Below are 115,343 nucleotides of genomic sequence, written 5' to 3' on the forward strand. Positions count from 1 at the left end.
GTTTGCCCGGCCCCGGTGGTGCCTCCCAGGTCTACGGCTACGTCCGCTGCGGCGGTCAGGTCTGCCGCTGGCGTGTTGGTTTCGTTGGTGACGGTGTTGCCGAGTCCGAGGTCAATGACTGCTGCGGCGGCGAGGTCGGGGCTGGTGGTTTGCCCGGCCCCGGTGGTGCCTCCCAGGTCTACGGCTACGTCCGCTGCGGCGGCCAGCTCTGCCGCTGGCGTGTTGGTTCCGTTGGTGACGGTGTTGCCGAGTCCGACGTCCACGACGGCTGCCGCGGCGAGGTCGGGGCTGGTGGTACTTCCGCCGGTCCCTGTGCCGTTGCCCAGGTTGACTGCGGCATCCACTTCGGCGACGACGGCCGTTGATTCGGACGGCGTTGGACCACCCAGCAGGCCCAACGACGTCGAGTCAGCGGACGCCGCCGCCGAGATGAGGGCGGATGCGGATAGATCCGATCCGCTGGTAGTGTCCGCGGCGTTCGCCGCGGTGCAGCCGAAGGCTAAAAGCCCGCCGGCAAAGAGGGTGCCAAGCATCCCCCTGCGAAGGTTGGAACTCATGATGATGTCTCCTGAGAAAGTTGAGTAAGGGTGCTTTCAGCAACCCGATTGGTCACGTTTCTGCCGCAAATGGGCAGGCGTGCCTCAACTAGTCAGGAGAAGAACCGGGGTCGAAGGACACCGGTGCAGGGGCATGCTCAGGGGTCTCACCGACGCAAATGGCACCGGGAAGGGAAAAATCAAAGGTTAAGGGGTTCAGGAATGCAGACGAACCGGGGGAACCGCCTGATGCCGATCCGCTTCCTGTGCCGGAGGAGCCAGGCGCCGAAGGAGCCTGGGGCGAAGGATCGACGGTTCCGGGCAGGTCATGGCTGGAGTCGGATGCGCCGATCATTGCCCGAAGGGGCGCCGAAGCTTCTGCCAGGGATACGGCACCATCAGGGTTCGCGGCGGTATCCGGAGCAGCAACAACGGAGGATTCCGCAGGTGCCGCCGTCTCCGCCGTCGACTGTTCTGGGGTGGACGCTTCCGTAAGGACCATGGCGGCAGTCGCTCGAACTTCCTCCTCAACCGCGGCGACAGGCAGTTCGGGAAGCTCAACTGGCAGCGGCGCCGTGCCGGCCACCAGATCGGAGACCGGCTCCAGGACCGGTTCGAGAACGGGAAGAGTGCTAGCCACTGGTGGAACAACAGCCTCCACGACTGCTGCCGTTACTCCGTCCGCAACCTGAGCGATTGGAGCAGCGACAGACGTGACGGCGGCGGCGGGAACCACTTGGTTTACCACCGGGACTGCCGAAACGATATTGTCCGCGAGGCCCGAAACCTGGCCGACCACCGGCTGCAGCAGGCCTACAGGGGGCGCAGCCGCAGGAGATGGGGCAGGAACAGTGTGGGCAGGAGCTTTTGGTGCGGGGCCAGCCAGCTTGTCCGTAACCGAAGACACCGAGCTTGTGACGCCGCCAAGCAACGACGATGTGTCCGAGAGTGTATCGGCGGAAGCTGCCGAGGATGAAAAAGTTAACCAGGTAAGGGTCGCAGCCCCCGCGAGAAGTACAGGCCGAAGGGCACGCCATGGAGAAACAGCGTTAGCCATGCGTACCACCCCCAGTACCCGGTGCATTCGACGATGCCTACAGCCTAAGACTGGATGTTGCGGGAAGTCTAGGGTCTTCTAAAACAATTCGACAAAAGTGGAAACTTTTGTATCAGGCCAATGACAATACGGCTTGTGTCCGTCATTGCTATGACGGATTGCGGAAGCTCCTAATGGCTGTCATTCGGGTAGCTGACCCCCAGTTGGGCCCGCACCCCGTCGAAAAGCCGCATCGTGTTCAAAGAGTCATCCAGCGGCATCACTGGGCTTTCCGTTAGGCCCTGCTGGATGCACCGTGTCACTTCACGCAGCTCATAGGTGTATCCGCGGCCCACGACCTCAAAGGATTCGATGCGGCGTTCTTCCCATCCGGATCCGACAACGAGTTCACGTGGATTATTAATTGACCCGATGCTTTGCAGGAAGCCTTTGCTTCCGGCGACGCTGGCCGTGCGTGGACCATGGGCGAGCAAGGAGGAGGTCAGCTGCGCCTGCGCGCCGTGGTTGTATCCGAGTGTCATGGCGTTCTGGGCGTCGACGCCATCGTCATTGAGAAATCCCGTAGCGCTGACCGTTTGCGGAAACCCAAGGGTACCTAGTGCCCACAGCAACGGATAGACGGAAAGGTCCAACAGCGCGCCGCCGCCGTCCTGCCTGGCCCATAGCCTTGCCGTGGGTGAATAAGGAGCCGGGAAACCGAGATCGGCTGTTACCCAGTGGATGTCACCCAGTTCTCCGGAAGCGGCGATCTCGAAAGCCCTCTGCATACTGGGCAGGAAACGGCTCCAGACTGCCTCCATCAGGAAGAGCTTGCGGCTCCTGGCGGCTTCGATCAGTTCGGCCGCTTCCCGGGCGTTGATGGTGAAGGCCTTCTCGCAGAGAACGTGCTTGCCCGCATTGAGTGCGGCCAGGACGATCTCGTAATGCTGTGCGTGGGGCGTCGCAACGTAGACAACGTCCACCGCTTCATCGGCAAGCAGCCGCTGGTAGCCGGCGACACCGCCGTCGTCCCCATAGGCCTTCGTGAAGTCATAGGCCACGGCGAAGGCATCTGCTGTGTCTTGACCGCGGGAGCTGACGGCATAGAGCTCAGCGTCATTCAGCAAGGCCAGGTCTTGCGATACCGAACGAGCTATCCCTCCGGTCGCAATGATTCCCCAGCGCAGGGAAGCTCCCGTTGCGGAGCGGGGGTCCTGGTCGGGTTGGCTGGACAGCCACGGTGTGGCAATGGGCGCGCTCATGGAGCAATCCTGTCACAGGGCCGCTGGAGTAAAGGCCGATGAGCCGCCGCCATTGAGCTCGGGTTGGTGCATGGGCGGCCACAAGTGAGCGGGCGTGTGTGGGGGGAAGGGGGAGGGCCGACGCTCCCGGCCCTCCCCGTACCTGCCGGGTCCTGCGTCTTGGCCCCAACGGTAAGCAGGCACGGAAAAGCCCGGTCCCCCGATGGGGACCGGGCTTTCCGGGGACTGCTTACTTGGTGATCGGGCCGAGTACCGGATCGTCCACGTATGCCGTCTTCACGTTGGCAGAAGTAACGATGACGGGCTCCAGCAGATAGGCCGGAACGGTCTTGACGCCGTTTTTGTAGGAGTCCTTGTCGTTGACTTCAGGCGTCTTGCCGGCCTGGAGGTCTTTCACCATGGTGATGGCGTGCTCAACGAGCTTGCGGGTGTCCTTGTTGATGGTGGAGTACTGCTCGCCAGCCAAAATCGACTTGACAGACTCTTTCTCGGAGTCCTGACCCGTGATCACCGGGATCGGCTTGCCGGCGGCCTTGACGGACGTCAGGATTGCGCGGGCCAGGAGGTCATTGGGTGACAGGACACCGTCCAGGTTTGCGCTGGTGTAGCTGCCACTGATCAGCGTGTCAGCGCGGCGCTGGGCATTTTCGCCCTTCCAGGCCTGGGTTACGGCCTGCTCGAAGCTGGTCTGGCCGGACAGGACCTTGAGGGTGCCGTCGTCGATCTTCGGCTTCAGGACGCTCATGGCACCGTCGAAGAAGACCTTTGCGTTGGCATCGTCAGGCGAACCTGCGAACAGTTCGATGTTGTAGGGGCCGGATGGCTTCTTGGCCTTCATGCCTTCCAGCAGCGCCTGGCCCTGGAGCACGCCCACCTTGAAGTTGTCGTAGGCCACGTAGTAGTCCACGTTCTCGGTGTTCAGCAGCAGGCGGTCGTAGGCGATGATCGTGGCGCCGGCATCCTTGGCCTGCTTCAGCTGGGTGCCGAGCTGGGTGCCGTCGACAGCGCCCACGATGAGGACCTTGGGGTTCTTGGTGATCATGGCGCTGATCTGGTTCTGCTGCTCGGAAACACCGGCATTGGCAAACTGGACATCAGCCTTGAATCCGGCATCTTTGAGGCCGTCATTAAACAGCTTTTCGGCGAGGACCCAGTTCTCACTGGTCTTCTGGGGAAGTGCGACGGCGATGTCGGCGCCCTGTTCGAATCCTCCTGCGCCTTCTGTTCCGCCGCCCGAAGGAGCCTCCTGGCGGCCGCAGCCTGTCAGTGCCAGTGCTGCGATGGCAGCGACTGCTGCTGCCTTCCCTGCTTTACCAATCATTCGCATTGTTGGTTCTCTTTCTCTGTAGTGGTGTAACGCTATTCAGGCTGCACAACTCAGGCTTCCCTGGCGATGGCTTCCTTGGTGGAGGTTGTCTCATCGGGCTGGAGCGGGTTGCTGGGGCCGCCGGCGGCACGGCCGCCGCCGCCGACGTTCCTCATCAGCAGGCCGATGATCGACTTCTTGCCCTGGCTCTTGTTGTAGACGTCGAAGGCGACGGCGATCAGGAGCACCAGGCCCTTGATGATCTGGGTGAGGTCTGCGCCGATGCCCAGGAGTTGCAGGCCGTTGTTCAGGACTGCCATGACCAGGCCACCGATGATGGACCCGACCACGGTGCCCACGCCGCCGGTGACTGCGGCGCCGCCGATGAAGACGGCGGCGATGGCGTCAAGTTCCCAGCCCACGCCGTCGAAGGGGCCTGATGCGGTGGAGCGGCCGACGAAGATCATGCCGGCCAGGCCGGCGAGGATGGACATGTTCATCATGACCAGGAAGTTGACCTTTTTGGACTGGACGCCGGAGAGTTCGGCGGCGTGGCGGTTGCCACCGACGGCGTAGACGTGGCGGCCCAAGATGGTGCGGGAGGCGATGAAGCCGTAGACCAGCACCATGACGGCGAGGATCAGGCCGGGGATGGGGAAAGAGGTTCCGGGACGGCCGGTGGCGAACAGATAGGTGGCGTAGAGGATGGCACCGCAGATCAGGACCAGTTTCAGGGCGGTGACCCACATTTCGGGTACTTCGGCGCCGAGGGCCTTGGCGCGGGCGCGGGAGCGGAGCTCGCCCCACACCACGAACGCGGCGGCGGCGATGCCCAGCAGCAGGGTGAGGTTGTTGAATCCGGTGTTGGGGCCGACTTCGGGGAGGTAGCCGGATCCGAGGTACTGGAAGTCGGAGGGGACCGGGATGGTGTTGGACTTGCCCACGAACTGGTTGAAGCCGCGGAACAGGAGCATGCCGGCCAGGGTAACGATGAAGGCAGGGATGCCCACGTAGGCTGTCCACCAGCCTTGCCAGGCGCCGATCACCGCGCCGAGGACCAGGCCCAGGAGTACGCCGGCGTACCAGGGGATGCCCCAGTCGCGGATGGCCAGTGCCACGGTGACACCGACGAACGCGGCCACGGAACCGACGGAGAGGTCGATGTGGCCGGCGATGATCACCAGGACCATGCCGATGGCCAGGATCAGGATGTAGGAGTTGCCGTTAAAGAGGTTGATGACGTTGCCGGGGGTGAGGGTCCGGCCGTTGGTGGTGATCTGGAAGAAGATGATCAGTGCGACCAGGGCGAAGATCATGCCGAATTGGCGGGTGTTGCCGCCAAACAGCTTTTTGAGGGCGTTCATGGTGTCAGTCCTTGTGTCCGGAAGGTTCTGGGGAGCCAGAGGGTCAGGCGGCTTCGGCTTTGCGGGCGGAGGTCATCAGTTTCATCAGGCTTTCCTGGCTGGCCTCTTCTTTGGTCAGGACACCGGTGATGGCGCCTTCGAAGATCGTGTAGATACGGTCGGACAGGCCCAGGAGTTCGGGGAGCTCCGAGGAAATGACGATCACTCCCTTGCCTTGGTTGGCCAGCTGCTGGATGATGCCGTAGATCTCGTACTTGGCACCAACGTCAATGCCGCGGGTGGGTTCATCCAGGATCAGCAGGTCGGGGTCGGTGAACATCCACTTCGACAGGACCACCTTTTGCTGGTTCCCGCCCGAAAGTTTGGCGACGCCTTCCTCAACGGACGGGGTCTTGGTGCGCAGCGACTTGCGGTACTGCTCCGCCACCGTGAACTCCTGGTTCGGATCCACGACGTAGTTGCGGCTGATCTTCCGCAGGTTGGCTGCCACGGTGGTGGTTTTGATGTCGTCCAGCAGGTTCAGGCCCAGCGACTTGCGGTCCTCGGTGACGTAGCCCAACCCGGCATCGATGGCATGGCGGACGTTCTTAAGGACCACTTCCTTGCCGTCCTTATAGATATGCCCGTCGATGAAACGGCCATAGGACCGGCCGAACACGGACCGGGCCAGCTCGGTGCGTCCGGCGCCCATTAGCCCTGCGAAGCCCACGATCTCTCCGCGGCGGACAAAGAAGCTGGAGTTCTTGCAGACCAGCCGGTCCTGGACCTGCGGATGGCCCACAGTCCAGTTCTTGACCTCGAAGAAGATCTCGCCGATTTTCGGTGTGTGGTCCGGGAACCGGGATTCCAGCGTCCGGCCCACCATGCCCTTGATGATGCGGTCCTCGTCCACGCCGTCGGCTTTGACGTCCAGGGTCTCAATGGACTTGCCGTCTCGGATGATGGTGATGGAGTCGGCGATCTGCTCGATCTCGTTGAGCTTGTGGGAAATGATGATGCACGTGATGCCCTTGGCCTTCAGGCCGAGCATCAGGTCCAGCAGGTGCTGGGAATCGGATTCGTTCAGGGCGGCCGTGGGTTCATCGAGGATGAGGATCTTCACGGATTTGTTCAGTGCTTTGGCGATTTCCACCAGCTGCTGCTTGCCCACGCCGATTTCCTTGATAGGCGTGTCCGGATCGTCCCGCAGGCCCACGCGGGCCAGCAAGTCCAGGGAACGAAGCCGGGCTTCGGCCCAGTCAATGACCCCGCGCTTGGTGGGCTCGTTGCCCAGGAAGATGTTCTCCATGATGGAGAGCTCCGGGATCAGCGCCAGTTCCTGGTGGATGATCACAATGCCGGCGTGTTCGCTGGCCCGGATATCCCTGAATTGCTGGATCTGCCCCTGGTAGACGATGTCGCCGTCGTAACTGCCGTAGGGGTACACACCCGAGAGAACCTTCATCAGGGTGGACTTGCCGGCGCCGTTCTCGCCGCAGATGGCGTGGATCTCGCCGGCCTTGACGCGCAGGCTTACATTATCCAACGCTTTAACGCCGGGGAATTCCTTGGTGATGGACCGCATCTCCAGGATGATCGGGTCCTTCTGCGTGGTCTGGGACGTCATATTGCCCTAACCCTCCAATGCAATGACTTCTTTGTCCGGCCGGCAAAGCGCAGGGCCGTCTGATGAAAAAGTAAACTGGATCACGCCCGTTGTCGTCAAGTCTTTAACGCATATCGCGGGTAACGAAACGGTCTAGGTTCTACGGATTCCGGCGTGCTGGAACACCAAAGCGGCCGCACCCAATGCCTCGGCCCGGTCGCCGAGAGATGACATGGTGATGGTGGTGGTCTCGCCGATAACGGGGACGGCGTGCCGCACCAGCCCCCTCTTGATGGGATCCAGGAGAAGGTGGCCGAGGCCCGCCAGCGGCCCGCCAACCACGATCACCTCCGGGTTGATCAGGTTCGCGACATTGCCCAGCGCACGGCCGACGGCAAGGCCCGCATCGTCCAGCACCCGGAGCGTCGCGGAGTCACGTGCCAAGGCCTTCCGGACGATGTCGGCAGGCGTCAATGGCCGGTCTTCGCCGCGGCTCAAGAGTTCGATCATGGTTGTGGTTGATGCGATTGTTTCAAGGCAGCCGCGGTTTCCGCAGCGGCACACCAGGCCCTGCTCGTGGATGGTGGCATGGCCAATTTCGCCAGTGATTCCCACATTGCCGTAGTAGGGTGCGCCGTTGAGGATGAGGCCGGCTCCGATGCCGGATCCGATCTTCAAAAACAGCAGGTTGCTGACTCCGGTATGCTGGCCCCAGGTCACCTCTGACCAGGCGCCAAGATTGGCGTCGTTGTCAATAAACACGGGGATTTTGAGCCTGTCCTCCAGGTGCTGGAGGATGTTGATTCCCACCCACTCGGGCAGGATGGCCCCTTGCGCCACGGTACCGGTGCGCCGGTCTATGGGGCCGGGGATTCCGACGCCGGCACCCACCACCGCAGAGCGTGCAATGCCGCTGTCACGCAGCAGTTTCTCGAGCAGGACCTCTGCCGCCTGGATGCCTTCCTCGGCCTGATGTCCGAGCGGCAGGGCGACGGATTCCTCCGCGATGACGTGATAGCTCAGCGAAGCCAGGACCACCCGCAGGTGCCTGCGGCCGAAGTCGATTCCCACGGCCACGGCACCGTTGCTGTTGAGCCGGACATTGAGCGCCCGGCGGCCCGAACTGGTGATGGGTTCGGTAGATGCCAAGCCGGAATCGAGCATGATTTTGACGATGTTGGAGACCGTTGCGGTGGATAGGCCGGTCTGCCGGGCCAGTTCTGCCTGCGTGGAAGGGCCCGCCATCAGCGTCTCGATGATGCGTTGCTGGTTCAGTTGCCTCAGGGCCGACTGGGAGCCGGGGTTTTTTGGCTTGCTCCTCGTTGAGCGCGTAGTTGCGGGCATGCTTAGAAGATTGCCCCATTCAGCCCGTTGTAGTCAAGAAGTTAACGCAATGAAGCGCTTGCCCCACAGCTTGCGTGCCGGGATGATCTGTCCGGGAAAAGGGGCCAAGCGGTGCAAATGGCCCCAGGAAGAGCTCCCAGGCACTGGTTAGTCTGGTGTCAGGCCTTCAACGGATAGGCTGCTCCAACGAGGGAAGGTGGCTGCGGTGTTGCTGGCACTCCTGCAGGCAAGGGCTGATGTGATGGATGCGGAAGCCAACTGTGCCGCCATCGATGCGGCCGCGGAAGCGGCTGCCGCTGCAGGAGCAGAAATCCTGTTGACGCCCGAACTCTTTCCCACAGGTTATGCTCCCCGCCGCGTGCGGGCAGAAGTGGACCCGGCCGGACTGCCGGAGCTTCACTCGAAGCTTGCCGGCATCGCCCGGCGTCACAGGATTGGCCTGGTGTACAGCCTTCCCCGGGTTACCGGGCAGGGGGAGTGGCACATCAGTGCAACCCTCCTTGATTCCGAGGGCACCAACCTGCTCACTTATGACAAGGTCCACCTCTTCGGCCCCGAGGAACGGGCTGCTTTCGGTCCCGCCGCCCAGCCTCCCGCCGTCGTCAGTCTTAATGGCATCCCCACCTCCATGGTGATCTGCTACGACGTCGAATTCCCGGAGTCGGTCCGGGCCGCTGCAGTGGCGGGTGCCGAACTGCTCCTGGTTCCCACTGCGCTGGCCCACGGGTACGACGACGTCCCGCAGGTGCTGCTGCGTGCCCGGGCGCTGGAAAGCCAACTGACCATTGCCTACGCCAACCATTCCGGCGTGGAAGAGGGATGCAGATTCCTGGGTGGCAGTGTCATCGCCGGCCCCGACGGCTCATTGCTGGCAGCAGCGGGGGAAGAACCTCAGCTCATTTACGCAAAGGTGGACAAAGACGCTGCTGCCCGGGCCCGGAGTGACGTGCCCTACCTCGCCGAACGCCGGCCGGACCTCTACCGGTCCTGGGATTCATGAGCGTTCCCGGCCAGCAGGACCTCGTCGTACTGCAGGGCAATCCACAGCTCCGCACGGGACTGGGCCAGGCCTAAGTCCAGATCCAGCAGTTCGGCAATGGCGTTGACCTGGCGGCGGACGCTGTTGCGGTGCAAACCCAGCTCCTTAGCCGTGGCGTCCCAGCTTCCGTTCGCAGCCAACCAGCATTTCAGGACACGGAGCTGTCCGTCGCGGCGTTCCGGCTCCAACTCCAGCACCGGCGCCAGGAGCCTAGCCGCCAGCATGGTGCCGGCTTCCCGGCCGAGCAGCCCTGTGACGGACCAGGTCACCTCCTCGACGCGGGCGCTTTTGCCCGTCGCCGCCACCCGGGGCCGCAATGAGGAGGTGCGGCGGTAGGCCGCCGGCAGGCCGGACAGCTCCACTGGCTCACCCACCACCAGGCGCCATCCAAGCTGTTCCACCTCCGCAACCAGCTGGTCATCCACCTTCAGCCGCGTCACGGCCGCGAAGCCGTAGTCGGTCAGTTCCACCATCTTGCTGTCGAACAGCCGCCGCCACTGCAGCAGCTCCCGGACCGGCCCGTCGTCGGCTGCGGGGGCGTCCGCTGTCCGCATTCCCTGCACCACCCGCACCTGGCCGGAGCGCGTTCCCGCCACGCTTTGCGCCAACAGATCCTTTAGCCCGTTCAGCTGCCGCGTGTTGCCCCCGGCAAGTGTCTCCGGGTGCAGCAGCAGTGCGGTGGCGAGCTGGCTCGGGGCCAGTGACCCGCTGGTGCGCTGGCGGACCAGTAGTTCCAGGAGCCCGACGACGGACGAAACCACGCTGTTCTGGGCCGGGGTCAGCGGCTTATCGGCGCCGAGGACGAGGCTGCCCAGGGTCGCGTCCTTGTTGCTCCTGAGGGGATGGCCGAACACCAGCGCCGAGCCGGGGGCGTCAAACGCTTCTGTTTCCACCCGGGGTCCGCTTCCGGTCATCAGCTTCTTGAGAAGGGGCTGAAGTTGGGAAGGTTCGACGGCGGCACCCGCCCGGGCACGTGCCCGGCCGTCCGCGCCAAACAAGACTGCCCACACGGGCACGCGCTGGGTCAGTGCCGCCAGCAGTTCATGCTCGGGCCGGGCAGAGAGGACGGCCCGCATCAGGTGCCGGTTGGTCTCCGCGAGCTGCCGGAAAACCCGCGCGTTTCCCGACTCCAGCAGTTTCGAGAACTCCAGTCCCAGGGCGGCGAACGGGACGCTGGCCGGGACCTCCACCAGGGTGAGTCCGTGCTGCCGGCAAGCGGCCAGCACGTGGTCCGGAACGCCGTCGTAATACGGCTGCAGGCCGAAGCCCAGCGCGGCCACCCCGGCGTCAACGAGCCGGTGGACATACTCCTGCGCCCGTGACGTGGCGTTGCGGAGGTCCCTGCCTCCGCCGCCTTCCCCGTTCCCCTCACCGCGGAACGGCAGGCCCGCGGTGAGGACAAATTCACCGTCGAGCAGGTACGGGGTGGGGTCTTCCAACTCGCTCGGCTCCACCCAGCGCAGGGGAACATGGCGGTTGCCGGCATCGTGGACCACCACCACTTCCGGTGGAAGCGCATCGAGGAACTGGCCCAGCGTGACAGCGTCCAGCTGATCCGGACTGCCGTCCATGGCTGGTGCATTACGTCTCATGGATGATCACTATAGGGCACTTTGCACCGCCTGAGATGCGGCTCACAGCCCTACTGTGAATGAGGGGAAACCAGTTCAGCAGCCAACGAAAAAGAACGGACGTCAACGATGACTGTGCCTACACTCTCCGGCCGGCCCCCGGCCGGGCCGGCCGCCCGTCCCGCTCTGGGCGCCCAGCTCCTGCGCCGCAAACCTATCGGGCAGATGGTCAGCGAGGCGGAAAGCGCCGGTGGCGGCCCCCGCCTGGTCCGCAGCTTCGGGGTCCTCCAACTCACCATGATCTCCGTGGGCGCCACCCTGGGCACGGGCATCCTGGTGATCCTGGGCGAATCCGTCCCCCTGGCCGGACCGGCCATCTGGATCTCCTTCGCGATCGCCGGCCTGGCCGCCCTCCTGTCCGCCGTGTCCTACGCCGAGATGGCTGGGCTGGTGCCCGTTGCCGGTTCCAGCTACTCCTACACGTACGCCACCATGGGCGAAGGAATGGCCTGGATCTGCGGCTGGTGCCTGGTGCTCGAGTATGCGGTGTCCGTCGCCGCAGTCGCCGTGGGGGCGGGGCAGTATGTCAACGAGGCCCTTGCAGTGTTCGGTGCCGTGCTTCCCGACGCCGTGTCCCAGCCGCCCGGCGACGGCGGGCTGGTCAACATCCCAGCCATGGTCATCGTGGTGCTCGCCACCATCCTCCTGGTCCGGGGCGCCAAAGAAAGCGCCTGGATCAACACCTCGATCGTGGTGGTGAAGGTGGGCATCCTGCTGTTCTTCTGCGCCGTGGCCTTTACCGCTTTCAACGCCGGCAACTTCGAACCGCTGCTGCCTATGGGTGCCGCCGGTGTCTCGGCCGCCGCGTCCAGGGTGTTCTTCTCCTACATCGGCTTCGACGCAGCCTCCACGGCAGGTGAAGAAGCCCGCAACCCGAAGCGTGACCTGCCCCGGGCCATCATGCTGTCCATGATCATCGTCACCACCATTTATGTCCTGGTTGCCGTCGCCGCCATCGGGGCCCGGCCCTGGAGCTGGTTCGACGGGACAGAGGCGGCACTCGTGAAGATCCTCGAAGAGATCACTGGCCAGCCGTGGATCGCCCTGGTCTTCGCGGTGGGAGCCGTGCTGGCCATCGCCAGCATCGTCCTCACGGTCCTCTACGGGCAGACCCGCATCCTGCTCTCCATGGCCCGCGACGGACTCATTCCCCAGGTCTTTGGCCGCGTCTCCCGCCGCGCCGGCACCCCCGTGGCCGGCACGCTCCTGGTGGGAACCGCCGTCGCACTCACCGCCGGGCTGGTCCCGCTGGGCGCCCTCGCGGATGCCACCAGCATCGGCACGCTCTTTGCCTTCGCCCTGGTGAACCTTGCCGTGATCTACCTCCGCCGCACCCGGCCCGAACTGGAGCGCACCTTCCGCGTGCCGTTCTTCCCGCTGACACCCATCCTGGGCGCCGCAATGTGCGCCTACCTGATGGCCAACCTCGGCGCTGACACCTGGGTGGTCTTCGCCCTCTGGATGCTGGTGGGTGTTGCAGCGTACTTTGGCTACGGGCGCCGCAACTCCAAGGTGGCGGCACTGAGCAACGAAGAATACCGCGAGCTGTCCAGACCGAACCTTTCAACCCAGCAAAACCCTGAACCGACGAAGGCAGAACTTCCATGACCATCGCCACCGAACTGCCGGCCTCCGACCCGTCCAGCACCTCAGCCGCCCCGGCCGCGGCTGCAGCTGCCGGGGGAACCGCCGCGGGTCCCATCACCATGCTGAATCCGGACTTCCCGTTCAGCTATGACCACTACCTCGCGCACCCGGATGGTTTGGGGTCCGTCCCGCCCGAACTGCTGGGCACTGAGGTGGCCGTCATCGGAGCAGGACTTTCGGGGCTGGTCACTGCGTATGAGCTGATGAAGCTGGGGCTGCGGCCGGTGGTGTATGAAGCCGACCGCATCGGCGGGCGCCTGCGCACTGCCTCGTTCCCGGCTGCGCCCGGCGTGGTGGCAGACCTTGGTGGCATGCGCTTCCCGGAATCAGGCAAGGCGTTCTACCACTACGTGGACCTGCTCGGCCTGGAAACCGAGGAGTTTCCGAATCCGCTGTCCACGGCAACCTCCAGCACGGTGATCGAGCTGGCGGGCCAGAAACACTATGCGGAAAAACCCAGCGACCTGCCGCCGTTCTTCCGCGAAGTGGCCGATGCCTGGAAGGCGGCGGTCAATGACGGAGCGAAGTTCGCCGAGATGCAGCAGGCCATCCGGGCCAGGGATACGGGCCGGATCAAAGAACTGTGGAACGAACTGCTGCCGCTGATGGACGAGCAGACCTTTTACGGCTTCATCGCCGCCAGTGACTCTTTCAAGAAGGCAGGGTTCGCACACCGGGAGGCCTTTGGCCAGGTGGGCTTCGGCACCGGCGGCTGGGACACCGATTTCCCCAACTCCATCCTGGAAATCCTGCGCGTGGTGTACACGGACGCCGATGACCAGCACCGGCTCATCAGCGGGGGAGCACAACGCCTGCCCGAGGCACTCTGGCAGCACGCGCCGTCGGGCATGGCGCACTGGCCGGAAGGAACCTCCCTGTCCTCACTGCACTCCGGCTCGCCCCGCGGTGCTGTGGGCAGGATCAGCCGCGACCCGGACGGAAACCTGCGGATCCGCGAACGCTGGGGCCGTGAGGCCAGCTACCCGGCGGTGGTGACCACCTGCCAGTCCTGGCTCCTGTCCACCCGGATCCACACGGAGGAAGCCCTTTTCCCGGCTGAGCTCTGGACCGCTATCGAGCGCTCGCACTACATGCAGTCCTCCAAAACGTTTGTGATGGTGGACCGGCCGTTCTGGAAGGACATCGACCCGGACACCGGCAACGAGGTCCTGTCGATGACCCTTACGGACCGCCTCAACCGGGCCACGTACCTGCTGGACAACGGTCCGGACCAGCCCGCCGTCATCCTGCTCTCGTACACCTGGAACGACGACGCGTTGAAGTGGCTGGCGCTTGATGCCGACGAGCGCGTTGAACTCATGCTGCACTCACTCGAGCAGATCTACCCCGGCGTGGACATCGCCGGCCACATCGTGGGCCAGCCCATCACCGTCTCCTGGGAAGCCGACCCCAACTTCATGGGCGCCTTCAAGGCCAACCTCCCCGGCCACTACCGGTACCAGCAGCGGCTGTTCACGCACTTCAAGCAGGACAAGCTGCCCGAATCACAGCGCGGCATCTTCCTGGCCGGGGACGACGTTTCGTTCACGGCCGGCTGGGCGGAAGGCGCCGTCACCACGGGCCTGAACGCCGTGTGGGGAGTCCTGAACCACCTCGGCGGCGCCTCGGCTCCTTCCAACCCCGGACCCGGCGAACTGCTGGACGAGATCGGGCCAATCAGCCTCGATTAGAGGTGCATCTGCCGGTGCGCTGCGGCCAGCTCGACGTAGCGCGCCGCGTTGGCCCGGACGCCGTCGTACTCCTCATCGGTGAGTTCGCGGCGCACTTTGCCTGGGACCCCAGCCACGAGCGAGCGGGGCGGGACCACCGTGCCTTCGAGCACTACGGCGCCGGCCGCCACAAGCGAGCCGGCGCCGATCACCGCGCCGTTAAGTACTGTCGCGCCCATGCCGATCAGGCAGTCGTCCTCCACAGTGCAGCCGTGCACGACGGCGGCGTGCCCCACGCTGACGCGCTTGCCCACGGTGCAGGGAAAGCCGGGGTCCGCGTGCAGCACCACGTTGTCCTGCAGGTTGCTGCCGGCGCCTACGGAGATGGCGGCAGTATCGGCCCGGACCGAGACGCCGTAGAACGCGCTGGCGTCTGCGGCGAGGGTGGCGTTGCCAATGATCGATGCCGTGGGGGCAACAAAAGCGGAGTCGTGGACGGCCGGGGTGTTGCCGGCGAAAGGGTAAAGAGGAGCCATGGCCCAAGCCTAGGACATCCCTACTTGGGGCCAGGGGTGCGCAGGATCAAGAACTGGTAATGCTGGTTCCAGAGTCCCGCGCCGGGCCCGGACTCGGCGCCGCTTCCCTCCGGCCACGTCACAAACTCCTCGACGGTGCCATGGCGGCCAAAGACCTCGCGGACCGTGGCATCGCTGCGCCTGCTGAAGAAGCGGGGTTCGACGTCGTCCTCGGGGTTCAGGACCTCTTCATCGTCCCCGGACCAGAGCCCGACGGCGATCGGCGCGCCGGGAGCGGCCACGCGGGCCAGCTCCGCCAGCACCGCATCGATATCCCGGGCCGGAACGTGCAGCAGCGTGCTCATCGACCACATTGCCGGGAACGAGCTGTCCGGGAAGGGCAGCCGGCGCGCACTGGCCACAGAGACGTCGAGCCCTCGGCTACGCGCCCACCGGACCTGGCCTTCGGCGATGTCCACGCCCGTGTAATGGATCCCGGCCTGCACAAATTGCAGCCCGTCCTGGCCGGTTCCCGTCCCTACCTCCAGGATCGCGTGGCGCCCCTCGTGCTTCAGCAGGGCAACGAAACGTTCGCGCTGTTCCACCCGCTGGTGCGACGGCGGGTGGTCGGCCCCGGACGCGGCGCGGCCGTTGTAGAAGTCGGCAAGTCGCCGCTCGCCGTGGTCCGCTTCCGCTTCCATTGCGTCTCCGGGGGAGGGTGGCTGCACCTAATTAAAGACGACTGTCCGGTTGCCGTCGAGCAGCACCCGGTGCTCCGCGTGCCACTGCACCGCCTGGACCAGCGTGCGGCCTTCCACGTCCCTGCCCATCTGGACAAACTGCTCCGGCGTGCGGGCATGGTCAACGCGGATGACTTCCTGCTCGATGATGGGGCCCTCGTCCAACGCCGCCGTCACGTAGTGGGCAGTGGCGCCGATCAGCTTCACGCCGCGCGCGTGGGCCTGGTGGTACGGCTTGGCGCCCTTGAAGGACGGCAGGAACGAGTGGTGGATGTTGATGGCCTTGCCGGTGAGATCGGTGCAGAGCTCGTCGGAGAGGATCTGCATGTACCGGGCCAGGACCGTCAGTTCGATATCGTGCTCGGCGATGAGGGCGCGGAGCTTGTCCTCGGCCTGGACCTTGGTCTCCCGGGTGACCGGGATGTGGTGGAACGGGATGCCGTAGAACTCAGCCAGCCCGGCAAGGTCCTGGTGGTTGGACACAATGGCGGGGATCTCAATGGGGAGGGTGCCGGAGCGCTGCTGGAACAGCAGGTCGTTGAGGCAGTGTGCGGACGTGCTGGCCATCACCAGGGTGCGGACCTTCTGGCCCACAGCGTTGAGGCTCCACTGCATACCGAAGGCGCCGGCCACGGGCTCCAGGGCGGCCCGAAGCTCTGGGGCGGGGGCCGGCGTCGTTACTTCCACGCGCATAAAGAAGTTGCCCGTGGCGGGACTGCCGTACTGCTGCGAATCCGTAATATTGCACCCCGCCACCAGCAGGGCGCCGGCCACCGCATGGACGATTCCCGGGCGGTCCGGGCAGGACAGGGTTACTACGTACGCTTGGTTCAGCTGCTCTTCACTCACGCGTACAAGCCTACCCGCGCAGGACGGGCCGGATTTGGTACGCTGGGGAGGTCGCAACTGGCGTTGGGTGGCTAACCACCAGGGAGCGGCAATCACGAAGACCACGGATCGTACGCCTGGGCCGAGGGTCATGTCTTGCCGGAATTGGGGCTGCACCTGCGTCAGTACTGCAGCGCCATACCGGCGCTTTCACGCCTGTCACAAGGCAGTGTGCAAGCGCGCCAGCCGGTAGCCTGACCTAAGCAGTGCCCGTATCCCTAGCCAGGAGTTTTTCGTGACTACTACAGCCACTTCAACCACCGCCGTCAGCAATCAGCCGCTGGCTGAGCTCGACCCCGAAATCGCAGCAGTCCTGGACCAGGAGCTCGGCCGCCAGCGCGGCACCCTGGAAATGATTGCTTCCGAAAACTTCGCCCCCCGCGCCGTGATGGAGGCCCAGGGCTCAGTCCTCACCAACAAGTACGCTGAGGGTTACCCGGGCCGCCGCTACTACGGCGGCTGCGAATACGTTGACGTTGCCGAGCAGCTGGCCATCGACAGGGTCAAGGCACTCTTCGGCGCCGAGTACGCCAACGTCCAGCCGCACTCCGGCGCCCAGGCCAACGCCGCTGCACTGTCCGCCATGATTACCCCGGGCGACAAGATCCTGGGCCTGTCCCTGGCCCACGGCGGCCACCTGACGCACGGCATGAAGCTGAACTTCTCCGGCAAGCTCTACAACGTGGCTGCCTACCAGGTGGAGGAAGACAACTTCCGCATCGACATGGACAAGCTCCGCGAGCAGGCCATCGCCGAAAAGCCGCAGGTCATTATCGCCGGCTGGTCCGCCTACCCGCGCCACCTGGACTTCGCCGCCTTCCGCTCTATCGCCGATGAGGTGGGCGCACTGCTCTGGACCGACATGGCACACTTCGCCGGCCTGGTGGCAGCCGGCCTGCACCCGAGCCCGGTGCCGCACTCCGACGTCGTCACCTCCACCGTGCACAAGACCCTCGCGGGCCCGCGCTCCGGTGTGATCCTGGCCAAGCAGGAGTGGGCCAAGAAGCTGAACTCCAACGTCTTCCCCGGCCAGCAGGGCGGCCCGCTCATGCACGTCATCGCCGCCAAGGCAGTGGCCTTCAAGATCGCCGGCACCGAGGAATTCAAGGAGCGCCAGGAGCGCGTCCTGGAAGGCGCCAAGATCATCGCCGACCGCCTCAACCAGGCCGACGTCGCCGAAGCCGGCGTCTCCGTCCTGACCGGCGGCACCGATGTGCACCTGGTCCTTGTTGACCTGCGCAACTCGCAGCTGGACGGGCAGCAGGCGGAAGACCTCCTGCACTCCGTGGGCATCACCGTCAACCGCAACGCCGTGCCGTTCGACCCCCGCCCGCCGATGGTCACCTCCGGCCTGCGCATCGGCACCCCGGCCCTGGCCACCCGCGGTTTCGGTGCCGCCGAGTTCACCGAGGTGGCCGAGATCATCGCCACCGCGTTGAAGGCCGGCACCGGCGCCGACGTGGAGGCCCTGCAGGCCCGCGTGGACAAGCTCGCCGCCGACTTCCCGCTGTACCCGACGCACGAGCAGTGGTGATCCATGACTGACACCAAAACTGCCCGGATCCTCGACGGCAGGGCAGCAGCCGCCGCCATCAAGTCCGAGCTCAGCGAACGCGTCGCAGCCCTCAAGGCCCGAGGCGTCACCCCCGGCATCGCCACGGTGCTGGTGGGCGCGGATCCGGCCTCCCAGCTGTATGTGTCCATGAAGCACAAGCAGTCGGTGGAGATCGGGATGAATTCCATCCAGCGCGAGCTTCCCGGCGATGCCACCCAGGAGCAGGTTGAGGCCCTCATTGACGAACTCAATGCGGACCCCACCTGCCACGGGTACATCGTGCAGCTGCCGCTCCCCAAGCACCTGGACACCGACGCCATCCTTGAACGGATCGACCCCGACAAGGACGCCGACGGCCTGCACCCCACCAACCTCGGCCGGCTGGTGCTGAACGTCAACGGCAAGATCACCTCGCCGCTGCCATGCACACCCCGCGGTGTCATCGAGTTGCTCCTGCGCAACGACTACGACCTCAAGGGCAAGCACGTGGTGGTGGTGGGCCGCGGCGTGACCATCGGCCGGTCCATCGGGCTGCTGCTGACCCGGCGCGAAATCAACGCCACGGTGACGCTGACCCACACCGGCACCACCAACATGTCCGAGCTGCTGCGCCAGGCGGACGTGATCGTGGGCGCGGCCGGTGCCAAGCACATCGTCAAGGCCTCAGACGTGAAGCCCGGTGCTGCCGTGCTGGACGTTGGTGTCACCCGGGAGACCGACCCCGAGACGGGCAAGAGCAAGGTCCACGGCGACATCGATCCTGCTGCCGCCGAGGTAGCCGGCTGGATCTCGCCGAACCCTGGCGGCGTCGGTCCGATGACCGTGGCGCTGCTGATGACCAATGTGGTTGAAGCCGCGGAGCGCAAGGCGGGCATCGCCTAGAAGCGGCTAACAGGAAAGTACGACGGCGGCAGGCGCCTTCCCCAGCGGAGGAGCCTGCCGCCGTCGAGACTTAACACGCTTGTGTTAAAGCAGAGCACTACCGTTTAGCAGAGGGCTGAACTAGTCTGCGGAGAGTGCACAACGAAGCCATCCTGCCCTCCACAGCCCGGGCGGGCGGCCGGAAGGCGCCCCGCACGGTCATCACCGCCGAAAACCTCACCAAAAAGTATGGCGACGTGGCCGCCGTGGACGGCATCTCCTTCAGCGTCCCGGCGGGCGAGTCCTTCGGCCTGCTCGGACCCAATGGAGCCGGCAAGTCCACCACCATGAAAATGATCGGCGGCGTCACCGCCCGCACCTCCGGCAGCCTTGAGATCATGGGCCTTGACCCGGACGTGCACGGGCCGGAAGTCCGCGCACACCTGGGTGTGGTGCCGCAGCAGGACAACCTGGACGAGGAACTGCGGGTCCGTGACAACCTCCTGGTCTACGGACGGTATTTCGGCCTGCCCATGAGCTACCTGAAACCGAAGGCCGATGAACTGCTCGAGTTCGCGCAGCTGACCGACAAAGCCAAGTCCAAGGTGGATGCCCTGTCCGGCGGCATGAAGCGGCGGCTGACAATCGCCCGCTCGCTGATCAACGAGCCGCAGATCCTGCTGCTGGACGAACCCACCACCGGCCTGGATCCGCAGGCCCGGCACATTCTCTGGGACCGGCTGTTCCGGCTCAAGGAGCAAGGCGTCACGCTGATCCTCACCACCCACTACATGGATGAGGCGGAGCAGCTCTGCGACCGGCTGATCGTGGTGGATAAGGGCCGCATCATGGCCGAGGGGTCGCCGGCGCAGCTCATCCGCGGCCACTCCACCCGTGAGGTGGTGGAGCTGCGTTTCGGCTCCGAACGGAACACCACCATCGCCGCCGAGCTGGACGGCATCGGGGATCGGCTTGAGGTGCTGCCGGACCGGGTGCTCATTTACGCGCACGACGGCGAGTCCGCCCTTGAGCAGGTAGCGTCCCGCGGCCTGAGGCCGCTGACATCGCTGGTCCGCAGGTCCTCGCTGGAGGACGTCTTCCTGCGGCTGACGGGCAGGAGCCTCGTTGACTGACGAGACGTTGACGGGCGCTGCCCACCATACCCTTCCATCGGCGCACAGCCCTGGAGTGGCCGCGGCGAAGGCGCGCCGCTGGGGTGCCTTCTACTACATGGAGCATGTGCTCCGGGTGATGAAGGGCTACAGCTGGTCCCTGCTGATGTACAGCGTGGGCCACCCCGTGGCTTACCTGTTCGCGATGGGCGTTGGCCTGGCCACCCTCGTGGACGCGCAGGGTGCCGGAGCTTTCGGGGGAGTGGGCTATGTAACGTTTGTGGCGCCCGCCCTGCTGGTCTCCGCGGCCGTGATGACGGCAGCCAACGAATTCACGTTCCCGGTGATGGGCGGCTTCAAGTGGCGGCGGACCTACTACGGCCCGCATGCCTCGCCACTGACGCCACAACAGATCGCGGCTGGCCACATCATGGCGGTCACCCTGCGGTTCCTGTTGCAGTCTGCCATCTATTTCGCTGCGGTTGCCCTGTTCGGCGCGGCACCGGGCGGATGGGGATGGGTGGCCATCCTGGTAGCCACGCTGGCCGCGCTCTCCTTTGGTTTGCCGCTGATGGCCTATTCGGCGTCGATAACCGAGGACAAGGGCCAGTTCGCCCTGGTGATGCGCTTCATTGTGATGCCGCTCTTCCTGTTCTCCGGGACCTTCTTTCCGCTGGACACCCTGCCCCTGGCGGTGCGGTGGATCGGGTGGATCTCACCGATCTGGCACGGGACCGAGCTGGGACGCGTCTTTACGTACGGCTACCAGGAACCGCCGCTGCTGACCATCCTTCACGTCCTGGTGCTGGTGGGCCTTGCGGTGGCGGGATGGTTCCTGACGAGGCGGCAGTTCGCGTTGAGGATGGGGCGATGAGCGCCGGAGCGTCCGTCAAGGGCGCCGCGGAGGCGGCCCGCAACAGGACGTTCGGGCCGTTGTACTCGCGCAACGCCAAAGCCGTGATTTCGCGCGGGCTCCTGGCCACCAGGAGCACCAACTGGCTGGTGATGCTCTCCGGTTTCTTCGAGCCGGTCCTGTTTCTGGTCTCCATGGGAGTGGGGCTCGGCGCGATCGTGGGATCGGTGCAGGGGCCGGGCGGCGGGGAGATCAGGTATGCCGCGTACATTGCCCCGGCCCTGCTTGCTGTCTCGGCCATGAACGGCGCGGTCTACGACTCCACCTGGAATGTGTTCTTCAAGATGAACTTCGCCAAGCTCTACCAGGGGATGCTGTACACGTCGCTGGGACCGCTGGATGTTGCGCTGGGCGAGATCTTGCTGGCCCTGCTGCGCGGACTGCTCTATGCCCTGGGCTTCACGGCGGTGATGGGCGTGATGGGCCTGATCACCACGCCGTTGGCCCTGCTGATGATTCCGGCCTCGGTGTTGATCGCGTTCGGGTTTGCCGGCATCGGAATGGGGATCACGGGTTTCCTGAAGACCTTCCAGCAGATGGACTGGATCAACTTCATCATGCTGCCCATGTTCCTGTTCAGTGCCACTTTCTACCCGTTGAGTGTCTACCCGCAGGCGATCCAGTGGCTCATCCAGGCGATGCCGCTGTGGCACGGGGTGGAGCTGCTGCGGCAGATCAGTGTGGGCACCTTCACGGCGGCCACGCCCATCCATATCAGCTACTACCTGGTGATGACCGCCGCCGGGATGCTGCTCACCACCGTGCGCCTGCGGCACCTCTTCCTCAAGTAGCCCGTTCGCCCGGGGTGGAAGGCGGCGGGAGCATGCCCGGGCGTTTGAGAGAATGGGTGCATGCAATCTTTGGGCAGCTCCAGGTCATCCTCCAAACCCGCCAGGGGCGGATTCTCCATGTTCCGCATCAGCGGGCCGGGACTGATGGTCCTCGTCACCGCGTTCGTAGTGGCAGTGATCTTCGCAGCCAACCAGAACGACGTCGTGGGCTGGGTGGTTGCCGTCATCGCCTTCTTCTGGCTGGCCCTTGCCTCCTTCGTGGTCTTCAGCATCCAGAAGGCCGCCAAAAAAGCCGGCGCGAAGCTGACCGAAGCCCAAAATGCCTTCACGACGGCGGCAGGTCGCGGCCCCTATGCCGGCGCGGACCAGGGCGGTACCCGGGTTGTTGCCGAGCGCAGCCAGGCGGACGAGGTCCGCGACCTCAAGCTGGACCACTCCTTCAAGATCGTCCAGGTGCAGATCCGTGTAGTGGAGGAGGAGCGTGCCAAGGGCGCTGCCGCCAACCAGGACACCATCAACCGGGCCCTGGAAACCATCGAGATCACCGCCACGAACGCCCGGGACATGATCAAGTCCTCCGGCAGCGGGGAGCCGGTCACCGGAACCATCATCGACTAGAGTGGAGCGGGTGAGCTCGGCATTGAAGAAGGACCACCTTCGCATCGCATCCGTCAACGTCAACGGCCTTCGGGCTGCCTACAAGAACGGTATGGCGGCGTGGCTGGAGCCGCGCGAAGTGGACATCCTCTGCCTTCAGGAAGTCCGGGCGCCTGACGCCATCGTCGGCCAGCTGCTGGGCGAAGGCTGGCACATCCTGCACGCCGAGGCAGAAGCCAAAGGCCGGGCCGGCGTCGCCATCGCCTCACGCGAGGAGCCGCTGGAAACCCGCAACGGCATCGGCGACGACTACTTTGCGACGGCGGGCCGCTGGGTGGAGGCGGACTTCCGCTTCGCCAATGCAGCCGGACGCCCTGTCCAGCTCACGGTGGCCAGCGCCTACGTCCACTCGGGCGAGGTGGGGACCCCCAAACAGGACGACAAATTCCGGTTCCTGGACGCGATGAGCACCCGCCTCCCGGAGCTCACCAAGCACAGCGACCATGCCCTCGTGGTAGGGGACCTCAACGTGGCCCACACGCCCAGGGACATCCGGAACTCGAAGTCCAACGTGAAAAAAGCGGGCCACCTGCCGGAAGAACGGGCGTACTTTGACCGCTTCTTCGGGGAGGACATCGGCTGGCAGGACGTCCACCGCAACCTTGCCGGGGACGTCGACGGGCCCTACACCTGGTGGTCCCAGCGCGGGAAAGCATTCGATAACGACACCGGCTGGCGCATCGACTACCACCTGGCCACACCGGAACTGGCGGCCGGTGCCATCTCCGCCGTTGTTGACCGGGCCGCCTCGTGGGACACCCGCTTCTCCGACCATGCCCCGCTCGTAGTGGACTACCAGCTCTAAGCCCGAAGGTTTCCTCCCCATGACCAGCCAGACTTCCCCTGCCATCAAGAAGCGCATCCTCTCCGGAGCCAAGCCCACCGCGGACTCCCTGCACCTGGGCAACTACATCGGCGCCGTCCGCAACTGGGTGGACATGCAGGCCGAGTATGATGCCGTGTTCTTTATTCCGGACCTGCACGCCATCACTGTGGACTTCGATCCCGCAGAACTGGCCAAGCGGACTCGGATCGTGGCCGCCCAATACATCGCGGCCGGCATCGACCCGGACAAAAGCATCTTCTTCGTCCAGTCCCATGTGCCCGAACATGCGCAGCTGGCCTGGGCTTTGAACTGCATCACCGGCTTTGGCGAAGCGTCCCGGATGACGCAGTTCAAGGACAAGACCCAGAAGTCCGGCGCTGACGCCGCCACCCTGGGCCTGTTTGCCTACCCCACCCTGATGGCCGCGGACATCCTGCTCTACCAGACCGACCTCGTGCCGGTGGGCGAGGACCAGCGCCAGCACCTGGAGCTGACCCGGAACCTGGCGCAGCGGTTCAACACGAAATTCGGGGCAACGTTCACGGTGCCGGAAGCCACCATCGTGAAGGAACGCGCCAAGATCTACGATCTCCAGAACCCCAGCGCCAAGATGTCCAAAACAGGGGAGTCGCCCAACGGGGCCATCCAGCTGCTTGAGGACCCCAAGGTCGCGGCCAAGCGCATCAAGTCCGCCGTGACGGATGCCGGTACTGATATCCGGTTCGACCAGGAGGAAAAGCCGGGGATCTCGAACCTGCTGACCATTTACTCCTCCCTTACCGGCAAGTCCGTCGCCGAGCTCGAAGCGGAGTACCAGGGGAAGATGTACGGCCATCTGAAGGTTGACCTGGCCGAGGTGGTGGTGGAATTCATCACGCCGCTGCGGGACCGGACCAACGAGCTGATGGCGGATCCTGCGGAACTGGACCGGTTGCTGGCCCACGGCGCCGAGCGCGCCCGTGAAATTGCGTCGGTTACCCTGGGCCAGGTCTATGAACGTATGGGCTTCCTGCCGTCCTTCTCCCTCGCAGGAGTCCGCTAGCGCCATGCCGTCCAGCAAAGTCACCGCAAGGGAAGGCTCCCGCTCCATCCGGGCAGAGGGCAGGCGAGGCAACCCCCAAGGCGACCCGGCGGAGGACACCGGCGCCGCCGGCCACGCGCCGTCCCGGACGGAAGATATCAGCGTAGGAGTCATCCTGGGCTTCCCGCCGGAGGTGGCTGAGGAACTGCAGCGCTGGCGGGCTTCCTTCGGGGATCCCCTCGCCGGAGTGGTCCCGGCCCACATCACGCTGGTGACCACCACGCCTACCCGGGACTGGGAGGCTACCCGGGAGCACGTGCGGGACGTGGCCCGCCGCCAAAGCCCCTTTATGGTCACCATCGCCGGCACAGGAACGTTCCGTCCGGTTTCGCCGGTGGTGTTCATCAACGTGGAGGAAGGTTTCGAGGCCTGCGTGGACCTGCACGAGAAGCTCCAGCAGGGCCCCCTCCAGCGGGATCTACCCTTCGCCTACCACCCGCACGTCACCATCGCCCACGATGTTGCCCCGGAAAGCCTCGATGAGGCCGAAACGGTACTGAAGAACTACAGAGCCACCTTCCCCGTGGTTAGCATGGGACTCTACGAGCACGATGCGGACGGCATCTGGCAGCTACGGGAAGAGCTGGACTTTGGGACCGAAACTGACAACGACGCCGGCACCCGATTCACGGACGCCGCCCCGGACACAGCACCCGAAGCAGGCTGAACAACAGCCCCTCCCCACTGAACAGGCCCGGCTGAAGCTTGCCGTCATCCAGAAACGGATGGACCTGGGGAAGGCACGACGCGCCGGCGGAAGCTTCTTCGCCACCCTGATGGCGACGTTCCAATGGTTACTGGCACGGCTCAACGCCTTCCGCCCGATGCGTGCCTTCCGGCACTACACGCTCCAGCATGGTCCGCTGATGAGCGCAGGCATCGGCTTCAACATGTTTTTCTCCATCACCGGCCTGTTGACCACGGGCTTCTCGATCGCCGGTTTGGTGCTGCGGGGGCAGCCGGCGCTGCTCGACACCATCGTCGCCAGCGTGGCCCAAAGCGCCCCTGGACTCTTGAAGGTCGACGGCGGCGAAGGACTCGTGGACCCTCAGGAACTGCTCAACCCTGACGGCCTTGGCTGGACAGCCCTCGTTGGAGCGGTCGTCACGGTCATCACATCGCTTGGCTGGATTGCCGGCCTGCGCGACGGGTTGCGAGCAGTGATGGAGCTGCCTCCGCTCGTGGTCAATCCAGTTCTGCTGAAGCTGCGCGACGCCGGCACCCTCCTGCTCCTGGGCATCGCCCTGGTCATCAGCGCTGGAGCTTCCCTGGTTTTTGGCACGGCGGCCGGCTGGGTTGCGGACTTCCTGCGGCTCGATGAGGCCGTGGCGGCTCCGCTGACCACCTCCATCAAGATCGCGGTCCCGCTGGTGCTGAGCTGGGTTACCGCACTCGTGATGTTCCGGCTGGCGGCCGGCCTCAAGTTGTCCCGCCGCGCACTGCTGGAAGGCACCATCCTGGCAGCATTCGGCACCACTATCCTGCAGGTCTTCAGTACCGAACTGTTGGCCGGCGCCGGCCGTAATCCCCTCCTGGCACCGTTTGCGATCATCATCGGCCTGCTGATCTGGTTCAACCTGGTCAGCCAGGTCTACCTTGTCTCTGCCGGCTGGGCCGCAGTTCGCGAGGCCGACCTCAAAGGACAATCCAGCGGGCACGACAAGGGCACCTGGGGCGCCCGGCAGGTCCAGCCCGGGAAGGTGCCCGTCCACGCTGACCATGGCTCCGCGGGCACGTCCCGGCGCCGAGGTACTGGCACGGCAAAACAGCGCTGATCCCGGCAGGACTATGGTGCGACCACCAGGCCTTCCCACGCCACAGTCCAGCCGGGCGGGAACCCAGGGGCATGGCGGTCCGGTCCGTTATCCCACCCGGCGGCCATCAGTGCAGCGGCGGCGAGGAGCCCGCCGTTGCCCGGCAAGTACAGGGGCAGCGAATCGGTCTGGCGGTTGTGTCCGTTGGGGAGCACTGTGTTCTTGCCTGCGTCCATCAGGAGGGCATTCACTGCAGCCTCCGGATCCCCGAGGCGGGCCGCTGTCATGGCCATGACGGGGTAGTCCCAGCCCCAGGTGCTGCCCCAGTCCCAGTCAGCAAGCACGTCCGCCAGTGTTGCCCGCATAATGTCCTTGTCGATGAGGTCAGTCTCGGGCAGTACACCGAGTGCGCAAAGCATCGAAGGATGATCGGTCCGGATGGTGAACGGCTCCACGTCAATGGCAGCGTAGACGCCATCGATCACCCGCGGCTGCACCATCCCGTCGGCCACCTCCCGCCAGGCAGGGATGGGCTCGAGCCCCAGCCGTTCCCGCCAGGCAGCGGCGATCCGAAGAGCCCACTGCCAATACGCGAGCTCAAAGGTGGGGTTGGTGACTGAGCCTCGGATGCTGCCGTAGCTCTCCTGCGCAGGGATCAACGGGGGCCCCAGTTCAAATCCGCGCGCGGTGGGATGGGCGAAGCTGGCCATAAACGCGGCGGTTTCGAACACGATCTCCGCGAACTCCTCCAGCACCACAGGGCTGGGGCTTGCCCGGTACAGCAGTTCGGCCAGGTGGATGGGGTGCGGCTGCTGCCAGATGAGGAACGTCCCGATGGGGCTGGGGCTTTCCCTGCCATCGGGGCCAACCTGCTTGGGCCAGCGGACGCCGTCGAAGCCCTGGGCCCTGGCCGTCGCGCGCGAAGGTTCCAGCACGGTGGAGTACCACCGCAAGGAGGGCAGGAGGAGTTCGGGACGGTTCCAGTGGGCAAAGTGGGCAGCGTGCCACCAGTGCATTTCGAGGTGGAAGCGGCCCCGCCAGGAGTTGCAGACCAACCCTGTATCCTGCGGCGGCAACGAGCCCGAGCAGTTAATGGCGGTCAAGTACTGCGAGAGGACAATCCGGCGCTCCAGCTCCTTCGCCCGGGGATCGTCCGTCGCCTCCAGCTCGATGGCACCGCCGGAGGACCAGAACCGGGGCCAGTAGGCTGCCGAGGCGTCGGCAATGGCGCTGCCGGGGGACAGGCCGCTGCCTGGTGAAAGGCCGACGGCGGTTCCGGCCCCTGCGTCCTTGCCCGGCTTTGCCGCCACCCGGGACAGCCCGGTGTCACCCCGCTGGATGCAGTCGCCGGTTCCGGCTGGGATAAAGGCAATGGCAAGGTCCATGACATCGGCCTGGTCCTGGCTCTGGGCGGCGCTGCCGGGAGCTATTCGAAGGCGGTGCTGCCCGGTCTGTTCCACCGTAAGGTCGTCACCCGTGACCACCACCTCGTAGCGGACGGCGTCCAACGTGCGCGCAACGGTCCAGCTGCTGGAGCCGGCGTGCAGTCCGGACGGCGTCGGTTCCCCCAGCGTGGTGGTGTGGGCATTCGGGCTGTCCCAGTCCGCCGCATCGTGCCAGGCCTCGGAACCGTACGGGAAATCCATGCCCACCACGAGGCCATGCCTGAGCGCGGGCGACACCACGCGCAGTCCGATTTCGTCGCGGTCCGGATGGCAGGCGGTGGTGACGGTGACCGGGTGGCCTGCCAGGGTAAAGCTGCTGCTCACCACGCCGGTCCAGAGATCAAGCGTCTGCTCGGCGTCGCCCACATCGTCCCGTGTGATTGCCCGTTCTGTTCCGTCCTCCACCAGCCGGAAGCCGATCCGGCCCAGATCCAGGCGGTGGGGATTCGCCCTGAGCCACGTTTCCGCCCGGGAGGTATCCGTTTCCCGGTCATTGACGATGTTTCCCACCATGTCCACGTAGGGAACCGGTCCTCGAGGGGAGTCGTAGAGGACGGTGGAACCGGCGAGCCCGTACGGCTGCTCCGGGGGTGTCGAGTGCCAGCCCCACTGGGCCTGCGTGCCTAGCAGGGTTCCGGCCGGCAGCTCGTCCCGTGCACCCACCGGGTAGGCGCCCGGGAGTGACTGGAGTCCGGTGAGGTCCACGGTGAAAGCGAATTCGCCGTTGCCTACGGAGACCGGGCTTCGGGGATCCAAGGTCCGCTGGCACACGTTGTGGCGCCGGACGAGTGCTTGCCTGTCGATGGCGGCGCTGGTTGCGGAACCGGCCGACGACATTCCTGGCAGGGTGGTGGTGCTTTGGCTGTGCACGCTGCACGCCCTTCCGGTGCTGGTGCTGGGCGGGGAGTGGAAACGCGTTTCGTCTAGAAACCGGTTTCCGGACGGTTCCAATCCTTGTTCGCTGCGCCGGATACTGTCAACCCCTGGGGCCGCCGAAAGCTTGCGAGCTACCCCTTGACCCTCGGCCGCCGTCCTTGATACGTTTCACGAAACCGCTTTCTGACCCGGAAGAAGCTTGCCCAATGACGAGTAAAGTTTTAGGAAGAATCCGTAAATCGGTCGCCATGCTCACTGCACTGGGCCTTCTGGGCGTCACTGCAGGATGCTCCAGCGCCCCATCCAACCAGCCTGAGGACGGCCCTGTTGAAATCCGTTTCTCCTGGTGGGGCAACGCAGGGCGGGCAGAGCTGACCAACAAAGCCATCGCCGAATTCGAGGCCGCCAACCCCAACATCAAGGTCAAGCCCGAATACGGGGACATCGGCGGGTACTTTGACAAACTGGCAACGCAGGTAGCGGCCAATGATGCCCCCGACGTGATCACCATGGGCGGGGCTTATCCGGCCGAATACGCCAACCGGGGGGCTCTCCTGGATCTCAGCAAGGTCAGTGGTTCCCTGGACCTGTCAAAGATGGACCAGGGCGCGCTGGAGAACGGCCAGGTCCAAGGGAAGCAGTACGGCGTATCCACCGGCGCCAATGCCTTGTCAATCGTCGCCAACCCTGCGGTCTTCCAGGCCGCTGGTGTTGCCATTCCGGATGACAGCACATGGAGTTGGGACGATTTCGCGAAGGTCGCCTCGGACGTAACCGCCAAGAGCCCCAAAGGCACGTACGGAACGGCAACGGTCCTCACCCACGATTCGCTGGACGCCTTCGCCCGGCAGCACGGCCAGTCGCTGTACACCCAGGACGGCCGGCTCGGACTGGACAAGGACACGGTCCGGGACTATTTCGATTACAGCTTGAAGCTGAGCGAGTCCGGCGCTGCCCCCAGTGCATCAGAGACAGTGGAGAAGCTCAACGTGAGTACAGAGCAGACCCTGATGGGCATGGGCAAAGCAGCCATGATGCTCACCTGGAGCAACTCGCTGTCCGCGCTCAGCAAGGCATCGGGTGCGGATTTGAAGCTGCTCAAGCTTCCCGGCGAAAACCCCACCCCGGGGATCTGGCTGCAGTCCTCACAGTTCTATACCATCTCCGCCCGGAGCAAGCATACGGACGCTGCCGCGAAACTGGTCAGCTTCCTGGTGAACAACGAGTCAGCCGCCAAAATCATCCAGAGCGACCGCGGGGTCCCCAGTAACCCGGAAATGCGCAGCGCCATCAAGGACCTGCTGACGCCGCAGGGCAAGGTGGAGGCGGACTACATAGATGCGATCGGGAAGATGGACTTCGCCCCCACCTTCATCGGACCCACGGGATCCACTGCGGTCTCCGAGATCACGGCCCGCATCAACACGGAAGTCCTGTTCAAGCGGCTGACGCCTGAAAAGGCGGCGGAACAATGGCTCAGCGAAAGTAAGGCCGCCATCGGCAAATAACCGCGTACGCGGCCCGTTGCCCTGTCCCCGCGGGCAGGCTACTGGGCCGCATCGAGGTATTGATCGGCCCAGGCAGCGATGATTCGTGCCGCCCGTGCCGCCTGGCCCTTCCCGGTGAGGAGGTGGTCACTGCCTTCCAGCGAGACAAAGTTCCGCGGATGCCGGGCGGTCTGAAAGATGGTGCTGGCGTTTTCGATCCCCACGGTGTTGTCCGTGGGGGAGTGCAGAACCATCAGCGGCTTGTGCAGCTGCTTGATGCAGTCCGTCAGGTCCGCGTTTTCCAGGTCCTCCACAAAATGCTTGCGGATCTCCACCCGCTTCCCGCCGAGGTCCACCTCGGCGCTGCCTTCGCTGAGGATCTTGTCCAGCGCGGCGTCGAACACGTGGGCCACGTGCTTGGGTGAGAACGGCGCGCCAACGGTAGCGACGGCGTCGAGCTCGGGAATCTCCCGCGCCGCAGCGAGCACTGCTGCGCCGCCGAAGGAATGGCCCACTAGCAGGGAAATCTCTTTCCCCTCGCTGCGCATGAACTCGGCTGCCTTGACGGTGTCCGCCACCTTGTGGCTGAAGGAGCCTGCTGACCACTCGCCGGCGGATCCGCCCAGGCCCAGGTTGTCGAACCGCAGCATACCCACGCCGCTGTCCGCCAGCGCCTTGCACATCCTCGACGCGGACGGCGCATCCTTGCCCAGCGTGAACCCGTGGGAGAAGACCCCCCAGCCCTTGACCGGGCCCTCCGGAATATCAATGATGCCGGAGAGCATTTCGCCGGTGGAACCGGCAAACGAGACTTTTTCGGAGCGGGACATGGCGAGCCCTTTCAATTAAAGCAACGCGGGGTCACTTCCGGCCCAATTCCGGGGGAGGATTGGGCGCGGAGTGACCCCGCGTTGCTCACGCTTGGCAGAAACTAGATCTTGCGGGAGAGGATGGCCTGCTTGACCTCTTGGATGGCCTGGGTGACCTGGATGCCGCGGGGGCATGCTTCGGAGCAGTTGAAGGTGGTGCGGCAGCGCCACACGCCTTCCTTGTCGTTGAGGATCTCCAGGCGCATGTCGCCGGCATCATCACGGGAGTCAAAGATGAAGCGGTGCGCGTTGACGATCGCCGCCGGCCCGAAGTACTGGCCGTCGGTCCAGAACACGGGGCAGGAGGACGTGCAGGCAGCGCACAGGATGCACTTGGTGGTGTCATCGAAGCGCTCACGGTCCTCGGCGGACTGCAGGCGTTCCCGGGTGGGCTCGTGGCCCTTGTTGATGAGGAACGGCATCACTTCGCGGTAGGACTGGAAGAACGGTTCCATGTCCACGATGAGGTCCTTCTCCACCGGCAGGCCCTTGATGGGTTCCACCGTGATGGGCTTGGACGTGTCCAGGTCCTTCAGGAGCGTCTTGCAGGCGAGGCGGTTGCGGCCGTTGATGCGCATGGCATCGGAACCACAGACACCGTGGGCGCAGGAGCGGCGGAAGGAGAGGCTGCCGTCGATTTCCCATTTGACCTTGTGCAGGGCATCCAGGACGCGGTCCGTGCCGTACATGGTCAGGTTGTAGTCATCCCAGGTGGCCTCGCCGGAAACCTCCGGGTTGTACCGGCGCACGCGCAGGTGCACATCGAACGTGGGGATTTCGCCGCCACCGCCGACGCCGGCAGGCAGTTCAATCTTTGAGGCTGGCTCAGCGATTTCAGCGGTCATCTTAGTACTTCCTCACCATCGGCTCGTAGCGGGTAAAGACAACCGGCTTGGTGGCCAGGCGGATGCCGGCAATTGATTCTGCCGATCCGTCTGCCGGGGCGTGGTCATCCTTGTACGCCATGGAGTGCTTCATGAATTTCTCGTCGTCGCGTTCCGGGAAGTCCTCGCGGAAGTGTCCGCCGCGGGATTCCTCACGGTGCAGGGCCGCCACGGTCATCACCTTGGCCAGCTCCAGCAGGAAGCCGAGTTCAACGGCCTCGAGCAGGTCAAGGTTGAAGCGCTTCCCCTTGTCCTGGACGTTGATGCGCTTGTACCGCTCCTCGAAGGAGGCGATGTCGCGCAGGACCTGGTTCAGGGTGTCCGCGGTGCGGAACACCTGCATGTTGGCGTCCATGGTGTCCTGCAGTTCCTTGCGGATCTGGGCCACCTTTTCGTCGCCGGTGCCGTTGCGGGCGATGTCCAGCAGCTCGGTGGTGTACGCCAGCGGGTTCTCCGGCAGTTCCACGTAGTCGGCCGTCTTGGCGTACTCGGCGGCGGCAATGCCCGCACGCTTACCGAAGACGTTGATGTCCAGCAGCGAGTTGGTGCCCAGGCGGTTGGAACCGTGGACGGACACGCAGGCAACCTCGCCGGCCGCGTAGAGGCCAGGGACCACGGTGTCGTTGTCCTGCAGGACCTCGGTGGTGATGTTGGTGGGGATGCCGCCCATGGCGTAGTGCGCGGTGGGGAACACGGGAACGGGTTCCGTGTACGGCTCCACGCCCAGGTAGGTGCGGGCGAACTCGGTGATGTCCGGGAGCTTGGCATCGATGTGGGCCGGCTCAAGGTGCGTGAGGTCCAGGAGGACGTAGTCCTTGTTCGGGCCGCAGCCGCGGCCTTCACGGACCTCGTTCGCCATGGAACGGGCCACGATGTCGCGCGGGGCCAGGTCCTTGATGGTGGGCGCGTAGCGCTCCATGAAGCGCTCACCTTCCGAGTTGCGGAGGATGGCGCCTTCGCCGCGGGCGGCTTCGGAGAGGAGGATGCCCAGGCCGGCGAGGCCGGTCGGGTGGAACTGGAAGAACTCCATGTCCTCCAGCGGGATACCGCGGCGGAAGGCGATGCCCATGCCGTCACCGGTGAGGGTGTGGGCGTTGGAGGTGGTCTTGAAGACCTTGCCGGCACCGCCGGAGGCGAACACCACGGACTTGGCCTGGAAGACGTGCAGTTCGCCCGAGGCGAGGTCGTAGGAGACCACACCGGCAACGCGCTTCTGCTTGTACGGTGTGCCGTCTTCGCGCACTGCGTCCTCTTCGACCGTCAGCAGGTCCAGGACGTAGTACTCGTTGTAGAACTCAACGTTGTGCTTGACGCAGTTTTGGTACAGCGTCTGCAGGATCATGTGGCCGGTGCGGTCTGCGGCGTAGCAGGCGCGGCGGACGGGGGCCTTGCCGTGGTCGCGGGTGTGGCCGCCGAACCGGCGCTGGTCAATCCGTCCTTCGGGCGTGCGGTTGAACGGCAGGCCCATCTTTTCCAGGTCGAGCACGGCGTCGATGGCTTCCTTGGCCATGACCTCCGCGGCATCCTGGTCCACCAGGTAGTCACCGCCCTTGACGGTGTCGAACGTGTGCCACTCCCAGTTGTCTTCCTCGACATTGGCCAGGGCTGCACACATGCCACCCTGCGCCGCACCCGTGTGCGAGCGGGTGGGGTAGAGCTTGGTCAGTACTGCTGTGCGGGCGCGTTGACCGGATTCGATCGCGGCGCGCATGCCAGCGCCACCGGCACCGACGATGACGACGTCGTACTTATGGACCTGCATACCAGACGCTCTTTCTCTCAAAATTCGCAATAAAACAACGGGCGGGCGTTGCCTGCTCCGCAAAACAAGGCCCGCGGTTTATACCCGCGGGCCCGGGAGGTTGCCGGTGCTAGGCAGGGCAGAAGCCGCCGGGCAGGGGCACGCCGTCGACGACGGGGCAAGGGTTGAAGGTGAAGATCACCAGGGTGCCCAGGACGATGATGACGACGGTGGCTGAGTAGAGGACCGTCTTCAGCCAGCGGCGGCTTGAGTCCTTCTCGGCATAGTCATTGATGATGGTGCGCACGCCGTTGGTGCCGTGCAGCATGGCCAGCCACAGCATGGCGAGGTCCCAGAACTGCCAGAACGGGTCCGCCCACTTACCGGCCACAAAACCGAAGTCGATGGCGTGGATGCCCTCGCCCACCATGAGGTTCACGAACAGGTGGCCGAAGATCAGGACCACAAGAACCACGCCGGAGAGCCGCATGAACAGCCAGGCGATCATTTCGAAGTTGCCGCGGCTTCCGCCGGTGCGGCGGTACTGGGGCGCGATCCGCCCGCTGCGCGGGCTCTCAATCGTTGCTGACATGGCTAGTGACCTCCGAGCGCGAGGGACAGGTGGCGGATGGAGAAGGCGACCATGGTGACCACCCAGAGTCCGAGCACTGCCCAGAGCATCTGGCGCTGGTACTTGGCACCCTTCTTCCAGAAGTCCACCGCAATGATGCGCAGGCCGTTAAAGGCGTGGAAGACGATGGCCGCAACAAGGCCGGTCTCGCCCAGGGCCATGAGGGGGTTCTTGTAGGCACCGATCACCGCGGTGTAGGCCTCGGGAGACACGCGCACCAAGGAGGTGTCCAACACGTGGACCAACAAGAAGAAAAAGATCACTACACCGGTAATACGGTGTCCTACCCAGGACCACATGCCTTCACGGCCGCGGTACAAGGTGCCAGCTGGTTTTGTCGGCACTGATAAACCTCCCTGCAACACAGCGGCGCTGGCATGAGATCCACGCGGGGGGAACGCCTGCTGCGAGAGCACTCGTAGCTCAGGCCTAAATCTAGGCTTCGCTCACAGCTTATTCAATTTAGGAACTCCTTGGTGCCCAGCAACGGCAAGGATTTTCAGGATTAATGAGACAAACACCACAATCGCTCGTCCGGATGAAGTCCGGGCGCCTGCCGACAGGACCCATAAGGGGCCCGGTGCGCGGTCGGCTAAAGTAGGCCTTGATGAGTACAGACAAAGTGACAAGCCCGGTATCACCCCTTGACCGCTTCATTGCGGTGATCCCGGCCGGCGGCGTGGGGACCCGCCTCTGGCCCCTGTCGCGAGCCGCAGCTCCCAAGTTCCTTCACGATCTCACCGGCTCGGGCAGTACATTGCTGCGCGCCACCTATGACCGGCTGCACCCGCTGGCCGGAACCCGGGTGCTGGTGGTCACCGGCAAGGCCCATCGTGACGCCGTGTGCCGCCAGCTTCCGGAAGTCCAGGACGGCGACCTGGTCCTCGAGTCCGAACCCAAGGATTCCGGTGCCGCCATTGGGCTTGCCGCCGCCATCCTGCACGAACGGGATCCGGACACCATCATGGGTTCCTTCGCCGCTGACCAGGTGATCAGCCCGGACGACCTCTTCCAGCAGGCAGTCCGTGAGGCCATCCACACTGCCGCCGCCGGCAAGATCGTCACCATCGGCATCAAGCCCACCCACCCCTCAACAGGGTTCGGGTACATCCGTTCCGGCCAGGACCTGCACATTGACGGCGCGCCCAGTGCCCAGGACGTGGTGGAGTTCGTCGAAAAGCCGAACGAGGAAGTAGCCCAGCAGTACGTGGACAGCGGCAACTACGTGTGGAACGCCGGCATGTTCGTAGCCCCCGTTGCCCTCCTGCTCAAGCACCTTGAGGCCAACCAGCCCGAGCTGTTCCAGGGCCTGCAGGAGATTGCCCGCGCCTGGGACACTCCTGCCCGTGACGAGGTCACTGCCCGCATCTGGCCCACCCTGCCGAAGATCGCGATCGACTATGCAGTTGCCGAGCCTGCCGCCGAAGCCGGGGACGTCGCCGTCGTGCCCGGGTCCTTCCGCTGGGACGACGTCGGCGACTTCGCCTCCGTGGGCCGCCTCAACAGTGCCAAGGAAGTGGACGACGTTACCGTCCTCGGTGAGGGCGCCCGCGTGTTCACCGAGAACTCCAGCGGTGTGGTGGTGACCGACACCAAGCGCGTCATCGCCCTGATCGGAATCCAGGATGTTGTCATCGTGGATACCCCGGATGCCCTGCTGGTGACCACCATGGCCAACTCGCAGCGGGTCAAGGCCGCCGTCGACGCCCTGAAAGCCAGCGGCGACACCGACGTTCTCTAGGCAGTGGCGGTCCCTGCGATGTAACGCGGGGACCGCGATGGCCCGTAATCCGGCGACCCTCGCTAGAGTGAAGCAGTGCGCAATTACACTACGGAAGCCGAGCCCACCGCGCTGGTGGCACCCTGGCTTGAGCCGCTCCTGCCGGAACTGATCGATTTCCGCCGGGACCTGCATGCGCACCCGGAACTGTCTTTCAAGGAATTCCGGACCACGGACAAGCTGGCCGAACGGCTCGAAGCCGCAGGCCTCACCCCCCGCCGACTGGAGGGCACTGGACTTACCGTGGATGTGGGCGAGGGGCCGATCGCCACTGCCCTGCGCGGAGACATCGATGCGCTGCCCATCATCGAGGAGACAGGCCTGCCCTTCGCCTCGAAAAACCATGGCGTAACGCACGCCTGCGGCCACGACGTCCACACCACCACCATGCTGGGCATCGCCCTGGTGCTGCACCGCATGCACCAGGACGAACCGCTCGGCGCCACCGTCCGCATCATCTTCCAGCCCGCCGAGGAAACCATGCCCGGCGGCGCGCACGCGTGCATCGAGCAGGGCGTGCTGGACGGGGTTCCCCGCATCCTGGCCCTGCACTGCGATCCGCGCATCGACGTAGGTAAGATCGGTACGCGCATCGGCGCCATCACCTCCGCCTCGGACACCATCCGGATCGAGCTCTCCGGCCGCGGCGGCCACACCTCGCGCCCGCACCTGACCGAGGACCTCGTGTTCGCCCTGGCGCAGATCGCCGTCAATGTGCCGGCAGTCCTGTCCCGCCGGGTGGATGTCCGCAGCGGGGTTTCAGTGGTGTGGGGCCAGATCTCGGCCGGCTCCGCTCCGAACGCCATCCCCGGCACCGGCTACATGGCCGGAACCATGCGCTGCCTGGACCGCGAGGCATGGCACGCCGCCGGTGAACTGCTGGACGAAGTGGTGCATCAGGTGGCCGCCCCGTACGGCGTGGACGTGCGGCTGGAGCACACCAGGGGAGTGCCGCCTGTGGTGAACTCTGAGCATGAAACAGCCATCATCGAGGCATCCGCCCGGGCCGAAATCGGTGAAAGCGCCGTGGTGCTGACTCCGCAGTCCATGGGCGGGGAGGACTTCGCCTGGTTCCTCGCGGAGCTTCCGGGCGCCATGATGCGGCTCGGCACCAAAACTCCCGGCGGCGAGGAGTACGATCTCCACCGAGGCGACTACATCCTGGACGAGCGCGCCCTGGGGCTTGGCATCCGGGTGCTCACCGCTGCGGCGCTGCGTACCATCCGGGACCTTTAGCAGCGGCGGCGCGGGCCGCCGTCGCACTTTCCAAAAACCATGCCTCCCCGGCGCGGGTGCGCTAAGTTGTGCACAATCTAGTTGCGCGCTATGGTTGTGGAATGACTGATGCTCCACGACTGGACCGCCAGGTGTGCTTTGCGCTTTACTCCGCATCCCGTGCAGCCACCGCCGTCTACCGGCCTGTCCTTGAGGAGCTGGGCCTGACGTATCCGCAATACCTGGTGATGCTGGTGCTGTGGGAGAGCGAGCCGCGCGGCGTGAAGGAACTGGGCGAAGAGCTCGGACTGGACTCGGGCACCCTGTCACCGCTGCTGAAGCGCCTGGAGACCCTGGGGCTGGTGGAACGCCGCCGGTCCGGAGAAGACGAGCGGCGTGTGGCCATCCACTTGACCCCGGCCGGGCGGGAGCTGAGCGGGAACGCCGGCGCCATTCCGCAGCGGCTCGCGGACGCCGCGGGGCTCTCAGCCAAAGAACTGGACCAGCTGCGCGACACCTTGGGCCGGCTGACCGCCGCCCTGCACAACGCGCTCTGACACTGAAGATTTCAACCCATAACAGGACGGAAACACCGTGAAACCCCTTTACACTGCAGAGGCGCTTGCCTCCGGCGAAGGCCGCGACGGCAACGCACGTACCAACGACGGAAAGCTGGACGTCTCCCTCGCCAGCCCGGTAGAGCTCGGCGGATCCGGGCAGGGCACCAACCCGGAACAGCTTTTTGCTGCCGGCTATGCCGCCTGCTTCCACTCAGCATTGCGGCTGGTGGGCCGCAAGGAACGTGCCGACCTGACGGATTCCGCAGTGGCTGCCAAGGTCCACCTTGGCCAGCTGGAGACCGCGGGTTTCGGGCTTGCGGCGGAACTCGAGATCGCCCTTCCGGCGCTCGACCTGGCCACAGCTGAGGCGTTGGTAGCCAAGGCCCACGAGATCTGCCCCTACTCCAATGCCACCCGCGGAAACATCACAGTGGACATCAAGATCCTGGAGTATGCCGCATGAGCCAGCCTCTTCCTGTCGCCACGCGCGAGATCCAGCTGGCCTCCCGCCCGTCGGGCCGTCCGGTTCCGGAGAACTTCCGGCTTGCCGAGTCTCCGCTGCCGGAACTCGAGGACGGCCAGGTCCTGGTCCGCAACCTCTTTATGTCCGTGGATCCGTACATGCGCGGGCGCATGAACGACGTCAAGTCCTACTCCGCGCCGTTCACGCTGGACAAAGCGCTCGACGGCGGCGCCGTGGGTGAGGTGATCGCGTCCCGTTCAGAACGCCACCAGGAAGGTGATGTGCTGGTGCATGCCCTGGGCTGGCGGGAGTATGCAGTGGTGGATGCTGCCGCAGCCACGCCCGCACGCACGGACCTCGCACCAGCCTCCGCTTTCCTCGGTGCACTGGGCATGACGGGATTGACGGCATACGCTGGCCTGCTCAAAGTCGCAGAGTTCAAAGCCGGGGACGCCGTCTTCGTCTCGGGCGCTGCCGGCGCCGTGGGATCACTGGTGGGCCAGATCGCCAAGGCCATGGGTGCCTCCCGGGTGATTGGTTCCGCGGGCACGCCCGCGAAGGTGGCCCGGCTGCTTGAACTCGGCTTTGACGCCGCATTCGACTACCACGACGGACCCGTGCTGGATCAGCTGGGGAAGGCCGCCGGCCCCGGCGGCATCGACGTCTACTTCGACAATGTGGGTGGCGAGCACCTGGAAGCAGCACTGGCCACGCTCAACGTCGGCGGACGGGTGGCGATGTGCGGCGCCATTGCGCAGTACAACTCCACCGAACCCACTCCGGCACCCCACAACCTGATGCTCGCCATCGGCAAGCAGCTCACACTCAGGGGCTTCCTGGTGGGCGCCCAGCGGCAGCACGCCGCGGAATTCGCCGAAAAGATGGCGGGCTGGCTCGCAGACGGCACTGTCCGCTACGACGAGACCATCGTGGACGGGCTCGAGAATGCCCCGCAGGCGTTTATGGACCTGCTCGACGGCGCCAACACCGGCAAGATGCTGGTCCGCCTCTGACGGCTGTCCGGCAGCTGAACAACAGTAGGGGGCCGCACCCAAGTGCGGCCCCCTACTGATTGGTAACAACTTGTAAACAATCTCCGGAATGGGGTCCTGGTGTGCTACGGAGACGTGGCGCAGGCCACTAAAGTAGGTGCCATCAGTGCGCTCCGGCGCAGTGCTGCGGGCTGTCAGTGAAAACAGAATTTCAGTGCAGAAACGGACACTCATTGAATTCGAGCCGTAGCGCCACTCTCTTCATCCTGGAGGAAAATTGAAGACATCACTGCGTGCACAATTCAAGCGCGGTTCCATGGCAGGCCTGGCTACCGTCAGCGCCTCTGCCCTTCTGTTGACCGCCTGCGGCGCAGCCCCTGAAGCCGGAAGCACCTCATCCGCCGGGGCCAGCGACTACACCGGCTGCATCGTCTCCGACTCCGGTGGATTCGACGACCAGTCCTTCAACCAGTCCTCCTATGAGGGCCTGAAAAAGTCCGAGAAGGACCTGGGGATCAAGGTCAACCAGGTGGAGTCCAAGACCAACAACGACTTCGAGCCCAACCTCCGCGCCATGGTCACGGCAGGATGCGACCTGACCGTCACCGTCGGCTTCCTGCTGGGTGACGCCACCAAGAAACAGGCCACTGACAACCCGGACAGCCACTTCGCCATTATCGACTTCGGCTACGCGACCCCCATCAGCAACGTCAAGCCGATCATCTACGACACCGCCCAGGCAGCGTTCCTGGCCGGCTACCTGGCAGCCGGCACCACCAAGACCGGCACGGTGGCCACTTTCGGCGGCATCAAGATCCCCACCGTCACCATCTTTATGGACGGCTATGCCGACGGCGTGAAGTACTACAACCAGCAAAAGGGCAAGGACGTCAAGCTCCTTGGCTGGAACAAAGAAGCCCAGGACGGCAGCTTCACCGGCGACTTCGAGAAGCAGGACGTTGGCAAGCAGCTCACCCAGAACTTCCTGGACCAGGGCGCCGATATCGTGATGCCGGTGGCCGGCCCGGTGGGCAAGGGAGCCGGTGCGGCGTTGAAGGAAGCCAAGGCAGCGGGCAAGGACGTCAAGCTGATCTGGGTTGACTCCGACGGCTACCTCACCGCACCGGACTACAAGGACATCATGCTGTCCTCGGTGATGAAGCAGATGGGCGAGGCCGTGGAAACCGTGGTCAAGGAGGACAAAGACGGCAAATTCAGCAACACCCCGTACGTTGGCACGCTCGCCAACGACGGCGTGCAGCTGGCCCCGTTCCACGACCTCGAGTCCCAGGTCCCGGCGGACCTGAAGTCCGAACTGGACCAGATCAAGAAGGACATCGTGGACGGCAAGCTGAAGGTCGAGTCGGCAGCCAGCCCCAAAGCCTGACCCTGCATGTAGCGCCGCCGCCCGGCTGGTCGATGACCGGCCGGGCGGCGGTGCTTTTTGCTGCTGCCTGCCGCATTTGGGCTACCGCCCGCTCATCCCAGGACTGCAACCACTAGGCTGGTGCTGCAGCCACATATCCCGTCCGGTCGATCACTGGACGCTTCGAGATTGGTCAGAGTTTTGAAACTTGAACTCAGAGGAATCACCAAACGCTTTGGGACCCTGCTCGCCAACGATCACATCGACGTGGTGGTTGAACCCGGCCAGATCCACTGCCTGCTGGGCGAGAACGGGGCCGGAAAATCAACCCTGATGAATGTCCTGTACGGCCTGTATGAGCCGTCCGAAGGTGAAATCCTCATCGATGGTAAAGCCGTTTCCTTCCGTGGCCCGGGCGATGCCATGGCGGCCGGGATCGGCATGGTGCACCAGCACTTCATGCTGGTCCCCGTTTTTACGGTCGCCGAGAATGTGGCCCTCGGCGCCGAACCCACCAAGGCCGCCGGCTTCCTGAACCTGGATGAGACCCGGCGCCGGATCAAGGAAATCTCGGACCAGTATGGCTTCGACGTTGATCCTGACGCCCTGGTGGAGGACCTGCCCGTGGGCGTCCAGCAGCGTGTTGAAATCATTAAGGCGCTGGTGCGCAACGCCAAGGTCCTGATCCTCGATGAACCCACCGCTGTGCTGACGCCGCAGGAAACGGACGAACTCCTGGACATCATGCGCCAGCTCAAGTCCGGCGGCACGTCCATCGTCTTCATCTCGCACAAGCTGCGGGAAGTGAAGGAAGTCTCGGACACCATCACGGTGATCCGGCGCGGAAAGGTGGTGGGGGAAGCCAGTCCCACCGCACCCACCGCAGAGCTTGCCTCCATGATGGTGGGGCGCGCCGTCAGCCTGAACCTGGACAAGGCACCGGCCCAGCCGAAAGAAAAGACCTTCGAGGTCCGGGACCTCACCGTCATCGCACCCAGTGGCCACCACGTGGTGGACGGCCTCAGCTTCGATATTGCCCGCGGCGAAATCGTGGCAGTGGCCGGGGTGCAGGGCAACGGCCAGACCGAACTCACCGAAGCCATCCTCGGCCTCCAGGACCGTGTATCGGGTTCCATCAAACTGGACGGCAAGGAGTTGCTGGGCCGGTCGGTCAAGGAAGTCCTGAACGCAGGCGTCGGCTTCGTTCCGGAGGACCGCAAGGTGGACGGACTGGTGGGCACGTTCTCTGTAGCGGAGAACCTGGTCCTGGACCTCTACGACAAGCCCCCGTTCGCGAAGGGCATCAGCATGAGCCCGGCGAAGATCCTGGAAAACGCCAAGGCGCGCATTGGCGAGTTTGACGTGCGGACGCCCTCCGCCGTCGCCGCCGCCGGCACACTCTCCGGCGGCAACCAGCAGAAAGTGGTGATGGCGCGCGAGCTTTCCCGGCCCCTGCGCCTCTTCATCGCCTCACAGCCCACCCGTGGCGTGGATGTGGGTTCCATCGAGTTCCTGCACCGCCGGATCGTGGCCGAGCGGGATCAGGGCACACCGGTGATGATCATTTCCACTGAGCTGGACGAGGTCATGGAACTGGCGGACCGGATCGCCGTGATTTACAAAGGCAAACTCGTGGGCATCGTTCCGGCCGGCACCGGCCGCGACGTCCTGGGCCTCATGATGGCGGGAATCCCGCCGGAGGAACATACGCCTGTGCCGCAACCAGGGCCGGCATCCACCGCTGCTGCCACGTCCTCCACGTCTGACGCCGAAGGAGGCGACCATGTCTGACAAGCATCCCCCCAAGCACGCGGCCGGTGAACCCGGCCCAAGGGCAGAGGAGGCCACGCCCGCGGAAGACTCGACGGCCGCCGTCGTCTCCGTTGACACGGCCGGCGGTGCCATGGGTCCCTCCGCCGTCCCGGCCACCGCCCAGAGCGGTCAACTGCCGGGCGGCCCGGACACCGTACTGCGCAGGATCTTCACCGGCAGCGGCATGGTTTCGGTCCTCGCCGTACTGCTGGCGCTCATCATCGGCGGACTCCTGATCGCCAGCACCGACAAGCAGGTGGCCACCACCTCCACGTACTTCTTCGCCCGTCCCACCGACTTCCTGGCGGCCGTCTGGAACGCCGCCACCCGCTCCTACATAGCACTGTTCCAAGGCTCGGTCTTCAATCCGCGGGGCAACAGCGTTGCCGCCCAGTTCGCGCCCTTCATGGAGACCCTCACCATCGCCACGCCGCTCATCACGGCCGGCCTCGGCGTCGCACTGGCCTTCCGCGCGGGCCTGTTCAACATCGGCGCCCAGGGCCAGATCATCGTGGCCGGCATCCTGGCAGCCTGGGTGGGCTTCGCGCTCCACCTTCCCGTGGGCCTGCACCTGCTGCTGGTCCTGGTGGCGGGCATCATCGGCGGCGCCTTCTGGGGCGGACTCGTAGGTGTCCTCAAGGCACGGACCGGCGCCCACGAGGTCATCCTGACCATCATGTTCAACTACATCGCTCTGTACTTCCTGCGGTACTTGCTGAACACGCCGGCCTTCCAGCGTCCGGGGGAGACCAACCCCATCTCGCCCATCCTGGACCCCAGCGCCGTGTACCCGCAGATTTTTGGCACGCAGTACCGCCTGCACCTCGGGTTCGTCCTGGCCATCGCGGCCACAGTCCTGGTGTGGTGGCTGCTGAACCGCTCCACCGTTGGCTTCGAATTCCGGGCCGTGGGCGCCAACCCCAAGGCGGCCCAGACCGCTGGCATCAACGTCTCCCGGTCCACCATCCTGGTGATGGCCATCGCCGGCGGGCTTGCCGGTATGTCCGGCGTGGCCCAGGTGGCGGGCACTGAGAAAGTCCTGACCGACGGCGTGGCCGCCACGTACGGGTTCGACGCCATCACCGTTGCCCTCCTGGGACGTTCGACGCCGTGGGGCACCTTCGCCGCGGGCCTCCTGTTCGGCGCCTTCCGCGCCGGAGCCGTCCAGATGCAGATCCAGACCGGAACCCCCATCGACATCGTCCTGGTGGTCCAGTCCCTGATCGTGCTCTTCATCGCGGCGCCGCCGCTGGTGCGGGCCGTCTTCGGCCTGAATCCGCGGCGGAAGAAGCAGGCCCGCACTGCCAAGTCCCGCAAGGCAGCAACCACCGGAGGTGCAGCATGAGCACAACAGTTTCCTCACCCCGGCCTGGAAAGCCCCAGCCGGACAGCACAGCATCAGATACCGGCCCAGCCGCCATCTCCACCAAACCAGTGACCTGGCGGACCCCGGTCCTGCTTACCTCCTTCGGGTTGATTGCCCTGGTCTTCTTCGGCCTGCTGGCACCCAACCAGACCGCCAGCTTCGGGATCTCCACCGGCGAGGACTTTTTCCAGCTGCCGGCACTGCAGGTCAACGCCTTTGCCGGCGGGATCGTCCTCTCAGTCCTCCTGCTGGGACTCGCCGGCTACGCCGTCTACCTCAAGACCAAGGGCAGGCCCGCTCCGGGCTGGCTGACGGTGACGTTTATCGTCCTGTTCGTGGCCGCGTTCCTCATCTGGGTGGTGGGTGGCGCCCGGACCCCGAACATTTCCCTCGCCGGCCTTATTGCCGGGTCTGTCACCCTGGCGGTCCCGCTGGTGTTCGGCTCGCTGTCCGGCGTCCTGTGTGAGCGCGTGGGCGTGGTGAACATCGCCATCGAGGGCCAACTCCTGGGCGGCGCCTTCACCGCCGCCATCGTGGCCAGCATGACGCAGAACCCGTTTATCGGGCTGGCGGCCGCCGCCGTTGCCGGAGCCGTGGTGTCCATGGTGCTGGCATTGTTCAGTATCAAATACCTCGTCAACCAGATCATCGTGGGCGTGGTGCTCAACGTCCTGGTCTCCGGCGTCACGGGATTCCTCTTCAGCACCGTGATGCAGGCCAACAAGGCCCAGTTCAATTCACCTCCCGGGCTGGACATCATCGAGATTCCCGTCCTGTCCAGCATTCCGATCGTCGGTCCTATCCTGTTCCGCCAGTCCCTGGTGGGATACCTGATGTACATCGCGGTCCTGGTGGTCTGGGTAGGCCTGTTCAAAACCCGCTGGGGCCTGCGGGTCCGGGCCGTGGGCGAGCACCCGCAGGCTGCCGACACCCTGGGCATCAACGTCAACGCCACCCGGTTCTGGAACGTCACGCTGGGCGGGGCGGTGGCCGGCATCGGCGGGTCATTCTTCACCTTGGTGGCGATCGACAGCTTCACCAAGGAAATCTCCGGCGGGCGCGGCTTTATCGCGTTGGCCGCCCTGATCTTCGGCCGGTGGAACCCGATCGGAGCCTTCTTCGCCGCGCTGCTCTTCGGTTTCGCGGACAACCTGCAGAGCATCGTGACCATCATTGGAACCCCGGTACCCAGCCAGTTCATGGCGATGCTGCCCTACCTGGTGACAGTCCTCGCCGTGGCCGGGCTGGTGGGCAGGTCCCGGGGCCCGGCGGCCAGCGGCATTCCCTATGTCAAGGGTTGACGCCGTGGCCGGAGCGACGGAACTGGACTGGTCCGCCCTGGAGGCTGCCGCCGTCGAGGCCATGCAGAAGGCCTACGTGCCCTATTCGAAGTTCCCGGTGGGGGCGGCGGCGTTGACCGAGGACGGCCGGATTGTCAGCGGCTGCAACGTTGAAAATGCCAGTTACGGGCTGACCCTCTGCGCTGAATGCGCACTGGTGGGCAACCTGCACATGACCGGGGGCGGACTGCTCCGTGCCTTCTACTGCGTGGACGGCAACGGCAAGGTCCTGATGCCCTGTGGCCGCTGCCGCCAGCTGCTGTACGAATTCCGTGCGCCCGGTATGGAACTCATGACCACCCAAGGCATCAAGACCATGGACCAGGTGCTGCCCGACGCCTTCGGTCCCGAACACCTGGAGGAAACCCGGTGACAGACCCCCGCGCACAGAACAACAACACCGCCGAAGCGTTCGACGCCGTAGACATCATCCGAGTCAAGCGGGACAAAGGCACGCTCAGCCCCGAACAGATCGACTGGACCATCGACGCCTACACCAGGGGCGTCATCGCCGACGAGCAGATGGCCGCCCTGAACATGGCCATCTTGCTCAACGGCATGAACCACAGCGAGATAGCCCGGTGGACGGCCGCAATGATCGCCTCCGGTGAGCGGATGGACTTCTCCAGCCTGCGGCGGCCCGACGGCGGCCTGAAATACACCTCGGACAAGCACTCCACCGGCGGGGTGGGGGACAAGATCACCCTGCCCCTGGCGCCGCTCGTGGCCGTCTTCGGTGTTGCCGTTCCGCAGCTCTCCGGCCGTGGACTGGGGCACACCGGCGGCACCCTGGACAAGCTGGAGGCCATCCCCGGGTGGCGTGCCAGCCTCAGCAATGAGGAAATGCTGGCACAGCTGCAGGACGTGGGCGCGGTCATCTGCGCCGCCGGGGCCGGGCTGGCTCCCGCGGACAAAAAGCTCTACGCGCTCCGCGACGTCACCGGCACCGTAGAGGCGATTCCGCTCATCGCATCCTCCATCATGAGCAAAAAGATCGCCGAGGGGACAGGCTCGCTGGTCCTGGACGTCAAGGTGGGCAGCGGCGCTTTTATGAAGGATGAGGCAAAGGCCCGCGAACTCGCCGAGACCATGGTGGCCCTGGGCAAGGACGCCGGGGTCAACACCGTGGCCCTCCTGACCAACATGAATACGCCGCTTGGACTCACCGCCGGCAACGCCATTGAGGTGGAGGAGTCCGTGGAGGTTCTGGCCGGCGGTGGTCCTGACGATGTGGTGGAGTTGACCGTCCGGCTCGCGGAGGAAATGCTCGCCGCGGCAGGAGTGCACGACGCCGATCCCGCCGCTGCGCTGAAGGACGGCCGCGCCATGGATGTCTGGAACCGAATGATCGAGGCCCAGGGCGGCGATCCGCGGGCCAAGCTGCCGGCGGCCCGGGAATCGGAGGTGATTTACGCCCCGGCGGATGGCGTGCTGGTGGAGCTGGACGCCTTGGCCGTCGGGGTGGCCGCGTGGCGGCTCGGCGCCGGACGGGCGCGCAAGGAGGACGTAGTCCAGGCGGGTGCAGGGGTGCGCATGCATGCTAAGCCCGGCGCCGTGGTCCGGGCCGGCGAGCCACTGATGACCCTGCTGACCGACACCCCGGAACGCTTCGCCCGGGCCAAGGAAGCACTGGAGCAGGCTGTGGTCATAGCGCCGGAAGGCTCACGGCCGGCGCAGCGCCTGATTATCGACCGCATAGCATAGGGTCCCATGCAGGCCATCAATGACTTCATCCTCGCGGCAGCCGGTCAGCCCTGGGTGCTGTTCCTGGTTCTGGCCTGTTGCATCATTGACGGCTTCTTTCCCCCCATTCCCAGCGAATCCGTGGTGGTGGGCCTTTCGGCCGTAGCGGCCACGGCGGATGTTCCCAACCCGTGGCTCCTGATGCTGGTGGCCGCGTTCGGGGCTTTCTCCGGCGACAACATCGCGTACCTGATCGGGCGGAGGGTGGGCACGAGCCGCTGGGCGTGGATGCGGGGCCCCCGGATGCAGAGCGCATTCCGGTGGGCGGGCAGGGAACTGCGCAAGCGCCCGGCCTCGCTCATCCTCGTGGCACGGTTTGTTCCGATCGGCCGGGTGGCCGTCAACCTCACGGCCGGCGTCACGCACTACCCGCACCTGCGCTTCGTGGGCCTGACCGTTCTTTCGGCGTCCCTCTGGGCAGGCTATTCAGTGGGGATCGGCCTGTTTTTCGGCCAGTGGTTCGAGGACAACCACCTGCTGGGCGCGGCCATCGCCATCGTGTGCGCGGTGGCTCTTGGGGTGGTAGTGGACCTCGTGATCAACCGGGTGCGGCGCCGGGCGCCGATGATGGAGCGGATGAAGGAACCAGAAGCGTAGTTGAAGCGTTGTTCGGGCAGGCAGGGGCGTAGCGAACAGCGCCTTGGCCGTGGGACACTTAGGAACGATTTCCGCTTTGGCTGCGTCACTTCCGGCTGCGCCAGGTTGCATAGGAGCAAGACTGCGTGGAGTTTATTAATGAGGCCGTGCTCCATGCAGCGGGCCAGTGGTGGATTTACCCGGTCCTGTTGGTGTTTTTCTTTGTGGACGGCTTCGCCATGGTGGTCCCCAGCGAGACCCTTATCGTGGCCCTTGCGGCGTTCTCGCGGCACAGCGGCGAACCCAACCTGTGGATCCTCGGTTTCACCGCCCTGGTGGGCGCCATCGCGGGCGACAACATGGCCTTTATGCTTGGACGCCGGATTGGCCTGAACCGGTGGAAGTGGATGCGCCGGCCCAAGGTCCAGAAGGCTTTCGGCTGGGCGCGCTACGAGCTGGACAAGCGCGGCGCCGTGCTGATTTTCACTGCCCGTTACATTCCCTGGGGCCGGGTGGCGGTCAATTACGTCGCCGGAAGCACAGGCTTCTCCCACCGCCGCTTCTTCCTGCTGGACGCCTTCGCCTGCATCACCTGGGTGGGGTACTCCATCGGCATCGGCGTGCTGGCCAGTTCCTTCCCGTGGCTGCACAACAACCCCTTGCTCAGTGCCGGCATCGCCGTGGTGTTCGCCATCGTGCTTGGTGTCCTCCTCGACCACCTGCTCAGGTTGTGGCATAAGCACCTCGCCCGCAACGACGCCGAAGAAGTGGACGAGTGGCTCGACGGCGGCCGCTCGGGTGCCACGAAGCCGAATCCGGGGACCGCGGAGTTGCTTGCTCCAGCGGCCGGGGACGGCGAGCATGCGGCCACGGAGCGGCTGGCATAGAAGCCCTGCCCACCCTAAGGTGGGAACGTGACTGAGCCTATTGTTGACGCTGCCCCTGCCATCGATTTTGACCTGAAGAGCCTGCCCAAGGTGTCCCTTCACGACCACCTGGACGGAGGACTCCGTCCGGCAACCATCATCGAACTGGCCGAGGCCGTTGGGCACACCCTTCCATCCACCGATCCCGTGGCGCTGGGCCAGTGGTTCCGTGAGTCCGCTGACTCCGGCTCCCTGGTCCGTTACCTTGAAACTTTTGACCACACCGTTGCTGTGATGCAGACCGCCGAAGGCCTGTTCCGGGTTGCCAAGGAATTCGTCGAGGACCTCGCTGATGACGGTGTGGTGTACGGCGAAGTGCGGTGGGCTCCGGAGCAGCACCTGCAGAAGGGCCTCAGCCTCGATGAAGCAGTGGAGGCCGTGCAGGATGGCCTGGAGGCCGGCGTGGAGGCAGTGGGGGAGACCGGACGCGAAATCCAGGTGGGCCAGCTCATCACCGCAATGCGCCACGCCGACCGAGGCCAGGAGATTGCCGAACTGGCGGTCCGCCACCGGAACAAGGGCGCGGTGGGTTTTGACATCGCCGGCGCCGAAGACGGCTTCCTGCCTTCCCGCTTTCGGGACGCGTTCACCTACCTGGCCCAGCACAACTTCCCGGCCACCGTTCACGCGGGCGAGGCAGCCGGCCTGGACAGCATCCAGTCCGCCCTCGTGGACGGCCGGGCGCTGCGCCTGGGCCACGGCGTCCGCATCGCCGAGGACATCATGGTGGAGTTCGACGACGACGAGGACACCGAGGACACCATCGGCCTGGTGACCCTGGGCGACCTCTCCAGCTGGGTCCGGGACCGCGGCATCGCCCTGGAAATCTGCCCGTCCTCGAACCTCCAGACCGGCGCTATTTCCGGGTTCGGCGAGGGCATCGAAAGCCACCCGCTGGACATGCTCTACCAGCTGGGCTTCAACGTCACCATCAACACCGATAACCGGCTGATGAGCGGCGTGACGCTGACCGACGAGTTCGAACTGCTGGTGGAAACTTTCGACTACGACCTCGATGACCTCCTGGAACTGACGCTGAACGCCGCCGAGGCATCCTTCCTGCCGCTGGAGGAGAAGGAAGCGCTGGTGGAGTACATCAACGACGCTTACGCAAACCTTGGCTAACGAGCAGGCGGCGGGCAGCTCCCCGATGGGGGAGCTGCGAGGTGGGCCCACAGCAGCAGGGGGACCCGAGCGAGCTTGCGAGCTCGGGGAGCTGTTGGGGAGGATCGCCGCCCTGCGTGAGCACTGCCCCTGGATGGGCGCCCTGACACATGGGTCCCTCGTGGAGTATCTCCTCGAGGAGGCCTTCGAGGTGGCTGAGACCATCGAGGCAGGAACTTCAGGCGGAACCGCGTGGGAGCAGCACTTCGACGCCGAACTGCTCGGTGAGCTGGGCGACGTCCTGCTTCAGGTGGTCCTCCATGCCCGCCTCGCCGAGGAACGCGGCGCCTTTAAGTTCGACGACGTGGCCCGCGGCCTGAGTGCCAAAATGGTCCGGCGCAACCCTCACGTGTTCCGCCCGGACGGGTCCCTGCAGGACAGCTTCCCCGCGACGGTCGATGAGATCGTGCAGAAATGGGATGCCGTGAAACGGGCAGAGCGGCCGCAGCGCACGGATCCGTTCGCAGGGATCCCGGTGGCCCTGCCGGCACTGGCGCGGGCGCAGAAGTCCATCGACCGCGCTGCAAGGGCCGGCGTCGACCTGCCTGCCGGGGCTCCCATTCCGGAAACGGAAGAAGAACTAGGCGGGCTGCTGCTCGCCGTCGTCCGTTCCGCCCATGCCAGCGGATTCGACGCCGAACGCGCCCTGCGCCGGGCCGTACGGAACTACCAGCAGCAGCACCAACAGAGTTAACCGCATCATCATGACGTCCGGGGGCTGGATAGGTTTCCGTAACCCGGACCACTCTCGACTACGCTGGTCCCTGACGAGTACGTCGAGTTTTCAGCTGTATTTCCCCCGTTAATCGCCCATAAGGAGCAAATTCATGGCGCTTATCGATGCCATCCACGCCCGCGAGATCCTCGATTCCCGCGGCAACCCGACTGTAGAAGTTGAAGTCCTGCTTACCGACGGCCAGATCGGCCGCGCGGCAGTTCCCTCCGGTGCTTCCACCGGCGAACACGAGGCCGTTGAGCTGCGTGACGGCGACAAGGGCCGCTACCTTGGCAAGGGCGTCCAGAAGGCCGTTGACGCCATCATCGACCAGATCGCCCCGGCACTGACCGGCTTCGACGCCACGGACCAGCGCAGCATCGACCAGGCCATGCTGGACCTGGACGGCACCCCGAACAAGGGCAAGCTGGGCGCCAACGCCATCCTGGGCGTCTCCCTGGCCGTGGCCAACGCCGCCGCAGCTTCCGCCGACCTGCCCCTCTACAAGTACCTGGGCGGACCCAACGCCCACGTCCTGCCGGTCCCGCTGATGAACATCCTCAACGGTGGCTCGCACGCCGACTCCGACGTCGACATCCAGGAATTCATGGTTGTCCCGCTGGGTGCCGAGACCTTCTCCGAGGGCCTGCGCTGGGGCGTTGAGGTTTACCACGCCCTCAAGTCCGTCCTGAAGGAAAAGGGCCTCGCCACCGGCCTGGGCGACGAAGGCGGCTTCGCACCCAACCTGCCGTCCAACCGTGCAGCACTGGACCTGATCCAGGAAGCCATCAAGAACGCCGGCTACACCCCGGGCAAGGACATCGCCCTGGCGCTGGACGTTGCCTCCTCCGAGTTCTTCACCGACGGTGCCTACCAGTTCGAGGGCAAGTCGCTGACCTCTGCCGAGATGAGCGCCTACTACGCCGAACTCGTCGCCGACTACCCGCTGGTCTCCATCGAGGACCCGCTGGACGAGAACGACTGGGACGGCTGGAAGACCCTCACCGACTCCATTGGTGACAAAGTCCAGCTGGTGGGTGACGACCTGTTCGTCACCAACCCCTCCATCCTGCAGCGCGGCATCGACACCAAGACCGCCAACTCCATGCTGGTCAAGGTCAACCAGATCGGCTCCCTCACGGAGACGCTCGACGCCGTCAGCCTGGCCCAGCGCGCCGGCTACACCACCATCACCTCGCACCGCTCCGGCGAAACCGAGGACACCACCATCGCCGATATCTCGGTGGCCACCAACGCCGGCCAGATCAAGACCGGCGCCCCGGCCCGCTCCGAGCGCGTTGCCAAGTACAACCAGCTGCTGCGCATCGAAGAGGAACTCGACGACGCCGCACGCTACGCAGGCCGCAGCGCATTCCCGCGTTTCAAGGGCTAGTAGCCGCGTAAACCAATCAACGGTGGCTATGGTTGAAAGACCATAGCCACCGTTGTTGTTTCGGCATTGTTCCAGCCCAAAAAAGTGGCGGCCCCAGGCAGGCTGCGCGTTTCAGGAGTGTCATGGCTACCCGCCGTCCCAAAGTTCCCAAGGTTGCCACAGCCCGCCAGGGCACCACACAGGCGGACCACGAAACCGCCGACATCATCCGCGCTGATTTTGGTTCGGCCAAGGGAAAACCGGGCACGGCTGCGGCCGGCCACGAAGTATCGGGAAACGCGCAGGCCAGCCACCGTACAGCGGGAGCGGACAACTCATCGCGGCCCCCTTCGGCAAGGGGGTCTGCAAAAACGTCCGACGGCGGCGGGAAGGGTACCGGCGCCCATGGCGCCTCCCGGAGGGCCGGCACAGACCTGGCGGAGGAGCAGCAGCCCGTACCGGCCAAGGCGTTCTCCGGACGGATGCTCGCGCTGGCTGTAGTCATGATTGCCATCACCATCATGCTGGCGCCCACGGTGAAGATCTTCTTCGACAAGAGGGCCGAAATAGCAGCCCTGAACGCCGATATCGCTGCCCGTGAGGCCGAAGGCAACAGCCTGCGGCAGCAGGTCTCCCGCTGGCAGGACCCCAACTACGTGAAACAGCAGGCCCGCGACCGCATTAACATGGTTATGCCGGGTGAAACCGGCTACTGGGTCTTCGGCAGCGATCTGCCGGCCGGAGAAACCGGTAGCCAGACCGGTGCAGCAGCACAAGACCCCGCCGATCTGCCGTGGGTGGATTCCCTGTGGGAGTCCATCACGCGCGCGGCCACAGACTGAACAGCAACAGGAAGGACGGCCAGCGACAGTGGAACCCTACACGGCAGCCGCCCGGGACGAATCCCGCCAACCATCACCGCAGGACCTGGAAGTACTGAGCCGCCAACTGGGACGGCCGGTCCGTGACGTAGTGGAAATTCCTGCACGGTGCGTCTGCGGCAACCCGCTGGTGGCGGCCACCGCTCCGCGGCTGGGCAACGGGACACCCTTCCCCACCACCTTTTACCTCACCCACCCCGTCATCACCTCCGCCGTCTCCAGGCTCGAAGCGGCAGGAGTGATGAATGAGATGAATGACCAGCTTGCCGGCGATGAGGAACTGGCCGCTGCCTACCGCGGCGCCCATGAGGCCTACCTGGCCGCCCGGGCTGCCATTGGCGAGCGATCTGGCATCGGTGCAGTTCCTGAAATCGACGGTATTTCCGCCGGCGGTATGCCCACCCGCGTCAAATGCCTCCACGTCCTGGTGGGCCACTCGCTGGCCGCCGGTCCCGGTGTCAACCCCCTCGGCGACCAGGCCATCACCGCCATCAGCGAGTGGTGGACTGCAGACAAGTGCTACTGCGCCGGGGCATGGGACACCTCCGGGGAGGCGCCCTCCAGGGACCTGAGCCGCCACGGCCCGCAGGGGCTGCCTGATATCGTGGGCCGGCCCGCACCCGTCCGCAAGGCCTCTGGCACCACAGCCGGCACTGCAGGGGCGGACCAGTGACGCGGGTCGCCGCCATCGACTGTGGCACCAACTCCATCCGCCTCCTGATCGCGGACATCGGGCGCAGCAACGGCACCGCCACCCTCACCGACGTTGTGCGCGAAATGCGTGTGGTCCGGCTGGGCCAGGGCGTGGACGCCACCGGTGAACTGGCCCCCGAAGCCCTGGAACGCACCTTCGCAGCCACCGCCGATTACGCCCGGCTCATCAAGGAGCACGAAGCGGTCAAAGTACGCTTCGTTGCCACCTCGGCAAGCCGCGACGCCCGGAACCGGGACGTTTTCGTTGACGGCATCCGTACCCTGCTCGGCGTGGAACCCGAGGTCATCACGGGAGATGAGGAAGCCGCCCTGTCCTTTGCCGGCGCCAGCAGCGTCCTGCCTATCCTGGACGGCCAGGAAGTGCTGGTGGTGGACCTCGGCGGCGGAAGCACCGAGTTCGTCCTCGGCACCGCGGCCGGGGTCACGGCCGCCAAATCGGTGGACATCGGATGCGTCCGCCTCACCGAACGCCACCTGCGCCAGGATCCGCCCACGCCGGAACAGATCGCGGCTGCCCAGGCCGATGTGGACAACGCCATTGCCCGCGCGGGCCAGGACGTTCCGCTGGAACGCGCCACCGCCGTCGTCGGCGTTGCCGGCTCCATCACCACCATTACCGCGCACGCCATGCGGCTGCCCGAATATTCGCCGGACGCGATCCACGGCACCGAGCTGCCCCTGGATACTGTCCGCGCCGCCGCCAACGACCTCCTGGCCATGGACCGCGCAGACCGCGCCGCCCTGCCCTACATGCACCCGGGCCGCGTGGACGTCATCGGCGCAGGTGGACTGGTGTGGGGCCGGATCCTCGAACGGCTGCACGAACTGACCGGAGGCCGTATCACCACCGCCACGGCGAGCGAACACGACATCCTCGACGGCATCGCCCTGAGCATCGGCTGACCGCCCATGCAGAAACATGGAACCGGGATGACGTCACCGCTCGGGCGGGCCGGCGCGGCCCTGCTCGTACTGCTCCTGGCCGCCTGCTGCCTCGGAACAGGGCTCTTCACCGCACCCGATGCCCGGGCGGACGAGTGGCGCGACAAGCAGTACTGGCTCGCTGAATCCGGAATCACCAAGGCCTGGGAAGTCTCCAAGGGCGCCGGCGTCAAGGTGGCCGTGATCGACAGCGGCGTGGACGCCAAGCACCCTGACCTCAAGGGCGCCGTGGTGGGCGGCTACGACGCTTCGGGCTCAGGGCAACCCGACGGCCAAAAGGTGGTGGGCTCCAAGACCGAACACGGCACCCTGGTGGCCACCATGCTTGCAGGACGCGGACACCAGCCTGCCGATGCCACAGCCAGTCCATCACCGGCACCATCAGGACTTCCGCCGGACGGAATCGTGGGCGTGGCTCCGGAAGCCCAGATCCTTTCGGTCTCCACCTGGCTGGGCTCAACGAACCCCTCCGGCAAGAGTGACCAGGACCAGATCCCCGAAGCAGTCCGGTGGGCCGTGGACAACGGCGCCAAAGTCATCAACATCTCCCTTGGCAGTACCACTCCGCAGTGGCCGCAGAGCTGGGACGCCGCCTTCCTCTATGCTGAGCAAAAAGACGTGGTGATCGTTGCCGCCGCCGGCAACCGGGTGGGCGGCAATATCCAGGTGGGCGCACCTGCCACTATTCCGGGAGTCCTTACCGTGGCCGGACTGGACCGCAAGGGAACCGCGTCTGTTGACGCATCCTCGCAGGGCATCAGCATCGGCGTTGCGGCTCCGGCCGAAAACCTGCTGGGCGGTGTTCCCGGCGGCAGCTATGCGGAATGGGCCGGAACGTCAGGCTCCACGCCCATAGTTGCCGGGGTAGCTGCGCTGATCCGGTCCAAGTGGCCGGACATGAGCGCCAAGCAGGTCATCAACAGGATTGTTGCCACGGCCAAGGACTCGGGCGCCCCCGGCAAGGACCCCCTTTACGGTTTCGGGGTGCTGAATGCGGAGGCAGCCCTCAAGGACGACGTTCCTGAGGTGTCGGCCAACCCGCTGGGTTCCATCGCCGAATGGATCAGGGTCCACCGCCGCGGAAACCTTGCCACACCCACTCCCGTGCCCACCGCTGAGGTCCCCAGCGCAGTACCCACGCTGCCGGAGGCCACCGTGCCCGCAGTGAAGGCCCCCTCCCAGCGGGACAGTGCCCTGGGCGCCGCCGTCGTGATCGGTTTTGGCCTGCTGTTTGTGGCCATTATTGCGGCAGCGGTCATCCAGCTGAGGCGGGCCGCCAGGAACCCGGGTGAACTGCGGGAGGAGCCCGATACCGGGGTGGTGGACAGGGTGGATTCCCGCCGGCCAACCTAGGGTCCGGAGCCTTCCCGGCAGTTAGTGAAGATTTTCACAAACTGCTGTATCCTTGGAGCTATGGCAACCACCCCAGAGCTCCAGGACCGTCCCCGGGTACTCGTCGTCGGCGGCGGGTACGTCGGCCTGTACGTAGCACTCAAACTGCAGAAGAAGATCGCGAATGCCGGTGGCATCGTCACCCTCGTGGATCCACTGCCCTACATGACCTACCAGCCGTTCCTGCCCGAGGTGGCCGGCGGCAACATCGAGGCCCGCCATGCCGTGGTCTCCCACCGCAAGCACCTCCAGCGGACCGAACTGATCCAGGGCCGCGTCACCTCGATCGACCACGAAAACCGCACCGCGGTAGTGGCTCCCGCCGATGGCGGCGCACCTTTCGAGGTTCCCTATTTCGACGTCGTCCTGGCCGCCGGCGCCATCACCCGCACCTTCCCCATCAAGGGCCTCGCGGACAAGGGCATTGGCCTGAAGACCATCGAGGAAGCCGTTGCCCTGCGCAACAAGCTCCTGGAGCGCATCGAACTCGCCTCCACCATGACCGACCCCGCTGCCCGCGCCAAGGCCCTCACCTTCGTAGTGGTGGGCGGCGGTTTCGCCGGCATCGAGTGCATCACCGAGATGGAGGACCTGGCCCGCGCCGCGGTCCGCAACAACCCGCGCATCAAGCAGGAGGAAGTCCGCTTCGTCCTGGTCGAAGCCATGGGCCGGATCATGCCGGAAGTTACTGCCAAGCAGGCCGAATGGGTTGTGGAGCACCTCCGCAGCCGCGGCATCGAGGTGCTGCTGAACACCTCGCTGGACAGCGCCGAAGGCACCCTCAAGCTCATCAACCTGCCGGACAAGTCCCCGGCCCAGGAATTCGAAGCGGACACCCTGGTGTGGACCGCAGGCGTGCAGGCCAACCCCATGGTCCGCTCCACCGACTTCCCGCTGGAGCCCCGCGGCCGCGTGCGTGTCCTTCCGGACCTGCGCATCGCCGGTGACGAAGGCATCATCGACAACGCCTGGGCCGCCGGCGACATCGCCGCCGTTCCGGACCTCACCGGCAAGGGCCTCCCGGACGGCACCTGCGTCCCCAACGCCCAGCACGCACTCCGCCAGGCCAAGCGCCTCGCCAAGAACCTGTGGGCCTCCCGCTGGGACAAGCCGCTCAAGGACTACAAGCACAAGAACCTGGGCGCCGTTGCCGGCTTCGGCGAGTGGAAGGGTGTTGCCAACATCAACCTCGTGGGCAGCATTGGCCTCAAGGGCGGGCTCGCCTGGCTGGCACACCGTGGCTACCACGGCCTGGCCATGCCCACGTTCGAGCGCAAGTTCCGTGTGATCTTCAACTGGATCCTCGCCTTCTTCGCCGGCCGCGACACCACGCAGCTGCTGGACCTGGACAACCCCCGCGGCGCCTTCGTGGCAGCAGCCACCCCGGCTCCCAAGCCCGCGGCCGCACCTGCTGTCGACGCCGCACCGCCGGCAGGCGCTGCAGGATCAGCGGAAAAGACCAAGGTTGATCCCAAGGAAGCCGTTACGGCCAACGCCAAGTAACACCGGTTCTGCCCGGGGCACGGGTTTGAACACCCTGCCTTAACGCACGACGGCGGCTGTCCCCTGTTGGGGGACGGCCGCCGTTTGCGTCGGCGCAACTTTTCCCCTTCTAGACTGGCAGCATGACTGGCGAGAAGAACCTGCAGGCCCTGCTCGCGGGGATGCACCCGGTACAGCGCAGCGGCGAGTATGTCTACGTCCTGTGGCCGCATGGCCGGCCCCTGGCGCCCGGCATCGAGGCGGCGGTCCGCGAAGCCGAAGGCCTGACGGTGGTGCTTCCCCGGACCGCAGCGGACAGGGAAGGGCTGTCCTACGACTTTGTGGCGGCCTGGATCACCCTGGAAATCCATTCCGCGCTGGAAGCCGTGGGACTGACCGCCGCAGTCAGCAAAGCCCTCACGGAGGCCCGGATCAGCTGCAACGTCCTGGCAGGCTTCCATCACGACCACCTCCTGGTGCCGGTGGCTGACGCACCACGGGCTCTTGAGGTCCTTGCTGGACTTTCCGCCCGGAGCAGGCAGAGCCCCGCCGGGTTGCTGGAGCCCGTCCAGCTGGCGGGCAACGCGCACGGGCTGGATGAGGTACGGCCTCCCATCCCCGGACTGCAGCTGCGCGACGAAGCTCCGGCCGACAGGGATGCGATCCTCGCGCTGACAGCCGAAGCATTCGCCATCTCCCCGGCTACCGGCCTTCCCGCTGACGGGGAACCGGTGGAAGTCAATGTGCTCCGGGAACTGTTTGACTCCCGGGAATACCTGCCCGGCTTCAGTGTGGTGGCGGAGCTGGACGGCGAAGTGGTGGGCCATGTCATCAGCACGCGCGGATGGGTGGGCAGCCAGGAACTCCTCGGACTCGGCCCGATCAGTGTTACACCGCGGCTCCAGAGACAGGGAATAGGCTCCGCCCTGATGAAGGAGACCATCGCCCGGGCCAACGCGGCGGGGGAGAACGGCATCGCCCTCCTGGGCAGCACAGGGTACTACCCGCGGTTTGGCTTCGTTCCTGCTGCCTCGCTGGGCGTCCTGCCGCCTGAGGAAGTGTGGGGCGACAATTTCCAGCTCCTGCCGCTCGCGCTCTGGCCCGGCGGCATCCACGGCGTCTTCCGGTACGCCGAACCATTCACCCGTCTCTGACGGGATACCATGGATCCGTTGCCCCAGTAGCCCAATTGGCAGAGGCAGCGGACTTAAAATCCGCGTGTTGTGGGTTCGAGTCCCACCTGGGGTACCAACGCGCCGCCCGCCTTCGAGGGCGGTGATCAATGGAAGCCGCCCGCCTCGCGGGCGGCTTCCTGCGTTTAATTCCACATATGCAACGACTGTTATGTAGATGTGACCTCAGTCACTTATGTTCGCCTGGGATATGCATTAGCTTGAAGCTAAATCAGGAACACCTGATTTTTCGTGTCAAAGGCCGTTCGCACCTTTAGATCGAGGAGCTCGTAAATGACTTTATTCCCCCATGCGGGAACCCGCGCCGCCAAGCTGACAGTGCTTGGCATCGGCGTTGCCTTTATGGCGACAGCCTGCGGCGGTTCGTCCACACCCACGGCGTCCGAGTCCACCACCGCCGCTGCGGCAGGAATTGCATGCCCGGCTCCAGGCTCCACGGGCGGAAGCTCCGCGCCCGCCACCGGTGGAGGCGGAGGTGGAGCGGTTCCACCGTCCAAGGGTTCAACCGCAACCCCGCTCAAGCTTGGTTCGCTGCTGCCCACCACCGGTTCACTGGCTTACCTTGGTCCGCCCGAAATTGCAGGCGTGAACCTCGGCGTCAAGGAAGTCAATGACGCCGGCGGCGTCCTGGGCAAGCCCATTGAGGTTGTCCATCGGGATTCCGGTGACACCAAGACGGACATCGCCACCCAGTCCACCAACGCCCTGCTCGGCCAGGGCGTCAACGCGATCATCGGCGCGGCATCCTCGGGTGTTTCCAAGACGGTTATCAACCAAATCACCGGTGCCGGTGTCCTTCAATTCTCGCCGGCGAACACCTCGCCCGATTTCACCACCTGGGATGACAAAGGCCTCTACTGGCGCACGGCACCCTCGGACGTACTGCAGGGCAAGGTCCTGGGCAACTACATGGCAACGTGTGGCGCACAGACAGTGGGCATGATCGTCCTGAACGATGCCTACGGTACGGGCCTTGCAAAGAACATCAAGGCCGCCTTCGAAGGGGCCGGCGGCAAGGTGGTTGCCGAGGAACTCTTCAATGAGGGCGACAGTCAGTTCAGCAGCCAGGTGGACAAAGTCCTTGCTGCTAAGCCTGACGCCATCGCCCTGATCACCTTTGACCAGGCCAAGAGCATCGTCCCGCTGATTTCCGGCAAGGGCGCCAAGCCCAGCCAGATGTTCCTGGTGGACGGCAACACTTCCGACTACAGCAAGGACTTCCAGGCCGGGACCATGCTGGGCGCGCACGGAACGTTCCCCGGAACGTTCGCTAACGAAGCGTTCACGAAGAAGCTCCTCCAAATTGATCCGGCCCTGAAGGACTTCACCTACGGCGGCGAGTCCTTTGACGCCGTGAACCTGATCGCGTTGGCTTCCGAAGCCGCCGGCAGCACCAGTGGTCCGGAGATCGCCAAGCAGCTCAAGGGAGTCTCGGAGTCGGGCGAGAAGTGCAGCAACTTCTCCTCCTGCGTCACCCTGCTGCGCGAGGGCAAGGACATCGACTATGACGGCCAGTCAGGTCCGGTGACCTTCTCCGATGCCGGTGACCCCACCGAGGCCTACATCGGCATCTACGAGTACACCAACGACAACAAGCTCAAGCCCCTCCAGTCTGAGTTTGGCAAGCTCTAGCAGCAGTTCCTGACACAGAAAGGGAGCCTCCGTCCAACTGGACGGAGGCTCCCTTTCTGTTACCGGCGTTTAGCCCTCTTCGACAGTGTCGGCCAGGGTGCCGAGGTAGAGCTGGATGACCTTAGGGTCCTTCATCAGCTCACGGCCGGTGCCGGTGTAGGCATCCCTGCCCTGGTCCAGGACGTAGCCACGGTCGCAGATCTGCAGGCACCGGCGGGCGTTCTGTTCCACCATGATCACGGACACGCCTGCCCGGTTGATCTCATGGACCCGGAGGAATGTCTCGTCCTGCTTGACGGGGGAGAGCCCCGCGGAGGGCTCGTCCAGCAGCAGCACTGCCGGGTCCATCATCAGGGCCCGCCCCATGGCCACCATCTGCCGCTCACCGCCGGACAACGAGCCTGCCCGTTGTGCGCGGCGCTTGCCGAGCTCGGGGAACAGGCTGGTGACGAAATCGAAGCGCTCGGCGAAGTCCTTGGGCCGCTGGAACATGCCCATCTGGAGGTTTTCCTCGATGGTCAAAGCAGCAAAAACATTGTTCGTCTGCGGAACAAATCCCACGCCGCGGCTCACCAGCTTGTTGGCCTTCAGCCCGGTAATGTCCTGGCCGCGGACCACCACGGTGCCCGAATGGACCTTGACCAGCCCGAACATGGCCTTGAGGAGCGTCGACTTGCCGGCACCGTTGGGGCCGATGATGCCGATGAGTTCGCCTTTGCGGGCCTCAATACTGCAGCCGTTGAGGATGTTGACACCCGGCAGGTAGCCTGCCACCAGGTTGGTGACCTTCACCACCGAGTCGCTGTCGCTGACCGGCTGGGCGGCGGGCGCCGCGCTTGTACTGCTGCTCATTGGCTGTCCTTCTCTGTGCGGTCCCTGCCACTGACATCCGTGCTGCTGTGGCGGCCGGTGGCCCCGTCCCCGGCAGGCCGTTCCGCCTGCCGGGATGTTCCGGTTTCTTCGGCCACCACATCAAGTGAGATGATGCCCGCATTTTCGGTTCCCACAATCGACTCTTCATCGCTCACCAGCTCAGCTGCGAGTTCCTTGATGCCCTCCGAGTCGCCCAGGTCCACATCGTGGTGGGCGCCGAGATAGGCATCAATGACGGCGGGGTTTTTCATGACCTCGGTCGGCGGGCCCTCAGCCACCACCTTGCCCTCGGCCATCACCACCACCCAGTCGGCTATGTGGCGGACCATGTGCATGTCGTGTTCGACGAACAGCACGGTCATGCCTTCTGCCTTGAGGTTCTTAATGTGGTCCAGCAAAGACTGCGTCAACGCCGGGTTCACGCCAGCCATGGGCTCATCCAGCATCACCAGCTTGGGCCGCACCATCAGGGAGCGGGCCATTTCAAGGAGCTTGCGCTGACCGCCGGAAAGGGATGCCGCGTAGTCGTCCTTTTTGGTATCCAGCTTGAACTTCTCGAGGAGGACGTCCGCCTCGGCGGTGATTTGTTTCTCCCGGCCGCCCCAGATGCCCTTGAACAAAGCCTTGGCCAGGCTTTCCCCGGGCTGGTTTGCCGCGCCGAGCCGCATGTTCTCCATAACGGTCAGTTTGCCCATGACCTTGGTGAGCTGGAAGGTGCGTACCATTCCCATCCGCGCCACCTTGTACGGCGAAACTCCGGCAATGCTCTTGCCCTCAAACTGCCATTTGCCGGTATTGGGAGTATCAAAGCCCGTGAGGAGGTTGAACAGGGTGGTCTTGCCCGCTCCGTTGGGACCAATGAGGGCTGTGATCTTATGGCGGGGAATTTCGAGGTATTCGACGTCCACCGCGTTGATGCCGCCGAAGCTTCGGGTGACGTTCTCCGCCACCACGATGGGATCGCGCTTCTTGCAGCCGGGTCCGATGTCGCCGGCCGCGATGGGCCGGGCATCGGTCATGTAGTCCGGCTCCGCGGAGCCGGGATTGGTTGGTTCCGTGCCGTGCATGCTCATGCGAACGCCAGCTCCTTCTTGTTTCCAAAGACGCCCTGGGGCCTGAAGATCATCAGCAGCATCAGGGCGACGCCCACCAGGATGTAGCGCAGCTGCCCGGCCTGGACCGTGTTGAGCCACGTGACGGCCCCCGATTCGATCAGGCCGTACAGGATGCCCTGGGTCAGGGAGAGGACAACCCAGAAGATCATGGCGCCGATCACCGGACCGAGCACAGTGCCCAGGCCGCCGAGCAGGAGGCAAGTGTAGAGGAAGAACGTCAGCTCTGTTCCGTAGTTTGCCGGCTGGACCGCTCCGCGGGGGAGGGTGAACACCATGCCGGCCAGCGCGCCGAGGACGCCGCCGATGATGAGGGCCTGCATCTTGTAGGCGTAGACGTTCTTGCCCAGGGACCGGACGGCGTTCTCGTCTTCACGGATGCCCTTGAGGACGCGTCCCCAGGGGCTCCGCATCAGCAGCCACACGAGCGTGCAGCAGACGGCCACCAGGGCCCACCCCACCAGCCGGATAAAGAAGTCGCGGTTGTTCATGCCGAAGTAGGAACCTTCGGGGAACGGGTTCATTGAGTAGAACCCGCCCTCGAACGCGGCGAGGCCGTTGGCTGAGCCGGTCACCGAGGTGAGCTGGTTGGTGGTCACGATGTACCGGACGATTTCCGCGGCCGCGATGGTGACGATGGCCAGGTAGTCGGCTCGAAGCCGCAGCGTGGGAATACCCAGCAGGAGGGCAAAAATCGAGGAGGCAATGACGGCGATCAGCAGCCCGACGAAAAACGGGACACCGAAGGTGAGGGTGGAGATGGCGAAGCCGTAGGCTCCCACCGCCATAAAACCCGCCTGCCCGAAGTTCAGCAGCCCGGAGTACCCGAAGTGCACGGCGAGGCCGAGTGCGGCCAAGGCATAGGCCGCCGTCGTCGGGCTGAAAATTTCGCCGGCAGCGCTGGCAAGTATGAATCCAAAGTCCATGGCTGTCTCCTAACCCACGCGCTCGCGCCGGCCCAGGATGCCCTGGGGCCGGAACAGAAGGACAACGATCATGATGAACAGGGCGCCCACGTATTTGAGGTCGGCGGCGAGGCCGAACACGGTGGTGAGTTCCACGAAGATGCCGACGATGATCGACCCGATCAGGGCGCCGAACACGGTTCCCAGGCCGCCCAGGGTGACGCCGGCGAAGATGAGCAGGAGGATGGCCGAGCCCATATCGAAGGTGACGCCGGGGCGGTAGTAGGCCCAGAGGATGCCGCCGAGGGATGCCAGCATGCCGCCGGTGATCCAGACGAGGCGGATCACTCCGTCAACGTCGATCCCGGATGCCGCGGCGAGGGCTGGGTTGTCTGCCACTGCGCGGGTGGCCTTGCCCAGCCTGGTCTTGAGGAGCACCACGCCGATCAGGGCAATAACCACCGCGCTGATGCCCAGGGACCAGAGGTTGTTCGGTGAGATCGAAACCGGTCCGAGCTGGATTTCGGGGCTCTGTGCGAACGGCAGCTGCTGGGTGGCGCCGCCGAAGTAGAACTGGATCACGTAGCGCACCGCCAGGGCGAGGCCGATGCTGACGATCATCATGGGGACCAGCCCGGTGCCGCGGCGCCGCAGTGGCCGCCACAGCCCCCGGTCCTGCGCATAGCCGAACAGGCCGCCGCCCAGCAGGGACAGGAGGATCGCCAGCCAGAACGGAAGGCCGATGGCGTTGAACGCGAAGACCAGCACCGCACCAAGGGTCACCATCTCACCGTGTGCGAAGTTGGTCAGGCCGGTGGTGCCGAAAATCAGTGACAGGCCCACCGAGGCCAGGGCCAGCAGGAGGCCAAAACTGAGCCCGGCCACGAGGCGGTTGAGCAGGTTCTGCCCGAAGTTCTGCTGTTCCACCACAATGCCTTTGCCGAAGGCGAAGATCACCGACAGGTTGGAGGTTTGGCTGAAAGTCACCTGGCGCGGGTTCTCCTGGCCTTCAGCCAGGGTGATGCCCTTCGGCAGGGTGGATTCGTCCAGCTCCACCGTGTACGTACCTTGCTGCGGCACGCCGATGTTCCAGGCCCCGTTTGCAGTGGACTTCGTGGTTCCGGTGAAGTCGCCGCTCTTGGCGGTGATGGTCACACCGGCCAGCGGCGCGCGGGTGTCGTCCCGGAGGAATCCGCTGATGTTGTTCTGGAAGGTCTGGTTCGACGGGGATGGTGTCGGTGCGGGGGAAGCGGCCTGGGATGCCGGTGCGGCAACGAGGAGGATCGCCAGGATGGAAGCACTGATGGCTCCCAGCAGTCCCAGCAATCGGCCGCGTCTTCCGGCCGGCTGGCCTTGGGGTGTACTTCTCAAATTGAAAACCTCCACTTGGGGGCGGTCTCGGCTGCGCCTCTGCAGCCGCTGCGAACGGTCGCAGGACGGGGATGGCACCCACTGGCCCGGCACCCATCACAACTGTGAGTTCCGTCACCCTGCTTGGCTTATGCTACAGCGCAAAAGAAGGGTCAAATGCTGTGGTTCCGGCCTTATATGTAGCGATCGGATAACAACTGGCGCCGCCCGGCTTCAGGAGAAAGGCGGAGACGCCGGGAAAACCTTTGTTGAATAAAGGTGCTTCCCTGGAAGGCTCCCGCCTAAAGGTTCCGGGGAGTCCGGCCGCTGGACGTCACGGTTGGGTTTCACCCTTGCTATTGCGGGAACTTTTAGCGGTGCCGCCACGTGGGAATTGGTAGCGTGAACCATAAGGAACACAAAACACCATCACATGGAGGAATCCCGCAATGGCACTTGGCGGCAACCCGATCTTCAACGGAAAGAGCTTCCGTGGAGCCACCCAGGCACCGCCTGTCCCGCCGGCTCCTTACGGCCAGGCTCCTTACGGCCAGCAGTATGGCCAGCCCTTCGGCCAGCAGGGCTACGGCCAGCAGCCGTATGGCCAGGCTCCCTACGGCCAGCAGGGCTACGGCCAGCAGCCCATGACCGACGAGCAGCTGCGGCAGATGTACAACCAGCCTGCAGCCGGCCCGGCCGACACCGGCCGGATGACGTTCGACGACGTCATCGTCAAGACGGCAGCCTGCCTTGGCGTTGTGGTGGCCGGCGCTGCCGTCACCATGTTCGTCAGCATGGGCCTAGCGTCGCTGCTGATGATTGTTGGCGCCCTGGGCGGTTTCGTGCTGGCTCTGGTCAACACCTTCAAGAAGCAGCCTTCACCGGCCCTCATCCTCGCGTATGCCGGGCTGGAAGGCCTGTTCCTTGGCGGCCTGACCCGTATCCTGGACGCACAGTTCCCCGGGGTCGGCCTGCAGGCTGTGATCGGTACGCTGTCCGTGTTCGCCGTCACGCTGGTGCTGTTCAAGAGCGGCAAGGTCCGGGCAACGCCCAAGGCCATGCGCTTCTTTATGATCGCCCTCATCGGCTACGCGGTGTTTGCCCTGATCAACATGGTCATGATGATGACGGGACTGACGCAGGAGCCGTTCGGCCTGCGCACCCAGGTTGAAATCTTCGGCATCCCGCTGGGCGTGTTCATCGGCCTGCTGGCCATCGGCCTGGCCGCTTTCTCCCTGATCATGGACTTCACCAGCATCGAGGCCGGTGTCCGCAGCGGCGCCCCCCAGCGCTTCTCCTGGACTGCCGCCTTCGGCCTTACCGTCACCCTCGTATGGCTGTACGTGGAAATCATCCGCCTGCTGGCCATCCTCCGCGGGGACGACTAACCGCACAGCGGGAGGCCGCCGTCGTACTTTTGAAGCAGGCCAATAACGGCTGAGGGCCCCACCACCAGGTGGGGCCCTCAGCCGTTGGACGCCGAACTCAGGCAATGCGCATGGCGCCGGCGGCCGGCGTCACAGTGAAGATGTCCGGTGCCGTGAAACCGGCGCCTGCAAACGCCTTGACGACGGCGTCCCGCACCTTGTGCTCGGAGCTGACCGGGGTAAGGGCGATGGCCGCACCGCCGAAACCGCCGCCGGTCATGCGGGCGCCGATGGCGCCATTGGCGCGGGAGGCCTCCACTGCCAGGTCCAGTTCCGGGCAGGAGATTTCGAAATCGTCGCGCATGGATACATGGCTGGCATCCAGCAGGGCGCCGATTGCTGCCGGACCCTGGGCCGCCAAAAGCTCCACGGTCTGAAGGACGCGGTCGTTCTCCGTGACCACGTGCCGTACGCGGCGGAACGTCACTTCATCCAGGAGTCCGGAGGCCTCTTCCAGGTCGCCCACCTGGACGTCCCGCAGGGCCTTGACTCCGAGGACCTCCGCGCCCAGCTCACAGGAGGCGCGCCGGGAGGCATAACCGCCGTCGGCATGGGAGTGCGACACCTTGGTGTCGATCACCAGCATCACCAGGTCCGCCGGTTCCGTTTCGAAGGGAACCAGGTTGACGTCCTGGTTCCGGCAGTCCAGGAACACGGCGTGTCCTTTTGACCCGCGCAACGATGCTGACTGGTCCATAATCCCGGTGGGCGCCCCCACAAAGTCGTTCTCGGCCTGCTGCGTGGCCAGGACCATCTCCTCTGCCTTCAGGCCCGCGCCGGTCAGGTCGTTCAATGCCGAGATGACCGCACACTCAATGGCATGGGAGGAGGAGAGTCCTGCGCCGAGCGGAACATTGGAGTCAAGCAGCAGGTCAATGCCGGGAACGTCGATGCCCCGCTGGCGCAGCGCCCACATCACTCCCAAGGGATACTTGGTCCAGCCCTTGGCCGAACCGGGGCGCAGGAAATCCAGGGACATACTCACAATTCCCTGGTCCCCGTAGGTGGACAGCAGCCGCACTGTGGAATCGGCCCGCACCCCTACGGCCACCCGGGCAGTCCGGTCAATGGCGAAGGGCAGCACAAATCCCTCGTTGTAGTCGGTGTGCTCGCCAATCAGGTTCACCCGTCCCGGCGCCTGCCAGACGCCGGCGGGAACGCTGCCTAATTCACGGGTGAAGCGCGCCGTAAGATCTCCGTTGCCTGCCGGTCCGGAGGTGGTCAAAGAATCACGAATGGCGCTCACGCAGTTGCTCCTTCAGGCAAGGCTGCCTGAAGGGCAGCGGGGGATGGGGTGGATGCCGGAACGGTGACGTTGCGCAGCCGCTCCGCCACACTTTCCGGAGTGGTGTCGTTGATGAACGCGCCCATGGCGGCCTCCGATCCGGCGAGGAACTTGAGCTTGTCCGCAGCACGGCGGGGCGAGGTCAACTGGAGGTGGAGGTAGCTTGCGGGGCGCAGCAGGTCGTCAATTGGCGCTTGGTGCCATGCTGAGATGTACGGCGTGGGGGTGGGGTAGATGGCATCCAGGCGTTTGAGCAGGTCAAGGTAGACGTGCGCCAGTTCATCCTTCTCCTCCCCGCTCAGCGCCGCCAGGTCGGGAACCTGGCGGTGTGGAACCAGGTGGATCTCCAGGGGCCAGCGGGCAGCGAACGGGACATAGGCGCTGAAGTTCTCACCCTCCATGACCATTCGGCTTCCGTCCTCGCGCTCGGAGCGCAGCAGCGAGCCAGTGAGCGTCTCCCGGCCCTGGGCCGCATCGTAGAATTTGCGGGCCGCCGCACCCAGGACGCCTGCCCGCGGGGTCACATACGGGTAGGCGTAGATCTGCCCATGCGGGTGGTGCAGGGTCACGCCGATGTCCGCGCCGCGGTTTTCAAACGGAAACACCTGCTTGATTCCCGGAAGCGCGCTCAGGGCTTCTGTCCGCTGTGCCCATGCCTCGATGACGGTGCGGGAACGGGCTTCACTCAATCCGCTGAAGGACCCGGTGTGGGCAGGGGTGAAGGCCACCACCTCACAGCGTCCATAGGCCGGCCCCTTTGTTCCCCAGGCGGGGTCAGCAGGGACGGTCCCGAGGGCAGGGCCCAGGGACGGGAAGCGGTTCTCGAACACCACAACGTCGTAGTCGTCTGCCGGAATCTCTGAAGGGTTGCTGGCAGTAGTGGGGCAGATGGGGCATTGGTCTGCCGGGGGAAGATGCGTGCGGCTCTGGCGGTGGGCGGCAACGGCTACCCACTCGTCCGTCAGGGCGTCAAAACGGACTTCGCCCGGCTCGCCCCGCGGCGGCAGGCCGCGGTGGTCCGTCGTGTTTTCCGCCGCCCTTGCCTTGGGGGCGTGGGCGTCGTCGAAGTAGATCAATTCCCGGCCGTCGGAGAGCCTGGTGCTGGTGATTCCCGTCATGAACCCTGTCCTTTGGTGGTGCAGCAACTTAACAATATTGTGCCACAGTCCGCTCAGAAGAGAAGAGAATCAAACAAAAAGTAACACGGAAGGTTGATGCGGCGGCAGGGGTTGGGCTGTACGGTAATGCTCATGACTTCCGACTCATCCCTTGAAACCGGCGTTGCTTCAGGCTACCGGGCATACGCCACCGGACGGCAGTATGAGCTCCGCCGGGGAGATGCCTTTGCTGTGGTCACTGAGCTGGCGGCCGGACTCCGCCTCTACAGCCGGGGAGGAATCCAGCTGACCGAGACCTACGGCGATGACCAGATTCCGCCGGGCGGATGCGGCATTACCTTGGCTCCCTGGGCCAACAGGGTCCAAGACGGACAGTGGTTCCTGGACGGCAAAAAGCAGCAGCTGGACATCACGGAAGTGGCACGCAACAACGCCAGCCACGGCCTCCTCCGGAACGCCTCCTACGCGCTGGTGGACGAGTCGGAACATTCGGTCACACTGGAAGCCACCATCTTTCCCCAGCACGGCTACCCCTTCCTGGTACGGCACCGCGTGCAGTACCTGCTTGCGGAGGACCTGGGGCTGGTGGTCCGCCAGACGCTGGCCAACGACGCCAAGGCTCCGGCGCCCTTTGTCCTCGGTGCCCACCCGTACCTGCGGCTTGGTGACGTACCGGTTGAAGACCTGGCGCTGACCGTTTCCGCGGGCACCCAACTGCTCGCTGATGAGCGGCTCATCCCGCGCAGCAGTGCGCCAGTCGAGGGGGACACTGACTTCCGGGCGGGACGGCACATTGCTCCATTGAGCGTGGACGTTGCTTTGACAGGCCTGCAGTTCGACGGCGGCCGGGCCCGCCACACCCTTGCGGGACCTGGCGGGCAGCAGGTCAGCCTCTGGCAGGACGAATCCTGCCAGTACGTCCATGTCTACGTCAGTACCATCTACCCCGGCCGGAACCGTGCTGTGGCGGTCGAACCCATGACGGGGCCGGCGAATGCCTTCAACTCCGGGGACGGGCTCCGTTGGCTGTCGCCGGGGGAATCGTTCACCATCTCGTGGGGAATTGACTACAGTCCCGGCGCAGCGGGGTAGCAGTTTCCCATTAGGCCACGGCTGCGGAAGTATAAGGGCTATGACGCCAGCCGAGGATCCCGTTACGTCCGACCCTCAACCAGTGCGGCAACCAGTCGCCACACCTGCCCAGGCAGGTCCGCCACTGCGGGTCCTCACAGACCGTGAACTGGACAAGGACATTCCGTACGGCGTGCGCATCGCCGCGTCCTGGGCCTGGCGGTTGGGCCTCATCCTCCTGGTGTCCGGCGCGCTGATCTGGCTGCTGCGGCAAGTCAGCTTCCTGATCATCCCGGTGATGGTGGCCGCGCTCCTCGCCGGCCTCCTCAGCCCGGTGACCACCTGGCTGCGGCGCCGGGGACTGCCTGGCGGCCTCGCAGTGGCCGTGACCGTCCTCGGTTTTATTGGACTCATCGCCGGAGCGCTGGCACTGGTGGGCAGGCAGTTGCTCATCGGATTCGGCGAGCTCTGGTCCCAGGCGCTGGAAGGCGTGAAGCAGGTCCAGGACTGGCTTTCGGCCGGACCCCTCCACCTCACCGCCGCCCAGATTGATCAGTATGTCAAGGAGGCCACGGACGCGCTGCAGAACAACAGCAGCAGCATCCTCAGCGGCGCCTTGTCCTTTGGCAGTACTGCCGGCCACTTCGCCGCGGGAATGCTCCTGGCGCTGTTTATCCTGATTTTCTTCCTCCTTGAAGGCGACCGCATCTGGGCGTTCCTGGTACGGCTGCTGCCCAGGAAGGCCCGGGCCGCGACGTTCGGAGCTGGCCGGAAGGGCTGGTCATCCATGGTCAGCTACGCCCGCATCCAGATGTTCGTGGCCGCCGTGGACGCAATTGGCATAGGTGTGGGCGCCGCCATCATCGGTGTGCCGCTGGCTCTTCCCCTGGGCGTGCTGGTGTTCCTGGGTTCCTTTATCCCGGTAGTGGGTGCCCTGATCACCGGCATCATTGCCGTCCTCCTGGCACTCGTGGCCAACGGCCCGGTCAACGCGCTGATCATGCTGGCCATCGTGCTGGCGGTCCAGCAACTGGAAGGACACATCCTGCAGCCGCTGGTCATGGGCAAGGCCGTATCCCTGCACCCGGTGGCTGTGATCCTCTCCGTTGCGGCGGGCTCGTACCTGGCAGGGATCCCCGGAGCGCTGTTCTCGGTGCCCATCCTCGCCGTCGCAAATTCGGCCATTCGCTACATCGCCGCCAGAACGTGGGAACATGAACAGGTGCTGGCAGCGCCGGGCAGCCCCCTGCTTGCCGGCGCCGGACCGGACAACACCGTTAAGAATGTTGACCCGCCGGACGCCCACAAGGACGGCAACCGCGACGCAGCCGGCACAATCGCAGAACATCCTGACGCCCGTACCAATGACGCGGCGCCGGGGCCGAAATCCAGAGGAGATTAGTCCGTGAACATCCTTGAAACCCTTCCCGTCACGCTGGACGATGTCCTGGAGGCGCAGAAGTTGCTCGACGGGATTATTGCGCGGACTCCGGTGGAATCATCACGCGCCCTGGGAAAGCTTGTGGGCGGAGACGTCTACTTCAAGTGCGAAAACCTGCAGCGCGCGGGATCGTTCAAGGTCCGCGGCGCCTACGTCCGGATGGCCCGCCTGTCGCCCGAAGAAAAGAAGCGCGGCGTGGTGGCCGCTTCCGCAGGCAACCACGCCCAGGGCGTCGCCGTGGCGGCCAAGAGCCTGGGAATCAAAGCCCGCATCTACATGCCGCTCGGAGTGGCCCTGCCCAAGCTGGCCGCCACCCGCAGCCACGGCGCCGAGGTCATCCTGCACGGCCACAACGTGGATGAGGCGCTCGCCGAAGCCCAGCGCTACAGCAACGAGACCGGGACGGTCTTTGTCCACCCCTTCGATAACGTGGACGTCGTCGCCGGCCAGGGAACGCTGGGACTGGAAATACTGGAGCAGGTGCCCAACGTGGACACCGTCCTGATGGGCGTTGGCGGCGGAGGGCTCCTGGCCGGTGTCGCCGTCGCCATCAAGGCCCGTGCCAAGGAACTGGGCCGGGACATCCGCATCATCGGCGTACAGGCGGAGAACGCGGCGGCCTACCCGCCCTCACTCGCGGCAGATGCACTGGTGCCTTTGAAGAAGGTGTCCACCATGGCCGACGGCATCGCCGTCGGCCGTCCCGGCCAGCTTCCCTTCAGCATCATCCGCGAGCTGGTGGACGATGTAGTGACCGTCAGCGAAGACTCCCTGGCCCGCGCCCTGATCTTCCTGCTGGAGCGGGCAAAGATGGTGGTTGAGCCAGCCGGCGCCGTGGGGGTTGCCGCCCTGATGGACGGCAAGATCGAAAATCCCGGAACCACAGCGGTTGTCCTTTCGGGCGGCAATATCGACCCCATGCTGATGCTCAAGGTCATCCAGCGCGGCCTCTCCGCCGCAGGGCGCTACATGACCGTCCGCATGATGCTCGACGACCGCCCCGGTTCGCTAGCCACCATCGCCAGGATCATTGCCGAGAACGACGCCAACGTCACCGGCCTGGACCACACCCGCGTGGGCGGCTCCATCAGCATGGGCGACGTCTCCATTACCGTCAACCTGGAAACCAAGGGCCATGAGCACGGCGAGCAGGTGCTCAGCGCGCTCCGGGCCGAGGGGTTCCAGCCCATCGTGGTGCACTAGGGGGAGCTGATGGCCGGACTGACCGGGTACAAGGGTTCCGACGGCAAGGGTTTCGGGGACCGGCGGACCATTGCCGCCAGGGCCAAGGGTGGCCTGCTGGTGCTGGGGAGTTTTGTGGCGCTCCTCTTTATCATCGAACTGTTCAACGCACTGATGCTGCGCTCGCTCAACCGGACGTTCGGCCTGCGCCCCAGGAGCGCCGACGGGCTGCTGGACATCTTCACGTTCCCGCTCCTGCACGCCAACCTGAACCATTTGCTGTCCAACAGTTTTCCGCTGATCATTTTCGGCTTCCTGGTCTTCCTGTCCGGACTGCGGGTCTTTCTGACGGCCCTGGCCTTCAGCTGGCTCGGATCGGGACTGACGGTGTGGCTCATCGGAAACGGCGGCGTCACAGTGGGTTCCTCAGGCCTGGTTTTCGGACTGTTCGCGTTCCTGCTGGTGCGCGGATTCTTCAACCGCAGCTGGCGCCAGATCCTCCTGGCGGTGGTGCTGTTTATGGGCTACGGCGGCATCCTGCTGGGCGTACTGCCTTTATTTTCCGGCTACGTCTCCTGGCAGGCCCATCTTGGCGGTGCCGCCGGGGGAGTGGTGGCGGCACTGCTCCTGCGCCCGCGGAAGGCCGATGCGGTCAACGACTTCTGACCGCAGCCCCCGCCGCTGACAAAGCAAAACGCCGGCCACCCCTCAGGGCGGCCGGCGTTTTTGTTTGCTCTTACCGCTATGCGGTGTACGGCTTGGCGGAAAGGATCTCTACCTTGATGTCCTTGCCGTTGGGCGCCGTGTAGCTGAGCGTCTCGCCTTCCTTGTGGCCAAGGATGGCAGCGCCCAGCGGTGACTTCTCGCTGAAGACGTCGAGATCGGAATCGCCTGCGATCTCACGGGAGCCCAGCAGGAAGGTTTCTTCGTCACCGGCGATCCTGGCCACCACGATCATGCCGGGCTCCACAATTCCGTCATCCGCCGGAGACTCCCCCACGTGGGCGTCCCGAAGCAGGGCAGTCAGCTGGCGGATGCGGGCCTCAATCTTGCCCTGCTCCTCCTTGGCAGCGTGGTAGCCCCCGTTCTCCTTGAGGTCACCCTCCTGCCGGGCGGCTTCAATCTTCTGGACAATCTCTGCCCGGCCAGCGCCGGAAAGGTGGTCCAGCTCTGCCTTCAGGCGGTCAAAAGCTTCCTGGGTAAGCCAGGCTGCAGCTGCGCTGTTGGTGGTAGACACGGACTTCTCCTCTAATGGTCCTACATGCAAAAGACCCCGCCACGGTGGCCACTTGTGGAACAGTAACCAGCTCAGCGGGGTAAAGGTATTGCTCCATTGTAGTCAATCCCGTGGATTTACCCAACGCGGGAGCGGCGCGGATCACATTTTCTGGCCCGAGCTGTCAGGAATCCAGCAGCTGTCCACCACGCCGGATACGGACAGGGACTCCGTGCGGACGGTAACGCGCTGCGAAACTGTCCGCCCGCCGTCGGCCGTCTCCTCGGCCTGCGACGGCGGGACGTCCACGACTTTCCAGCCCACCACCGCGAATTTCGAGTCCAGCGCCTTAACCGCGCACTTGACGGCCGTGCCAGGTTCCCTGGTGACCTGGAAATCCACCTCGGCCACCGTGGCATCCGTAGTGGCGTAGCCGATATCTTTGAAGCTCACCGTGGTGAGGGAATTCGAGGTGGAGACCCAGGCCATGAACCCAATGCCCGCGGTAAGCGCAACACCGCCGATGGCCCGCCTGGCGGCAGGGGAGAGCCTGCGCTTTTGAGCACCATAACGATTGGCTAGGCTAGTGTTCGCGGGCTCGGGTGGGGCCTGCTGGTCCGGGGAAGTCACCAGACCAGTTTAGTGCCCATCCGCAGCCGACTTCCCGGCCGCAGCCCGGCCGGGGGCAACCGCCTGTTCAGCGATACATCCAGCAGCCACAAGCCGCGATATGAAGAATAAAGGAGCAGTCCTTCGATGACAGCGTCCAGCAACTCACAGGCGCCGCTCCGGCTGCTCGCCGTCCATGCCCATCCGGATGACGAGTCCAGCAAGGGTGCCGCCACGATGGCGAAGTACGCCGCAGCGGGGGTGGACGTTATGGTGGCCACCTGCACCGATGGGTCACGCGGGGACATCCAGAACCCGGCAGTTGAAGGCGAACCACATCCAAAGCGGGACATGGCGGGGGCCCGACGCCTGGAAATGCAGCGGGCAGCCAAAATTCTGGGTATCAGGCAGCGCTGGCTGGGTTTCGTGGATTCGGGTTTGCCTGAGGGCGATCCGCTGCCGCCTTTGCCGGCCGGGTCCTTCGCCACGCTGCCGCTCCACCAAGCAGCCGCCCCATTGGTGCGCCTGGTCCGGTCCTTCAAGCCCCATGTCATCCTGAGCTACGACGAAAACGGTGGCTATCCCCACCCGGACCACATCATGGCCCATCGCGTAGCAGTCGAGGCCTTCGACGCCGCGGGCGATCCGGCGCGCTACCCCGAGGCGGGCGAACCCTGGGAGCCCAGCAAGCTGTACTACGACCGGGCCTTCAGTCCCGAGCGCTTCCGTGCCCTGCATTTCGCCCTGGAGGAGGCAGGCCTTCAGTCGCCGTATGCGGAGCGGCTCGCCGCATGGCTGGAGTCCGACGCCGAGGGTCACACGCCGCCGCCGGCCCCCCACCCCACTACCACCCAGGTGGACTGCGGCGACTTCTTTGAAGTGCGCGACGACGCTTTGCGTGCACACAGGACGCAGGTGGACCCGCTGGGGTTCTTCTTCGCCGTTTCGCCAGAGATGCAGCGCCGGGCATGGCCTTGGGAGGACTACTCGCTGATCAGCTCCCGGGTGCCCTCGGAGCTGCCGGAGAAGGACCTGTTCGCCGGGCTAAGATAGAACCGGCAGGCAATTTCTATGCTGCGTAGAAGAAGCGCCCGGACCTCGGGTGGCTGGATCTGCTCCCTGCTGACACCCGTTCCATAGAAGGTATTCACCGTGCAAAGTCTGCTCCTCAGCCTGGCCACCACGCCCGCGCCCCAGCCCACGCCCTCGTTGCGGGAGGGAATTACGCAGGACCAGGTAACACCGGGGCTCCTGGGCTTCATCATGACCGCCTTTTTTGTGGTGGCCACGGCATTGCTCATCGTGGACATGGTCCGGCGCATCCGGCGGGTCCGCTACCGCGCCCAGGTGGAGGAGGAGCGCATCGCGGCTGCCTCGGCTGCTGACATCGAAGCGGCTGAGGCTGCCGAAACGGGATCCGCTGCGGGGCCCGCGGCAGGTTCAGCCTCCGGGGAGTCCCTCCAAGGGCCGGCCGACGGCGGCACGGACGCCGGTCCCGGGACCCGGCGCCACTAACTGGCTAGCTGAGCACGGCTAATCGGCTAGCTGAGCACTGCGAGGGCTATTGCCGTGAAGTGCGCGGCGAAGGCAACCACGGTCAAGGCATGGAACAGTTCGTGGAAGCCGAAGTGGTGGTAGCTGAAGTTCGGCTTCTTCAGCGCGTAGAAGACCGCCCCCGTGATGTAGAGAACCCCGCCCACGCAGATGAGGACGGCTGCAGGAACGCTGGCCTGGAAGAACTGCGGAAGATAAAACAGCGATCCGCAGCCCAGGGCGATGTAGATCGGAACGTAGAGCCAACGGGGAGCGTCGGTCCATAGCAGCCGGAACAGCACGCCCAGGATGGCGCCGGACCAGATGACCCAGAGCAGCAGGACGGCCTGGGGCCGTTCCAGGAGGGTCCAGGCCAGCGGCGTGTAGGTCCCCGCGATCACCAGCATGATGTTGGTATGGTCCAGCCGCTTAAGGACCATTTTTACCTTCGGGGACCAGTTGCCGCGGTGGTAGATGGCGCTGATGCCGAACAGCATCACTCCGGTGGCCGCAAAGACGGCCGACGAGATCTTGCGGTCCACTGTGGGGGCCAGCGCCACCAGGACGATGCCAGCCGCCAGGGCCAGCGGCGCGGTCACGGTATGGATCCAGCCCCGCCACTTGGGCTTGATCATCAGGAGCTCAGCCAGGCGGACTGCGGCCCCGTCCACAGCGTTCATGTCAGGGCCGGTTCCGGCGCTTGGAGTGCCGTCCGGCTGCGGCTTCCGGGACGCATCCGGGGTGTTGCTGTTCATCGGTCCAGAATAACTTACGCAGCAGTAAGTTACCGGTGAGTAATAAACTGTCCCGCCTGGTTCCGGCCGGGCCGGGACCGCACCTGCGGCTGCGGACGGTAGCCTAGGATGTGCACAGCCGAACGTACAGCAAGGAAGTCAGGTGAGAGAGCGCGTGGAGTTGCCCGGGTTCCTCTACGGCTTTTACGAGCGCAGGCTGCTCAAGGACCTTGCCCGAGACCGGATTCCCCGGCATATCGGCGTGATGGTGGACGGCAACCGGCGATGGGCCAGGCAGTTCAACGCCCCCACCAGCCAGGGCCACCAGGCCGGCGCGGACAAGATCCACGAGTTCCTTGGCTGGTGCCAGGAACTCGGGATCAAAGTGGTCACGCTGTACATGCTGTCCACAGACAACATGAACAGGTCCAGCGAAGAACTTGACCTGCTGATGGGCATTATCGCCAATACGCTTGACCGGCTGGACGAGGACGCCAACATTTCCGTGCACGCCATGGGTGCGCCCGAATTGCTGCCGGGCTACCTTGCCGAGCGGCTGAACAAGCTGACTGCACGCACCCCGGTCCGGGAAAAAATCCATGTGAACGTCGCCGTGGGGTACGGCGGCCGCCGGGAGATTGTTGATGCGGTCCGTGAGCTGCTGCATGATGCCGTGGCCAAGGGCAGGGACATCGGCAAGCTGGCGGATGACCTCTGCGTGGACGACATCTCCCAGTTCCTCTACACGCGGGGCCAGCCCGATCCGGACCTGGTGATCCGCACGTCCGGGGAGCAGCGCCTGTCCGGGTTCCTGATGTGGCAGAGCGCCTACAGCGAGTTCTACTTCTGCGAGGCCCTGTGGCCCGCCTTCCGCAAAGTGGATTTCCTGCGTGCCCTCCGTGATTACGCCGGCCGGCAGCGGCGCTTCGGAGCCTGACCTTCCCGGTTCACCGCGAGTTCACGCGGCCGCAACAAGAATCGCCGCGTAATGGTTGCGGAAATTACTTCCGATGGATTTACGTTATATCCATCAGCAGGCAAAACCGCCGGCTGATCGGGGAGGCCAGTACATGGAGCGAGACATCGCACCGGTTGTATGGGAGGCCGGACCCGGCCTCATGGCCGAGCCGGCTCACCACTAACACATCCGGGCTTGCGCCCGGGGCTGGAGTCGATGTGGCTACTTCTGAACAACTGCCCGCGGTCCTTTCCGACCAGGGAGAGAAAGCTACCTCTCGCGCCACGCGAGCCACCATAGAAACCGGTGCAGCGGAAGAAACCGCGGCCGGTTTTGCTGTCTCTGGAAGGGAAGCCAGCATCCACACCTTTGTGATCGACACCTCCGTCCTGCTCTCCGATCCCCGTGCGCTGCTGCGCTTTGCAGAGCATGAGGTCATCGTGCCGGTTGTGGTTATCACCGAGCTGGAAGCAAAGCGGCACGACCCGGAACTTGGCTACTTTGCCCGTAAGGCACTCCGGCTCCTTGACGACCTGCGGGTCAAACACGGCGGCCTCAACCAGCCCGTTCCCATCGGCGACGACGGCGGAAGCCTTGTGGTGGAGCTGAACCACATTTCCTCGGAAGTGCTGCCGCTGGGCTTCCGCAGCGGAGACAATGACAGCCGCATCCTCGCCGTCGCAAAGAATTTGGCGAACGAAGGCCGGAACGTCACGGTTGTGTCCAAGGACCTGCCCATGCGCGTCAAGGCCTCTGCCATGGGCCTCACCGCAGACGAGTACCGCAACGAACTGGTGAAGGACTCCGGCTGGACCGGCGTGGCCGAGGTGGAAGCCGGCGAACAGGAGATCAACACGCTCTACGGGCACGAGCCCGTCTTCATCCCGGCCGCTGCTGAACTGCCGGTCAACACCGGGCTGGTGCTGCTGTCCAACCGCGGCTCGGCGCTGGGCCGGGTGGGACCGGACAAGCAGGTGCGGCTGGTCAAGGGAGACCGTGATGTGTTCGGTCTCCACGGCCGCTCCGCGGAGCAGCGGCTGGCCATCGACATGCTGATGGATCCCGCCGTCGGGATCGTCTCCATCGGTGGCCGGGCGGGAACCGGCAAGTCGGCGCTGGCCCTGTGCGCCGGCCTGGAAGCGGTGCTTGAGCGCCGGGAACACCGCAAAGTGATCGTGTTCCGGCCGCTCTACGCAGTGGGCGGGCAGGAACTTGGCTACCTTCCCGGCTCGGAGTCGGAGAAAATGAACCCCTGGGCGCAGGCTGTCTTTGACACCCTCGGGGCACTGGTGAGCCAGGAGGTGGTGGAGGAAGTCATGGACCGCGGCATGCTCGAGGTCATGCCCCTCACCCATATCCGGGGCCGCTCCCTCCACGACGCCTTCGTGATCGTTGACGAGGCCCAGTCGCTCGAAAAGAACGTCCTGCTCACGGTCATGAGCCGCATGGGACAAAACTCCAAGATCGTCCTCACCCACGACGTCGCCCAGCGCGACAACCTCCGCGTCGGACGCCACGACGGAATCGCCGCCGTCGTCGAAACCCTGAAAGGACACCCGCTCTTCGGCCACATCACCCTGACCCGCTCCGAACGTTCGCCGATCGCAGCCTTGGTCACCGAGTTGCTTGAGGGCTGAAAGCTCAGTTATTCAGAGAGGCCGTGGTCCGGTTCGTCGGGCCACGGCCCTTCTGTTCGGGGTAGTGGCTGGGTTCGCCGGGCCACGGCCCTTCTCCGTCGCTTAGACACGTCGCATAGGGGCCCCTCCGGTCGCTGGGCGACCTCCGGATCCCGATGCGCCGCGATGCGCTCCTACGAGAAGGACCGTAACCCACCGTGTGCGCGCCTGCACCTGACGCGGACCTTGCCACGCGTCTGTTCCCGGGGCCATCGCCGAGTTGGCAATCTCGCACTTCCGGGCCACCTACAAGGCGGGCGCCTCGGCACACGTCCGGTCCCAGTGCTTCGCGTAGGAGCGCATCGCCGACCAGAGCGTTGCGCAGGTCGCGCAGCGACCGTAGCAGCGCGGCGGGAGGTGTCTAAGCGACGGCGAAGCGCTGGGGGCGGACAAACCCAGCCACGGATGGGGCACTAACTGACCTTGAGGAACTTGGCTACAGGTTCGTGGCCCTCGACCTGCAAAGTCCAGTCGGGGCGTTTGAAGGTTTCGGGGGTGAGGCGGACGTGTTGGACTGTTTCGACTTTGGGACCCCAGGCTTTGCGGGTGATGCCGTTCAGATCGTAGCCCAGGGACCGGGAGACGCCGATTGAGGCTTCGTTCCAGAGGGCCGCTTCGGATTCGGCGACTTCCGCGCCCAGCCAGTCGAACGCATAAAGGACGACGGCGGCACGCATCTCCTTGCCGAGGCCCCGGCCCTGCATGGACTGCTTCAGCCACGAGCCGGTGCTGACTGTCTTGAGGGCGGCGAAGTCCTTGGCGCCCACGTCCTGGCAGCCGATGAACTCGCCGTCGTGCCAGATGCCCAGCAGCAGGGTCCAGGATTCCGGGGTGCACTCGGCCCGGCAACGCCAGTGCCATTGCGCCATGCGTGGGCCTAGTTCATGTATCGGAGCTTCTGCCCACGCGGTGCTGAAGGGGTTTCTGCCAGGCTCGTGGATCCCGCTGCGCGCGGCTTCCACGGCCGCCGGGATGTCCTGGTCCAGGATGGGGCGGAGTTCAAGGCGGGGAGTGGTTAGCCGAAGGCCAAAAAGTGGCCAGACGTCGCTGATCGTTGTCATTCGCGAAGCCTAGCCGATGGCCTCATCGAAGGCTTGTCATCCTCAGGCGGGGATTTCCCAGCTGATGTGCTGCCGGACATCGGTGAGGCTCATCGATTGCGCTACGAAGAGGTCGTCCAGCATGTACTCGTCCACGGCGATGATCCGGAGCCAATGGCCGTACTCTTCCGTGCCGGGCTCCAGGGACTGGCTTGCCACGCAGACGCCGGTGGCAAGGTCCACCCGGATCCGTGACTTTCCCGGCAGGCACAGCGGCGCCGAGGGATGGATGGGGTGGTAGGCGGCGGTGGGTGCCACCACCGCTTCCAGCACTGGCCGGCCTTCGTGCTCCCGGTGGCTGACCCCGTGCACTTCCACCCTGTTGCTGCCGGGGAATTCGATGGGCACCGGCGCGTTGCCGGCCAGTTCCACCGGGTCCAGTGCAGCGGAAAACCGGCCGTTGCCGAAGCCGGGCTCACCGTAGGCGGCTTCCGGGCGGCGCCGCACCAGGCCCTGGTCGTCATAGACGGGCGTGACCAGATGCGGCGGCAGGAGCCAGGACTTACGGGTGGCACTGACGTACAGGCCGTCCTTGGAATCATTGATCCCCGTGGTGCTGTGCAGGACAAGTCCGTCTGCGGTTTCGAGCCGGAGTGCGCCGGGGCGGCGCAGCCAGGCCCGGACCAGGGGCGCTGCAGGGCTGGGCGCCTCGGCGAATGGCTCATCCCAGTATTCGAAGCGCAGGGACTGCCACTTCCAGGGGGAGGACCTGCAAAGATTCCGGAACATGGCCGGATCCGCGGCGGCTGAACTGCTGTCCGGATTCGTCCGGTGACGGGAGTCCCAGGTCGCCATATCCACAGTTTACGCGCGGGCGCTGCAGGGGACAGCGGAAATCCGGTAGCATCCGAGGGTGATCCAACGACTGGGCGAACTCTGGCAGCACACCCCGCTGGCCTTTTGGCTGGTGCTGGCTGCCTGCGCCTACTTTGCAGTGATGGCCGTGAGGCTCACCGTCATAGACGTCAGGCATCACCTCCTGCCCAACCGGATCGTCTTCCCGTCCTATGCCGTGGCCGGCGTCCTGTTGCTCACCGCCGCAGTTTTTGCCGATGTGGTTGGGGGTGCGGACCAAAGCCGTGCTGGTCTGCTGGCCGTGCCCGCCCTCCGGATAGTGGCCGGGGCTGCCATCTTGTGGCTGTTTTATTTCGTCCTCCGGTTTGCCTACCCGCCGGGAATGGGCTTTGGCGATGTGAAACTGGCCGGTGTCCTGGGTATGTATCTTGGCTTTCTCGGCTGGGGCCACCTGTTCGCCGGTACATTCCTGGCATTCCTGCTGGGCGGCCTGTGGTCCATTGCCCTGCTGGCTGCCCGCCGGGGGACCCTGAAGTCCTCCATTCCGTTCGGGCCGTTTATGCTGGCCGGCGCCGCGGCCGCCATGCTGCTGCCCGCCTGACAGGCCGGGGCCAATATGCGTGCGGTCGGTTCGGTAGGCTGGCCTAATGCCTGCGCCTGACTACGTCCTGAGACTCCGCAAGAAGATCGGCAACGACCCCCTGTGGGTCCCTGGAGTGCGGGGCGTGGTGGTCGATGACTCGGGCCGGGTCCTGCTCGCCCGGCGGGCGGACAACAGGCAGTGGGCCCTGATCAGCGGAATGCTCGATCCGGGCGAGCAGCCGGCACGCGGCCTGGTGCGGGAGATCTTTGAGGAAACGGCGGTAGTGGCCGAACCGGAGCGTGTTGTGTCCGTGGGGGCGGTGGGTCCCATCACCTATCCAAACGGAGACGTGTGCGAGTTCCTCGACGTGGTTTTCCTGTGCCGCTACATCTCGGGAACCGCCCGAGTCAATGACGACGAGTCAATCGACGTCGGCTGGTTCGGCCTGGATGAACTCCCCGACCTGATGGCCGGGCACCTCACCAGCATTCACCGTGCCCTGGCTCCGGCGGAAGCAGCCCACTTCGAACCCTGAGCAGGCTGGCCGCGCTGCGGCATAGCAGGCTACGCGGCCAAAGTCCTGAAACGCAACAGGGTCGCCGCAACCCCCAAGATTGCGGCGACCCTGTCAGTCCGGCACTCCTGCACCACGGCTTGCAGGAGTACGACGGCGGTCAGCGGCGCTGGGAAACCAGCTCGCCGTCGTCGTCCTTGACGCTGTCCTGGTCCCCTGCGGCGTCCGCCGCAGTTCCGGCCGCGCGATTGGCCAACTCAGCGGCGAGGCGCTCAGCTTCCTCCCCACCCACGGCTTCTCCGCGGGCCACCATTCCGGCGGTGTCCGAGAGCGGAATCTGCTTGAGCGTGAGGGCGAGGAGCAGCGCCACGGCGATGAACGGGATCAGGTACCAGAAGACCGGTGCCAGCGACTCGGCGTAGGCATTGACGATGGCATCACGAAGCTGCTCCGGAAGCTGGTTCAGGGCCTGCGGATCCAGTGTGCTGGTGGACTGCGCAGCCTGCTCACTGGAGGCGCCGGCGCCGGTAAAGGCGCCAGTGAGGGCCTCGGACAACCGGTTGGTGAAGATGGAGCCGAAGATGGCCACGCCCATGGCCGCGCCCACTTCACGGAAGTAGTTGTTGGTGCTGGTGGCGGTGCCGATCTGGTCGGCCGGGACGGAGTTCTGGACCACCAGCACCACCACCTGCATGATCAGGCCGAGGCCCGCGCCGAAGATGAACAGCTGGACACAGATGACCCAGATGGGAGTGCTGGCGGCCAGTGTGGTCATCCACAACATGGCGGCCATGGTGAAGGCCGCGCCCAGGATGGGGAACATCTTGTACTTGCCGGTTTTGGAGATCCGGATGCCGGAGTAGATGGAGGTGCCCATCAGGCCCGCCATCATGGGCAGCATCAGCAGGCCGGACTCGGCGGCGGAGGTGCCGGAGGACATCTGCAGGAACGTGGGAACGAAGGCGATCGCGGAGAACATGCCCAGCCCAAGGGTGAAGCCGATGGCCGTGGCGTTGACGAAGATCCGGTTGCGGAACAGGCTCAGCGGAATGATGGGGTCCTCGGCCCGGCGCTCAACCATGACAAAGGCGGCGCCGGACAGCACCATGCCGGTGCCAAAGGCCCAGGTGAGGGGAGAATCCCAGCCTTCGTCCTTCTTGCCGCCGAAATCGGTGAAGAAGATCAAGCAGGTGGTGGCGGCCGACAGCAGCACCACGCCCAGGATGTCGATCCGCTTTTCGGCTTTTTTGTTGGGCAGCGTCAGGGTGAACCAGGCGATGGCGAATGCGGCGATCCCGATGGGGATGTTGATGTAGAAGGCCCATTCCCAGGTCAGGTGGTCCACGAAGAATCCGCCCAGCAGGGGGCCAGCCACCGCGGAAAGGCCGAAGATCGCACCGAGGGGGCCCATGTACTTGCCGCGGTCCTTGGCCGGGACAATGTCGGCGATGATGGCCTGCGAGAGGATCATCAACCCGCCTCCGCCCAGGCCCTGGATGGCCCGGAAGACCACGAAGCCCCAGAAATCGGTGGCAAGGGCGCAGCCCACCGAGGCCAGGGTGAACAGGGCGATGGCGATAAGGAACAGGTTGCGCCTGCCCAGGACGTCGCCGAACTTGCCGTAGATGGGCATCACGATGGTGGTGGCGAGCAGGTAGGCGGTGGTGATCCAGGCCTGGTGTTCCACCCCGCCCAGCTTGCCCACGATGGTGGGCATGGCCGTGGAGACGATGGTCTGGTCCAGGCTGGAGAGCAGCATGCCGGCGATCAGCGCCGAAAAGATGATCCAGATGCGTTTCTGGGTCAGCAGCAGGGGACCGGCTGCTGTTGCCTTCGTAGCGGCGGCGTTACTCATGGTTGTCCTTCTGCGGCGGTGGTGTCCGGCTGGTCGAATGGCTGGGAGAAGAGCAGGCTTGCGGCGGAGATGTTCTCCATCAGCAGCTCTTTGTAGGGGCGGGTGTTGCCGTCGGCGAAATAGGCGATGCTGCTTTTCCGGGCGATGGTGCTGAGCAGGGCAACGGCCATCTGCACCACGGGGTGGTCAGGGGCAACGCCTTCACGCAGGGCCACGTCGCGGGCGAATTGTGCCTCCCGACGCTCGGTGACCCCGATGAGGCGGAGGATCAGCTGGGGCTCTTTTTTGACGACGGCGATCAGCTGGCGGGTTTCCTCTTCCGAGGCTTCCATGTCCTCGGACAACCGCAGGGAAAGCCGGACGAGGTCCCGGAAGAGGGTGGGCGACAGTTCGCCGGAGGGTGAGGAGCCGCCGCCGTCGATGAACTCTTTGAGGATGTCGCCAGGCAGGTCCTCGTCGCCGTGGCCGATGACGGCGTCTTCCTTCGCAGGGAAGTAGTTGAAGAACGTCCGGCGCGAAATGCCTGCGCGCACGCAGACTTCCTCCACGGTGTAGCCGTTCAGGCCGCGCTCGGCGGTGAGGGCACGGGCGGCGGAGGTGATGCCGGCACGGGTGGCAGCCCGTTTCCGCTCGCGAAGCCCGCCCTCAATTTCTGCACTATCGTCCACAGAGTAAAGTTTTGCACTCATTCGGTAATGGTGCAACTTCTGATGGCCTCGCGCAGGAGGGTGAGGGGAGAAAGCAGTACGACGACGGCCGGTACCTTTCGTGCGAAAGGTACCGGCCGCCGTCGTACTTGGAGTGTAAGTCCCGGTGCTAGGCCTTGTGCGCCGGAGCCGTCATGGTGGTGACGTCCAGGGCCTTGTCCAGGTCGGCCTCGGAAACCTTGCCTTCGCCGTCACCCACGAAGCCGAGCTTCTCGGTGGCCTGGCGGACGGTGAGGCCCTCGGCAACAGCCGTCTTGGCGATCTTGGCTGCGTTCTCGTAGCCGATGTACTTGTTCAGCGGCGTAACGATGGACGGGGAAGCCTCGGCGAGGAAGCGGGCACGCTCCACGTTGGCCGTGATGCCGTCAATCATCTTGTCCGCCATCACGCGGCTGGTGTTGGCCAGCAGGCGGATGGACTCGAGCAGGTTGGACGCCATCACCGGGATGCCCACGTTCAGCTCGAAGGCGCCGTTGGTGCCGGACCAGGCGATGGCGGTGTCGTTGCCGATGACCTGGGCGGCCACCATGATGGACGCCTCGCAGATGACCGGGTTGACCTTGCCGGGCATGATCGAGGAACCGGGCTGCAGGTCCGGGATGGCGATCTCGCCCAGGCCGGTATTGGGGCCTGAGCCCATCCAGCGGAGGTCGTTGTTGATCTTCATGAAGGAGATGGCGATGTTGCGCAGCTGGCTGGACCCTTCGATGAGGCCGTCGCGGTTGGCCTGGGCCTCGAAGTGGTCGCGGGCCTCGGTGAGCGGGAGCCCGGTGTCGGTGGCCAGCAGTTCGATCACGCGCTCCGGGAAGCCGGCCGGAGTGTTGATGCCGGTACCCACGGCCGTGCCGCCGAGCGGAACTTCGGCAACGCGGGGGAGAGAGGCGTTGATGCGCTCGATGCCGTAGCGGACCTGTGCTGCGTAGCCGCCGAACTCCTGGCCGAGCATCACCGGGGTGGCATCCATGAGGTGGGTGCGGCCGGACTTAACAACGTCCTTGAACTCCACGGCCTTGCGCTCCAGCGACTCGGCCAGGTAGCCGAGGGCCGGAATGAGGTCGTTGATCAGTGCCGAGGTCGCGGCAACGTGCACCGACGTGGGGAACACGTCGTTCGAGGACTGCGAGGCGTTGACGTGGTCGTTCGGGTGGACAACCTTGTCGCTGCCGGCGGCCTTCAGGGCACGCGAGGCGAGCTCGGCGATGACCTCGTTCGTGTTCATGTTCGAGGACGTGCCGGAACCGGTCTGGAAGACGTCGATGGGGAAGTCGCCGTCGTACTTTCCGGCAGCCACCTCATCCGCCGCGTCTGCGATGGCCTTGGCAAGCTCGCCGTCGAGCACACCCAGTTCAGCGTTGGCCTGGGCAGCCGCCTTCTTGACCCGGGCCAGTGCCTCAATGTGGGCACGTTCCAGGGTCTTGCCGGAGATAGGGAAGTTCTCCACTGCCCGCTGCGTCTGCGCGCGGTACAGTGCGTTCACGGGGACGCGGACTTCGCCCATCGTGTCATGTTCAATGCGGAACTCTTCAGTGGAAGTCATGGGGCTAGCTTAGGGCGATCCGGCACCCCATCGAAAACCGTGAAGAGCATGCTACGGGCGGGTTTTTACCCCCGCCCTACAGCTCACCGATCCCGGAAACAACGTTGGCGCGCCCCTCCGCCAGGCTGTACGAGAGGCCGATGACCGCCGTGCGGCCGCTTTCGATTGCGTCCGAAATCACACGTGAGCTGTCCACCAGCCGCTCGGACGTCTGCTTGACGTGCTCCACCACCATGTCGTTGACCTCGTGCTTGTCCTGGCGCATGGAGGTAAGCACCGACGGCGTAATGCGCTCCACCAGGTCGCGGATGAAGCCGGGAGGCATCTCGCCGGTATCCACTGCCGCCTTGGTGGCGCTGACGGCGCCGCAGCTGTCGTGGCCCAGGATGGCGATCAGCGGCACCCCGAGCACGCCCACGCTGTACTCCAGCGAGCCGAGGACGGCGTCGTCAATGACCTGGCCTGCCGTGCGCACCACAAAAACGTCACCGAGTCCGACGTCGAAAATGATTTCTGCTGCGAGCCGGGAGTCCGAGCAGCCGAAAATCACGGCGAAAGGGTGCTGGTTCTCCACGAGCGAGGACCGGCGCGAGGAGTCCTGGTTCGGGTGGGAGGATTCGCCGGCGACGAAGCGTTCATTTCCTTCGCGCATCCGGCGCCAGGCAAGGGCAGGAGTCAGATAGGTAGTCACCCTGCTTACCTTAGGGGGCAGTGGTGGCCGAAGGTGAAACTGTGACGGCAGGATTGCTGTCCATGGACTTCACGACGGCGTCCGCCAGGGTGGCGAATTCGTCCAGTTGGGCGGCGCCGGAGAGGATGACGGTAGTCCCGCGGTAGGCAAGCACCATCGACTTTTCGCCTTTGCCGGTATCCCGGAGTTCCCATTCCTGCCCGCCGGCATTGCGGGATCCGGTGACCGGTGCATTTTCTGTCTGCTGCAGGAGCCAGGTGGGGTTGGCAGCGCGGGTCTGGATGAGTCCGATGAAGGACTGTTTGGGCGTGATGTAGCCCACGTCCCACGAGGGAACGCCGCTTCCCGTGCCGGCTTCCCAGCGGGCGTAGTTGGGCCGGAAGGTGTTGCCCGTGTCCGGGGCCACCGGTGTGAATCCTGCCACATCCGTTGCGTTGCGGGCTGCGGCGCTGACGTCGATGTCCGGGCGGTAGCCGTCATTTTTGGGGGAGGGGTTCATCAGGACGATGGGCAGGAAGGCCGCGATGCTGACCGCCAGGGCAATGATCATCCCGATCACCGAGGCGTTGGCCCGCTTCGCTGCCGCAGCCGGAATCACAGGCTTAACCGGGGGCTGCCCTCCCTGCACGCCGGGTCCGTTGTTGCTTCCGGATCCGGCCGGTTCGGGGGTGGGACTGGTCTTTTCCTGCATTTCGCTCACCCCTCCATAGTCCCCTATGCCGGTGAACAACTCACACTCGCCCCAGGCGGCGCCGGCCCCTGTCTGCGGCAGCGCGCGCGGGTACATTGCGCCGCCGCGTCATGCCGCAGCCCGAGGGCGGTGCCGCGACTATGATCGATATCAGAGGAATCACCGCGTTCGCTGTTCCGGCGGAGCGGGTTCAATGATCGCCACTCGAAGAAGAGGTTCACGTGTCACCAGCGTCCATGACCCAGAAGTACTCCACGATCTCCCCGTCCCTGGCTGTGGGCAATGACGAGCCGGACCGCAACCTCGCCCTTGAGCTTGTCCGCGTTACCGAGGCAGCGGCAATCGCCGGCGGCCACTGGGTTGGCTTCGGCGACAAGAACACGGCCGACGGCGCCGCCGTTGACGCCATGCGCTCCTTCCTGCAGACGGTCCACTTCAACGGCGTTGTGGTCATCGGCGAAGGCGAAAAAGACGAAGCCCCCATGCTGTTCAACGGCGAACGCGTCGGCGACGGCACAGGCCCCGAATGTGATGTGGCCGTAGACCCCATCGACGGCACCCGCCTGACCGCCCTGGGCATCAACAACGCCCTCGCCGTCCTGGCAGTGGCCGAACGCGGCTCCATGTTCGACCCCTCCGCTGTGTTCTACATGGAAAAGCTCGTCACCGGCCCCGAGGCCGCTGACATGGTGGACCTCCGCCTGCCCGTCAAGCAGAACCTGCACCTGATCGCCAAGGCCAAGGGCGTCAAGGTCAACCAGCTCAACGTCATGATCCTTGACCGCGACCGCCACCGCCCGCTGGTGGAGGAAATCCGCGAGGCCGGCGCCCGCACCAAATTCATCATGGACGGCGACGTTGCCGGTGCCATCGCAGCCGCCCGCTCCGGTACCGGCGTGGACGCCCTGATGGGTATCGGCGGAACCCCCGAAGGCATCGTTGCAGCCTGTGCCATCAAGTCCCTCGGTGGTGTCATCCAGGGCCGCCTGTGGCCCACCAGCGACGAGGAAAAGCAGAAGGCCATCGACGCCGGACACGACCTTGAGCGCGTCCTGTCCACCAACGACCTCGTCTCCAGCGACAACTGCTACTTTGCCGCTACCGGCATCACCGACGGCGACCTGCTCAAGGGCGTCCGGTACTCCAAGGACAAGGTCCTCACTCAGTCCATCGTGATGCGGTCCAAATCCGGCACCATCCGTTTTGTGGAGGGTGAGCACCAGGCCAGCAAGTGGGAAGGGTACGCCCGCAAGAGCTGATTCCTTCCTGCCCGACACAGATCCCCGGAGCGCGCAGCGTGCTCCGGGGATCTGCCGTTTCAGGCCTTGGTATAGGGTTGAAGCCATGATTCCTGCTGTTGTGCCCTGTACTGACCGCGCCCTCTGGGACGAATATGTTGACCAATTTCAGGGACATCCGCAGCAGCTGTGGGGCTGGGGCGAGACCAAGGCAATGCACGGCTGGTCCGTGGAACGGGTGCTGGTCAACCACGGCGACAAGACCGTGGGCTGCGCCCAGTTGCTGGTCCGGAGGCTGCCGTTCCCCTTCCGCGCCCTGGCGTACGTCCCCCGCGGCCCGATGTGTTCGGTGGAGGACGCCCCGGCCGTACTGGCCAGCCTGGCTGACCATGCAGCCGCGCGCCACCAGGCTGTGGCGTTGAGCATCGAACCCGACTGGGATCAGGACTCCGCCTTCGCCGGCGCGGTAGCCTCCGCCGGCTTCCGGCCCACCACCAACACCGTGCTGATCCCGCGGACGCTGATCCTGGACCTCTCCAGGACAGACGACGAACTGATGGCGGAGATGTCCAAGTCCACCCGGGCCAACATCCGCAAGGCCATGCGCAGCGACGTCGAGTTCCGCAAGGTCAAGAACGAGGCCGAGCTTGAACAGGTCCTCGCGATCTACCACGAGACGGCCGAGCGCGCCGGCTTCGGCATCCATGAGGACCAGTACTACCGCGACATCTTCAAGAACATGGGGGATGGGTCCCCGGTCATCGCCGCGTTCGACGGCGAGCAGATGCTGGCCTTCGTCTGGCTGGCCAGGAGCGGGTCCACGGCTTTCGAGCTGTATGGCGGGGTCTCTGCCGAAGGCCAGAAGCAGCGCGTGAACTATGGGGTGAAATGGGCCGCCCTGCAGGCCATGCGTGAAGACGGGTGCTCCCGCTACGACTTCAACGGCCTCCTGAACGACGGTATCTCCGACTTCAAGAAGCAGTTCGCCAAGCACGAAAACATGCTCCTGGGTACGTGGGAAAAGCCGCTCTCACCGCTCTATCCGGCCTACGCCCAGGCTATGCCGCTGGCCCGCCGAGGTCTGCAGCAGGGGAGGCGGCTCCTGAAGACCGCGGCGGGCCGCATCCGGCCACTGATCCAGCGGCTGCGCCCGGGCAACTGACGAAGCAGGCCAGAAAAAGGGCGACGTCGGCACCCACGTGGGGTGCCGCCGTCGCCCTTTGCTCTTTGCTTGCCTGGCAGCCGCCGGTTGCTGAGCAGGCTGCTAAAGGCCAGTGGTGACGGCGAACGCCAGCGCGGGTTCAGTGCTGCCGGCTACCGGGTGGACGTTGACGGGCGCCTCGGCGGCCGGCAGGAAGGCGCTGCCGCCGCGCGAGAGCTGCAGATCGCCCTTGGGAGAGTCCAGGTAGACGTCCCCGGCCACCACAATCACCACGGCGGCGCCGGACTGGGCCAGCGGAACGGGGCCCGCGTCCGGTGCGAGCTCGATCCGCTGGAGCTGGAATTCCTCGAAGGGCGGCCGGAAAAGCTCCTGGTCCATGACGGTCCGCTCGGCCTGAAGCATTGGCACGGCCACTGGCTGGAAGTCGATGGTCCGCAGCAATTCCGGGACGTCGACGAACTTGGGTGTGAGCCCGCCGCGCAGCACGTTGTCGGAGGACGCCATCACTTCAACGCCAAGCCCGTGCAGGTACGCGTGCACGTTCCCCGCCGGCAGGAAGACGGCCTCGCCCGGCTCCAGCGATATCCGGTTGAGCAGCAGCGAGATCAGCACCCCGGGGTCACCCGGGTACTTTTCATTGAGGCTGATGACCGTGGCCAGTTCGGTTTCGTAGGGTGCCAGCGGAGCTCCGGCCAGCAGAGCGGCAACCACCTGGGCGGTGTCGTCAGCTACTGACTGGCCGCCGGTGATCAGCCGCTCGAAAGCGGCCCGCAGGCCGGCCCCTTCATCAGCCGCCCGGAGATCCTCGAGCAGGGTACCGATCAGCGCGGGTGGCTCGCCTTCCACCTGATCAAAGGCTGCCGCAACATGCTGCAGGATTTCGCGGGTCCGGGCTGCCGGGCGGAAACCGCAAAGCGCCTCGAACGGCGTCAGGGCAAAAATCATCTCCGGTTTGTGGTTGTCATCCCGGTAATTCCGGTTGGGGGCGTCAGGGGCGAGGCCGTGCGCATTTTCCCGCGCAAAACCGGCCCTCGCCTGGTCAAGGCTGGGATGGACCTGCAGGGACAGCGGCTGTGCGGCAGCCAGGACCTTGGCCAGGAAGGGGAGGCGGGGGCCGAAACGCGCCACCGAGTCGGAGCCGAGGAAATGCTCGGGGTCGCGCGAGATCAGTGCGTCCAGGGCAGTGGCGGAGCCGTCCTCCGGAACGCGGGCCACGGAGGGTGAGTCCGGGTGCGCGCCGATCCACAGCTCGGCTTCGGGGCGGCCGGACTCGGGGCGTCCCAGCAGGGCCGCGATGGCCGTTGTTGATCCCCAGGCGTAATCCCGGAGGACGTTCTCAATCTCGTACAAGTTGGTGTCCGTTCCTAGGTCTGGAGGGAAAGTGGGCTTACAAGGGGGCGCACTGGCCGTTGGTCGCCACCAGTTCACGGATGGCTTGTTCGTCGCCCTGGCGCTTGAGCCCGTTGAGCAGGGACTCGGTGATGGGTTCACCGTCCGGAGTGGTGGTCACCGGCGTGAAGTCCGCCGAGGGAGGAGACTGCTGGGTCCGGATTCCGCCCCCTGCAGCCGGCGCTCCAGCGGCGGGCGCTGCGGGTGCGGGCGCCGCGGGAGCGGGCGCCGCCTGCAGGTGCCCGGAGGCGGCCGCCGGAACCACCAGCATGTCATCGGCGGTTCCTGCAGACTGGGCATCCGAGGCCGAGGCCAGCAGCTGGTCCACACGCTCGTGGATGATGTCGAAGTTCGGAACCGTGGAGAAGGAGGCGTCAAAGTCCGGCGGGCCGATGGTGAGCCGCTTGGCTTCCTTGCCCTTTGCCTTGATGGCCAAATCCAGGAAACTGCCCAGCTGCGAGGAGGAGATATTGGAGTCCACAACCTTGGTTCCCGCGTTGGCGATGTCCTCGAACTTGGCCAGCAGGGTGGCCGGGTCCAGCTGTTTGAGCATGGCCTGCTGGACACACTGCTGGCGCGCGATCCTGGCGTAATCGTCCACGAATTCCCGCGAGCGGCCGTACCACAGGGCGTGGTAGCCGTCGAGGGTGTTGTCGCCGGCCGGGATCCAACCCAGCGGCATGCCGTGAATGCCGTTGGCCTCGTCGATGGTTTCCCCGCTAATGGGCACCCAGCCGCCGGCCTTGATCCGGATGCCGCCCATGGCGTCAATGAGCTTGGAAAAGCCGTCCATGTCCACCAGCACGTAGGCCTGGATGTCCATGCCCAAGGTTCCGGAGACTGCTTCCAGGGTTGCCTGCGCACCGGGGTCCGCTACGCCGGGGTAGAGGTCCGCATGTTCGTTGGTGACCTCAGTGTTGATGGCGTTGATCAGGCACGCGTCGCCGCAGTCGTACCCGTCGGGGTAGATGGCGCGCATGGGGGAGTCCGCGCTGAACTGGGCGTTCTGGAAGTTCCGGGGGATGGAGATGATGGCCGTCTGGCCGGTCTCGGCATCGACACTCAGCACGGACAGGCTGTCCGGGCGCCTGCCGGTCCGGTCATCCCCGGCGTCGCCGCCCATCATCAGGAAGTTGTACCTGCCGTCCACCGGTTCCATGGCGGGGCCGGCCGAGAAGATGCTGCCGATGGCGTTCCGGCCAACGTTTAGCAAGTAGGCGGCGTAGCCCAGCGAGCCGCTTCCCAGCACCATCGCCAGCACCAGGGCAATCACGACGGCGGGACGGGCGGGCGGCGCCAGCAGTACCGGGCGGATGAGCCTCAGGGTGTTGATAAAGAGGATGGCCCAGCCAACGGCCAGCGCCGCGATCACGATGATGATGGCCAGGGAGGCGAGGGGGTTGGTGATGATGCTGATCAGCAGGCTCCGGTTGACCAGCAGCAGGATGACGGCCAGTACCAGGGCTGCCCAGGCGCAGAGGGTTACGCGCAGCGCAGCCCGGCCGAGTTTGCGGTCGCCCGCTACGAGTTGGGCACTGCCGGGCACCAGGAGCGTCATCAGGACCAGCACAAAGCCGCGTTTGGTCCGGACCTGGGGTGAGGCGCTCACCGGGTAGCGGACGGGGTCGGTCATGGCAGTGTCCGAGGGGGACTGCTGGATCTTGCTGCTGGACATGGCCGCCTCCCTAACGGCTGCCCCGGAGCGTTCCGTTTCCCTCTGCGAAGACCTCACTGACCTTCTGCCGGAGGTTTGCCCCCTTGCGGGTGGCCACGGCATTGAGGTCGGCGGCGAATTCGATAAGGTCGGCGCGCAGCGAGGCGGCAAGCTCATCAGTGCCTGCTGCCAGCATCCGGACTGCGAGGAGTCCGGCATTGCGGGCTCCCGCGATGGAAACCGTGGCTACCGGAACACCGGCAGGCATCTGCACGATGGAGAGCAGGGAGTCCATACCGTCCAGGGTCTTCAAGGGAACGGGCACTCCGATCACCGGGAGCGGTGTGACACTGGCCAGCATGCCTGGAAGGTGGGCGGCGCCACCGGCGCCGGCAATGATGACCCTCAAACCGCGCTCGTGCGCTGTCTGGCCGTAACGGATCATTTCCATCGGCATCCGGTGTGCCGAGACAACGTCGGCTTCGAAGGGAATGCCGAACTCCGCCAGGGCGTCCGCTGCCGCTTCCATTACCGGCCAGTCGGAGTCCGAACCCATCACCAGGCCTACCAGAGGGCTGGCTGCGGTGCCTCGGGCCGGGGTAGCTTCGGCGCTCATGCGTTCTCCTCAAGAATTGCTGGCGGTTCTTCTGCCGGCACCCGCCCGTCCCGGATGATGCCTGCCACCACGGCGGCCCGGCGTCGAACGGAGTCAACGTCCGCCGTCGACGTGCCCGCCAGGTTGACGTGGCCGATCTTGCGGCCGGGGCGCACGGATTTGCCGTAGCAGTGCACCTTGGCGGCCGGTTCGCTGGCCAGGGCCAGCGGGTAAGCGGAAAACAGGTCCTGGTTGTCTCCGCCCAGGAAGTTCTTCATCACCACAACCGGTGCCAGGGCATCTGTGGCGCCCAAAGGCAGATTCAGGACCGCCCGGAGGTGCTGCTCGAACTGGCTCGTCACCGCACCGTCCTGGGTCCAGTGCCCGGTGTTGTGCGGCCGCATCGCCAGTTCGTTGATCAGGAAGCCGGCACCCGTTCCGGGCGTTTCGAAGAGTTCCACCGCCAGGACGCCAGTCACTCCGAGTTCATTGGCAATCCGCAGCGCGGCATCCTCGGCCGCAGCGGCAACTTCCACAGGGATATCGAGGGCGGGAGCGATGACTTCGTCGCACACGCCATCCACCTGGACAGTGTGTACTACAGGCCACGCCCGGGCTTCCCCGTCCGGTGTGCGCGCCACCAGCGCAGACAGTTCCCGGGTGAATTCGACTTTTGCTTCGGCGAGGAGGGGGCTCATAGCCTCGAACCAGTCACTGGTTTCGGCAGCCTCCGCGGCGGAGGAGATGATCCGTACACCCTTGCCGTCGTAGCCGCCGCGCGGCGTCTTCAGGACTACCGGCCAGCCGGTCTCCTCGCCGAATGCGACCAGTGCGGGCACGTCGGCGACGGAAGCCCAGACCGGATTCGGCAGTTCGAGGCGGTCGATGGCTGCGCGCATGACGAGTTTGTCCTGGGCATGGACCAGGGCGTCCGGGCCGGGCTGTACGTTGACGCCGGCTTCCTGCAGGGCCCTGAGATGGGCCGTGGGAACGTGTTCGTGGTCGAAAGTCATCACGTCCAGGCCTTTGGAGAATTCCAGCAGGGTCTGGAAGTCCTTGTAGTCGCCCACCGGCGAGGAGGACACTGCAGACACGGCTGAAACGTCGTCACTTTCGGCAAGGACGCGCAGTTCGAAGCCGAGTGCTGTTGCCGCTGGGGCCATCATTCGGGCAAGCTGGCCGCCGCCAACCACACCTATTACTGGAAAAGTCACATGGGTCAGCCTACCGAAAACCGCCGGGTATCCCGCCTTCGGGTCGGGGCGGCGGTTGAGTTTTTCGGCGCACGCGCCGCCGGATGGAGCAAGTTTGGGGGGCTTCCGTCCAGCTTTGGGGGCTAAAATAGGCCTCTGGCCGTGTGGCCCATTGTTTCAACGGCCATGGAGGGTCATGTTTAGCGCACTTTCAGATCGCATCCGGGGGCTCGCCTCGCTTTTCTGGCGTGAGGTGGCCAAGTTTGGTGCCGTCGGCGGTGTGGCATTCGTCATCGATAACGGCCTCACGTATTTCCTGATGCACGGAGCGATGTCGGACAGCGAGGCCAAGGCCCGCTTTGTGGGTGCTTCGGTGGCCACAATCTTTTCCTGGATCGCGAACCGTCTCTGGACCTTCCGGCACCGCCGGCAGGCCAACGTGCTGCGCGAGTTCCTGATGTTCATCCTCATCAACGGCATCGGGATCGGGATTTCCACCGGATTTACCGCCCTGGCCAAGTACGGGCTGGGCGTCACGGACAAGAACCTGCTCTTCCTTGCCGGCGTTGTGGGCATCCTGGTAGCAACAGTGGTCCGGTTCTTCGCCTACCGGTTCCTGGTGTTCAACCAGGAACTGGACCAGGAGCCCGAGTTCTCGCACGACCACGAGCTCATCGAACTCCACCATGCCAAAGGTGCGCACGCCCATGCGGATGTGGCGGAGCCCGAGCCTTTTGCCGGGGACCCCGCCCAGCCCCAAAAGTAGGGGCGCGGCCCGGGCCAGCCTTCAGCTGCCGTGGATGCGTTCCGCGGCGAGCAGCTTCCCGGTGTCCGCAACGTCAGGGTGCGTGAGCACCACTGAGCCTCCGCGGCGCCAGGCGCCCAGTGCATCGGCCAACGCCGCCTCAAGCCCGGCGCCGCCCGCCACGTGAAGCCGGACGCCCTCTTCATGAGGCGCCGCGAAGCCGTCCAGCAGGTCCTGGTGGAGGTGCCGGCGCCCGTCAGATGTCACGATGGCGCAGGCGGCTGGATCCGGATCGACATGCTGCATAAAAACATCCCCGTGGGAGCGCACCTCGGCCGCGTAGTCGAGGAAGCCGGCCGGAAGTCCGCCGTCCCACCGCATGGCAAGCGCCGGCAGCGCCACTGCCACCACGGCGTCGTACTTTCCGTTCACCGCATCCGGCGCGGCGGTTGCCAGGAAATCGGCCTCCTCCCCGTTCAGCACGGTCTCAAGGCCGAGCTGCCAGGCGGCCAACGCCCACACCATGGACTTCCAATGCGCCGGAAGGTCCAGGGCCAGCCGCATGCCGGGCCCGGCGTCCAGTTCGTCCTGCAGCAGGTTGCTGGTTTTGGCCACCCAGTTGTCCAGCACCTTTCCGGACAATTCCACGCGCTCGGAGTCCGGGCCGTACCAGGTGAGCCGCGGGGCCGTGGAATTGCCGGAGCGAAGGCTGGTCATCAGATCGATTGCGGGGGTATTCATGGCTCAATCCTGCCACCCGCCGCTCGGCGGGTCATCCGGTCGTTCGAGCCTGGTTCCATCGTACCAGTGCCGCTGTGATCTTTATCACTTCCGATGCTAAGCGTGCTTGCTATTTTGGTGAAAAGCGGCTATTTTCCGCACCAACTGGGACCTTTTGGCATTCCGGCGCCTACTTTTCGCCCCCTCGGCGCCGCTGTGGCGCCGGAGCCGCAGAAAATCCCGGGCGTGGCGTGCGAAACTTCGCAGGATTTACTGATTATTATCCGGGCAGCGGCTTGACTCACCCTAGTTACACGCGTGTAATTAGATAACTAAAGGCAACTGCGTAAATACCGGCACACAACCGAGTGTCCATGTATCCAGGCAGTCGCTGCAACATCAGGAGGGTCGCCGTGGGGCAAGCAGAGCGTATCCAGGAAGATGCCGTCGTCGCCGGTCAGGCAACGGCGAAATACCGTTCGCGGGGGGTGCCGAGCGATTGGTACGTTGACCCTGCCGACCCTGATGCGGCGGAGCGGTACAACACGAACAACAAGGACTTCCTCCAGGACCAGGCCACGGCATTCCTCGCCGCACATGAGGCCCTCCTGGATGGCGGTGGGGACCTTGAGGACGAGCTGGACCCGCCCATGGAACTGGCGGCGGCCGGAACGGCGCAGCCGGTCTGGATCGGCCTGCCCTTCCAGCAGGACTTTGATGACGAAGGCGAGCTTGGCTGGCAGACGGACGCCTTGTGCGCCCAAACGGACCCGGAGGCATTCTTTCCCGAAAAGGGCGGTTCCACCCGCGACGCGAAAAAAGTATGCGGTGCCTGCAACGTGCGGTCGCAATGCCTTGAGTACGCGCTGGCAAACGACGAACGGTTCGGCATCTGGGGAGGCCTGTCCGAGCGTGAGCGCCGGCGGCTGAGGAAGCGAGCAATCTAATTCATCAGGATGTTCACGTCACTGCCGTTGTGGTTGCCCACAACGGCAGTGCCTATCTCCCCAGGACCCTGGCAGCACTGGCGGACCAGACCCGGCCCGCGGACTATGTCATCGGGGTCGATACCGGCTCCCGCGACGATTCCGAGGTCCTCCTCCAGCAGGCTCTGGGTGGGGCGCACGTCGTCAGCCACCGCGGGAAGAGCGGTATGGGCGCTGCCGTGTCCGCCGGCCTCGCCCGGCTCGCCCCCTGGCGCGGCGAGCCAGGCGTGGGCGGGCCGGAGTGGATTTGGCTGCTCCACGATGATGCCGCACCCGCCCCGGAAGCCCTCGCTGAGCTTCTCACCGCTGTTGAACGCGCACCGTCTGTCACTGTCGCCGGCTGCAAGCAACTGGATTGGCACGCTGAACGCCATCTGATAGACGTCGGCCTGTCAACGAGCCGCTGGGCCGAACGGCTCACACTGATCGACGCCGACGAACTGGACCAGGGGCAATACGACGGCCGCACGGACACTTTCGCCGTTAACTCGGCGGGCATGCTGGTCCGCCGAGACATCTGGGAGCAGTTGGGCGGCTTCGACCCCGCGTTGCCGGGCAGCGGCGATGACGTCGACTTCTGCTGGCGGAACCGGCTGGCCGGACACCGGGTGGTGGTAGTTCCCGCAGCCACGATGTTCCACGTTGCCCACCGGCCCCATGCGCTGGGGAATGCTGCGGCAGCCCGGAAAGCACAGGTCCATCTGCGCCTGAAGCATGCACCGCTGTGGATGGTTCCTGTCCACGCTGCGGCCGCCCTGCTGGGAAGCATCTTCAAATTTGTTCTGAGCATTGCCGTTAAGGATCCCGGGCACGGCATTACGCAGCTCGTTGCGACGTTCGCTGCGCTGGCCAGGCCGGGCGCTGTTTTGAAGGCCAGGCGGACCGCCCGGAGGACACGCCGGATCAGGCGCTCCGTCATCCGCAAGCTCCAGACACCGAGGCGGGAGGTCTGGAGCCACAGGCGTTCGCTGATGGAAGCCCTGGGGTCGGACACCACTGCAGCTGACCACCTCGAACACGACCCCCTGGCGCATCAGCCCACCGGTGACGCTTCGGACGACTTCGCGGCGCTGGCCACCAGTAAACGCGGCTGGGTGGGCAACGGCGCGCTGGCCGCAATTATCATCGCCTCAGTCACGTCGCTGCTGGGCCTGACCGGACTGTTCGGAGCCCCTGCAGTATCAGGCGGTGCCCTGATCCCCGTTTCCGCCGGGCTGGGTGAGATCTGGCACCACGCGTCCAGCTGGTGGATCTCACTGGGCGCCGGACTCCCGGGACGCGGCGACCCCTTCGGCTACGTCCTCTGGGTCCTCGGCGTACTCGGTGGCGGCGACGCCAATGCGGCCATGGCCTGGCTGCTGCTGCTCAGCACGCCGCTGTCCGGCCTGACCGCCTGGTTTGCTGCCGGTGGACTGACGGTCCGCCGCCGGCTGCGCCTGGTGGCGGCACTTTTCTGGGCCGGTGCTCCCGCCCTGCAGGTGGCACTGAACCAGGGCCGGGCAGGGGCCCTCATTGCCCACATCATGGTTCCCCTCCTGGCGCTTGCCCTGCTGCGCGCTACCGGTTCAGCCGTGGGCCAAGGCCGCTTTGAGGCCCCGGCTCCCGGCGACCGCCGTTTCACCGACAGGCCGCCAATTAAACCCGGGATCAACGGGATGCCGTCCTGGACCGCGGCGGCAGCAGCAGGCCTGGCCATGGCGGTGGTGACAGCTTCCGCGCCTTCCCTGCTCATTCCCGCCACCGTGGCAGTAGTGCTCTGCGGGCTCCTCCTTGGACGCCGCGGGCGCACGGTCTGGTGGGCACTGCTGCCCACGGCCGCCCTGTTCATTCCCTTCGGACTTTCCACGCTCGACCGGCCCCGGGCCTTACTGGCAGACCCCGGCGTGCCGCTGGCCTTTGACGCCGCACCGTTGTGGCAGCAGCTCCTCGGACAGCCGCTCGAGTTCGGCCCCGACGGCGGCCTCTCCGGGCTCCCGTTCTTCGCCGACGGCACCCTGCCGTGGGCATCACTGCTGGCGTTCCTGGTGGCCGTGCCGGTCCTGCTCCTGGCCGTGGCCGGACTATGGCTGCCGGGCCAGCGGACCGGAATTGCCCGGTTGTTGTGGGTTATTGCCACCATTGCCCTTGCCAGTGGATGGCTCGCAGGCAACGTGGCCGCCGGCATCAATGCCAACACCATGGTGACTGCCTTCCCCGGGCCGGCGGTTTCTGCCGCGGCCTTTGCCTTCCTGGGCGCCGCCCTGCTGGGGGCGGAACAGCTCCTTGGCCGTGCAGACAGGGCTGCAGCAATGGGCACGAAGCACAAGCTGACGCTGCGGTCCGCCACAGCGGTGGGCACGGTGCTCCTTGTTGCAGGACCCCTGGCCGGCATGACGGCCTGGTCGGCGCAAAACCTTCTTCGAACGTCCGCCGTGACGTCCCAGGCGCCCGCCGACGCCGGTGCACCGCTGGGCACACCCCGCCTGGTGGAAGCCGCGGGCCGGCGTATCCTCCCGGCAACGGCCATCGACAGGGGGACCGGCCCCGAACAGACACGCACCCTGTTGATCAGCACCCGTGACGACGGCACCTATGACGCCTCGTTGATGCGTGGTGCGGGCACCACGCTGGACAGCCTCTCCGCCATCGCCTCCGCGCGGAACATCCTGGGCGCCCCGGGCTCCGAAGCAGTCCGGGACGACGACGAGGTCACCGCCGCAGTCCGCCGTGTGGTGGCCACCCTGGTTGCAGGCCAGGGCGTGGATCCCCGGACCGACCTCGAACAACTGGGCGCCGGCTTTGTGGTGCTGCGGGCCGCCGATACCGCCGCGCAACTGACCGCCAGCAGGATGGATGCGGTGCCGGGGCTTATTGCCGTAGGACAGACCGACGTCGGCTGGCTCTGGCGCATCGCTCCGCTGAACCAGCCGGCGCTGCAGCCGGCAGACATCACCCAGCGCGTAAGGATTGTTGATGGCAAGGGCGCCGCGATCGGCCTGGTACCTTCAGGCCACGACGACGTCGACGCCCCCATTCCCGAGGGTCCTGAGGGCCGCCTGGTGGTGCTCGCAGAGCGGGCAGATCCGGGGTGGACTGCGTGGCTGGATGGCCGGAAGCTCACAGCCACCACGTCCGGATGGTCACAGGCTTTCACACTGCCGCCCACGGCGGGACACCTGAGCGTGCGGTACGAAAACCCGGCCGCCCTGTGGGCCGGGATCGCCCAGGCCGCCGTCATCGGACTGACGGTGATGCTGGCCATCCCCATGCCGGCCCGGCGCCAGCGGACCGGCCTGTCCCGGGATGAAGGCTCGCTGCGTAAGGAACGCCAGAATGCATAACAACCCTGTTCACCCTGCAGCACCCCACGCGCTGCCTGCCGGCGGGGAAGCGGAAACCGAGGAAACCGAGGGGAGCCCGGCCCCGGCGAAGCGCACCGGCAGCGGACGCAAAGCGCTCGTGACCGGGCTGCTGTCGGCTGCGGTCATCATGGCCGGTGCGGGAGCAGTGGTTGCGGCCGGATCCTTCCTTCCGCAGCCCGGCTCCAGCCGCAGCGTGCCCGCGGGGGTGTCCGCGGTTCCGGCCGGGACCAGCGTCGGGGTCTGCCCGGGACCCGCCCGCCTGCTGGAAGGCACGGAAGCGGGCACGGACCCGCAATTCAGTCCCGAGTCGGAGACTGCTGCCAGTACAGTCACCGGCGCCGTCCTCAGTGCCGGCGGCGTGCTGCCGGCAAGCCGCCTGTCGGAACTCAGCGGCCGGACCGCCGTCGAAATCGCCAAAGGGCCCGGCCCGTCCGCTGCCGCCGGCGCTCCGCAGGAGCTCCTGGCCGGGGTTGTTGCAGGGCGGCAGGTGAACCAGGTGAGTGTGCTCAGCGCCGATGCCACCACCAACCAGAAGGCCTCAGCTGCGGCCGGCATGAAGTTCACGGCAACCGACGGCGACCTGCAGGGGACGGCAGCCGCGAACTGCCAGCAGCCCTCGAACGACCAATGGCTCGCCGGTGCCAGTACTACGGTGGGCCGCACGTCCGTGCTGATGCTCACCAACGCTTCATCCACACCGGCCACCGTGAGCCTGGAGCTGTTCGGGTCCAACGGACAGATCCAGGCGCCGGGAAGCCGCGGCCTGCTCGTGGCGCCCGGTACTTCACGGGCTGTAGTTCTCGCCGGGCTCGCCCCGGGTGAAGCCCAGTTGAGCGTGCATATCCGCAGCGCCGGCGGGCCGGTCGCTGCCGTCATCCAGCAGAGCGTCCTGCGGGGACTGACCCCGGGAGGTGTGGACTTCATAGCCCCCGGTGCAGCACCGGCTGTGCGGCAGGTGATGACCGGCGTCGACATCCAGGAGGCGGGACAGGTTGCTTCGCTCACGGCGAAGTCCGGATATGAGGACGCCGGACCGGCCCTGCAACTCACCGTTCCCGGACCGTCGGACGCCGTAGTGGAGGTCAAGCTGTACGGGCGGGACGGCCAGAAGGCCCTGCCGTCCGGCGGCGTGATCACCGCGAAAGCGGGTGCGGTCACGGAAATTCCACTCGCCGGGGTCCCGGCCGGCCACTACACGGTGGCTGCATCGTCGGACGTCACTTTCGTGGCCAGTACGCGGATTACGCGCGGACTCCAGGACAGCAAAGCGGTGGATGTCGCCTGGGCTGCATCCGGAGTCAGGCTCGGCAGCCAGCACGTGGTCCCGGTTCCGCCGGGCGGCCAGCGCACCCTGGTTTTTGGTGCCCTGGAGAACCGGGCCACCATCACGTATTCGGCCATCACCGCAGACGGCAAAGTACGGGCGCCGGCCACGGCGGACATTGCCGGCGGAACAACGGCTTCCATCGCGGTGCCTCAGAAGGCTGACGATTCCGACGTCGTCGGCTACGTGGTCTCGGCGTCAGGAGACGCTGCCTATGGTTCCCTGCTGCTGCAGCAGGACGGCCGGGACGACATCTCGTCACTGGCATTCCTCCCGGCCGCTGCCGGACAGGAAACCGTACCCGTGACCCTCAGCTACTGACGACGCCTCTTCAGCCGACCCTTAGTACAGGCCCTTAGTAGAGGCGCTCAGTACCGGCGCCGGTAAACGGGGTCCAGCGTTTCGGGGGCAACACCCAGCATTTCAGCCGTGTGTTCCACCACCACGTCATGGACCAGGTCCTGGAGGTCGTCGACGCCCCCGCACGTCTGCTCCACCACGCGCCGGTACACCGTGATCATGGGGCCGTCCTGGTCCGTTGCAGGGATGTAGGCACCCATGGGTGCCGGGGCCGAATTCGCTGCCAGCTGTTCGAGGTCCGGAGGGATCTCATCCACGCCGAACCGCACGCCGTCGAGGGTCTTGCCCCAGATATCGTGGAGCCGCTGGGCGGAGTCCAGGACCATGTCATCGAACCGGTCAGAGCGCGTGCGGTAGCCGGGATGCGTGGGGAGCATCACTTCGCCACGGAGACCGCGTCCATGCCGGTTCCGGCGGCGGGCCATAAAGCTTTTGCCGGGCATTCCGGTGCCCGGGTCCTTAACGGCACCCAGGTCAGCCAACCGGACCGTAAAACCTGATTCATGGTTCGATGACTGCATACATCGACTGTAAACCCGGGCGAACAATTACGCGATACATTGTCCCCGGCTTCACGGGCGCGTCGACCCGAAGCGGTAATGCGCCGATATGCGGTGGGCAGCGAGTAGTCTGGGATGTCGTGGGAGCTATCCGTCAGTGTTCAAGATCTGCATGCCGCCAGTCAGCGGTGGCTACCCTGACGTACGTCTATGCCGACTCCACTGCAGTCCTTGGTCCGCTGGCCACCTACGCTGAACCGCATTGTTACGATCTGTGCGAGCAGCATGCAGGCTCCCTGACCGTTCCCCGGGGCTGGGAAGTCCTGCGCCTGGCCATGCCCACCACTCCGCAGCAGCCGGGCCCCGATGACCTGCTGGCCTTGGCCAATGCGGTGCGGGACGCCGCTGCCTTGCCGGCCCAGCCGCCGTCGACCCCAGCCAAGCGCGGACCGCACTCAGCCCTCGAGGCACCGGCTGGAGCAGAAGGTACCCGGCGCGGCCACCTGCGCGTCCTCCGGGAACCGTCCTGAACGCATCTGGCGGTACGCTGGAAGCTGCAATTCCGTCCGCTACCGGCGCCAGCGCGCCCGTCAGGGAGCATGAATCAATGCCAAAGATCAGTCCTGAACTGCTGTCCGTCCTGCGTTGCCCCGTGACAGGTTCGCTGTTGGTGCAGGAGGGCGAGGAGCTTGTTGCAACCGCCGGGGACGAGTCTGGCGCCAGGCCCCGGTACGCCATCGAGGACGGGATTCCGCTCCTGCTTCCGCCCGAACTGCTGGCAGCCGCTGCCTCTGCCGGTTCAGACCAGCACGACGCAACCACTGCTGCGCCGCCGGCAGGGTAGCGCCCCCTCTTTCGAACCACAGGCCCACCAGGCCACCGGCACTCCGCTGCCGCAGTTCCCGGACCCAGCACCGGCCATCGCCGGACCAAGTAAAGGATTCACCCATGGCTTTTGATTACAAAGTTGCCGACATTTCACTGGCTGAAGCCGGCCGGCACCAGATCCGCCTCGCCGAGCACGAGATGCCCGGCCTGATGTCCCTGCGCGAGGAGTTCGGCCCCAGCCAGCCGCTCAAGGGCGCCCGGATCGCCGGATCCCTGCACATGACCGTGCAGACCGCCGTGCTGATCGAAACCCTGACGGCCCTCGGGGCCGAGGTCCGCTGGGCTTCGTGCAACATCTTCTCCACCCAGGATGAAGCCGCTGCCGCCGTTGTGGTGGGCAAGGGCACCGTGGAGGATCCGCAGGGCGTGCCGGTGTTCGCCTGGAAGGGCGAAACCCTCGAGGAATACTGGTGGACCGCGGAGCAGATCCTCACCTGGCCCGGCGCCGGGTCTGATCCGGAGCTCGGCCCCAACATGATCCTGGATGACGGCGGCGACGCCACCATGCTGGTGCACAAGGGTGTGGAGTTTGAGGCGGTGGGCAACGTTCCCTCCGCCGATCCCACCGATTCCGAGGAATACGGAATCTTCCTGGAGGTCCTCCGCCGCTCCCTCGCGGCTGACCCCAAAAAGTGGACCCGTACGGCCGCCACCATCAAGGGCGTCAGCGAGGAAACCACCACCGGCGTACACCGCCTCTACCAGCTGGCCGAACAGGGCAAGCTGCTGTTCCCTGCCATCAACGTCAACGACTCCGTCACGAAGAGCAAGTTCGACAACAAGTACGGGATCCGCCACTCCCTCCCGGACGGCATCAACAGGGCCACCGATGTGCTGATGGGCGGCAAGGTCGCCGTCGTATGCGGCTACGGCGACGTCGGCAAGGGCGCCGCCGAGGCCCTGCGCGGCCAGGGCTCCCGGGTCATCGTCACCGAAATCGACCCCATCTGCGCCCTGCAGGCCGCGATGGACGGCTACCAGGTGGCCAAGCTCGAGTCCGTCCTGGCCCAGGGTGACATCTTCATCACCACCACGGGCAACAAGGACGTCATCATGGCCGAGCACATGGCGGGCATGAAAAACAAAGCAATCGTGGGCAACATCGGCCACTTCGACAACGAAATCGACATGGCCGGGCTCTCGAAGGTCCCGGGGATCAGGAAAGTGGAGATCAAGCCGCAGGTCCACGAGTGGGTGTTCGACGCCGGAACGGCAGCCGAGCGTTCCATCATCGTCCTGTCCGAAGGCCGGCTGCTGAACCTGGGCAACGCCACCGGGCACCCGTCCTTCGTCATGAGCAACTCGTTCGCCAACCAGACCATCGCCCAGATCGAGCTGTGGACCAAGAAGGACCAGCCGGAAGGCCAGCGCGAGTACGAAAACCAGGTCTACGTCCTGCCCAAGGTCCTGGACGAAAAAGTTGCACGCCTGCACCTGGACGCCCTGGGTGTGGAGCTCACCGAGCTGACCAAGGACCAGGCCGAGTACCTGGACCTCGACGTCGCCGGCCCCTACAAGCCCGAGCATTATCGTTACTAAGAAGTAAAGCGCCCGGGTGCCAACTGCACCCGGGCCGTTACTTTTTGCACCTAGGATCAAAATATGGAGCCTGAAGTCAAGCCCCGCCGCCCGGGCAGAACCAAGAAAATTCTTGTGGTGGTAGCGGTGTGCCTCCTCGCCGCTGTCGGCGGCGTGTTCTCAGCGGTGGCGCCGGGAATCGCCCGCGGCGCCATTGAATCCGAGGCAGGCTCTGCCGTCAGGACATCCCCCGGCGTCGCTTTGCCGGTCATCGCCCCCGTGAAACTGGACGCCGCGCCGGTCAACGGTGCCAAGCAGGTCAACCCTGCCGCCCCGGTGTCACTGAAGGTGGCCAACGGCACCATCGAGCGCGTCACCCTCACCAGCACTTCAGGGGAGACCGTCGAAGGCAGCATCGACGCTGAGGGCACCGGCTGGACCGCAGCCGGAGCATTGAAGTTCAACACGGACTACAGCTACACCTTCGTGGTCAAGGACAGCGCCGGACGCGAGGCAAGCACCACCCAGACCTTCAGCACCGTCTCCAGTACCCATGAAGCCGACGCCGCCATCTACCCGCTGGATGGCATGAAGGTGGGTGTGGGGCAGCCCCTGCAGATCATCTTCAGTGAACCTGTCACCAACCGTGACGCCGTGGAGAAGGCCATCACCATCTCCAGCAGTGCAGGCCAGGTGGGCGCCTTCCACTGGTACAGCGACACCATGGTCCGGTACAGGGCTGAAAACTTCTGGGCCGCAAACTCCACCGTCACCATGGACATGAAGCTCTTCGGCGTGGATCTGGGCAACGGCCAGATCGCCAACTTCAACAAGAAAGTGAACGTTGCCATTGGCGACAAAAAGGTGGCTGTGGCGGACGCTGCCGCCCATACCTTCACGCTGAGCGTCAACGACCAGGTGGTCAAGACGCTGCCGGTCAGCATGGGCGACAAGCGCTTCCCGTCTGCCCGGGGGTATGGCGTGCTGATGGAGAAGAAGCGCTATGACCACTTCCGGGCCTCGAGCATCGGATTGAAGCCGGACGACCCCGCCTATTACGGTGACGTGGACGTCGAATACACCATCCGGCTGACGCTCAGCGGGGCCTACATCCACCAGGCCCTGCCGTCCGCGTTCCCCTTCATCGGCAACACCAACGTCTCGCATGGCTGCATCGGGTTCGCTCCCGACGGCGCCGCCTGGGTCTTCGACAACATGGGCACCGGGGACGTGGTCCAGATCATCAACACCGAGGGGGACTACGCGGCCCACACGGACGGCTTCGGCGACTGGAACATCCCCTGGGGCGAATACAACAACTAGCGCCGGGCTGCAGCGGCCTAACTGCTGAAGGGCAGCCGCTGCAGCCTCTCGCCCGTCTCAGCGCTCCGCCGTCGTGCCTTGCCCAGCCTTGCCAGGTCCCTGGTGCGCCGTTCGGCAACGACGGCGGCAAGGTAGTCTTCAGGGCTGGTTCCCGCGGGCGGGGGAGGGGCCACGTGGGCCGCGAGTTCGGTGGCAATTGACTCGGCCATTCCGGCCCTGGAGAACGGCGCCATGCGCCCTGCCTGCCGGATGAATTGGGATGCCCGCCGCGCCGTGGCATCCGGGAGCCTGCCGATATCCGCCGTGGCCGCCCAGGCTGCCAACCTGGGCGGAACGAACACCGGCGCGGACCGTTCCACCGGTACCCGGCTCCGGATGGCGTAGGTCCCGGCCATCAGGTCGCCCAGCCGGCGTGACCTCTCGTTAAAGAGGGCCACGGCAATGGCCAGGCCGCCGAAGGTCAAATAGATTTCGAGGAATCCGGTCAGGCCGCGGATGAGGGCATGGCGGAAGCGGATGGCGCCGCCATCCTCCCGGACCACCCGCAGCCCCGCAGCCAGTTTGCCCAGCGAGAGCCCGCGGCTCAAGGTCTCAATCGCCACCGGAACGATCACCAGGCAAAAAACCACGCCGGCAAGGACCAATGCCCGCTGGGCGGCCTCGTCCAGGTCTTCACCCGCCGCCGATATCCCCATCAGGATCACCACGAGCAACACGATGCTCAACGCCATGTCCAGGAGCAGGCCCAGGGCACGGGCCGCGAAGGAGGCGGGACGCAATTCCAGTACCACTGCTTCGCCCGTGACGATCGAACTCATGCTGGTCCCCGTTCCCCGCATTTGATGTTGCAGACGCAAGTCTAGTGCCGGGCGCTAGGCTGATGCCGTGGATATGGACGCGTTCTCCGCCATCAATGCGGACAGGTGGTCCCGGCTGCACGAGCTCGCCTACAAGGCCGGGCTCACCGGGTCCGAGTCAGACGAACTGCTGGCCCTGTACCAGTCCACGTCCGCGCATCTGTCCCTTATCCGGTCCCTGGCTCCGGAAAGCGGCCTGTCCGCGTCCCTTTCGGCCACGCTGGCGCAGGCCCGCACCCGTTTCACCGGAGCACGCTCGAACGTGATGGCGGACCTGGCGCGGTTCTTTGTGGTGGCCCTTCCTGCCGCCTTGTACCGCCTCACGTGGCTTACCCTGGCGTGCGGTGCCGTGTTCGTCCTGGTCGGTGCCGTATATGCCTTGTGGATCAGCGGGAATCCCGACGCGCTGCGGGCAGTGGCATCCGAAGCGGCGGCGCGGCAGTACGTCGAGGAAGACTTCATCAACTATTACTCGGAGAACCCTGCCGCATCCTTCGCCGGAGCAGTCTGGACCAACAACGCCTGGATCAGCGCGCAGGCCGTAGCCTTGGGGATCACCGGCGTGTGGGTGCCCATGATCCTGTTCGCCAATGCCCAAGGGGTGGGCATTGCCGCCGGTATCTTCGCCGCGGCCGGCAAGTCCGACGTTTTCTTCAGCTACATCCTGCCGCACGGGCTGATGGAGCTCACTGCCGTGTTTATCGCCTCCGCTGCCGGCCTCCGGATTTTTTGGGCCATGGTGTCCCCGGGCCCGCGCCCCCGGGGAAGGGCCGTGGCCGAGGAAGGCCGGTCATTGGTCACCGTTGCCCTGGGACTGGTCCTGGTGCTCTTCGTCTCCGGCCTGGTGGAAGGGTTCGTGACGCCCAGTGCGCTGCCGGTATGGGCAAAGATCGGCATCGGAGCCACGGTCCTGGGCGGGTACTGGCTCTACGTGGTGGTGTGTGGCCGGCCCGCGTACCTGGCGGGGGAGCGCGGTGACCTTCGCCGTGAGGATGCGGGCTATTCCGACATCACTGCCTGAATCGTTGTAATCCTGCCGGGGTGGTTCCTCGCCCAGCCCGAATTCCGGACGGTAGGCTCGTCAACAGAGAAAACGCGCCGGTGGACCCGGAACCAGGTGCGAAGACCAACGGAAGTGGACGCTGCTGTGAAAGACGAAACTCCTGCCCGCGCCCGGCGAGCCGAGCCGCAGCCGGACCCGATCCTGGACACGTCCGGGGATTCTGCCGAGCCGGCGTTTTCCTGGATGACCGGGGCCACAGACGCTGAACGCCCGGCCAGCGATGAGGCCCGTGAACCCGTCAGTACAGAATCCGCAAGCGCTCATTCCGAAAGCACCGTTGAACCTGCCGGTGTCGCTGATGCCCACCGCGGCACGCCGTCCCGGGGCGCGGTGGATGCCCACGGTTCCACAGCTGCGGCCGGCGCGGCTGCCCCAGGTACAGGCAAGGTGGAGCAGCCGGAAAGCCGGGCGGACCGCAAAGCCGCTGAGGCCGCCGGCGAAGACCCGGAGGCCTCGTCCAGCCAGGAAAGCTCACCCGTATTCCGTGAGCAGCTGCCCACCTCGGCCCTCCAGGTCCGCCCGCCCCAGGAAGAAGTGGAGCGCCGCAACGCCCAGCGGGAGAGCGCCGCAAACGCCAAACCGGTGGCTCCCCGCGTGATGCAGGTCCTGCTCGCCATCTTCTTCCCGCTGGTTTTGCTGATCCTCGCCGTCCGCGCCGTCACCAGCCCCCTGTTCCTGTGGGTGGAATACAACCGCCCCGGATTTCCCGGCGACGGCTACGGGTTCAGCACCGACGACAGGATGACCTACGGCTCCTACGCCGTGGACTACCTCAGCAACTGGGCCGGCCCGCGCTACTTGGGGGACCTGGTGCACCGCAGCGGGGACAAGTTGTTCAAGGACGGCGAAGTCAGCCACATGGCGGACGTCAAACTGGTGATCCTGTCCACGTTCGGTGCCGGTGTGCTGCTGGTCCTGTTCTGCCTCATCGCCATCCTGTACCTGCGCAGGCGCAGTTCCGGCGGCGTCCGGAGGGGGCTGTTCGCCGGCTCCCTCATCACGCTGGTGCTGATCCTGGGCCTGGGAACGCTGGCAGTGCTGGGATGGCAGCAGTTCTTCACCGAGTTCCACAGGATCTTCTTCGCCGAGGGCTCCTGGACGTTCAGTATGGATGACACCCTGATCCGGTTGTTCCCCGGCCAGTTCTGGATTGACGCCGGAATGGTGATCGGGGGCCTGGTAGTGGTGACAGCGCTGGTGACCCTGATCCTTACCTGGCCCACCCGCCGGCGGCGCGGCCTGGTACCGGAGAAAACCGGGGCGGCCGGGCAGCCAGCGGATCAGTTGTAAAGCTTGCCGATTTCGGCTTCGAAATCGCGCACCACGGTGTTGCGCTTCACCTTCAGCGACGGCGTGAGGTGACCGGATTCGACCGTGAACTCCGCGTCCAGCACGGCGATTTTGCGGATGGATTCCGCTTTGGACACCAGCAGGTTCGCCTGGTCCACCGCTTCCTGCACGGCGGCTGCCACCTGCGGATCGCCGGCGGCCTCCCTGATGGACCGGGCCGGCAGGCCGCGCTCCGAGCACCAGTTCTCCAGGCCCTCGGGATCCAGGGTCACCAGGGCTGAGATAAACGGCTTCCCGTCACCCACCACCACGGCATGGCCCACCAGCTGATGTGCCCGGATTTTTTCCTCGAGGGGTCCGGGCGCCACGTTTTTTCCGCCGGCGGTGACCAGCAAGTCCTTCTTCCGCCCCGTAATGGTGAGGAATCCCTGCGGGTCCAGTTCCCCAAGATCGCCGGTGCGGAAGAAGCCGTCCACAAAAGCCTCAGTGTTCGCTGCCTGGTTGGCGTGGTATCCCCGGAAGACGCCAATGCCCTTAACCAGGATCTCCCCGTCCTCGGCTACCCGGATGGTGGTGCCTGGAATGGGGATGCCCACTGATCCCACCCTGGTACGCGCCGGGGTGTTGGCTGTGCACGGAGCAGTGGTTTCGGTCAGCCCGTAGCCTTCCAGGACCGGGATCCCGGCGCCGCGGAAGAAATGGGCGTCCTCCGGGCTCAGCGGGCTGGCGCCGGAAACGGTGTACCCCACCTGGCCGCCCATGGCCTGGCGGAGCCGCGGGTAGAGCAGCCTGTCGAAAATTCCGTGGCGGATCCGGCACAGCAGGCCGGGCCCAATTCCCTCGCCCCGGCTCTTCAAATCCTCGGCACGGGAGTATTCAATGGCCGTGGCGGACGCCGCACTGAACAGCCGGGCTTTGCCCCCTACTGCCGCCTTGTGGGCCGCGACAGCACGGACCTTTTCGAAGATCCGCGGAACCACCAGGAGGAAGGTGGGCCTGAAGGAGCCCAGGTCTTCCAGGAGCTGCGTTGCGCCCGGCGAGTGCGCCAACGTGGCACCTGCCGTCAGGCAGACCACCTGCACTGCCCGGGCCAGCACGTGGGCCAGAGGCAGGAACATCAACGTCCGCGCCTGCTCCTGGAGCAGCAGCTCTGGAAGGAAGGCAACAATGTTCTTGGCCACGAGGGCGAAGTTGCCGTGCGTGATTTCGCAGCCCTTGGGCTTGCCCGTGGTCCCGGAGGTGTAGACCAGGGAGGCGACGTCGTCCAGCACAGCCTTGCTCCGGTGCCGTTCCAGCTCGGCGTCCGTGACGCCCGTTCCTGCAGCGGCAAGGCTTGCGAGGTTGGGGGCATCGCCGTCGAAATCCATCCGGACCACGTTGACCAGCCGGTCCCTTAGCAGGGACGAGCCGGCCAGGACACCCGCGACGAGCTCCACCTTGGCCCGGTTTTCCGCGAACACGCGCCGGACTCCGGCGTCGTGGAGGATCCATTCCACCTGGCTGGCGGAGGACGTCTCGTAAATGGGCACCGTTACTCCGCCGGCGAACCAGATGGCAAAATCCACCAACGTCCATTCATAGGAGGTGGCCGACATCACCGCCACGGTGTCACCGGGCTCGAGTCCGCCGGCGATGAGCCCTTTGGCAAGGGCGCTGACATCCTGCAGGAACTTCTGCGCCGGAACATCCACCCAGCCGTTAGGTCCCTTCCGCCGGTACAGGGCACGCGCAGGATTGGCGGCCTGCTGTTCCAGCAGCAGGTCAGTGACGTTGCTGGCAGCGTCAAGCTCAACCAGCAGCTCCGTGCTCGCTTCTCTCACAGCAGGTCTCCGTTCCGCTGCCACGCCGCGGCAGCGGCTCCTTCGGGGTCTCCTGACATCCTGCCCTAGATCCAGGACGGCATCCACATCCGGAGCCTCCACTGCTGGTACGGAATGATCTCGGCAGCCCAGACCGGGTAGAAGAAGGCCGACAACAGGATGGCCGCCGCCACAAACACGACCACCAGGTACAGCCCGGACCGGCGGCGCCATGGCGGATCCGTGGTTTTCCCCAGGACCAGGCCCAGGCAGTAGACCAGGGCAAGCACCAGGAACGGTTCGAAGGAGACGGCGTAAAAGTAGAACATGGTCCGTTCGGGGTACATGAACCATGGCAGGTATCCGGCGGCCATGCCGGCAAGCACGGCCCCTGCCCGCCAGTCACGGCGTCCTGCCCACCAGAACAGGAGCACCACCAGAGAAATGGCGGCCGTCCACCAGATCAACGGGTTCCCTACGGACAGGATGGCGGAGGTGCACCGGTCAAAGTCGCAGCCCGGGGTGCCGCGCTCGGGGGACTCATAGAAGAACGACGTCGGCCGGCCCATCACCAGCCAGCTCCAGGCACTTGCCTCGTAGGGATGTTCCGAGCCCAGGCCCTGATGGAACTTGTACGCTTCCAGGTGGTAGTGCGCGAGGGACCGGACCGAGTCCGGCAGCCAGCCCCACTCCGCGGAAGGATTGCTTTGCGCCCAACGGCGGAAGTAGGCGTCCTCCGACCGGAACCAGCCCGTCCAGCTCAGGGCGTAGGCCACGGCAGCAACCGGAACCATGCCCAGGAATGCTGGTACACCGTCTTTGATGATGCCGCCGCTGATCCAGCCGCGGATACCCGCCACCCGGCGCGCATTGAGGTCCCAGAGCACCGTGAGGATACCGAACGCGGCCAGGAAGAACAGCCCGGACCACTTGGTCCCCACGGCGAGGCCCAGGCAGAGGCCTGCCGCAATCCGCCACCAGCGGACCCCCAGCCAGGGCCCGGCCAGGAGCTGGACTGGAGTGGGACGTCCGCCGCTGGCCTCCGCCGCCCGGGCAAGCCTGGCGGCCAGCCGCCGTCGTCCGTCATCCCGGTCCAGCAGCAGTGCGCCGAACGCCGCGAGGACCCAGAACATCAGGAAGATGTCCAGCAGCGAGGTGCGGGACATCACCAGGTGGTGACCGTCCACGGCAAGCAGGAGGCCCGCGGCGCCGGCGAGCGGAAGCGACCCGAAGAGCTTCAGCGCGATGAATGACAGGAGCAGGATGGACAGGGTTCCGGTCAGGGCTGCGGAGAAGCGCCAGCCGAAGGAACTGTCCGGGCCGAAGAGCCACATGCCGGCGGCGATCATCCATTTTCCCACCGGGGGATGGACCACGTACTCGGGCGAGTTCAGGAGCACGCCGGGGTTTCCGGCGTTGAAGGAATCGTTGGCTTTGTCCGGCCAGGCCCGTTCGTAACCGCTCATCAGGAGCGAGTAGGCGTCCTTGACGTAGTAGGTCTCGTCGAAGACGAGCTTGTGCGGTGTTTCCAGCCGGACGAACCGCAGGACCCCGCCCGTCACGGCCGTCAGGACGGGAACCAGCAGGAACCACAGGCGCAGCTTCGGCGGGTAGTCGCGCCACCGCTCCCGGTGGCCCAGCAGCCGGGTCCGGAGGGATTCGGCGGTAAATGCCTCGGCCGGGCGGCTGATCCATGGCCGGGCCGGGGCGTTTCCGGGCAGGCCGCCGGCAGCTGGAGAGCTTGTGCTGGACGCCGCGGGTGTGGCGTGTCCGGCCCCGGCTGGCCGCGTCGAGGTCTGCGTCACGAGCCCCATGCTACCTTTTGCGGCTGGCAGTGCCCGCAGCAGTAGGCTGGTGGCGTGGACCCTAACCCCAGCCCCTTCCCTGATTCCGGCATTGCACCCTCCAGCCAGGCCGGTGGAGAACCCGCAGGGGATGCAGCGGTGGCGGCACCGGGCCAGGGGGCCGGGCGCATCGTGCTCGCCGCCACGCCGATCGGGAACGCCGGCGACGCCTCCGCCCGGCTGGTGGAACTGCTGGCGACGGCGGACATCGTTGCCGCTGAGGATACCCGCCGGCTGCACCGGCTCGTACAGAACCTCGGGGTCACGGTGGCAGGGCGGGTGATCAGTTACCACGAGCACAACGAGGCTGCCAAGACTGCCGAACTCCTCGACCAGGTCAGGGCTGGAAAAACGCTTGTTATGGTCACCGACGCGGGAATGCCGTCGGTATCCGATCCTGGCTTCCGGCTCGTGGAAGGTGCTGTGGCGGCCGGACTCACCGTCACCGCTGTTCCCGGGCCATCGGCAGTCCTGACGGCCCTGGCGCTGTCCGGCCTGCCTACCGACCGCTTCTGCTTCGAAGGGTTCCTGCCGCGGAAGGCCGGTGAAAGGGCCTCACGCCTGGCCGACCTCGCCGGGGAGCGGCGGACCATGGTGTTCTTCGAAGCGCCGCACCGCCTCGAAGCCATGCTGCGGGCCCTGCGGGAACGGTTCGGCCCTGAGCGGCGGGTCGCCGTCTGCCGCGAACTGACCAAAACCTATGAGGAAGTCATCCGCGGCTCCCTGGCCGAACTCCTGCAGTGGGCCGAAAGCTCTGAGGTGCGTGGTGAGATTGCGGTGGTGCTGGCAGGGGCACCCGAGCAGGCCGCCGGAACACCGGAGGACCACGTGGCTGCGGTCAACGAGCTGGTGGCGCAAGGCATCCGGCTCAAGGAAGCCGTTGCCGCTGTCGCGGAGGATGTCCGGGTGAGCAAGCGGGAGCTCTATTCAGCGGTTCTGGCTGCCCGCTGAGGCACCCCCGCTTGCCCGCGCTGAGGGCTGTGCAGGTGCACAGCCTTTCCCTCTTGAGGTAGTGCGTAAAGGCGTAGACCGGCCCGCTGCCCGGCAGTAGTCTGGCACTAATCAGCCCGTATCACAGCGGCCGTTCCGGCCACCTGCCCGCGGGCTGCAATAACCCTACTGACGAGGGAGTCATCGTGACTGTCACTGCACAGCCGGCCGTTTCCGCAGAACGCGAAAGCGCCCTTTTGGCCTCTGTTCCCACCGGCCTGCTTATCAATGGTGAGTGGCGGGCCGCCGCTTCCGGCAAGACGTTCGACGTCGAAGATCCGGCCACGGGCAAGGTGCTGCTGACCATTGCCGACGCCGGTCCCGAAGATGGTGCCGCCGCCCTGGATGCCGCCGCTGCCGCACAGGAGTCCTGGGCGAAGGTCCCGCCGCGGGAGCGCGGCGAAATCCTGCGCCGCGCCTTTGACCTGGTCACCGAACGCGCCGAGGATTTTGCGCTGCTGATGACCATGGAAATGGGCAAGCCCCTGGCCGAAGCCAGGGGAGAAGTGACCTACGGTGCCGAGTTCCTGCGCTGGTTCTCCGAAGAAGCCGTCCGTGCCTTCGGCCGCTACTCCGTCTCCCCGGACGGCAAGTCCCGGCTGCTGGTGACCAAGAAGCCGGTGGGCCCGTGCCTGCTGATCACGCCGTGGAACTTCCCGCTGGCCATGGCCACCCGTAAGATCGCCCCGGCCGTCGCCGCCGGCTGCACCATGGTGCTGAAGTCCGCGAACCTCACGCCGTTGACCTCCCAGCTGTTCGCCGCCGTGATGATGGAAGCCGGCCTGCCCGCCGGCGTCCTGAACGTCATCCCCACCTCCACAGCCGGCGCCACCACCGGACCGCTGATCAAGGACTCCCGGCTGCGCAAGCTCTCCTTCACCGGCTCCACAGAAGTGGGCCGCCGCCTGCTCTCCGACGCCTCCGAAACCGTGCTGCGCACCTCCATGGAACTCGGCGGCAACGCCCCGTTCGTCGTCTTCGAGGACGCCGACCTGGACGCCGCCGTCGCCGGCGCCATGCTCGCCAAGCTGCGGAACATGGGCGAGGCCTGCACCGCGGCCAACCGCTTCATCGTCCACGAATCCGTCGCTGCCGAATTCGCGGAGAAGTTCGCCGCGAAAATGCGCGAAATGACCACCGCCCGCGGCACCGAACCGGAGTCCAAGGTGGGCCCGCTGATCGATGCCAAGAGCCGGGACAAGGTCCACGAACTGGTGTCCGACGCCGTTGCCTCCGGCGCCACAGCGGTTGTGGGCGGCGGACCGGTGGAGGGCCCGGGCTACTTCTACCAGCCCACCATCCTCTCCGGCGTCACCGAAGGCACCCGGATCCTGTCCGAGGAGATCTTCGGCCCCGTCGCCCCGATCACCACCTTCAGCAGCGAAGACGACGCGGTACGGCTGGCCAACAACACCGAATACGGCCTGGTGGCGTACGTCTTCACGAAGGACCTGAATCGCGGCATCCGGATGGGTGAAAAACTCGAAACCGGCATGCTGGGCCTGAACGCCGGCGTCATCTCCAACGCCGCGGCGCCGTTCGGCGGCGTCAAGCAGTCCGGCCTGGGCCGCGAAGGCGGCCTCGAGGGCATCGAGGAATACCTCTACACCCAGTACATCGGCATCGCCGACCCCTACGCCGGGTAGGCTACCCGGCGGGCGAAAGCCGCTGCCTGCCCTGGCGTGCGAACCGCTGGATCCGGAGGGCCTGTATCAGGAATCTCCGGACCAGCGCGCAGACCAGGTGCGGGCGGCGGCTTTCGCCGCCTTGCCGACGGCAACCCCGGCAGCCCGGAATGGCACAGCCAGCAGCCGTCCAAACCGTCCAACAACCGACGCCGGCAGCCAAGCTGCGTGGAGCCGGCGCAGCGTGGGGGAGTTGGCCCGGAATGCTGATTCAAGAGCCGCGATGCGGGCAGCGGTGATTTCG

104 protein-coding genes, 1 tRNA gene, 1 pseudogene and 1 riboswitch (1 of these 107 running past the window's edge) are annotated in these 115,343 nt (G+C 65.4%); of the genes and pseudogenes, 63 read left to right on the top strand and 43 right to left on the bottom strand.

Annotated elements, in window-relative coordinates:
* The 7 genes and pseudogenes from QRN11_RS06200 to QRN11_RS06230 all read right to left on the bottom strand — a co-directional run.
* Window positions 1-557 (bottom strand): annotated as a pseudogene (locus QRN11_RS06200) (hypothetical protein); the annotation flags it as partial.
* A gap of 88 nt (window positions 558-645) precedes the next feature.
* Window positions 646-1,176: a hypothetical protein gene (locus tag QRN11_RS06205; RefSeq protein WP_285250282.1), complete on the bottom strand. Its 531-nt coding sequence runs from the start codon at window positions 1,174-1,176 to the stop codon at window positions 646-648.
* Window positions 1,177-1,763: 587 nt separating this feature from the next.
* Window positions 1,764-2,834, bottom strand: coding sequence for a Gfo/Idh/MocA family protein (locus QRN11_RS06210; protein WP_285250283.1), 1,071 nt, complete (start codon window positions 2,832-2,834; stop codon window positions 1,764-1,766).
* 229 nt (window positions 2,835-3,063) lie between these two features.
* On the bottom strand, window positions 3,064-4,161 hold the full coding sequence (locus tag QRN11_RS06215; protein ID WP_285250284.1) for a substrate-binding domain-containing protein: 1,098 nt from the start codon (window positions 4,159-4,161) through the stop codon (window positions 3,064-3,066).
* A 50-nt stretch (window positions 4,162-4,211) separates the two neighbouring features.
* The gene (gene mmsB, locus QRN11_RS06220) at window positions 4,212-5,504 is read right to left on the bottom strand and encodes a multiple monosaccharide ABC transporter permease (protein ID WP_142061651.1); all 1,293 of its coding nucleotides are present in this window, start codon (window positions 5,502-5,504) and stop codon (window positions 4,212-4,214) included.
* Between the two features lie 43 nt (window positions 5,505-5,547).
* On the bottom strand, window positions 5,548-7,110 hold the full coding sequence (mmsA, locus tag QRN11_RS06225) for a multiple monosaccharide ABC transporter ATP-binding protein (RefSeq protein WP_285250285.1): 1,563 nt from the start codon (window positions 7,108-7,110) through the stop codon (window positions 5,548-5,550).
* Window positions 7,111-7,242: 132 nt separating this feature from the next.
* Entirely contained in the window at window positions 7,243-8,433 is a 1,191-nt protein-coding gene (locus QRN11_RS06230) for an ROK family transcriptional regulator (RefSeq protein WP_285250286.1), read from the bottom strand.
* A gap of 205 nt (window positions 8,434-8,638) precedes the next feature.
* On the opposite strand from QRN11_RS06230, the gene QRN11_RS06235 reads away from it, so the two are divergent.
* Window positions 8,639-9,433 carry a nitrilase-related carbon-nitrogen hydrolase gene (locus QRN11_RS06235; RefSeq protein WP_285250287.1) on the top strand — a complete coding sequence of 265 codons (795 nt, stop codon included), beginning with the start codon at window positions 8,639-8,641 and terminating at the stop codon, window positions 9,431-9,433.
* On the opposite strand, the gene QRN11_RS06240 is transcribed toward QRN11_RS06235, so the two are convergent.
* Window positions 9,412-11,064, bottom strand: a complete 1,653-nt coding sequence (locus tag QRN11_RS06240; protein WP_285250288.1) for a PucR family transcriptional regulator — start codon at window positions 11,062-11,064, stop codon at window positions 9,412-9,414. The genes QRN11_RS06235 and QRN11_RS06240 overlap by 22 nt on opposite strands.
* 108 nt (window positions 11,065-11,172) lie before the next feature.
* Between QRN11_RS06240 and QRN11_RS06245 the strand changes: the two genes are divergently transcribed.
* Window positions 11,173-12,711 carry an amino acid permease gene (locus QRN11_RS06245; RefSeq protein ID WP_285250289.1) on the top strand — a complete coding sequence of 513 codons (1,539 nt, stop codon included), beginning with the start codon at window positions 11,173-11,175 and terminating at the stop codon, window positions 12,709-12,711.
* Complete coding sequence (locus QRN11_RS06250) at window positions 12,708-14,441, top strand: flavin monoamine oxidase family protein (RefSeq protein ID WP_285250290.1); 1,734 nt, start codon at window positions 12,708-12,710, stop codon at window positions 14,439-14,441. Before QRN11_RS06245 ends, QRN11_RS06250 begins: the two co-directional genes overlap by 4 nt.
* Here QRN11_RS06250 and QRN11_RS06255 read toward each other — a convergent pair.
* Genes QRN11_RS06255 through purU form a run of 3 tightly spaced genes read right to left on the bottom strand, consistent with a single transcriptional unit; the run spans window position 14,438 to window position 16,524 of the window.
* Window positions 14,438-14,956: a gamma carbonic anhydrase family protein gene (locus QRN11_RS06255; protein ID WP_285250291.1), complete on the bottom strand. Its 519-nt coding sequence runs from the start codon at window positions 14,954-14,956 to the stop codon at window positions 14,438-14,440. The two genes, QRN11_RS06250 and QRN11_RS06255, sit on opposite strands and share 4 nt — an antisense overlap.
* A 20-nt stretch (window positions 14,957-14,976) precedes the next feature.
* Window positions 14,977-15,636, bottom strand: a complete 660-nt coding sequence (locus tag QRN11_RS06260) for a class I SAM-dependent methyltransferase (RefSeq protein ID WP_091423214.1) — start codon at window positions 15,634-15,636, stop codon at window positions 14,977-14,979.
* A 27-nt stretch (window positions 15,637-15,663) separates the two neighbouring features.
* Window positions 15,664-16,524 (bottom strand): formyltetrahydrofolate deformylase, encoded by an 861-nt coding sequence (gene purU / locus QRN11_RS06265; protein ID WP_285250292.1) that lies wholly within the window; start codon window positions 16,522-16,524, stop codon window positions 15,664-15,666.
* A 43-nt stretch (window positions 16,525-16,567) separates the two neighbouring features.
* A riboswitch (ZMP/ZTP riboswitch) is annotated at window positions 16,568-16,653 on the top strand.
* 145 nt (window positions 16,654-16,798) lie between these two features.
* Here purU and glyA point away from each other — a divergent pair.
* The 10 genes from glyA (at window position 16,799) to QRN11_RS06315 (ending at window position 26,134) form a co-directional block, all read left to right on the top strand.
* Entirely contained in the window at window positions 16,799-18,097 is a 1,299-nt protein-coding gene (glyA, locus tag QRN11_RS06270; protein ID WP_285250293.1) for a serine hydroxymethyltransferase, read from the top strand.
* A gap of 3 nt (window positions 18,098-18,100) precedes the next feature.
* The gene (locus QRN11_RS06275) at window positions 18,101-19,000 is read left to right on the top strand and encodes a bifunctional methylenetetrahydrofolate dehydrogenase/methenyltetrahydrofolate cyclohydrolase (RefSeq protein WP_142061676.1); all 900 of its coding nucleotides are present in this window, start codon (window positions 18,101-18,103) and stop codon (window positions 18,998-19,000) included.
* Window positions 19,001-19,134: 134 nt separating this feature from the next.
* On the top strand, window positions 19,135-20,112 hold the full coding sequence (locus tag QRN11_RS06280) for an ABC transporter ATP-binding protein (protein ID WP_285250294.1): 978 nt from the start codon (window positions 19,135-19,137) through the stop codon (window positions 20,110-20,112).
* Window positions 20,105-20,965: an ABC transporter permease gene (locus QRN11_RS06285; RefSeq protein ID WP_285250295.1), complete on the top strand. Its 861-nt coding sequence runs from the start codon at window positions 20,105-20,107 to the stop codon at window positions 20,963-20,965. Before QRN11_RS06280 ends, QRN11_RS06285 begins: the two co-directional genes overlap by 8 nt.
* Window positions 20,962-21,795 (top strand): ABC transporter permease, encoded by an 834-nt coding sequence (locus tag QRN11_RS06290; protein WP_285250296.1) that lies wholly within the window; start codon window positions 20,962-20,964, stop codon window positions 21,793-21,795. The genes QRN11_RS06285 and QRN11_RS06290 overlap by 4 nt, the downstream gene beginning before the upstream one ends.
* Before the next feature lie 60 nt (window positions 21,796-21,855).
* Window positions 21,856-22,413, top strand: a complete 558-nt coding sequence (locus QRN11_RS06295) for a hypothetical protein (protein ID WP_142061684.1) — start codon at window positions 21,856-21,858, stop codon at window positions 22,411-22,413.
* A gap of 10 nt (window positions 22,414-22,423) precedes the next feature.
* On the top strand, window positions 22,424-23,257 hold the full coding sequence (locus QRN11_RS06300) for an exodeoxyribonuclease III (RefSeq protein WP_285250297.1): 834 nt from the start codon (window positions 22,424-22,426) through the stop codon (window positions 23,255-23,257).
* Window positions 23,258-23,276: 19 nt separating this feature from the next.
* Window positions 23,277-24,320: a tryptophan--tRNA ligase gene (gene trpS / locus QRN11_RS06305; RefSeq protein WP_285250298.1), complete on the top strand. Its 1,044-nt coding sequence runs from the start codon at window positions 23,277-23,279 to the stop codon at window positions 24,318-24,320.
* A 4-nt stretch (window positions 24,321-24,324) separates the two neighbouring features.
* Window positions 24,325-25,026, top strand: coding sequence for a 2'-5' RNA ligase family protein (locus QRN11_RS06310; RefSeq protein WP_255470872.1), 702 nt, complete (start codon window positions 24,325-24,327; stop codon window positions 25,024-25,026).
* A gap of 58 nt (window positions 25,027-25,084) precedes the next feature.
* A complete protein-coding gene (locus QRN11_RS06315) occupies window positions 25,085-26,134 on the top strand; it encodes a YihY/virulence factor BrkB family protein (protein ID WP_285250390.1) in 1,050 nt (349 codons plus the stop codon).
* An 11-nt stretch (window positions 26,135-26,145) separates the two neighbouring features.
* Here QRN11_RS06315 and QRN11_RS06320 read toward each other — a convergent pair whose 3' ends face one another.
* On the bottom strand, window positions 26,146-28,395 hold the full coding sequence (locus QRN11_RS06320) for a hypothetical protein (RefSeq protein WP_285250391.1): 2,250 nt from the start codon (window positions 28,393-28,395) through the stop codon (window positions 26,146-26,148).
* 245 nt (window positions 28,396-28,640) lie between these two features.
* Between QRN11_RS06320 and QRN11_RS06325 the strand changes: the two genes are divergently transcribed.
* A complete protein-coding gene (locus QRN11_RS06325) occupies window positions 28,641-29,942 on the top strand; it encodes an ABC transporter substrate-binding protein (protein ID WP_285250299.1) in 1,302 nt (433 codons plus the stop codon).
* 38 nt (window positions 29,943-29,980) lie between these two features.
* On the opposite strand, the gene QRN11_RS06330 is transcribed toward QRN11_RS06325, so the two are convergent.
* The 5 genes from QRN11_RS06330 to sdhC form a co-directional block, all read right to left on the bottom strand.
* Window positions 29,981-30,751 (bottom strand): alpha/beta hydrolase family protein, encoded by a 771-nt coding sequence (locus QRN11_RS06330; RefSeq protein ID WP_091423161.1) that lies wholly within the window; start codon window positions 30,749-30,751, stop codon window positions 29,981-29,983.
* Between the two features lie 101 nt (window positions 30,752-30,852).
* Complete coding sequence (locus QRN11_RS06335) at window positions 30,853-31,635, bottom strand: succinate dehydrogenase iron-sulfur subunit (protein WP_091423158.1); 783 nt, start codon at window positions 31,633-31,635, stop codon at window positions 30,853-30,855.
* A gap of 1 nt (window position 31,636) precedes the next feature.
* The gene (gene sdhA, locus QRN11_RS06340; RefSeq protein ID WP_091423156.1) at window positions 31,637-33,436 is read right to left on the bottom strand and encodes a succinate dehydrogenase flavoprotein subunit; all 1,800 of its coding nucleotides are present in this window, start codon (window positions 33,434-33,436) and stop codon (window positions 31,637-31,639) included.
* Between the two features lie 109 nt (window positions 33,437-33,545).
* Window positions 33,546-34,007, bottom strand: a complete 462-nt coding sequence (locus QRN11_RS06345; RefSeq protein ID WP_091423153.1) for a succinate dehydrogenase hydrophobic membrane anchor subunit — start codon at window positions 34,005-34,007, stop codon at window positions 33,546-33,548.
* Window positions 34,008-34,009: 2 nt separating this feature from the next.
* Window positions 34,010-34,390: a succinate dehydrogenase, cytochrome b556 subunit gene (sdhC, locus tag QRN11_RS06350; RefSeq protein WP_015936418.1), complete on the bottom strand. Its 381-nt coding sequence runs from the start codon at window positions 34,388-34,390 to the stop codon at window positions 34,010-34,012.
* Window positions 34,391-34,653: 263 nt separating this feature from the next.
* Between sdhC and QRN11_RS06355 the strand changes: the two genes are divergently transcribed.
* From QRN11_RS06355 to QRN11_RS06470, 24 genes are all read left to right on the top strand, one after another.
* Window positions 34,654-35,787, top strand: coding sequence for a mannose-1-phosphate guanylyltransferase (locus QRN11_RS06355; RefSeq protein WP_091423150.1), 1,134 nt, complete (start codon window positions 34,654-34,656; stop codon window positions 35,785-35,787).
* Window positions 35,788-35,862: 75 nt separating this feature from the next.
* Window positions 35,863-37,062, top strand: a complete 1,200-nt coding sequence (locus QRN11_RS06360; RefSeq protein ID WP_091423146.1) for an amidohydrolase — start codon at window positions 35,863-35,865, stop codon at window positions 37,060-37,062.
* 101 nt (window positions 37,063-37,163) lie between these two features.
* On the top strand, window positions 37,164-37,598 hold the full coding sequence (locus QRN11_RS06365; protein WP_285250300.1) for a MarR family winged helix-turn-helix transcriptional regulator: 435 nt from the start codon (window positions 37,164-37,166) through the stop codon (window positions 37,596-37,598).
* Window positions 37,599-37,635: 37 nt separating this feature from the next.
* Complete coding sequence (locus tag QRN11_RS06370) at window positions 37,636-38,064, top strand: organic hydroperoxide resistance protein (protein ID WP_091423139.1); 429 nt, start codon at window positions 37,636-37,638, stop codon at window positions 38,062-38,064.
* Window positions 38,061-39,077, top strand: coding sequence for an NADP-dependent oxidoreductase (locus QRN11_RS06375; protein WP_285250301.1), 1,017 nt, complete (start codon window positions 38,061-38,063; stop codon window positions 39,075-39,077). The genes QRN11_RS06370 and QRN11_RS06375 overlap by 4 nt, the downstream gene beginning before the upstream one ends.
* 256 nt (window positions 39,078-39,333) lie before the next feature.
* Window positions 39,334-40,443, top strand: a complete 1,110-nt coding sequence (locus QRN11_RS06380) for a BMP family lipoprotein (protein ID WP_502686313.1) — start codon at window positions 39,334-39,336, stop codon at window positions 40,441-40,443.
* Window positions 40,444-40,623: 180 nt separating this feature from the next.
* Complete coding sequence (locus tag QRN11_RS06385) at window positions 40,624-42,213, top strand: ABC transporter ATP-binding protein (protein WP_285250302.1); 1,590 nt, start codon at window positions 40,624-40,626, stop codon at window positions 42,211-42,213.
* Complete coding sequence (locus tag QRN11_RS06390; RefSeq protein WP_285250303.1) at window positions 42,206-43,579, top strand: ABC transporter permease; 1,374 nt, start codon at window positions 42,206-42,208, stop codon at window positions 43,577-43,579. The genes QRN11_RS06385 and QRN11_RS06390 overlap by 8 nt, the downstream gene beginning before the upstream one ends.
* Window positions 43,576-44,901 carry an ABC transporter permease gene (locus tag QRN11_RS06395; protein WP_285250304.1) on the top strand — a complete coding sequence of 442 codons (1,326 nt, stop codon included), beginning with the start codon at window positions 43,576-43,578 and terminating at the stop codon, window positions 44,899-44,901. The genes QRN11_RS06390 and QRN11_RS06395 overlap by 4 nt, the downstream gene beginning before the upstream one ends.
* Window positions 44,888-45,313 (top strand): cytidine deaminase, encoded by a 426-nt coding sequence (locus QRN11_RS06400; RefSeq protein ID WP_091423126.1) that lies wholly within the window; start codon window positions 44,888-44,890, stop codon window positions 45,311-45,313. The genes QRN11_RS06395 and QRN11_RS06400 overlap by 14 nt, the downstream gene beginning before the upstream one ends.
* The gene (locus QRN11_RS06405; protein ID WP_285250305.1) at window positions 45,310-46,644 is read left to right on the top strand and encodes a thymidine phosphorylase; all 1,335 of its coding nucleotides are present in this window, start codon (window positions 45,310-45,312) and stop codon (window positions 46,642-46,644) included. Before QRN11_RS06400 ends, QRN11_RS06405 begins: the two co-directional genes overlap by 4 nt.
* 6 nt (window positions 46,645-46,650) lie before the next feature.
* Window positions 46,651-47,280, top strand: coding sequence for a DedA family protein (locus QRN11_RS06410; RefSeq protein WP_091423120.1), 630 nt, complete (start codon window positions 46,651-46,653; stop codon window positions 47,278-47,280).
* A gap of 125 nt (window positions 47,281-47,405) precedes the next feature.
* Window positions 47,406-48,146 (top strand): DedA family protein, encoded by a 741-nt coding sequence (locus QRN11_RS06415; RefSeq protein WP_091423118.1) that lies wholly within the window; start codon window positions 47,406-47,408, stop codon window positions 48,144-48,146.
* A 27-nt stretch (window positions 48,147-48,173) separates the two neighbouring features.
* Window positions 48,174-49,310 (top strand): adenosine deaminase, encoded by a 1,137-nt coding sequence (locus tag QRN11_RS06420; RefSeq protein ID WP_142061712.1) that lies wholly within the window; start codon window positions 48,174-48,176, stop codon window positions 49,308-49,310.
* Between the two features lie 133 nt (window positions 49,311-49,443).
* Window positions 49,444-50,043 carry a MazG nucleotide pyrophosphohydrolase domain-containing protein gene (locus tag QRN11_RS06425; protein ID WP_285250392.1) on the top strand — a complete coding sequence of 200 codons (600 nt, stop codon included), beginning with the start codon at window positions 49,444-49,446 and terminating at the stop codon, window positions 50,041-50,043.
* 133 nt (window positions 50,044-50,176) lie between these two features.
* Window positions 50,177-51,457 carry a phosphopyruvate hydratase gene (gene eno / locus QRN11_RS06430; RefSeq protein ID WP_285250306.1) on the top strand — a complete coding sequence of 427 codons (1,281 nt, stop codon included), beginning with the start codon at window positions 50,177-50,179 and terminating at the stop codon, window positions 51,455-51,457.
* A gap of 122 nt (window positions 51,458-51,579) precedes the next feature.
* On the top strand, window positions 51,580-52,278 hold the full coding sequence (locus tag QRN11_RS06435; protein WP_285250307.1) for an FtsB family cell division protein: 699 nt from the start codon (window positions 51,580-51,582) through the stop codon (window positions 52,276-52,278).
* 28 nt (window positions 52,279-52,306) lie between these two features.
* Complete coding sequence (locus tag QRN11_RS06440; RefSeq protein ID WP_285250308.1) at window positions 52,307-52,990, top strand: DUF501 domain-containing protein; 684 nt, start codon at window positions 52,307-52,309, stop codon at window positions 52,988-52,990.
* Window positions 52,987-53,934 carry a Ppx/GppA phosphatase family protein gene (locus QRN11_RS06445; RefSeq protein WP_285250309.1) on the top strand — a complete coding sequence of 316 codons (948 nt, stop codon included), beginning with the start codon at window positions 52,987-52,989 and terminating at the stop codon, window positions 53,932-53,934. Before QRN11_RS06440 ends, QRN11_RS06445 begins: the two co-directional genes overlap by 4 nt.
* A gap of 27 nt (window positions 53,935-53,961) precedes the next feature.
* Complete coding sequence (locus QRN11_RS06450; protein ID WP_285250310.1) at window positions 53,962-55,326, top strand: S8 family serine peptidase; 1,365 nt, start codon at window positions 53,962-53,964, stop codon at window positions 55,324-55,326.
* Between the two features lie 60 nt (window positions 55,327-55,386).
* The gene (locus QRN11_RS06455) at window positions 55,387-56,868 is read left to right on the top strand and encodes an NAD(P)/FAD-dependent oxidoreductase (protein ID WP_285250311.1); all 1,482 of its coding nucleotides are present in this window, start codon (window positions 55,387-55,389) and stop codon (window positions 56,866-56,868) included.
* Window positions 56,869-56,990: 122 nt separating this feature from the next.
* Entirely contained in the window at window positions 56,991-58,001 is a 1,011-nt protein-coding gene (locus tag QRN11_RS06460; protein WP_285250312.1) for an N-acetyltransferase, read from the top strand.
* A gap of 20 nt (window positions 58,002-58,021) precedes the next feature.
* Window positions 58,022-58,098: transfer RNA gene (locus QRN11_RS06465), tRNA-Leu, on the top strand.
* Window positions 58,099-58,313: 215 nt separating this feature from the next.
* Entirely contained in the window at window positions 58,314-59,672 is a 1,359-nt protein-coding gene (locus tag QRN11_RS06470) for an ABC transporter substrate-binding protein (protein WP_285250313.1), read from the top strand.
* A gap of 69 nt (window positions 59,673-59,741) precedes the next feature.
* Here the strand turns inward: QRN11_RS06470 and QRN11_RS06475 are convergent, their stop codons facing one another.
* Genes QRN11_RS06475 through QRN11_RS06490 form a run of 4 tightly spaced genes read right to left on the bottom strand, consistent with a single transcriptional unit; the run spans window position 59,742 to window position 63,888 of the window.
* The gene (locus QRN11_RS06475; protein ID WP_091423090.1) at window positions 59,742-60,524 is read right to left on the bottom strand and encodes an ABC transporter ATP-binding protein; all 783 of its coding nucleotides are present in this window, start codon (window positions 60,522-60,524) and stop codon (window positions 59,742-59,744) included.
* Window positions 60,521-61,618 carry an ABC transporter ATP-binding protein gene (locus tag QRN11_RS06480; RefSeq protein WP_285250314.1) on the bottom strand — a complete coding sequence of 366 codons (1,098 nt, stop codon included), beginning with the start codon at window positions 61,616-61,618 and terminating at the stop codon, window positions 60,521-60,523. The genes QRN11_RS06475 and QRN11_RS06480 overlap by 4 nt, the downstream gene beginning before the upstream one ends.
* Entirely contained in the window at window positions 61,615-62,583 is a 969-nt protein-coding gene (locus tag QRN11_RS06485) for a branched-chain amino acid ABC transporter permease (protein ID WP_091423088.1), read from the bottom strand. Before QRN11_RS06485 ends, QRN11_RS06480 begins: the two co-directional genes overlap by 4 nt.
* 9 nt (window positions 62,584-62,592) lie before the next feature.
* Window positions 62,593-63,888, bottom strand: a complete 1,296-nt coding sequence (locus QRN11_RS06490; protein WP_285250315.1) for a branched-chain amino acid ABC transporter permease — start codon at window positions 63,886-63,888, stop codon at window positions 62,593-62,595.
* A 473-nt stretch (window positions 63,889-64,361) separates the two neighbouring features.
* Here QRN11_RS06490 and QRN11_RS06495 point away from each other — a divergent pair, with 473 nt between their 5' ends.
* On the top strand, window positions 64,362-65,300 hold the full coding sequence (locus QRN11_RS06495; RefSeq protein WP_091423086.1) for a Bax inhibitor-1/YccA family membrane protein: 939 nt from the start codon (window positions 64,362-64,364) through the stop codon (window positions 65,298-65,300).
* A 97-nt stretch (window positions 65,301-65,397) separates the two neighbouring features.
* Here the strand turns inward: QRN11_RS06495 and galK are convergent, their stop codons facing one another.
* Both galK and galT read right to left on the bottom strand, forming a co-directional pair.
* The gene (gene galK, locus QRN11_RS06500; protein ID WP_285250316.1) at window positions 65,398-66,585 is read right to left on the bottom strand and encodes a galactokinase; all 1,188 of its coding nucleotides are present in this window, start codon (window positions 66,583-66,585) and stop codon (window positions 65,398-65,400) included.
* Window positions 66,582-67,742 carry a galactose-1-phosphate uridylyltransferase gene (gene galT / locus QRN11_RS06505; RefSeq protein ID WP_091418485.1) on the bottom strand — a complete coding sequence of 387 codons (1,161 nt, stop codon included), beginning with the start codon at window positions 67,740-67,742 and terminating at the stop codon, window positions 66,582-66,584. The genes galK and galT overlap by 4 nt, the downstream gene beginning before the upstream one ends.
* Window positions 67,743-67,874: 132 nt before the next feature.
* On the opposite strand from galT, the gene QRN11_RS06510 reads away from it, so the two are divergent.
* Genes QRN11_RS06510 through QRN11_RS06525 form a run of 4 tightly spaced genes read left to right on the top strand, consistent with a single transcriptional unit; the run spans window position 67,875 to window position 72,102 of the window.
* Window positions 67,875-68,834, top strand: coding sequence for an aldose 1-epimerase family protein (locus QRN11_RS06510; protein ID WP_285250317.1), 960 nt, complete (start codon window positions 67,875-67,877; stop codon window positions 68,832-68,834).
* A gap of 40 nt (window positions 68,835-68,874) precedes the next feature.
* Window positions 68,875-70,215 (top strand): AI-2E family transporter, encoded by a 1,341-nt coding sequence (locus QRN11_RS06515; RefSeq protein WP_285250318.1) that lies wholly within the window; start codon window positions 68,875-68,877, stop codon window positions 70,213-70,215.
* A 3-nt stretch (window positions 70,216-70,218) separates the two neighbouring features.
* Window positions 70,219-71,457: a threonine ammonia-lyase gene (gene ilvA, locus QRN11_RS06520; RefSeq protein WP_091418482.1), complete on the top strand. Its 1,239-nt coding sequence runs from the start codon at window positions 70,219-70,221 to the stop codon at window positions 71,455-71,457.
* 9 nt (window positions 71,458-71,466) lie between these two features.
* Window positions 71,467-72,102, top strand: coding sequence for a rhomboid family intramembrane serine protease (locus QRN11_RS06525; RefSeq protein WP_285250319.1), 636 nt, complete (start codon window positions 71,467-71,469; stop codon window positions 72,100-72,102).
* Between the two features lie 76 nt (window positions 72,103-72,178).
* On the opposite strand, the gene greA is transcribed toward QRN11_RS06525, so the two are convergent.
* Both greA and QRN11_RS06535 read right to left on the bottom strand, forming a co-directional pair.
* Window positions 72,179-72,673: a transcription elongation factor GreA gene (gene greA, locus QRN11_RS06530; RefSeq protein WP_142061745.1), complete on the bottom strand. Its 495-nt coding sequence runs from the start codon at window positions 72,671-72,673 to the stop codon at window positions 72,179-72,181.
* 141 nt (window positions 72,674-72,814) lie between these two features.
* Window positions 72,815-73,282: a DUF4307 domain-containing protein gene (locus QRN11_RS06535; RefSeq protein ID WP_285250320.1), complete on the bottom strand. Its 468-nt coding sequence runs from the start codon at window positions 73,280-73,282 to the stop codon at window positions 72,815-72,817.
* A 126-nt stretch (window positions 73,283-73,408) separates the two neighbouring features.
* Between QRN11_RS06535 and mca the strand changes: the two genes are divergently transcribed.
* Together mca and QRN11_RS06545 are read left to right on the top strand one after the other, a co-directional pair.
* Window positions 73,409-74,314, top strand: coding sequence for a mycothiol conjugate amidase Mca (gene mca / locus QRN11_RS06540; RefSeq protein ID WP_285250321.1), 906 nt, complete (start codon window positions 73,409-73,411; stop codon window positions 74,312-74,314).
* Window positions 74,315-74,413: 99 nt separating this feature from the next.
* Window positions 74,414-74,776, top strand: coding sequence for a hypothetical protein (locus QRN11_RS06545; protein WP_285250322.1), 363 nt, complete (start codon window positions 74,414-74,416; stop codon window positions 74,774-74,776).
* A 26-nt stretch (window positions 74,777-74,802) separates the two neighbouring features.
* Here the strand turns inward: QRN11_RS06545 and trhA are convergent, their stop codons facing one another.
* Window positions 74,803-75,549 carry a PAQR family membrane homeostasis protein TrhA gene (gene trhA / locus QRN11_RS06550; protein WP_285250323.1) on the bottom strand — a complete coding sequence of 249 codons (747 nt, stop codon included), beginning with the start codon at window positions 75,547-75,549 and terminating at the stop codon, window positions 74,803-74,805.
* 154 nt (window positions 75,550-75,703) lie between these two features.
* Between trhA and QRN11_RS06555 the strand changes: the two genes are divergently transcribed.
* Both QRN11_RS06555 and phoH2 read left to right on the top strand, forming a co-directional pair.
* Entirely contained in the window at window positions 75,704-76,465 is a 762-nt protein-coding gene (locus QRN11_RS06555; RefSeq protein ID WP_285250393.1) for an isoprenyl transferase, read from the top strand.
* A gap of 239 nt (window positions 76,466-76,704) precedes the next feature.
* Entirely contained in the window at window positions 76,705-78,123 is a 1,419-nt protein-coding gene (phoH2, locus tag QRN11_RS06560; RefSeq protein WP_091418470.1) for an RNA 5'-3' helicase PhoH2, read from the top strand.
* 452 nt (window positions 78,124-78,575) lie between these two features.
* Here phoH2 and QRN11_RS06565 read toward each other — a convergent pair whose 3' ends face one another.
* Together QRN11_RS06565 and QRN11_RS06570 are read right to left on the bottom strand one after the other, a co-directional pair.
* A complete protein-coding gene (locus QRN11_RS06565; protein WP_285250324.1) occupies window positions 78,576-79,223 on the bottom strand; it encodes a GNAT family N-acetyltransferase in 648 nt (215 codons plus the stop codon).
* 42 nt (window positions 79,224-79,265) lie between these two features.
* Window positions 79,266-80,057, bottom strand: a complete 792-nt coding sequence (locus QRN11_RS06570) for a hypothetical protein (protein WP_285250325.1) — start codon at window positions 80,055-80,057, stop codon at window positions 79,266-79,268.
* Window positions 80,058-80,115: 58 nt separating this feature from the next.
* Here QRN11_RS06570 and QRN11_RS06575 point away from each other — a divergent pair, with 58 nt between their 5' ends.
* Together QRN11_RS06575 and QRN11_RS06580 are read left to right on the top strand one after the other, a co-directional pair.
* A complete protein-coding gene (locus tag QRN11_RS06575; protein WP_285250326.1) occupies window positions 80,116-80,658 on the top strand; it encodes a prepilin peptidase in 543 nt (180 codons plus the stop codon).
* A gap of 46 nt (window positions 80,659-80,704) precedes the next feature.
* Window positions 80,705-81,175 (top strand): NUDIX hydrolase, encoded by a 471-nt coding sequence (locus tag QRN11_RS06580; protein ID WP_285250327.1) that lies wholly within the window; start codon window positions 80,705-80,707, stop codon window positions 81,173-81,175.
* Window positions 81,176-81,314: 139 nt separating this feature from the next.
* Here the strand turns inward: QRN11_RS06580 and QRN11_RS06585 are convergent, their stop codons facing one another.
* The 5 genes from QRN11_RS06585 to QRN11_RS06605 all read right to left on the bottom strand — a co-directional run bounded on the left by QRN11_RS06585 (window position 81,315) and on the right by QRN11_RS06605 (window position 86,635).
* On the bottom strand, window positions 81,315-83,009 hold the full coding sequence (locus QRN11_RS06585) for an MDR family MFS transporter (protein WP_285250328.1): 1,695 nt from the start codon (window positions 83,007-83,009) through the stop codon (window positions 81,315-81,317).
* Window positions 83,006-83,698 carry a TetR/AcrR family transcriptional regulator gene (locus tag QRN11_RS06590; protein ID WP_285250329.1) on the bottom strand — a complete coding sequence of 231 codons (693 nt, stop codon included), beginning with the start codon at window positions 83,696-83,698 and terminating at the stop codon, window positions 83,006-83,008. Before QRN11_RS06590 ends, QRN11_RS06585 begins: the two co-directional genes overlap by 4 nt.
* A 127-nt stretch (window positions 83,699-83,825) precedes the next feature.
* Entirely contained in the window at window positions 83,826-85,253 is a 1,428-nt protein-coding gene (locus tag QRN11_RS06595) for a class II fumarate hydratase (protein ID WP_285250330.1), read from the bottom strand.
* Between the two features lie 76 nt (window positions 85,254-85,329).
* Window positions 85,330-85,944 (bottom strand): carbonic anhydrase, encoded by a 615-nt coding sequence (locus tag QRN11_RS06600; RefSeq protein ID WP_091418458.1) that lies wholly within the window; start codon window positions 85,942-85,944, stop codon window positions 85,330-85,332.
* A gap of 10 nt (window positions 85,945-85,954) precedes the next feature.
* Window positions 85,955-86,635 carry a DUF4245 domain-containing protein gene (locus tag QRN11_RS06605; protein ID WP_285250394.1) on the bottom strand — a complete coding sequence of 227 codons (681 nt, stop codon included), beginning with the start codon at window positions 86,633-86,635 and terminating at the stop codon, window positions 85,955-85,957.
* Window positions 86,636-86,871: 236 nt separating this feature from the next.
* On the opposite strand from QRN11_RS06605, the gene glpX reads away from it, so the two are divergent.
* Complete coding sequence (gene glpX, locus QRN11_RS06610) at window positions 86,872-87,894, top strand: class II fructose-bisphosphatase (protein ID WP_170850736.1); 1,023 nt, start codon at window positions 86,872-86,874, stop codon at window positions 87,892-87,894.
* 85 nt (window positions 87,895-87,979) lie between these two features.
* A complete protein-coding gene (locus tag QRN11_RS06615; protein WP_285250331.1) occupies window positions 87,980-89,035 on the top strand; it encodes a lipid II:glycine glycyltransferase FemX in 1,056 nt (351 codons plus the stop codon).
* Between the two features lie 102 nt (window positions 89,036-89,137).
* Here QRN11_RS06615 and manA read toward each other — a convergent pair whose 3' ends face one another.
* Genes manA through QRN11_RS06635 form a run of 4 tightly spaced genes read right to left on the bottom strand, consistent with a single transcriptional unit; the run spans window position 89,138 to window position 93,887 of the window.
* Window positions 89,138-90,385, bottom strand: a complete 1,248-nt coding sequence (gene manA / locus QRN11_RS06620) for a mannose-6-phosphate isomerase, class I (protein ID WP_285250332.1) — start codon at window positions 90,383-90,385, stop codon at window positions 89,138-89,140.
* A 37-nt stretch (window positions 90,386-90,422) separates the two neighbouring features.
* Window positions 90,423-92,099, bottom strand: a complete 1,677-nt coding sequence (locus QRN11_RS06625; RefSeq protein WP_285250333.1) for an LCP family protein — start codon at window positions 92,097-92,099, stop codon at window positions 90,423-90,425.
* 10 nt (window positions 92,100-92,109) lie between these two features.
* Window positions 92,110-92,694: a 5-(carboxyamino)imidazole ribonucleotide mutase gene (purE, locus tag QRN11_RS06630; RefSeq protein WP_091418447.1), complete on the bottom strand. Its 585-nt coding sequence runs from the start codon at window positions 92,692-92,694 to the stop codon at window positions 92,110-92,112.
* Window positions 92,691-93,887, bottom strand: a complete 1,197-nt coding sequence (locus tag QRN11_RS06635) for a 5-(carboxyamino)imidazole ribonucleotide synthase (protein ID WP_285250334.1) — start codon at window positions 93,885-93,887, stop codon at window positions 92,691-92,693. Before QRN11_RS06635 ends, purE begins: the two co-directional genes overlap by 4 nt.
* Window positions 93,888-94,062: 175 nt before the next feature.
* Between QRN11_RS06635 and QRN11_RS06640 the strand changes: the two genes are divergently transcribed.
* Complete coding sequence (locus QRN11_RS06640) at window positions 94,063-94,632, top strand: GtrA family protein (protein ID WP_091418444.1); 570 nt, start codon at window positions 94,063-94,065, stop codon at window positions 94,630-94,632.
* A 21-nt stretch (window positions 94,633-94,653) separates the two neighbouring features.
* Here QRN11_RS06640 and QRN11_RS06645 read toward each other — a convergent pair whose 3' ends face one another.
* A complete protein-coding gene (locus tag QRN11_RS06645; RefSeq protein ID WP_285250335.1) occupies window positions 94,654-95,352 on the bottom strand; it encodes a TIGR03089 family protein in 699 nt (232 codons plus the stop codon).
* A gap of 392 nt (window positions 95,353-95,744) precedes the next feature.
* Between QRN11_RS06645 and QRN11_RS06650 the strand changes: the two genes are divergently transcribed.
* Genes QRN11_RS06650 through QRN11_RS06660 form a run of 3 tightly spaced genes read left to right on the top strand, consistent with a single transcriptional unit; the run spans window position 95,745 to window position 101,303 of the window.
* The gene (locus tag QRN11_RS06650) at window positions 95,745-96,278 is read left to right on the top strand and encodes a WhiB family transcriptional regulator (RefSeq protein ID WP_285250336.1); all 534 of its coding nucleotides are present in this window, start codon (window positions 95,745-95,747) and stop codon (window positions 96,276-96,278) included.
* 29 nt (window positions 96,279-96,307) lie between these two features.
* Window positions 96,308-99,637 carry a glycosyltransferase gene (locus QRN11_RS06655; protein ID WP_502935015.1) on the top strand — a complete coding sequence of 1,110 codons (3,330 nt, stop codon included), beginning with the start codon at window positions 96,308-96,310 and terminating at the stop codon, window positions 99,635-99,637.
* Window positions 99,630-101,303, top strand: coding sequence for a DUF5719 family protein (locus tag QRN11_RS06660; RefSeq protein ID WP_285250337.1), 1,674 nt, complete (start codon window positions 99,630-99,632; stop codon window positions 101,301-101,303). Before QRN11_RS06655 ends, QRN11_RS06660 begins: the two co-directional genes overlap by 8 nt.
* Before the next feature lie 47 nt (window positions 101,304-101,350).
* On the opposite strand, the gene QRN11_RS06665 is transcribed toward QRN11_RS06660, so the two are convergent.
* Window positions 101,351-101,863 (bottom strand): metallopeptidase family protein, encoded by a 513-nt coding sequence (locus QRN11_RS06665; RefSeq protein WP_285250338.1) that lies wholly within the window; start codon window positions 101,861-101,863, stop codon window positions 101,351-101,353.
* A gap of 119 nt (window positions 101,864-101,982) precedes the next feature.
* Between QRN11_RS06665 and QRN11_RS06670 the strand changes: the two genes are divergently transcribed.
* The 4 genes from QRN11_RS06670 (at window position 101,983) to QRN11_RS06685 (ending at window position 105,571) form a co-directional block, all read left to right on the top strand.
* A complete protein-coding gene (locus tag QRN11_RS06670; RefSeq protein WP_091418436.1) occupies window positions 101,983-102,372 on the top strand; it encodes a DUF3499 domain-containing protein in 390 nt (129 codons plus the stop codon).
* A 77-nt stretch (window positions 102,373-102,449) separates the two neighbouring features.
* Window positions 102,450-102,686 (top strand): Trm112 family protein, encoded by a 237-nt coding sequence (locus QRN11_RS06675; protein WP_285250339.1) that lies wholly within the window; start codon window positions 102,450-102,452, stop codon window positions 102,684-102,686.
* A gap of 104 nt (window positions 102,687-102,790) precedes the next feature.
* A complete protein-coding gene (ahcY, locus tag QRN11_RS06680) occupies window positions 102,791-104,269 on the top strand; it encodes an adenosylhomocysteinase (RefSeq protein WP_285250340.1) in 1,479 nt (492 codons plus the stop codon).
* Window positions 104,270-104,332: 63 nt separating this feature from the next.
* Window positions 104,333-105,571 carry a L,D-transpeptidase gene (locus QRN11_RS06685; protein ID WP_285250341.1) on the top strand — a complete coding sequence of 413 codons (1,239 nt, stop codon included), beginning with the start codon at window positions 104,333-104,335 and terminating at the stop codon, window positions 105,569-105,571.
* A 17-nt stretch (window positions 105,572-105,588) separates the two neighbouring features.
* Here QRN11_RS06685 and QRN11_RS06690 read toward each other — a convergent pair whose 3' ends face one another.
* Window positions 105,589-106,389 (bottom strand): RDD family protein, encoded by an 801-nt coding sequence (locus QRN11_RS06690; RefSeq protein WP_285250342.1) that lies wholly within the window; start codon window positions 106,387-106,389, stop codon window positions 105,589-105,591.
* 67 nt (window positions 106,390-106,456) lie between these two features.
* Between QRN11_RS06690 and QRN11_RS06695 the strand changes: the two genes are divergently transcribed.
* On the top strand, window positions 106,457-107,449 hold the full coding sequence (locus QRN11_RS06695) for a stage II sporulation protein M (RefSeq protein WP_285250343.1): 993 nt from the start codon (window positions 106,457-106,459) through the stop codon (window positions 107,447-107,449).
* A 126-nt stretch (window positions 107,450-107,575) separates the two neighbouring features.
* Window positions 107,576-108,781: a TIGR01906 family membrane protein gene (locus QRN11_RS06700; protein ID WP_285250344.1), complete on the top strand. Its 1,206-nt coding sequence runs from the start codon at window positions 107,576-107,578 to the stop codon at window positions 108,779-108,781.
* Here QRN11_RS06700 and QRN11_RS06705 read toward each other — a convergent pair.
* The gene (locus QRN11_RS06705) at window positions 108,772-110,601 is read right to left on the bottom strand and encodes an AMP-dependent synthetase/ligase (protein ID WP_285250345.1); all 1,830 of its coding nucleotides are present in this window, start codon (window positions 110,599-110,601) and stop codon (window positions 108,772-108,774) included. The genes QRN11_RS06700 and QRN11_RS06705 overlap by 10 nt on opposite strands.
* A 65-nt stretch (window positions 110,602-110,666) precedes the next feature.
* Window positions 110,667-112,394, bottom strand: coding sequence for a dolichyl-phosphate-mannose--protein mannosyltransferase (locus tag QRN11_RS06710; RefSeq protein ID WP_285250346.1), 1,728 nt, complete (start codon window positions 112,392-112,394; stop codon window positions 110,667-110,669).
* Window positions 112,395-112,439: 45 nt separating this feature from the next.
* Here QRN11_RS06710 and rsmI point away from each other — a divergent pair, with 45 nt between their 5' ends.
* The gene (gene rsmI / locus QRN11_RS06715) at window positions 112,440-113,375 is read left to right on the top strand and encodes a 16S rRNA (cytidine(1402)-2'-O)-methyltransferase (protein WP_142061809.1); all 936 of its coding nucleotides are present in this window, start codon (window positions 112,440-112,442) and stop codon (window positions 113,373-113,375) included.
* A 185-nt stretch (window positions 113,376-113,560) separates the two neighbouring features.
* Complete coding sequence (locus QRN11_RS06720; RefSeq protein WP_285250347.1) at window positions 113,561-115,060, top strand: NAD-dependent succinate-semialdehyde dehydrogenase; 1,500 nt, start codon at window positions 113,561-113,563, stop codon at window positions 115,058-115,060.
* A gap of 66 nt (window positions 115,061-115,126) precedes the next feature.
* On the opposite strand, the gene QRN11_RS06725 is transcribed toward QRN11_RS06720, so the two are convergent.
* Window positions 115,127-115,343: the final stretch of a transglutaminase TgpA family protein gene (locus QRN11_RS06725; protein WP_285250348.1), read on the bottom strand. 2,267 nt of this gene lie beyond the right edge of the window; only the last 217 of its 2,484 coding nucleotides appear in the window; the start codon falls outside the window, past its right edge; the stop codon is at window positions 115,127-115,129.

Source organism: Pseudarthrobacter sp. fls2-241-R2A-168, assembly GCF_030209335.1.
Classification (GTDB): domain Bacteria; phylum Actinomycetota; class Actinomycetes; order Actinomycetales; family Micrococcaceae; genus Arthrobacter.

Coding starts and splice junctions, on each gene's coding strand:
- QRN11_RS06210 (WP_285250283.1), bottom strand. CDS start 2,834: ATGAGCGCGCCCATTGCCACACCGTGGCTGTCCAGCCAACCCGACCAG.
- QRN11_RS06215 (WP_285250284.1), bottom strand. CDS start 4,161: ATGCGAATGATTGGTAAAGCAGGGAAGGCAGCAGCAGTCGCTGCCATC.
- mmsB (WP_142061651.1), bottom strand. CDS start 5,504: ATGAACGCCCTCAAAAAGCTGTTTGGCGGCAACACCCGCCAATTCGGC.
- mmsA (WP_285250285.1), bottom strand. CDS start 7,110: ATGACGTCCCAGACCACGCAGAAGGACCCGATCATCCTGGAGATGCGG.
- QRN11_RS06230 (WP_285250286.1), bottom strand. CDS start 8,433: ATGCCCGCAACTACGCGCTCAACGAGGAGCAAGCCAAAAAACCCCGGC.
- QRN11_RS06240 (WP_285250288.1), bottom strand. CDS start 11,064: ATGAGACGTAATGCACCAGCCATGGACGGCAGTCCGGATCAGCTGGAC.
- QRN11_RS06245 (WP_285250289.1), top strand. CDS start 11,173: ATGACTGTGCCTACACTCTCCGGCCGGCCCCCGGCCGGGCCGGCCGCC.
- QRN11_RS06250 (WP_285250290.1), top strand. CDS start 12,708: ATGACCATCGCCACCGAACTGCCGGCCTCCGACCCGTCCAGCACCTCA.
- QRN11_RS06255 (WP_285250291.1), bottom strand. CDS start 14,956: ATGGCTCCTCTTTACCCTTTCGCCGGCAACACCCCGGCCGTCCACGAC.
- QRN11_RS06260 (WP_091423214.1), bottom strand. CDS start 15,636: ATGGAAGCGGAAGCGGACCACGGCGAGCGGCGACTTGCCGACTTCTAC.
- QRN11_RS06275 (WP_142061676.1), top strand. CDS start 18,101: ATGACTGACACCAAAACTGCCCGGATCCTCGACGGCAGGGCAGCAGCC.
- QRN11_RS06290 (WP_285250296.1), top strand. CDS start 20,962: ATGAGCGCCGGAGCGTCCGTCAAGGGCGCCGCGGAGGCGGCCCGCAAC.
- QRN11_RS06295 (WP_142061684.1), top strand. CDS start 21,856: ATGCAATCTTTGGGCAGCTCCAGGTCATCCTCCAAACCCGCCAGGGGC.
- trpS (WP_285250298.1), top strand. CDS start 23,277: ATGACCAGCCAGACTTCCCCTGCCATCAAGAAGCGCATCCTCTCCGGA.
- QRN11_RS06310 (WP_255470872.1), top strand. CDS start 24,325: ATGCCGTCCAGCAAAGTCACCGCAAGGGAAGGCTCCCGCTCCATCCGG.
- QRN11_RS06315 (WP_285250390.1), top strand. CDS start 25,085: ATGGACCTGGGGAAGGCACGACGCGCCGGCGGAAGCTTCTTCGCCACC.
- QRN11_RS06320 (WP_285250391.1), bottom strand. CDS start 28,395: ATGTCGTCGGCCGGTTCCGCAACCAGCGCCGCCATCGACAGGCAAGCA.
- QRN11_RS06325 (WP_285250299.1), top strand. CDS start 28,641: ATGACGAGTAAAGTTTTAGGAAGAATCCGTAAATCGGTCGCCATGCTC.
- QRN11_RS06330 (WP_091423161.1), bottom strand. CDS start 30,751: ATGTCCCGCTCCGAAAAAGTCTCGTTTGCCGGTTCCACCGGCGAAATG.
- QRN11_RS06335 (WP_091423158.1), bottom strand. CDS start 31,635: ATGACCGCTGAAATCGCTGAGCCAGCCTCAAAGATTGAACTGCCTGCC.
- sdhA (WP_091423156.1), bottom strand. CDS start 33,436: ATGCAGGTCCATAAGTACGACGTCGTCATCGTCGGTGCCGGTGGCGCT.
- QRN11_RS06345 (WP_091423153.1), bottom strand. CDS start 34,007: ATGTCAGCAACGATTGAGAGCCCGCGCAGCGGGCGGATCGCGCCCCAG.
- QRN11_RS06355 (WP_091423150.1), top strand. CDS start 34,654: ATGAGTACAGACAAAGTGACAAGCCCGGTATCACCCCTTGACCGCTTC.
- QRN11_RS06365 (WP_285250300.1), top strand. CDS start 37,164: ATGACTGATGCTCCACGACTGGACCGCCAGGTGTGCTTTGCGCTTTAC.
- QRN11_RS06375 (WP_285250301.1), top strand. CDS start 38,061: ATGAGCCAGCCTCTTCCTGTCGCCACGCGCGAGATCCAGCTGGCCTCC.
- QRN11_RS06390 (WP_285250303.1), top strand. CDS start 42,206: ATGTCTGACAAGCATCCCCCCAAGCACGCGGCCGGTGAACCCGGCCCA.
- QRN11_RS06395 (WP_285250304.1), top strand. CDS start 43,576: ATGAGCACAACAGTTTCCTCACCCCGGCCTGGAAAGCCCCAGCCGGAC.
- QRN11_RS06400 (WP_091423126.1), top strand. CDS start 44,888: ATGTCAAGGGTTGACGCCGTGGCCGGAGCGACGGAACTGGACTGGTCC.
- QRN11_RS06410 (WP_091423120.1), top strand. CDS start 46,651: ATGCAGGCCATCAATGACTTCATCCTCGCGGCAGCCGGTCAGCCCTGG.
- QRN11_RS06425 (WP_285250392.1), top strand. CDS start 49,444: ATGGGCGCCCTGACACATGGGTCCCTCGTGGAGTATCTCCTCGAGGAG.
- eno (WP_285250306.1), top strand. CDS start 50,177: ATGGCGCTTATCGATGCCATCCACGCCCGCGAGATCCTCGATTCCCGC.
- QRN11_RS06435 (WP_285250307.1), top strand. CDS start 51,580: ATGGCTACCCGCCGTCCCAAAGTTCCCAAGGTTGCCACAGCCCGCCAG.
- QRN11_RS06450 (WP_285250310.1), top strand. CDS start 53,962: ATGACGTCACCGCTCGGGCGGGCCGGCGCGGCCCTGCTCGTACTGCTC.
- QRN11_RS06455 (WP_285250311.1), top strand. CDS start 55,387: ATGGCAACCACCCCAGAGCTCCAGGACCGTCCCCGGGTACTCGTCGTC.
- QRN11_RS06460 (WP_285250312.1), top strand. CDS start 56,991: ATGACTGGCGAGAAGAACCTGCAGGCCCTGCTCGCGGGGATGCACCCG.
- QRN11_RS06470 (WP_285250313.1), top strand. CDS start 58,314: ATGACTTTATTCCCCCATGCGGGAACCCGCGCCGCCAAGCTGACAGTG.
- QRN11_RS06475 (WP_091423090.1), bottom strand. CDS start 60,524: ATGAGCAGCAGTACAAGCGCGGCGCCCGCCGCCCAGCCGGTCAGCGAC.
- QRN11_RS06480 (WP_285250314.1), bottom strand. CDS start 61,618: ATGAGCATGCACGGCACGGAACCAACCAATCCCGGCTCCGCGGAGCCG.
- QRN11_RS06485 (WP_091423088.1), bottom strand. CDS start 62,583: ATGGACTTTGGATTCATACTTGCCAGCGCTGCCGGCGAAATTTTCAGC.
- QRN11_RS06495 (WP_091423086.1), top strand. CDS start 64,362: ATGGCACTTGGCGGCAACCCGATCTTCAACGGAAAGAGCTTCCGTGGA.
- galT (WP_091418485.1), bottom strand. CDS start 67,742: ATGACGGGAATCACCAGCACCAGGCTCTCCGACGGCCGGGAATTGATC.
- QRN11_RS06510 (WP_285250317.1), top strand. CDS start 67,875: ATGACTTCCGACTCATCCCTTGAAACCGGCGTTGCTTCAGGCTACCGG.
- QRN11_RS06515 (WP_285250318.1), top strand. CDS start 68,875: ATGACGCCAGCCGAGGATCCCGTTACGTCCGACCCTCAACCAGTGCGG.
- QRN11_RS06525 (WP_285250319.1), top strand. CDS start 71,467: ATGGCCGGACTGACCGGGTACAAGGGTTCCGACGGCAAGGGTTTCGGG.
- mca (WP_285250321.1), top strand. CDS start 73,409: ATGACAGCGTCCAGCAACTCACAGGCGCCGCTCCGGCTGCTCGCCGTC.
- trhA (WP_285250323.1), bottom strand. CDS start 75,549: ATGAACAGCAACACCCCGGATGCGTCCCGGAAGCCGCAGCCGGACGGC.
- QRN11_RS06565 (WP_285250324.1), bottom strand. CDS start 79,223: ATGACAACGATCAGCGACGTCTGGCCACTTTTTGGCCTTCGGCTAACC.
- QRN11_RS06570 (WP_285250325.1), bottom strand. CDS start 80,057: ATGGCGACCTGGGACTCCCGTCACCGGACGAATCCGGACAGCAGTTCA.
- QRN11_RS06580 (WP_285250327.1), top strand. CDS start 80,705: ATGCCTGCGCCTGACTACGTCCTGAGACTCCGCAAGAAGATCGGCAAC.
- QRN11_RS06585 (WP_285250328.1), bottom strand. CDS start 83,009: ATGAGTAACGCCGCCGCTACGAAGGCAACAGCAGCCGGTCCCCTGCTG.
- QRN11_RS06590 (WP_285250329.1), bottom strand. CDS start 83,698: ATGAGTGCAAAACTTTACTCTGTGGACGATAGTGCAGAAATTGAGGGC.
- QRN11_RS06595 (WP_285250330.1), bottom strand. CDS start 85,253: ATGACTTCCACTGAAGAGTTCCGCATTGAACATGACACGATGGGCGAA.
- QRN11_RS06605 (WP_285250394.1), bottom strand. CDS start 86,635: ATGCAGGAAAAGACCAGTCCCACCCCCGAACCGGCCGGATCCGGAAGC.
- glpX (WP_170850736.1), top strand. CDS start 86,872: ATGACCCAGAAGTACTCCACGATCTCCCCGTCCCTGGCTGTGGGCAAT.
- QRN11_RS06615 (WP_285250331.1), top strand. CDS start 87,980: ATGATTCCTGCTGTTGTGCCCTGTACTGACCGCGCCCTCTGGGACGAA.
- QRN11_RS06625 (WP_285250333.1), bottom strand. CDS start 92,099: ATGTCCAGCAGCAAGATCCAGCAGTCCCCCTCGGACACTGCCATGACC.
- purE (WP_091418447.1), bottom strand. CDS start 92,694: ATGAGCGCCGAAGCTACCCCGGCCCGAGGCACCGCAGCCAGCCCTCTG.
- QRN11_RS06640 (WP_091418444.1), top strand. CDS start 94,063: ATGTTTAGCGCACTTTCAGATCGCATCCGGGGGCTCGCCTCGCTTTTC.
- QRN11_RS06645 (WP_285250335.1), bottom strand. CDS start 95,352: ATGAATACCCCCGCAATCGATCTGATGACCAGCCTTCGCTCCGGCAAT.
- QRN11_RS06660 (WP_285250337.1), top strand. CDS start 99,630: ATGCATAACAACCCTGTTCACCCTGCAGCACCCCACGCGCTGCCTGCC.
- QRN11_RS06665 (WP_285250338.1), bottom strand. CDS start 101,863: ATGCAGTCATCGAACCATGAATCAGGTTTTACGGTCCGGTTGGCTGAC.
- QRN11_RS06675 (WP_285250339.1), top strand. CDS start 102,450: ATGCCAAAGATCAGTCCTGAACTGCTGTCCGTCCTGCGTTGCCCCGTG.
- ahcY (WP_285250340.1), top strand. CDS start 102,791: ATGGCTTTTGATTACAAAGTTGCCGACATTTCACTGGCTGAAGCCGGC.
- QRN11_RS06685 (WP_285250341.1), top strand. CDS start 104,333: ATGGAGCCTGAAGTCAAGCCCCGCCGCCCGGGCAGAACCAAGAAAATT.
- QRN11_RS06690 (WP_285250342.1), bottom strand. CDS start 106,389: ATGAGTTCGATCGTCACGGGCGAAGCAGTGGTACTGGAATTGCGTCCC.
- QRN11_RS06710 (WP_285250346.1), bottom strand. CDS start 112,394: ATGGGGCTCGTGACGCAGACCTCGACGCGGCCAGCCGGGGCCGGACAC.